The following is a 115343-nucleotide window of genomic DNA, read 5'->3' as shown; positions in this document are numbered from 1 at the left end:
GATGAATGAAGAGGATCTTCAACAGCTACAAAAGGTAACCAGAAGCAAATGTTTTAGTAAGGGAGAATATATTTTTCGAGATGGCGAACATTCGGAGACATTATTCGTGGTGAATGAAGGACTGATCAAGTTAACAAAAATGTCCCCAGAGGGGAAAGAACAAATTATCAGATTGCATGGACGGGCGCCGACAAATACAGATTCTAGAGTTGGATCAACTAAAACAAGTATCAGGTATTAGTTAATCTCATCAAGCTTGATGGCCATTAGTCTAAAATGCATAGGCTCTACTTCATTAACAATTACATTTATGCCTAACGATTGTAAACTGGCGATTAGAGGCTCCCCTCGATGTGGCAAGTGAATTTCAAAAATGGTACCGACTGGTGCTTCTCTAACAAAATTCAATATTTCGCGGCGTGGATGTTCGCCCTTTGCAATACGTTCCCGAATATCCATTACTGCTTTCTTATCAACGATTTCAAACATAATTCTCGCTCCCCTTTGTTAAGAGTATAAGTTTATGCTTCAGTTTATCACCCTTCTCTTCATTTGAAATTGATTTATATCAAGTTTGGATTTGGAAGATTTCCGATGAGAAATAGCCCCCCGTGCACTGAGATTCCTATGTTTGGGAAGAATTTTTGTTAATTTTAAGAGGATTTAAATTTCGAAAGCTTTGTGAACTTTGCGGAAAAAGTGATATTTCCTGCAACTAACGATGATAGAATAAACAATAGAAAGATTACAATATAGCGGAGTTGAATATGATGTTTAATAAGATTGCTCTTATCACATCACTGTTGTTTTTTCTAGTAGGAACGATTGTCTTTGCCGATTCTCGAATAGAAGTTTCTTCTCCTCAAAATAATTCAGTAGTTAGCCAAACAGCTCAAATGGCTGCGTTAACCTCAGATAATAATAAAATTGTTTCAGCCAATAAAAGCACCGCAACAGAAAATGAACAGGCCAAATTGGCTCAAAAACAATTGGCGCCTGCCCAGCCAACATTAAAAAGTTATGTTGTTCCAGGTTTGGTGGGGTTACTTATTATCATTGGCTTTGGAGGTTATTGGTTAATTTATCGCCAAAAATATACAAGTCAGACAAAGGAACAGTGACTTTTCCTTAGTAAGATAAAAAAGCGTGAGTCCAATGGATTCACGCTTTTTGGTGCCTGACACCAAATTCTTCTACTTTCTCAGGACTGCTCGAACCGGACTTCCGTCTCCTTCTGATAGTGGTAATGGAAGGGCAATCAGTTCGTAATCTCCAGGTTCGATTTCATCAAGCATCAGTGACTCTAGGATGTGAATACCATGCTCATTCAAGCTATGATGGGCAGGCAGTTCTTTACTGTCAATTGGATCGACAGATGGGATATCCAAGCCGATCAGTTGAACTCCCTTACTTCCTAAAAAAGGAGCTAAGTTTGGCTCAATATGTGGAATCTTTTCAGGGAAAACATCAGAGTTTTCCCAGGAAAGGGTTCGGAATAGCACCCGTTTGCATCCATCAAGATTAATCTTTTCTAAATCAGCGGCACCAATGCTTTCCTTACCTTGCATATCAATAACTCTCGCCGGACCAATGTATAGGTCGAGGTTCAACTCGATGATTCGTTTTCCTTTGTTATCAAAATGAAAGGGAGCGTCCACATGTGTTCCTGTATGGGTGCTCAATTCAAGTTTACCCACATTAACGGATCCACTTTCCTCCATTGGCCATGCGACCTCGTAATGAAAGGCCGTATCCCCTGGCCAAACAGGCATCCCATTTATTAATTTTCTAGAAATATCATAAATCTTCATAGCCATGCACTCCTTCGATAATAATTTATCACTTACCACCATTATTTCATATTTCTATGTAGTTTTTCATTAGTTTACATAAACAAAAGACAGGATTAATTCCTGCCTTCCTTAGTGAAACGATTTCCAAAATTCGCTGTTCCTATTAATAAGCTCTTTTATGTCATCAAAAGGAATGATAAAGGTAGGAAAACCGGCTGCAAATGCCGCAATTTCATAGGGTTGAAAGTAGATATTCAGACCAGCCTCACTTATAAAAAATGGTTGATCTGCCTTTATCCCATGGTAATCATCAGGAAATAAGTAAGATGAGTATTGGTTATTACCTTTTATTTGTTCAAGAATCAGATTGCTAATTACTTTTACATAAGGGCTGTCAGGCTTAAAAAGGTCTTTCAATTGGTACATCGACCCAGTTTTTAGGTTAATATGAGCATATTTTTGCACCGGCATTCCGTGCGCCGCACAAAACGGGTAGTCGTAGCCCACAATCTTGATGACCAGCAAATTTTTCTTAAAATAAGGAATTTCATAATTACCCGTATAGTTCGATTCCAGTTGAGTGTGTGCTGGTACAGGTTTTACGCCCGCCATCTCCTTTAAAGTGCGATTTACACTTTCTGGATTTTCCATCCCTGCAATTTGTGGATAATAGACTAAATAATCCTTATTAGGTTTATATTTATGCTCCACCACCGAATATTGGTTATTTAGCGGGAGAATAGTGGCTTGCTTCCAGAGTAACTCTCCCGTTTGATTAAAATAGATAAGATGGTCGTCAATATGACCCTTAATTAGTGTTTTCTCAAAACTAAGCCAGCCTGAGCCACTAACCATTGGCAGATGTTCCTTTCGCCTTCCATGTTTATCAATAAAATAAGTATGCTGATCATCTGTGACGGACGCAAGACCATCCTCAAATTTCGTGATCACTGTAAAATGAAATCCTGTGAGGATATGACCATCCGAATCAGCTAAGGCATAGATGGATCTCATACAAGGCTGTTTCGGGTCAATCTCCTTTCCTATAGCAAAGCGACCTTCACCTAAATCTAAGATTTGATTAAAGTTTGGCTTAATTACAAAATGACCTTGCCGATCAATAACGCCAAAGTTTTCTCTATTATTCTCTGACAAACTGACAATTGCCCGGCCTTCATTAAATGACTCTCCATTCGAAAATTGCGGCTCTATGATTGTTTTCCCCAGTTCATTAATATAACCCAGCATCCCATCGTTCCTCTTCCGAAATGCAAGCAATCCTTGACCGTAGTTAGCGACGTATGCATAAGGATACGATTGTAAAACCTTTCCGGTAAGATCAATAAGTTGAAACCTACCTTCCTTAGTCTTAACAATTGCTTTCCCCTGTTCAAAATCACTTGCCATTTTATAAATTAATGGAATTACTTCTTTCCCTCTTTTATTGAGATACCCATATAAATACTCCCCATCCGCATCTATTTCAACAGCACGGACGCGACCCTCTTTATACTCTCCAACAATGATAGAATACGCCTTTTCCGTGATTTCTTTGCCATTCTCATTAATTACCTTGAATCCCTGGGCATCATTGACAACGGCCCGGCCTTCAGAAAAAGGGGTTATTGTATCGTATTTCGGACGCACGATATAATAACCGCTAGAATTTATGACACCTGATTTGTCCATTAAACCAACAATGGCCAAACCATTCTCCTGGAAATCCTCTGCATGATCGTAGTTTGCCGGAAGAACCCATTTACCTTTTGTATCCATATAGCCCCAACTGTTTCCGCCCATTTCCTTCCTCACAACAGGAAAAAGGTAAACGGCCCTTGACTCTCTGGAAATGGACAGCATTCGGATGACGTCTTGCTTCACCTCAGAGGGAAGCGGATAATAATATTTAAATTGACCAAAGTACTGCTTAAGAACAAATAAATAGGGCTGTCGGTTAAGACGGTATACCCCAAAGATTTCCTGGATTCCATCACCATCGATATCCATAGATTGAAGGATTGCTTGTTGATTTCGGTATTCCAACTCTGCTCCCATTGGGAGATATGGCAATACCCAAGTTATTAATTCTCTGTTATTACCAACCATCATAACTCACCCATTTTAGTTTTTTATATTTATATGATGAAAAGTGGGCTATGTGTTTAACACTCGAAACGAAAAAACACCACTATTGTGGATGACCCAAATAGCAATGTTTTTATAGTTTTATATATTACAACTGTTCATTAATCTTATATTTTTTGCTTCTCTTCCTTCTTTATTTTATGTTTTCTACTTCCGGGATTAGCTGTTTCCATTCCTCATAGGAAATGATGGTATCCCAGTGGCCGGTTATTTTAGCAATCGTAATAACCACGAAGAACAGCACAAAGAAGGTAACTGGAACAAACCATTTATTTACCTTTTTCCGCGCTACCGTCATGTTTAGCGTGTCTTTCACGGGACATGCCTCTACACAGGACAGACAGGCTGAACAATTAAGGGAATTTACTGTCTCAACTTTATGTACCTTTAATCTTTGCGGACAAACCTTTGTGCACATTTCGCAGTTTGTACACGTATCTTCATTTCTCTCAATCTTTGTAATTCTAAAGATACTGCCTAGTCCGATCAGTGCACCGTATGGACACAAGAAGCGGCACCAAAAGTTTCTAAAGAATAAGGACAGGGTAAAGATGACAATGATAAACTTCAAGGCAATGCCGCCAAGATTGATAAATAAAAGGAGCATTTTTACATCGGATACTTTATTATACGGTTCCTCAAGAAAACTTTTCGCCGTAAACACGGGCATTTGTACAACCATAAGGACAAAAAATAACATCAATAAGTATTTTATTGGTGTTAAAATCCAGGTCAACCATCGCGGAATTTCAAAATTCCTCTTAAAAATTTTCCTGCCCAGCCACCCAATCCACTCACTAACTGTTCCAACAGGACAAATCCAACTGCAGAATGATTTACGTAAAATAATTCCTGCACCTACAAAAAAGGCAAGCAAAACGAGGCCGGCCGGATGAATGACATCAAATTCGCCACTCGTAAGCCATACTTTTAAGGCGACCAAACCGCTGATTGGCAAAAAACCTTCAACCGCAGAGGGGCGGTCAACAAAAGGGGATTTTCCGAGTGTTTCAAAATGCAAATAGAATTGATAAAACTGCAGACCAACATATAGTAAAAACAACAAAAACAAACCCTGAACAGTATATCTTGTAATTTGGACAGGTTTACGTTTCAACTGTTTCTGGTACCAAGCTTTTGATTTCATAAGGTTTCCTCCCATCTTACTCCCTCAACTATAATGAACTTACAAAACATGGCATGTGATAAAAGTCATTGAGAATATTGAATTCATAAAGAATTCACATACCCCTTCATAAAATGTTAAATAAGCTTTTTTGGGGAAGATTACCTCATGAAATAAAGCCAGGAGAACGTATCCTCCTGGCCTTGTTTTATTTTTCTGCTGCAAATAAGATATTATTTTGTTTCCTAGCCTCTTCGGTAATTTGGAGTACGATTTCACTCCAATTTTTTAACCGCAAATATTCTTGATCATTTTTCGTCTCAATAATCTTAGCAATGTTTTCACATTCATATACCATATTTTCTTCTTCTTGGGTGACGCTAATGGTTTCTCTCTCTTTTCCTCGGTTGTCCACGAAGGTAATAGTTGAAATCGGGGCTGCATCTTCAAGGAAAAATGTTCCACTTTCCCCGTGAATTTCACACGGTAATTCGGAATGAGAAATTTTTGAACAAAGGATCGTACAAATAAAATCATCATACGTTAACACCAAGGTTCCACTTCCATCCACACCGCTCCGAAGAACCACTGGATGATAGTTGACCTGCTTAGGAGCACCAAACAATCCGACTGCTAAATAGAGCGGATAGACACCTAAATCAACAAGCGCGCCCCCAGAATATTGAGCCGAGAAAATATTGGGCTCCTCCCCTTGTAAAAATAAATCATAGCGAGAGGAATATTGGATATAAGGCAATATGGTACTACGAAGCTTCCCAGCCCGTTGGAGGTTGTCTTTTAGTATTTTAAAATTTGGGGTATGGATATTACGAATCGCTTCAAACAGATATACGCCATTTTCCTCAGCTGTCTGATAGGCTGTATGTAACTCCGCACTCGTTGAAAAAATCGGTTTTTCACAGATAACATGTTTCTTATTTTTCAAAAATGTAAGTGTTTGTTCAAAATGGACAGAATTCGGTGATGCAATATATACCGCTTGTATTTCTGAACTCTTTGCCATCTCCTCAATGTCAGTGTAAAAATATGGAGCGTTATATGTATCGGCTAATTGTTTCGCTTTATCCTCTGTTCTAGAATAGACACTTGTTAATTGCAATTGACCGCTGAGCTCTGCAGCTTTGATAAAGGATTCAGTGATCCATCCTGTTCCGACTGTTCCAAAGTTAATCAATTTGTAGTTCCCCTTCCTTTATATTACTTCAAGAAACTATTGTAGTCTTTTTCATACACACTTGCCAATTCCAGAATGCTTAAAAAATAAATAAATTTTCCATTTCCCGAGTGTTTTATACATGAATTGTTGGGAACAATGGAAAAATATCTGTATTTATGTTATTTATAATGTAGAGTTAAGAATGAAAGAGGTTGAAAAGGGTGGACAATAACACATCTAATTTTATTAAGGATATTATGATTAAAGATCTTGAATCTGGAAAGCACCATAAAATCGTCACTCGATTCCCGCCAGAGCCTAACGGTTATTTACATATTGGACATGCAAAATCGATTGTCATCAACTTCGGCTTAGCCGACGAGTTTAACGGGCTGACCAATTTACGCTTTGACGATACCAATCCGTTAAAAGAAGATATCGAATATGTAAACTCAATCAAAGAAGATGTAAAGTGGTTAGGCTTTGAATGGGATAACTTATTATTTGCTTCCAATTACTTTGAGGAAATGTATAAACGTGCGGTGCTATTGATTAATAAAGGATTAGCCTATGTTGATGACTTATCAGCTGACGAAATCCGCCAGTACCGTGGGACACTAACGGAACCTGGAAAGGATAGCCCTTACCGGACCCGTTCGATTGAGGAGAACCTTGAGTTATTTGAAAAGATGCGGGAAGGTGCCTATGAAAACGGCCAAAAGGTTCTTCGAGCAAAAATTGATATGTCATCACCGAATATAAACTTACGTGACCCTGTTATCTACCGGATTGCCCATGCATCCCATCATAATACCGGTGACAAATGGTGCATTTATCCGATGTATGCTTTTGCTCATCCACTTGAGGATGCAATTGAAGGAGTAACCCATTCCATTTGTACGATAGAATTTGAAGACCAACGGCCCCTCTATAATTGGGTTGTCGAACATTGTGAAATGGAGAGCACTCCACAGCAAATAGAATTCGGCCGCCTAAATGTAACGAATACGGTCATGAGTAAACGGAAGCTGAAGCAATTAGTAGATGAAGGATTTGTGGATGGCTGGGATGATCCTCGTATGCCAACCATTTCCGGGATGAGAAGAAAAGGATTCACGCCAGAATCGATTGTTTCGTTTGTCCGAGAAACTGGCATTCACAAAGGTTCTGGAGCAGTTGATTCACAAATGCTTGAACACTTCGTCCGTGAGGATTTAAAATTAAAAGCACCACGAACAATGGGTGTCATCGATCCCTTAAAGGTTGTTATTACGAATTATCCAGAAGGGCAAATTGAATTGCTAGATGCTGAAATCAATCCTGAGAATCCAGAAATGGGCACGAGAAAAATTCCATTCTCGCGGGAAATTTATATTGAACAAGACGACTTTATGGAAGAGCCGCCTAAAAAGTATTTCCGTCTGTTCCCCGGTAATGAGGTCCGTCTCAAAAATGCCTATTTCATTAAATGTGAAGAAGTGATAAAAGATTCAACCGGTAAAGTAGTTGAACTGCGCTGTACTTACGACCCAGAGACGAAAAGCGGCACAGGGTTTACGGGTAGAAAAGTGAAGGGAACAATCCATTGGGTGGAAGCAGCTCATGCCGTTCCTGCTGAATTCCGTCTTTATGAACCACTGATTTTGGACGAGACAGACGATAACAGCGGTACAGAAAAGACATTCTTGGACAATGTTAATCCAAATTCAATTCAGGTGTTACAAGGCTTTGTCGAGCCTAACATGAAGGAAAGCAGACCGCAGGAGAAATTCCAATTCTTTAGACATGGATACTTTAACGTCGACCCTAAACATACCACAGTCGATAAGCTCGTATTTAACCGCATTGTATCATTAAAGAGTTCATTTAAAATTTAGGCTGTGTTAAAGGTGAATGTTGATTGTAGCACTCTGTTGATTGGAGTGGAAGGCACGAAGACTCCTGCGGGAGTACGGGGCAGGGGAGACCCCGCAGGAGCAAAGCGACGAGGAGGCTCCCCGGCACGCCCGCGGAAAGCGAAGTGCCTGGAACGGAAATCAACAGACAAGTTTAATACAGCCAAAATTTAAAAGAAAGAACCAGGCGTCGCCTGGTTCTTTGCTATTCCACAATAGAACTCGGTACTTCTAAGATCAGTTTAGTCCCCTTCCCAGGTGAAGAGCTGATTAATAACTCTCCGCCCACCGAACGTGCTCGCTCATCCATACTAAACAAACCAACACCAAAGGTTTGATTCTTCACATCAAATCCCTTTCCTTTATCCTCAATCATCACTCGAATAACATCCTCTATTTCTCTAACAGAGACCGTCGCTTCATTAACTTCTGCATATTTCCGTATATTCGTGAGTGCTTCCTGAATAATCCGGTAAATCGTTAGTTCAATGCTGATGTCCAAGCGCCGATTTAACACGCATTCAAAATAGACATCAATATTGTAATGGTCAGAGTAACGGGATAGAAACGAACGAATAGCTGGCACTAATCCTAAATCATCAAGTACGGAGGGCCGAAGTTCCCATGAGATCTCGCGGATTTCTTCAATCAATTCGGTTGCTTCGGTTTGCATCTGCTGCAGTAGAGGATGGTCCATTTCGGCTAAGAGACGATTAATCGTAATCAAATGACTATAGAGGTTTTGTCCAATCCCATCGTGTAAATTACGTGACAAGCGTTTTCGTTCCTCTTCTTGAACATTAATGATAGTAGTCATCATTTTTTGAAGCTCTCGTTCGACTCGCTTTCGCTCGGTAATTTCATAACGAATCGCTAAGTATTGATACGGTTTTCCCTTTTCATTTAAAAAAGGAACAATCGTTGTATCCATCCAATAAAGGGTCCCATCTTTTGCCCTATTGCAGATTTCCCCCTTCCAAACCTCACCGGAACCGATTGTTTTCCACATTTTTCGAAAAAATTCTTTTGAATGGTACTGGGAATTGATAATTCGATGATCTTGCCCTAGGAGTTCCTCTCTGGAGTATTTCGAAATATGGCAAAATTGATCATTCACATATGTAATCATGCCCCGAGAATCGGTGATGGCTACAATTGAAGATTCATCAAGCGCAAACTTTATATCTACTAATTCCTGCATTGACTTTTTTAATTCTAACTCAAGATTCGCGAATTTTGCAGGCTGGTCCATTTCCTTGTCCATTAGCTCCTCCCTGAATCTATCAAAGTATCTGTTCCGTCAATATTTTTTCTAAGTCTTTAGCAGCTTTCATTACATACTGCTGATCCTTTTCTGTGTACGCTTTGATTTTCCGATTACCAATAAGTAATACCCCTTTAGGTACACTATGAAAAAATAAAGGGACAGCATATGTCGAAACAAGTTTTTCAGCAAGCATAATTGGATGATCCGTAACTTTTCCGATAATTCCGTTTGGAAAATCAGTGAGCATCATTGGACTTCCACTTGAGATTATTTTTCCTGCGATGCCTTTTCCGAAACGGACAGTTATTCTTTTGTATTTGTCATTTAAATTACCAGCAGCATAATGCCACTTAACATCCGGGCCCACTTCATTTTGCAGAGCCAAGGCAACAAATTCGCAATCAACTACTGTCAATAGACTGTCGCAAACCTCCATTACTACAGGACATTCCTTAATCTCTTTCATCTAAGAATTTCTCCTTAAATACCATAACCCAATAACCCTTTTCTTACGGCATATTCCACCAACTCAGGTCTGGTTTTCATCTGTAGTTTCTCCATCAACTTACTTTTATGGGTTTCGACGGTTTTAACACTAAGGACTAGTTGTTCAGCAATTTCCTTATTGGAATACCCTTTAGCAATAAGTGTCAGCACTTCTTTTTCCCGATCAGATAAAAGATTGTATGTATCATTCCCATCTTGTTTTACGCTGCTCAAATATTCTTCCATCAATCGCTTCTGTGCAGAGGGATGTAAATAGGCATCTCCTACCGCCACTGATTCGATCGCTGACATTAATTCAGCATGTGGGGCACTTTTTAAGATACAGCCAGATGCTCCCCCTTGAATGGCACGAAAAAGGTACTCCTCATCATCATGCATCGTTAGGATTAAGATATTCACTTGAGGCATTAACTTTTTCAATTCCATTGTAGCGGATAGACCGTCTTTTCCATGCGGCATGCTTAGATCCATAACCACAACATCAGGTTTTAACTTTAACGCTTGTTTAATTCCTTCATTTCCTTCCGATGCTTCACCAATTACCTCCATTTCTGGATTTGTGTTTAACAGCATCTTAAGTCCCATTCTAACCACTGCATGGTCATCGACCAAAAGGATTTTTATCACTCTTAACTCTCCTTTAATCCCGATTTAACGGAAGAGATATTTCTATGGAAGTTCCTTCCCCTATTTTAGAGGAAATCTTGCACTGACCGCCAGTCAGAAGCATTCGTTCTTTCATTGCGGCAAGCCCTGATAGTGGATTAAGGTTATTGTATTCCTCTGGTTGAAATCCTTTGCCAAAATCATAAATGGTAATGGTCAATTCTTCCTCCGTCCAATTAAAATGAATAGAGATGTTGGAAGTATCCGCATACTTGGCAATATTGGCAAGTGCCTCCTGGCAGACACGAAATACGGTAATACTATGTTTTTCAGGTATCCATTTTTCGTCACCCGTTGTTTCTAAATCTACCAGGATTCCAAACGTTGATGTATATAAGTTAATATAACTCCTCATGGCTGGAAGTAAACCAAGGGTTGTCAGTGTAGGCGGATGTAATTCAACAGATAGGAGCCTAATTTCTTGAATGGTCTTTTCAATTAACTCCGACATTTCGCGAACATAATGTTTCATTTGTGGTTCTTTAGCGCCTGATTCAATAAACTGTAAGCCTGTTAATATACTATAAAGATTTTGTCCGACACCTTCATGAAGTTCTAGGGCAATCCGTTTGATCTCTTCTTCTTGGGAATGAATTATATAAGAGCTAATCTGCTGTTTTGAATTTAATTCATCCATATTGCCCCTCCAATATTTTATTAATTTATATAAAGGCTCTGTAAACCTGGCCTGTTGATTTCCGCTCCAGGTGCTTCGCTTTCCGCGGGCGGTCCGGGGAGCCTCCTCGTCGCTGCGCGCCTGCGGGGTCTCCCCTGCCCCGTCCTCCCGCAGGATTCTTCGCGCCTTCCACTCCAATCAACAGGGTGCCAAAATCAAAAATAAGCCTTAACATAGACTATATAAAAAAGGCAGGTTCTTTTTAGAAAACCTGGACCTTTTTAATAGTATATGATAAGCCGCTTTCTGAATCAAAAGCCGTCCATTGCCCTTCTGACTCTTTTATTTGAGAAGAAATCGGTACGGCAAGAAAATAAAAATCATCAAAATAAAAGCGGATATGTGTTCCATCTGGACAAAACTGTACTTTTTTTACTACTTTCTTTACTGCGGATGCTTGGTCTCCACCTTCAGCATCTTGAATGGCTACCTCAACTGGTACGCCAACAAACTGGCTCATATCTTCTAACTTAATGAGTTCCACAGCTGTTACATCCTCTCTTCACAGGATAGATGAACATCTTATATCCTTGCAGATACTCCCAAAACTTCTCACCGGCGTGTTCTTCGATAAATTGAATCGTTTCATCTTCAGAACCCCAGTCACTCATTCCTTTGATTTCTGCAATAACCATCTCAGCCCCATCAAGGGTCTTTTCTTCAAGAAACCAATTTAGACGTTTTTTCGCAAACGTATTCTTTAACAATGAGTCAACTTCAGCTGTAAAATTCCCTGCTGACGGACGGACAAAACAAAAATCGATATACGTCTCACTAGTCATTGACATTCACACCTTTTTTATAGATAAGGAATGCGATTGGGAATAAAATCACGTTGATCACCGCGGCTATAATCGTATTGGTATAATTTTCATAAAAATATTGATGGACCATATATTGAGTAAAGATAATATTTAACATCAAAACCGCTAAAAGAAAGACGACAGGCAGGTAACTACGCTTCATAACGTTTCACCCCCACGGCGTAAACTGCACCGTTTTCCACTTTTACATATATTTCAGGAAGCGGTCGTCGCGGCGGCCCTGCGATTGGCGCACCCGTTTCTACATCGAATTTTCCGTGGTGGCAAGGGCAAAGCATTTCTCCTTCATCCTTTTTCCAAAATACAGGACATCTTAAGTGGGTACACGCATTTTGGTAGGCTACATATTTATTTTCAGATAATCGAATTAAGATTGCACTGTCATGTTCACCAGGAAAGGCAAAGTCAACTGCATCTCCTACAGGTAAAGAATTAACATTAGTAATTTTTTGCTTTGGATATTTTTTATCTCCCAAACCAGTTAATTCTTTTGCAGCTAATGCTCCCCATGGAAGAGAGGAAACAGCAAATACTCCTGCTGCTCCAACTAATGTTTTCATAAAGCCGCGCCGGTCTAGTTTTCTTTCATTGCTGCGGTTAATATTATGGGTATAATTATCTTCATTGAACGGGATTTTATTATTTTTTTCTGTCATGTTCATCCCTCCTAAAACAGTTTCGTGACGCCCTGCAGAATACCAGGCAGGTTCACTTTTACATTGGTTTCGCCTTCTAAATAAGGCATACTAGTAACCCATTTTCCGTTATCCAGGTTAAATTGCTTTTGTTTCGCTTCTATCTCTTCATCTGTCAGCCATTGTAATGTATTTGATGGACATACGCTCGCACACATTGGCGGAATGCCGTCCTTTGTCCGGTCAATACAAAGATCACACTTGTACATTAAATTTTGCTCTGTATCAAACTTCGGTATTCCATATGGACACGCAATGGTACAGTTCTGGCAGCCAATACACTTTTCCACAAGAGCCGATAGCACGGCACCTGTTTCATGTATTTGAATGGCTTGGGCTGGACAACTTCTAGCACAAGCCGGATTTACGCAGTGCAGGCACATAAGAGGCATGGTTTGACGGTTAACAAGCGGGTTCACATCGTAAACATAGTTACGGTTACGTTCTTCATGCCCGCCGCACTGTGTACAAGCCGCCAAACATGAACGGCACCCTATACAGTTTTCAAGTTCAAGATATAGCCTCTTTTTCATTTACTGCACCTTCTTCATTTCTAGTTTTTCAATCTGAGCGGCACACGCTTTAAATTCCGGCATCCGTGACATCGGGTCAAGCGCAGGAATGGTTAATAGGTTAATAGATTTCTCGTGGCCAAAATGGTACGGAACAAATACGGTATCCTTTCGAATCGCTTCTGTGATTTTCACTTTATAATCAGCCTCTCCTCTACGTGTAAAGAGGCGTACAAATTCTTCATGTTCAATCTTATATTTTGCAGCTGTTTCTGGATGTACTTCCACATAAGGCTCTGGGCACATATCCCGTAAAAACTGAATGCGGCGAGTTTGATTCCCAGAAAGATAATGGTAGACGACACGTCCGGTTGTTAAGCGTAATGGATACTCCGCGCACGGCTCTTCAGCTGGCGGACGGTATGGTAAGGCACAAATTTTTGCTTTTCCATCTGGATGATAGAATTTTTTATCTAGGAACATATGCGGTGTTCCTGGATCGTTTTCATCTTTACATGGCCAGAACACACCATCTTGCTTGTCGATCTTATCCCATGTTGCCCCGTAATAGTCGGCATAACCGCCCTTAGATGCAAGACGGAATTCATCAGCCACATCTCTCGCTGTTTTCAAGTGAGAGAAATACTTGCCTCTGCCAAGATACTCTGCTAACTCTGCTTGAATCTGCCAATCCGGCTTTGATTCACCAACTGGTTCTTGTGCTTTATTGATTTTAATAATCCGGCCTTCTAAATTAGTTACCGTTCCTTCATCCTCTGACCATGTAACGGTTGGAAGGATAACATCTGCAAATTCTGCGGATTCGGAAAGATAGAAGTCAGCACAAACCATAAAGTCTAAGCCTTTTAAAGCTTTGCGGACAAAGTTTAAGTTTGGTGCGGATACTGCTGGGTTGGAGCAGAGCAAATACAAACCTCTGATTGTTTTTTCCTCCATTAGTTCGAACATTTCATAGGCTGAAACACCAGGCTGCGGCATTTCTTCAGGGGTAATTCCCCAAACCTTGCATACTTCTTCTACATGCTTCGGATTGGTGATTTTACGATAACCTGGAAGCAAATCTGATTTTTGACCATGCTCACGTCCGCCTTGACCATTACCCTGCCCTGTAAATGTAGCTACTCCCGCTTTTGGGCGGCCAATTTTCCCTGTAACTAAGGCCATATTGGTGTAGGCTGATACATTATCAACACCTTTATGCTGCTGTTCAATACCACGTGCAAACATGACAATGGCATTTGGTGCTTTTCCGTAGATTTCAGCGGCGCGAATAATTTTTTCCGGTGCTACTCCCGTCAGTTCACTTGTATATTCTGGTGTAAATTCTTTCACCAATTCTTTGGTTTCTTCAAAACCATTTGTATGATTGTTAACGAATTCTTCATCTGCATACCCGTTTTGAATAAGTAAATTGAGAATACCATTTGCTAAGGCAAGGTCTGTTCCAGGACGTAAATCCAAGTGAACATCCGCTCTTCTTGCAATTGGGGTTTCTCGTGGGTCAGCTACAATTAAGTAACCTCCTCTTTCCTGAACAGCCCATATTCTGAACATGGAGGTTGGATGACACTCAGCCGTATTGCTTCCAGCGATGAACAAGCAATCTGTTTCATGGAGATCTGTCCATGGTAATGTGGAACCCCGGTCAACTCCAAAAGAGCGAAGGAATCCACCGGCTGCACTTGACATACAAAAGCGGCCGTTATAATCAATATAGCGTGTTTGCAATCCAACCCTAGCAAACTTCCCTGTCAAATAACACTTTTCATTTGTCATCGACACACCACTGAATACTGACAATGTATCTTTTCCGTATTTACTTTGAAGCTCCGCGAACTTCTTAGCAATTAAGCTGTAGGCTTCATCCCAGCTGGCTTCACGAAAGCCCTCTTTTGTACCCTTAAGTGATGCATCATCGCGGATTAATGGTTTTAAAATCCGATCATCATGGTTGGTTTGCTGGTAAGCTGTAACCCCTTTAGGGCACATTTTTCCGACGTTAACCGGCCAATCATACCGTGGTTCCACACCGATGATTTTATTTGTTTTTGTATTGACACGCAGGTTCATTCCACATTGCATCCCACAGTAGCTGCAGTGAGTTTTTACGAGCGTTTCATTTGGATGACGAAGATTTTCTATTTCTTTGAAAAATTTATCCCTTTGCATTCTGGTTTGCCTCCTTGACCTTAACTTGATGTGTTGCGAAGCCTGAGAATCTTGAGATTCTATATTTTCTGCGGCAAGGCAGACATAGTTCTGCAAGATTAAAACCATCCTGCATATTAAATTCCATTTCATTGACACCTAAAACTTGAATGACATCATTCGATTGTTCCACTGATACAAAATGGTCGCCGCATACTTTACATTCCTTCATATGCTGTTCTCCATAATGTTCACGGTAATTTCTTGCAAATACACTCATTGGACGGAAAGGAATATGAGCAAGTTTTCCGAATGGCAGGTAAATGAGTGTCACAATCACTGAAAATTGATGAATCAGTGACATTTGCGGCTGCATCCAGCCATGCAAGAATACGTTTTGAACTGTTAATAAAAGGCCAGTAACGGAAATAAACAATAATAGATAAAGCGGTAAGAAATCGTACATAAACTTCTGTTCGGCTCTGGCTTGCATGTTTTTTAAGCGGCGGTTTAGAGCCATGCTTACTCCTGCTGTAACCATGATTGCAGCAATATTAAGTGCATTATAGGATAACCAAGCGATGATTCCATCTGCTTTCACGTTCATTACATTCATTCCAAATAACACGATGGTATAGTAGCCATTGTCTTCCATTGTAAAATACATCCAGCTGAACACGAGCGGGAAAGTCACCAAGCACGCAAGGACACATCCCCAACCGATTAAAATGTGCTGCACCCAGCGGTACATTCCACGATTCCGGATGAAATCATAAATAGCCAAATGATTTACAGCAGTTTTAGGTGTACTTTTTCGAAATAATAGTTTTAAGCCTTTTTTGATAAAAATTTTGGTAGGCGGTCTTTCTCCCCAGGCAATAAAGCGGTAGAAAAATCCCCCGATAAATACAATGGTTCCTACCATATATCCATAAAGATTCAAGTCAACATGTGTAAACATTCTTGTACCGATAAACGTTAAGATCGCAAGTCCAACAACCGTCAGAAACATTGATTTAGCAAAATGAGATGCAAATGCATCATTGACCGATCTCTCTTGTTTTTTAGTCATTGAAATATTAGCTTCCATTGGAGTTCCTCCTAAATAAAAATAACACTGCCGTTTTTTCATACTCTAATTGTAAGAAAAACGGCAGTGTTATTTATATCAGGGATTCCCCCTATTATGGGGAAAAAAAACCCCTAGAAACGTTATTTTAGACAAATGTCTGTCACAATTGTCTTAATATCCTCGAAGATACTTTTTTCTCCAAGAATATAAGAGTACACCAAAACCTAAGGTTATTTGCAATGAGAAAAGTAAAGCATCCCAAAATGGAAAAGTGGCAGGGCCTTCTAAAAAACCAGGTAAAACCTTTTTAAAAGCAAACCATAATTGTGGAATATAGAAGATTGCATAGACAGCAAAAGTCAAAATTACTCCAATAAAATAGAAAATGGAATACAAAAGAATAGTCCTTTGCTCTCCCGGGAATACATCATTTTCTGATACATTTGATTTTACAAACCTTAACCTCTTGAATATCAAGTGCTGAGCATTCTCCATTAAGTTATAGCATCCTGATACATTTTCAAAAACATAATACAAATCAGTCTTCATATACACACATAATTGATAAAACAACCGGATAAATGTGTCCAATACAATAAGATTCATGATCCCCTGAAAAATCCCTAGCCCATCTGATACAAAAAGCTGACTAATCAAGGCAATAGAAAGGACCACTGTATCAAAACAAGTTCCCGCTAAAAATAAAACATTCCGATCTTTTGATGATAATTTCCAAACAGAGGACATATCCGTTTCAAGAACAACTAAAAATAAACGATGGCCTATCTCTAATTTAGTCGGGAGATTATGGGCTCTCATAGCTAAAATGTGTCCAAACTCATGAATTAACACTAAACAAAATGTTATACCAAGCCATGCGGGAATATTAAAAACCATATATTTAAAAATAAATAGGTCCTTATATTGAGGAACAAGGCTAGGATGAGATAATAAAAGGGTTAAATTGAGAATGAATACTCCTACATAGAAAAACAACGCGGCCTTATTAAAAAAGAATTTCCCCATCTTAGGTGAAATCCATAAATATCCTAATCTTTCTTTATTCATTTCTTTTGAAGAAACCACTTCACCATCAATTTCAGCAATCAAATTTAAATCTAGAAGCTGTTCAGCAAAAAGAATTAAATTAACTTCTTCATTAGGATATTTGTCTCTCAGTTGCCTTTCGATTACCTCTAATGACTCTCCATTGTTGAGAAGATGAATTGCAGCAACAGAAACCTCTGGCATCTCAAAAAACTCACCTGTAGTTTTATCTTCAATGATGTAATGTTTTTTATCCTTGCGAATAAAGATTGGAACCAATAATAGTCTTGAGGTGAGGGTAACACTCATTTGAACACCCTTAATCTTGTGAATTTTTATAAAAGAAGGATGCATAGTTTTCCACTAGCATCCCCACTCAATTCTAGATATTTATAAAAACCAGCACCACCAACAAGATCCGGTCGCTTTAACTTTTTTAAGTTTACGAATTTTCATCTTCGTGCCTCCTTTGTATTAGCTTAAAGCCTCATTTATTTTGATATGGCCTATTCCTAGGTCTTGGTTGGATGTATTATGAATTTCACTCCATTTAGGAAATACTTTTTGAAACTCTTTTACAAGGTCCGGATCAAACTGATTTCCTTTACCCTCCAAAATTCGCTTATAAGCTTCATCAATGGTCAATGCCGATCTGTAGGATCTAGTTGAGGTCATTGCATCAAATGCATCAGCTATTGCTGCTATTCTTGCAAGATATGGTATTTCTTCACCCTTTAGTTGATCAGGATACCCTCTACCATCCCACCTTTCATGATGAGAACGAATTACCTCAATACTGTTATCTAACCCAACTACTTTCGAGACTGCTTCTGCACCCACGTTTGTGTGAGACTTGATGATTTCATATTCTTCTTTTGTAAGACTTGTCGGCTTCATCAATATTTGGTCTGGGATATGAATTTTACCAATATCATGCAGTAAACAAGCATAGTTAAATGACTTTAACTCTTCGTCTCTAAATTTCCCTGTTTCTTTTGCCAGCACTAATGCATAACTTGCTACTCTTTCACTATGTCCTCGAGTATACGGATCCTTCAACTCAAGAGTAGCAATAACACCCTTAACTATACCTATTAACTGTTGATCATAAGAAGTCTTCACTGCTTTAACATATGATTTGAATCTGTATAGCAAGATAAAAGAAAAAATTGAAAGTATAGCTACCAAAACAATTCCTAATAATACAATAGGGGCTTTAATGATTAAACCTACAGCAACATATTTTATTATCAACCCTATTGAAACAACCTTTACAAATCTTGTGCTTACAAATATAGGTGATAATAAAAGCCAATAGATTTCAACTGCATTACCACTCTGATAATCATTCGGAATACCATAAAATGTAAAAACATCATTAAGAAATGTTAGTGTAGTATAACTAATAAAATAAATATATTTTATCAAATGTTGTTTTTGTTTTTTATTTAAATAAATCGCTGCTGGTATTAAAGCAAACATGAACAGATATACCCAGAAAAGGAATCTATCTGGCGTATCATTTTTTAATTCGGGAATATAACGCGCAATAGCTTTATAAATAATATCAAAGGAAATTGATATTATATAAAATAATATTAAAAACCATTTTAACGTTCGACTTTCTTCATTTCTTATATTAGGATCAACTAGTTGTTTTTTCATAATTTCTACCTCATACAAAGGATAAATAGCTTCTTTTTCGACAACATATTCGAAATTTTATAAAGGACCGCCAATTATTCCACAAAAAACATCATTTCTTTAATTATAAATCATTTAGTTTAATAGAAATAGATAAAAGAAGAATCATTTATGTATAAAAAAGAAATATTTTTGAAATAAAATGTTGAATGTGATTTACTTTCTTTGTCGATGGATTATTGGTAAAATCACTTCTACCCTAGTCCCTTTTCCTAGTTTACTACTGATATTAAGCTCACCTAAATGCTCGTTGATGATCTGATTGGTGACCATTAAACCTAGACCAGTTCCACTTGATTTCGTAGTAAAAAAAGGTTCGCCTATATTAAGGATGTTTTCATCAGGAATGCCACATCCTTCATCTTTAATTGAAACAGACATTTTTGTTTTTTCTAAAACATTAACTTTTATTTTTATCCTTCCACTTTCATGCATTGATTCAATGGCATTTTTAATTAGATTAATAAATACCTGCTTCAATTGTTTTTCATCGCAATCCAGAGGTGGGAGCGGCCCTGCCATTGTAGTTTCAACAATTACTCCTTGTCTCTCTGCTTGTTGTTGAGTAATAGATAATGTATATGCAATGATTTCCTCAATACTTGCTTTTTCAAAATGGATAACCCGTGGTTTCCCAATGTACATCAAGTCATTAACAATGGAATTAATCCGATCAATTTCCTGAATCATAATTGGGTAATAATCATTTGTGTTTGGGTACCGCTCTTGCTGTAATTGTGTAAATCCACGTAATGAAGATAAAGGATTACGAATTTCATGACCAATTGCTGCAGCCATTTGCCCAATGACAGCAAGCTTCTCTTTCTGACGAAGCTCATCGTAAACCTTTGTTAAAGAATTAATATAAGAATAAAAACGGATTAATAAAATATACGCTAATGCCGAGATAGTAATATAGATAAGGACTGGCATTAAAACATTTAGGTCTCCTAATATCAGCCCTAATAGTAAATCCTTACCAATCAAACCTATGGTAACTGTCCAAAAGTATTTTTTATTCACAAAAATTGGAGTAAAGAGAATTAATAAAACTTCGACTATATTTCCTGTTGCAAAATGTTCGGTAGACCCAATATACCTCACTAGATTGTCCATAATATCAATAATTAGAAAACTAATAATGTATAAATATTTTACAATATAGATGTTCCCTGCTTTTATATAATAAATAGCTAGAATTAAAACTCCTACTAAAAGTAAATAAACCCATATTCCTAGCCCACCCCTCAAATCATTAAGAGATGCTCCATTGAAATAAGGACGAAAATAATAATAGAATATATCCCAAGAAAAAAATATTAAATTAAACAACCATAAAAATAGAATAGTTGCCTTCTTTTCTTCAAAAATGAGCTTAGTAGTCTGGATGCCTTCTTTCATGTCGTTTCTCCTTAAATAAGTTCACATCTATTTTATCATCTTTCTATCACTTAATTGTCATCATTTTTGTAAAATCGATAAATTTCGACATATTTCGATAGGAACCTCATAAAAAAAGGACTTACTCTTGGTAAGCCCTTCTACTTTTTATCTTTAGCTAACTTTTTTCATTTGTTCTACAGTCTTATTCAAAGTTGAATGTTTACGTCCATATCCAAAATAGACGAATAATCCAATCACAAGCCATACTCCAAAACTAATCCACGTTGTTTTTGGTAACTGAAGCGCTAAGTATCCACAGAATACAAAGGCTAGAATCGGAATATATGGTACAAACGGAACACGGAATCCAGTTTTTGGTGCTTGCTTGTTTTTCCGGAGAAATAGAATTCCTACTGCCACCGTCATAAAGGCAAATAACGTTCCGATGTTTGTTAACTCTGCCAGTTTATTCAATGGAATGAATCCAGCAAAAATCGAAACTAGTAAACAAGTAATCCATGAATTCGCCATTGGTGTCTTCTTCTTCTTATCAACCTTAGAAAATACTTTTGGTAAGAGGCCATCACGGCTGATTGCATAAAATAAACGAGATTGTCCATAAAGCATAACCAATAATACAGTGGTGATACCTGCAATCGCACCTAATGAAATAAAACCTGCTACCCAATCCTGATGAATATAATTAAGGGCAAATGCTACAGGATTTTTCACACCTAATTCTTGATACGGAACAATACCAGTTAAAATTCCAGAAACAATGATATATAACACGGTACAAACTAGTAAGGATGCAATAATTCCGATTGGCATATTCTTTTGCGGATTTTTTACTTCTTCAGCTGCAGTCGCAACAGCATCAAAACCGATATAAGCAAAAAATACAGTTGCTGCACCAGCTGTCACACCTGAGAAACCAAATGGCATAAATGGTGTCCAGTTTGCAGGCTTTACATACCATGCACCTACACCAATAAACAATAACACTACTGCTAGTTTAATAATTACCATTATCGTATTAAATCGTGCGGATTTCTTAACACCCTGTGTAAGTAGTAATGTAAGAATTAGTACGATGAGGATGGCCGGGACATCGATAAATGTCCCGTTTGCCGGATCATACGCACTAGTTAATGCTTTAGGAAAATGAATACCAAACCCTTCGAGCAAACCTTGTAAATAGCCGGACCATCCACTGGCAACCGCAGAGCAAGCTAATCCATATTCTAAGATTAAATCCCATCCCAATATCCAGGCAATGATCTCACCAAATGTTGCATAACTATAGGTATATGCACTTCCCGATACTGGAACCGCAGAAGCAAATTCCGCATAACAAAGGGCGGCAAAGACACAAGCTAGTCCTGATAAGATAAAAGATAAAATAAGTGCTGGCCCTGCATGTTCTGCGGCAGCAACCCCTGTTAGTACAAATATTCCTGTTCCTATAATAGCCCCAATTCCAAGCATGGATAAATCAAATGCCCCTAAATCTTTCTTTAAGACTACATCTTTTTGTCCAGCTTCTTGAATGAGGTCCTGAATTGATTTTTTTCTAAATAAATTCATTAGCTAAACCTCCATATTTTATATCAGAATGTTCTGAAAAAATATTCCGCATAAGATGGTGTATCAAAATATAAAAATTATATATCGAAATAATATAATTAATTTTGTAAAAAAGCAATATTTTTTGAAAAATATAATTATTTGAAAATAATCCCATGTGAAACACAGCGATTCCTTCCCTATTTTTATATCAGAGCAAAAGCTTCTACTATACAGATATAATAAATTAAATTTTAAATTTCCTTCTACTTTATTTACACAAAGGCTGTGTTCAACTAGTCTGTTGATTTCCGTTCCAGGCACTTCGCTTTCCGCGGGCGAGCCGGCGAGCCTCCTCGTCGCTGCGCTCCTGCGGGGTCTCCCCTGCCCCGTACTCCCGCAGGAGTCTTCGTGCCTTCCACTACAATCAACAGGGGCCAAAATCAACATTAACCTTTAACATATCCTACAAAAAAAAAAAAAAAAAAACCGATGATTTCGTAATTTTACGAAATCATCGGTTTTGATTTTGTTTAAGCAATCTTACTTTCCAGCTTGGTTCGAGGTGAATTCCACATACTAATCCATTTCTTTATAGCCGTGACCATAATAATCATACCCAGCAATAACATAATGATTGACAATACCCCATTTAAAACACTATAACCAGCGGCTGCCTGATTGAGATAAACATTTTTCACCATCCAGTAACCAGCATAGTTTACAGTAACAAAGAGATACGCTAACGGGATTAAGCAAGTAAGCATATAACGGCGTTTATCTGCAATACTCAATATCACTGTCGCACCGACAATTAGACCAATCGATGCCATTAGTTGATTGGAAACACCAAATAATGCCCAAACAGAACCAATATCCCCTGAGAAAAGCAGGTATCCCCACATAAAACAGGCTAACGCACTAGCAAATATAGATCCGGGCAGCCAATCTGTCTTCTTCAGTGGCTTATAGAACTCCCCGAAAAAGTCTTGGATTAAATAACGAGCAACACGAGTTCCTGAGTCGATGGCAGTTAGAATAAATACCGCTTCAAACATAATAACAAACTGGAAGAAGTATGATGATAGTTTTGCAAACCACGGAATGCCAGTGAAGATATACGTCATACCTACCGCTAAGGTTACGGCACCACCTGTTCGGCCTTCAAGATTAATCCCAATTTCATCAGCAAGTTTTGGCAGTTCCTGTACCTGCATACCAAGTGTCTTAAATACTTCTGGTGTCGAGTTAATGGCAAAGTAATCTGCAGGCTGAAGGGCTGTTGCCGCAATCAAAGCCATAATACCAACCACACACTCTACTAGCATCGCACCAAAACCAACAACCTTAATATCAGACCAACGATCAAGCATTTTTGGTGTAGTTCCCGAACCTACGAAAGCATGGAAACCAGAGATCGCCCCACAAGCAATTGTGATGGAGATAAACGGCCAAACAGGTCCGCCTAGTACTGGTCCGCCGCCTGATGTAAATTTTGTGAAAGCAGGCATCTCAATTGCGGGATTAATAATAAATACCCCGATGATTAAGGCAATAAATACACCAATTTTCATAAAGCTGCTTAAGTAATCACGTGGTGCCAGTAATAACCATACTGGTAAGGCTGCTGCAAAAAACGCATAAATCGGTAGAATAATAGCTAATGTTTTTGTATCTAGTGTCAGCCAATCACCTAATACCGTACCTTGAATGGACGGACCAACAAATACCCCAACCATTACGAGAATAAATCCGACGGTGGATGTTAATTTTAAGTTGCCAGTTTTTTTATAAGCAATTCCTACCAACATCGCAATTGGAATGGTTATTCCCACTGAGAATGTTCCCCATGGATTGTGTTCAAGTGCATGAAGAACAACCATAGAAAGACCTGCCATTGTGATCGTAATGATAAAAAGCATCGCAAGACCCGTACAAAAACCCGCCACAGGCCCCAACTCGTCTTTGGCAACTTCTGATAAGGATTTTCCTTTTTTCCTCATCGATGCAAATAGGACAACGGCATCATGGACTGCTCCGCCAATCACTGCCCCAATTAAAAGCCATAATAAACCAGGCAAGTATCCAAATTGTGCTGCAAGGATGGGACCAACAAGTGGTCCTGCTGCCGCGATGGCGGCAAAGTGATGACCAAATGTTACCCACTTATTTGTTGGAACATAGTCCTTTCCGTCGTTTAATTCATGTGCCGGTGTCGGCTTTGAATCATCTAATTTTAATACCTTTGCTGCCATGAATGTTCCGTATAAGCGATAGGCAATCATTAAAATACAAATGGAGCCGATTACAATTGAAACCGCATTCATTTAATTTCATCCTCCTACATCCTTTTTCTCTTATCACCATCATACCGAAAGAAAACGTTAACATATGGTTTTCATCCTAAAATGCAAGTTTTTAAGGATGAAAAACAAGAATAATAGAATGAAATGCAAAAAACAGCTTCTTAAAAACCAAGAAGCTGCTTTAACTCTTTTGTATAGGTTCTGCTTACTGGAACCTTTTCTCCATCCTTCATAATTAAATTGTAGGTAGAATTAAACCATGGCTCAATCTCAACTATGGCATCGACATTAACTAAATAAGCGCGGTGGACACGAATGATGGATGAATGCTGCAACTTTCTTTCGAAAGTGACCAGCGAATCACTGACAGAGTATTTTGTATTCTCTATTGCAATGACTGTTTTCCCCTCATTTGTACCAATATAGTGTATGTCACTAATGTTTACGATTACAATTTTTTCATCAATTGTAATCGCAAGCTTTTCTGGCCTTTCGTTTCCAAAATTTTGTCTCTGAGTAAAAATAGGAATCGCTTGTTTGTGATTTTCTATTAGTTTATACAACTTCTCAATCGTTTGTAAGACTCTCTTTTCTTCAAAAGGTTTTAAGATATAGTCAACAGCATTTAATTCAAAAGCTCGAAGGGCATATTCGTCAAATGCCGTCGCAAAGACAATGAATGGAGGATGATCAAGTCTATTTATATGTTCAGCAATTTCGATACCACTTTCATCAGCGAGCTGGATATCTAAAAATATCACATCCAGGTCGAGGTTACTTATTTTTTCTAACGCGCTTTCAACACCATCTGATTCCCCAACGATCTCAATTTGTTTGCTTCGTTTGAGAAGATAGACCAATTCATCTCTTGCTAACGGTTCATCATCCACAACAAAGGCCTTTAACAACATCCTCACCCCTCTTTTTGTTTTGTTAACGGTAGTGTAATTGATACTCTCGTTCCTTTATTCAAGTTGCTTTCTATTTGAAAGGAAGCAGTTTGACCATAAATTTCTTCGATTCGTTTTTTGATATTCCAAAGTGCTGTTCCTGTTCCAGCCGAAGAATCTACTGTTTGGTTTCCAAGGGTACCAAGCAGTTCTGCTGAGATTCCTTTTCCATTATCTTCAGTAAGAAGGACCATGTTCTCCCCTTCCTGAAAGGCTCGGACCAGTACTGTCCCGTTCTTTGCTTTTGGAAATGCATAACGAATTGCATTTTCCACTAATGGCTGAAGGGTAAATGGTGGAACGAGCACCGTTTTTAATGCTGGTGCAATATCTAATTCAACATGATAACGGTCTGGAAAGCGTGCTTGTTCAATCGTTAGGTAGGCCTCAACATGTTCAAGTTCCTTTTCAAGCGGTATGAGCATTTGCCTAGCCCCCTGAAGATTACTTCGGAAGAAGGTACTAAGTTTGATTAATAAACTCCTGGCTTTATCCGCATCTGTTCGAATTAGGCTTGAAATGGTATTAATGGCGTTAAATAAGAAATGGGGATGGACTTGTGCTTGCAAAGCCTTAATTTCCGCATCTTTTAATAATCTTCTCTGTATTTCCAACTCAGCCATTTCTAATTGGACTGAAAATAGGTTGCTCAAACCCTCTGCCAGCTCTTGTTCAACCCGGTCAAGTTTACTAGAATCAGTGAAATACAACTTCAATGTCCCTACTGTTTTACCATGAACCTTTAGTGGTAAGACAATAGCAGCCTGCAAAGGGCAGTGTGGATCAAAACATTGAATTTCGTGCGCAGACTTTGCAATCGTGATTCTACCTTGTTCCAGCACCGTTTTAGTTAATTCCGTTGCCATGTTTCCTGAAGGAATATGATGATCTGAGCCTGTACCCACATGGGCAAGGACATGGGTCTGGTCTGTAATTGAAATGGCATCCGCATTGGTCCAATTAAGAATAATCTCGGCTGCCTTTGTACACGAATCCACGTTTAAGCCCTGTCTGAAGAAGGGCAGTGTTTGATTGGCAATATACAATGCTTTATGTGTTTGAAGTGCTCTCATTCGCTCTTGCTCTTGGAGAATCTCCTGTATAATTAATACAAAAAGAAGGGTCCCGAAGCCATTAATCGCAATCATTGGGAGGGCAATAACCTCAACTAGATTCACAGCCTCGTTAATGGGGCGTGCTATTAAAAGAATAATTCCCATTTGGGCACATTCCATGAATATTCCCATGATTACGGCCTTCCAGGGTGAATTTCCTTCTTGAATCTTAAAACGTTTGCTTAAAAAACCTGTGACAACTCCCGCCATAAGCGTAGATAAGGCACATGCCTCAGCTGTAAACCCTCCTAAGGTCAAACGATGGATGCCAGCAATTAAGCCGACCCCAATACCAACAATCGGTCCGCCAAGTAATCCACCAATTGTTACTCCCATAATTCTGGTATTAGCAATAGCACTTTCATTATCCATATTTGTCAGCCAGTCCTGGGAGGTAATCGTCCCATGTCCTATCTCTACACCCGTGTAGTTGCTTATGACTCCGAAGGCACCGAAAATTGCAATCATCGCTGCTTTAGCGGCAATTCCATCTTCATTATTTATAATTTGACGGAATGATTTCATCCGTGAGAGAAGAAACGCTACTATGATAAGAATACCAACACGTTCAAGCATGAGAGGCAATAATTCGATCATGGTACCTCACCTTTCATCAATACTTCTTTACTACTATAACAAAAAATAAACCAACCTTCTCTATCGTGTTTTCCCCGTAAAACTCCCATAATAAATATAACATTTTCGATCTTCATCGATCTCTCTTGAATCTAAGTTGAATTCCAACCATCTTCCATCTCTTTGGATGTAAATAAAATCGGAATGAAGAAGAGTCAGCACTTCTTCATGATTCCACACTTCCTTTTGCTCGATAAGAACGGACCCGGTTCTTTGAAGCTCCCTCACCTCAAAACCTATATGTGAATAATTTTTCTCCGTGACATCCGTATAGGCATTTTCTTTTTTTACATAAAGGACAGTCGTTCCATCAGGATCGATGGCAGTGGCTGTTACCAGATACGTTTCTCCTTCTTTCACAAAGTATTCACACGACATTCTTGCTACAGCTTCACTCACCGTCAAGTGTTGATAATTCCAAAGGGCAGGAAACTTTTGATATTCGTCATCCTTTCGGTATTCCAACCTCAAATTTCATCACGCTTTCTTTTTCTTTTCATTTTACCATTGTTTTCCCAAGGTTTGCTTTTATAATTAGATTATCAATTAAAAAGAGGAGCGTGAAAAAGTGAAGAAAACCCAATGGTTAGTGACCGGTGTCATCACTTCCCTCATAGCCGGCACCCTTTCTGGCTGCTCAAGCGATCGCCCGCCCAAGCCAGACGATAGCACTTGCCGAGACTGGGACTGGGACGATGATCAAGGAGTTTGGGAATGTGATGATACCCATTCGTCCCATTATGGTCATTATTTTTATGGAGGAAGTTATTTTCGCAATAAATCATCACTCTTGAAATCCTCTGCTTATAAGTCCTACAAATCCTCATCAAGCTTTAAAGGTGGTTTCGGAAGTGGTTCTAAGGGTGGATTTGGAGGATAAATATGTCGCAGTATTCACTGAAAAGAAGAAGTTTTTATTCGCATTTTCCTACCTTTTGGTCTGATTTATACGAAGGCGAGTACAGCTTATATCACATTTATTCTATTTCTGATGAGACCACGAAGCTTTTACATGAGGCGACGGAGCGAATGGGCCACGTTTTTTTCACAACAGCCCAACTATTACGGCGTCTAACAGATGAACAGCTCCTTGAATTTGGGTTTCCTCCGGCCAGTCTCCCATATTTGAGGTTAAAAAATCTCTATCCTGAAACGGTTATTGGCAGATTCGACTTTGTGTTGACCGAGGATGGCTTAAAATTATTGGAATTCAACAGTGATACACCGACGTTTATTGTCGAATGTTTTCATATGAACAGACATGTGTGCAAAGAATTTGGTTACTTAGAGCCAAATGGCGGCGGAGAGCGACTGCTTTCATCTGGAATTACACGTGCAGTGCTTGAAGCATCGAAAGGAAAACGAAACCCAAACATTGTGTTCACAGCCCATTCCGACCACATCGAGGACTGGAATACCATTCAATATTTAAGCAAATTATGTCAGGTTCCTAATCAGACTATACCATTGTCAGCGCTGCGGATAATGGATGGAATTCTTGTTGATGAGGAGGGGATTCCAATTGATGTGTTGTATCGCCAAACCTATCCACTTGAACATCTGGTTAACGATCGGGACCCAAGAACAGGAGATTCAGTTGGAATTGAATTGTTACAATTGGTAAAAGACGGGAAATTATCTTTATTAAATCCTGTTTCTGCCTTTTTGTTGCAGCCCAAGTCAATCCAATGCTTAATTTGGGGGCTAGCAGAACAGGGTGCCTATTTTACACCGGAAGAGCAGGCTTGGATTAAGGAATATATGCTTCCGACGTACTTTGAAGCAGAGGCATTTTTCGAGCAGAGCGCTTATGTTCAAAAACCGACGTTCGGCAGAGAAGGCGACACGGTAACGATATGGGACCAACATGCCAATGTTACTGCTCAAAACTCATTCCAAACCTATAAAGAGGAAGTTTCAGTTTTTCAACAATATGTCCCTCTCCCTACTGTTATATTGGAAACAGAAAAGGGAATCGAGGAACTTTCATTAGTATTCGGATCTTTTCTAATTGCTGGTAAAGCCAGTTGTATCGGTATTCGGGCTGGCGGAAAAATTACAGGAAATGAATCTTACTTTTTACCAGTAGGAATTCAAAAACAGGGGGGAATGTAAATGACAAATTTCTTATTATATTTAGCCGTCTCAATTGGTCTTTTATTCGTAGGACTGATTCTTATGGAAGTAACCACCAAGGTTAAGGAGTTTTCCTTAATGGCAAAAGGAAATAAGGCAGCGAGTTATGTCCTTGGTGGAAGGCTTCTTGGGCTTGCTATTGTCTTGTATTCTACTGCTGCTAATTCCATTTCACTTATGGATATGGCGGTATGGGGAGGAATCGGAATTCTGGCCCAGATTGTGGTCTTTTACTTGGCTGAATGGCTGACACCTCGATTTAATGTCAGTCAAAGCATCGAGGACGATAATCAGGCAGTTGGACTTTTCCTCATGCTCCTCTCTGTATCGATTGGTATCGTTATTGCTGGATGTCTAACCTATTAATAAAACGCATCTCGAAGATGCGTTTTTTGTTTTAAAGTGAATGATATGTATTCTTATCGCAGATCACAAACAACCGTGCTTCTTTGGGTATGGGTTCACTCCATTTTTTTAAAATATTTAAATCACTTCGATCGGCAATAAGCTGGGCACCCTTTTTCTTGAGGGACTCATAAGCATCTCCGTAAGTCTTCCAGTCGGATTTAACTTCCACTTCCCATAAATCACTTCCCCCCTCCCCATCCTTACGACTTAATAATTGTGTAAACAAATGGCTGGCTCCTTTTGTCTGCGCAGATTTTGCCATTAGATTGGACACCGATTCATGAGAAAGAATAAATTCATCAATTTTGACATGTTTGAAGTTGCCGACATGCTTTTCATTTAATATCTCTGCAATTGTATAAATATTTTTTTCTGTTCCTTCATCATAACGCTCGATCGAGGAGGCAGTTAATAGCGTTTTTCCATCGGCTAAATCCGCATTATTGATGCCATCTGGAGCAAAAAGCAGTACCGCTTTCGAACTTTCAATTTTCGCTCTTTTTAAGGTATCTTCATCCGTTGGACTCCCCTGAATATAGAGAAACCTTTCATGTTCATATGGTGTCTTCTCCAATTCATCAATTAACACGACTTCCGTTTTGTTATCACCAATAAAAAGTTCATTGATCGTGTTCTTGCTTTTGGCGGTCCAGCCGACTACAACATAATGATTTTCCCCCTTAAAAGTCATTCTTCCTTCCTCCTTCATCCGTTTGTACTGTGACACAGCATCCACGACCATCCCAATAACAACACCGAAAAGCCCAATTCCTGCTGTATAAACGATGACCATCGCCCAAATTCTGCCTAATTGTGTCGTAGGGTATACGTCTCCGTAGCCTACTGTGGTCATTGTCGTTAGAATCCACCAAACGGCATGGAAGGTGCTTTGAAATGTTGTAGGTTCAAGTACTTTCATAACCACGGCATTTGTAAAAATATAAAATATTGTTACTAATAACACTGTCCGGTACCGATATTTAGATGCCGTGAGAAACAATCTTCGAAAAAATATCATCGCTAACCCCCCCTTTCCACTTGTTATAGAATACTACTTCTACTATTTCGCTTGATATTCCTTTTAACAAAAATAGTTGACAACAACTACATATTACTGTAATATAAATATTTGTGCTTCACATTTATGTAACTTGTAATTTATTTGATAACGCAAAGTAAGAATTTTTTTCTGGCATTCTGCTTATGTTTTTAAATAAAAACTTATTCACACTGGATCGGCTTCGGAGCCGTTAGGATGTAAGAGAGGTAGGGCTTACGTCGTTTAGGTATAAAACCTTCAGGTGGAAAAATAACCGCGGCAAACTTGTTTTTATAAACAATGATTATTATATAAGTTTTTACTTGCGATGTTGACAACATGAAGTGCAACCAATCACAAGTTACGATAAGAATTCTTTAATGAATTCAACAAAGAAGGCAGAGGGATATTCATTCCTCTGCCTTCGACCATTTTAATAAAAAGTCCATGAAAAAAGACCTAATTCCAGATCAGGCCCTTATTTTTTGATAACAATCGCTTGTTTCCCCATTTGCTCCCAAGCTTTTATAAAACTCGTTCGATTTAATTTCTGATTTTTTTCCCCATACGGATTGTTAATATAGATATAGTTTTCATCGTAACCGGTAATGACAACACTATGCTCACTAAAAGTAATATTGATTTTTCCCTGCGGAGTATTCCATGCTTGAAAAACTGACACAGGCGCAAAGCTTGATGTCGTGATAATCCAGACAGGAAGTCCTTGACCTACTTCTTCTAAAACTTCATCAAATGAATGATTTGTTAAATTAACTGCCCGATTACCGACGTATTTTTGTGCCAGTTCGAATACAGGACCATTATAAACCCCAAGTCCTGGCCCATTCGCCATATCGCCTACAAACCCTGCATTCGGATTTCCCTTTTTCCCGTTACTATAAGTTAATGGGACAGTTGTAACCTTGTTAGCTAATTCATTTTTTGTCACTTTTATTCCATGATAGTTAAAAATCATCGCCAGGCTGGTTATTTCACAGCCATTGTAGAGTTTGGGTGCGTCCATTTGATTGATTAACGGCACATCCAGTTTGATACTATCAGGCACTTTCGGAGCCTCTTTGGCAAAGAGTGCTAGTGTCCTCGTTTTTAATGATGCAGCCTGGGTAACTTGTGCTATTGCTGGACGGTCAAACTTTACCTTAAATATCGTTATGCCACTAATCACTATGATGCAGACAACGATCAAAGAAATTACAATTTTTTTCATAAATGAATGTACCATTCCTTGTATTAGTCTTTGCTGGTGATTCTTGTAATATACTATTATATTACCTACTAAAATAGTTCAACGCAAGAAAGGAAAACATTTTCCAATTTATGATATCCATTGAATCTTAATTTTTTCTTAAATAAAATCCCCTTTAGTTTATTACTAAAAGGGAATTTTATTAGGCTTTCACCCTATGCTGTCTAAATTTTTTCGTTATTTGATTAATTACCTCAGAGAAAACTAATCCGAAGGCGATTGCCCCTGCAAGCATGAAAACTTTTGCAGCCAATGTAATCGCTGAGTAATAATCATTCTCCACAAAATTCCGCATCGCATCATAGGCCAGACCTCCAGGTACGAGCGGAATAATTCCAGCTACACTAAAAATGATTACTGGCGTTTTATAAAACTTTGCTAATTCCTGACTGAGTACAGCTATAAAAATAGTCGCAGCTAATGTAGCTAAAATGGCGTTATCTGAGTAGTCTTCTAGAAGAAAATAAATTAACCATCCACCCATTCCGATCAGCCCGCACTTGATTAGTGATTCCTTCGGGGCATTAAAAAGAATCCCAAAGGCGCCTGTTGCAATAAAACTGGTGATTGCTTGTGCAAGAACAGCCATGGTAAATTCACCTCACTTCACAAAAAAGATAATACGACGGCAATCCCTGCTCCAATAGCAAACGCGGTCAGAAATGCTTCCGCACCCTTTGATAACCCCGAAACTAGATGACCCGCCATTAAATCTCGGATGGCATTGGTAACTAGGAGACCTGGAACTAATGACATCACAGAGCCGATAATGATTTTATCTAATTGTTGACCAACTCCCAATTGGACAAACAAAAAAGAAAGTAAGCCAATCACAAACGATGCTAAAAACTCCGAGAAGAACTTGATCGGGACAAATCGATGAAAATTGACGAAACTAAGGTAACCCATTCCTCCTGAAATCATCGAAGGAATAAAATCATTCCACCCGCCTTCAAACATGATCATAAAACAACCGCTTGCTAATGAGGCGGCAGCCACTTGAATCATAAATGGAAAGGTTACATTGAGAGAATCAACTTCCCTTAACTGCTCCCAAGCTTCTTTCAAATTGATTTCACCACTGCTAATTCTTCTTGATATGCTATTTACTATCGAGACTTTTTTTAAGTCTGTTGACCGCTCAGAGATTCGAATCAACTTGGTTTTCGTCGGTTCAGCCCCCTCTGCTGAAAAAATGATTCCCGTTGGGGTTACATAACTATGCGTATGTTCAATACCAAAGGCAGCCGCCATTCGCATCATAGTATCCTCGACACGATAAGTTTCGGCGCCGCTTTGGAGCATGATTTTCCCCGCCAGTAAACAGACCTCCATAATTTCATATGTTTGTTCTATCTGATTTCCCATTTCCACCACACACACTTTTACATTTTTACTTAGTTTAAATGAAAATAATCGTTTAATCAAAATCTATTGGATATTAGTCCATTGCCGCTTTTGGATTTTATTTGCCACTAACCCGGGTTTTTCAAAAAACAAACCTATCCACCAAGTGAACAGGTCTCAAACTTTTCTCTCTTATTTTTGCTTATAATAAGTAATCGCTAGTGCAAAGGCCAAGACGGTTCCTTTTACAATGTCCATCGCATAATACGGGACCGACATCATGACGAGTCCATTTTGCAGGATTCCAATCAGGACTGCTCCTACAAATGTTCCAAACGCATTGGCCTTCCCAGCTCCTAAGACAGAAAAGCCGATATATGCGGCAGCCACTGAGTCCATTAAGTAAGGAGCACCAGAGTTGATTTCTGATGTCAACACCCTTGAGGCCAGTACAATCCCGCCAATAGCCGCAAACAAAGCCGAAAGTAAATACGCAGCCACTTTATATTTATTGACTGGAATCCCTGATAATCTGGCCGCTTCTTTATTTCCACCAATCACATACATATAGCGGCCATGCTTTGTATAATTCAAAAAGATATGCACAAGAATCACAGTAACAGCCATAATAATGATAATCCATGGAACTTCGCCGATTTTTGTAAAAAATGGACTGATTAGACCTGCCGCCATCGAACCATCAGGCATAACCATATTTTGTGAAACAGTTGCTCCTTTTGTATAGGTCAGTGCCGTCCCTTGGATGATGAACATAGTTGCCAGCGTCATCAGCATGTCTGGAACTCTTAACTTCACAATCATAAATGAGTTTAATGCACCTACAACTAAGGATGCCGCAATTGCAGATATGATTGCTACCAGTGTGTTTTGCGAAAACCAAACAAACATCGAAATAACAATCGCATTTGATAAGGAGGCGACCGATCCTACTGATAAATCAAAACCATCGACTGACAAAGAAATTGTAATCCCGATGGCGATGATCGTTACAATCGAGATGGAACGCAGGATATTGATTATATTGCTGCCTTGAATAAAGGTAGGATTGGCAGCCGAAAAGATAATAATAAGTGCAAGAATCGTAATAATCGTTCCATACTTATATAAAAATTGAAATATCTCAAATACTTTTTTGGCAGGGGCTTCCTGCTTCTTTGCTGCGATATTTGCTTCCATTCTATCTGCCCCCTGTTGAATAAAATAATAATTCTTCTTCGTTAGTTAGACTTGTTTCAACTTCCTTAACAGACCTGCCATTATATAAAACATAGACTCGATCGGTAATCCCAATAATCTCTGAAAGTTCGGATGAAGCATAAATAATCGCTTTGCCTCGATGGGCCAACTCATTAATTAACTCAAAGATATCCTTCTTTGCTCCCACATCGACACCTTTAGTGGGTTCATCAAAAATATATACATCAGCTTCCGCTACAAGCCATTTTCCAATCGCTACTTTCTGCTGGTTTCCTCCAGAAAGGTTCTGCACTTTTGTTTCTTCTGATGGTGTTTTAATCCCGAGACGGCGGACCAAGTGCTTAGCGGTCTCTTTTTCCTTTTTTCGATTTAAAAAGCTAAACACCCTTGTGAAATCCCCTAAATTGGCTGCCGTTAAATTGGTTTCAACAGATTCCAATACAAGTATTCCTTCTTTTCTCCGTTCTTCCGGAACTAGAGCAATTCCCTTCTTGACTGCATCATAAGGGCTTTTTAATTTTACTGTGTGCCCATTAAGTATAATCGCTCCTGCCGTTAGCTTCTCGGAACCAAATAACGCTTTGCATAATTCTGTTTTTCCAGCACCTACCAGGCCCGCAATGCCAATGATTTCTCCCGCTTTTACATGAATATGCAAATCCTTTATTTTTCCATGGTCAGATAAGCCTTTTACTTCTAGGATCGTGTTTCCAATCTGATTGTTCTTAACTGGGAACTGTTCATCCAATTTTTGTCCCAACATATACTCCACCACTTTATCAGAGGTGGTATCTACAATCTTCTTTTTTGCAACCAATTCACCGTTCCTCATGACGGTCACTTCATCACAGATTTCAAAAATCTCTGGCAAGCGATGGGAAATAAAGATCACACCAACATCTTTTTCCTTTAAATCTCGAACAATCCTAAATAATTCGGTCGTTTCGGTATGACTCAAGGGTGCAGTGGGTTCATCTAGGATGAGAAACTTACATTGATTTGAAACAGCCCTTGCGATTAATATCATTTGTTTTTCCGCTAGTGATAACTCACTGACAAGAGTCTGCGTTGAAAGGGAAATATTCATACTCGCTAATATTTCCGCTGCTTTTTGATGAAGGTTCTTCCATTTCATCCATTGCTTTTTCCCCATGTTGTGGACGGTATCGAGCAGTAAAATATTTTCAGCAACTGTTAAATAAGGAATGAGTGCAGTATCTACCTCTTGATAAACGATTTGTATTCCCGCGTCCTGTGCATTTTTCGGAGAACGAATCTTTAGATCTCGCCCATCTAATTGGACCTCACCAGTATAGTGGTCATATGCACCGGAGAGAACCTTCATTAATGTTGATTTCCCTGCGCCATTTGCTCCAATCAAGGCTTGGATTTCTCCAGTTTTCATTGAAAAATCAACTTGATTCAGTGCCTTCACTCCCGGAAATTCTATCGAGATGTTCTTCATCTCCAATGTTGCGCTCATTAAATTCCACCTCCGTAAGCAAACACTCTCTTCATCTATTGAAAAAGAGAGTGTGTCTAGTTGTTAACCGAGAATTATTTATAATGGTTCTTTAAAGTCTTAATCCAATCCTCTTCAAATGCAGTCGATTGCCCCCAGCCTGGGATAATTTTTGCAAGGTTTACCATGTTTACAGGATCTTTAGACTTTTGAAGGGTATCTTGTGAAACTAGTGATGCTTCTAAGTCAAAGGTCTGAGGTGTTTCTTCACCTGCAAGTTTCTTCGCAAGGATTCTCATATCCACAGCACCAATTAGTTTAGGATCGACCGCTGCTGTACTGGTCCATGCACTGCCTTTTCTTTGTATTTCTTGAAGATCCGCATTCGAAACATCAATTCCATAGATTTTTACCTCTTCACGGCCAGCTTCTTTCAGCGCACGCGCTGCACCAATTGCGAAAGCATCCCACGTAGCAAAAATGGCATCCAGTTTTCCTTTAGGATATTTATTTAACATCGCTGCAACCGCATTCTGCGTTTGAACACTAGTATCTGCAGCTGCTACACCAAAGCGTTCCACTTCTTTAATTCCAGGGTTTTTTGAAAGCACATCTTGATAAACCTTGTTACGTCTAACCATTGCAGGAAAACCGTCAACCCATAGGTAAGCAATATTCGCTTTGCCATTTGTATTCTTTACGAGTTGGTCGAGGGCTAATGTTGCTAACGCTTCATCATCCTGGGAAGTAAGTGTCACTCCGTCGACATTCGCTATATTTGGATTGGAGTCAAATGTAACAACACTTTTTCCTTTTTCAGCTATCTTTTTTACATCATTAACAGTCGCCTCATCATCACCATGAGAAATAATAAATCCATCATAATCTTGGTTTAACGCTTGATTAATGGCATCATGGAACTTAGCTGTGTCACCATTTGCTGTAAACACGTCTACTTTAAACCCTAGGGCTTCTCCCTCTTCTTTTGCACCGGCTAAGAATTGAGCAGTATGATCGTCTCCGCCAATTTTACGAATAACCTTAATTTTCAGTTGGTCCCCATTCGTGAATTTTTCTGGTACACCTTCAAGTGTAACTTTTTTGCCGCTAGCTTGTTTGGTTTCTTCCCCTGATGCACAGCCAGTAAGTAAAAGTGTGGCTGCCAATGCTGATACAAGCGTACTTTTAAAGATATTTCTTTTCATGTTAAAAACTCCCCCTGTTTGATTCTTATTAATATTCCATTACTCCTATTGGAGAAGTTGGTTTTTATTAAAATAAAGGCTGTGTTAACTTGTCTGTTGATTTCCGTTCCAGGCACGAAGGTCAAAATAGTGCTAAAAATCAACATTAACCTTTAACACAGCCAAAATAAAAAACCTCTCCAGAAAAGAGAGGTTTCATCACAAGTTAAGGGACTACTCCTCTCTTATCTTTCAAAACAAAAAATTGTTTTGCAGGATTTAGCACCAATTCCAATTGGAACGGTTGCTGGGCGTCATCGGGCCAGTCCCTCTGCCACTCTTGATAAGAGAACGTAATATTCTGTTAAGTAATAAATTAGATTTTAGTCCCCTATTAACAAGTTGTCAATAGTGTTTTGAATATTTCTAATAAAGTTATTTTTCTCTATCTGGCAAGGTCACTGAATATTAGCTATGACTTTTCCCAACTTTATTGATAGGATAACCCTTTAAAATTATCAGAAATTTCGGTATGATAATATTTAGAAAACCGAAATATATTTCAGAAAGAAGTGTTATTTTTAATGACTCACCAGAAACGTGCAAAACGTAATTTAATCATCATGTGGTTTGCGAACTTCTTTGTCGCTGGAAGTATGACGATGGTTATGCCGTTTATCTCGTTGTACATTGAGACATTTGGAGACTTCTCGGAAAAATATGTCCAACATTGGTCTGGAATCACATTTGGAATTACGTTTGTTTCCGCCTTCGCCTTCTCGCCGATTTGGGGTCGAATTGGCGATCGTTATGGACGAAAAAAAATCCTTATAATATCCGGTTTAGGGATGGGATTATCCATTTTTCTCATGGGGTATGTCCATTCTGTTTGGCAGCTATTGCTCCTCCGTTTTTGCATGGGGTTCTTTTCGGGATTTATTCCGATGTCGCAGGCATTTATTTCAACGCAAACACCACAGGATATCGCTGGGCGCGTGCTTGGAACCTTACAAACAGGCAGTATTACAGGATCCCTATTAGGACCTATGCTGGGTGGAATCCTTGCAGATTCACTTGGCTATTCTACCACCTTTAAATGGACGTCCATTTCTATTTTCATTTCTGCCCTGCTTGTCATCACCACAAAGGAATTTATGATTGAAGCCAAAAAAGGAACAAAAGCCCATTATTCAAGCAGAGAAGTGGTTAGACATATTGTCCGCAATCCAGTTTTATTAACCGTGCTGCTCATCTCTTCCCTTGTCCAGGTCGCGCATTTCAGCATCCAGCCAATTTTATCATTATTCGTTAGCGACCTACATGGACCGGCAAATGTTGCCTTTTATTCAGGAATTGCCTTTTCTGCTGCCGGACTTGGCAATTTATTAATGTCACGAAATTGGGGAAAGATTGCCGATAAGTATGGTTATATTAAAATCTTAATCATTCTTCTTTTCCTAGCAGGGATCGTCTACCTGCCAGGTGCAGCGGTCACTAATTTTTGGCAGCTGGTTATCATCCGCATTGCTCTTGGAGTCACAATTGGTGGAATCATTCCTGTCAGAGTTGCCTACATTCGCCAAGAGGCACCGCTTACCATGCAAGGGGAAGTTCTCGGCTACAATACGAGTTTAAGGTTTCTAGGAAATATTATCGGACCTATGCTGGGTGGATTTATCTCCGGATACTTTGGATTCTCGGCCGTTTTTATCTGCACTAGTGCATTATTAATCCTAAGTGGAATCATCTTGTTTGTCTCCATGCATCGTCATCCGAACCTAGTTAAACACACCATTTAAAACTATAGCTACAAAAGGCCCGTATAAAGGGCCTTTTTTGTTACAACATGCGCTCATAAACTTTTAAATTAGCATAGATTGCTTCTAATACAGGAACAACAATTCCTTTGTTACGAGCAATTTCTAGTAAATGTCCTTGCAAATGATCGGCCTCAACCAAGAGGTTTTTTTCCATGTCTCTCTGCATGGAAGATTTCATTTGATAGCCCAAATTGTCAATCTGTTTCAATTGAATGGTTTCAATTTCATCAGCAATTGGCGCATTTATTCTTTTCATGATAGACACTAACTCTTTTAGCAGCTGGGAAATGACAGTACGTCCATTTTCATTATCCCGAATAGGACCAATTGGCGCTCTCATTAATGTCGTAATTCCCGACATCGTCGAGATAAATAAATATTTATGCCATAGCTCTTGATTAATATTAACGCTTAACCTAATGTCTGCTTTCGTTCCAGAAAAGCAATCTTCTATTTTTAATATTCGCTCGGATCTTTCTCCAGATCGTTCACCATACAATAACCTATGTGCTTGACTTGACTGAATAACACGTCCATCACGGTCCAATGTGGATTCAATAAAACACAAACCACCAATGATTTTCTCTTCACCAAACTCTTCTGCTAATTTATTAAAATGAACAATTCCATTTAACAATGGCAGTATGAGTGTTTCACTGCCAACGTATTGACGGAAACTATCTATCGCTCCCTCCAAATGATAGGCTTTTGTTGAAAGCAGGATGACATCAAAGGGTCCGGCTACTTCACCTGTTGTAATTGTTTTCGGCTGAAGGGTTACGTTACCATGAATGCTTTCAATTACAAGTCCCATTTCTTCTAGTTGCTTCTTTCTTCCTTCTCGAACTAGAAACGTAACATCCTCACCCTTTTCTAATAGCCTTCCACCAAAATACCCTCCTACTGCACCAGCACCAACTACTAAAATTTTCATGAAAATCCCCCCAAATGCAAATATCAATAAATTTAGTATAAGGGAAATTTTAATGGAATAAAATTACTTTTAATAGATTTATCAATGAAAAAAAAAGAACCGTAAAGGCAAATGACTTTACAATTCTTTTTTTAGTTTCTTATATTTTATTTTTTTGAATGGTGAAGTCTACCTCTTGATAATAACTATTCTTCACCAAAATATTGGGACCAAGACATTTGACCGCTGGGCAATGACAACTTAATTCCTTGGCTAAAGAGGATTCTTGCCATACTTGATAAGCATTTAATAGATTCGTAGTTTGGATATTGCCTAATGGCGGGGTATCACCGAAATCTGTCACAATAATATCACCGTTAAAAATATTCACATTCAATCGCGAACGACCATCCGGGTCATTTCTGACGGTAACATTTTTACTTTTATACAAACGTTGTAAAAGAGCTTGATCCTCTTGAATATCGCTGCAAGCATAAAATGGAAGCGTCCCAAACAACATCCAGACCTTCTCATCTCTTACATCCAGTAAGTGATGTATTGCTTCTCGAATTTCACTTAGTGATAAGGTTTCAAGATTGCTAGCAAAGTCACTTGGGTACATAGGATGAATTTCATGTCGCTGACAAAGCATTTCATCGACAATCTGACGATGGATTTTCTCTAAGTAAGGTAGTGTCCGCTTGTTTAGCATTGTTTCTGCAGAAACCATTACCCCTGCTTTTACCAGCTCTCGGCTATTTTCTATCATTCTTTTAAAATATTTTTCCCGTTGTTCGTATTCTGGCTTCCGTTCCATTCGGGCAAAACCACCCTCAACAAAATCATCCACCGTCCCCCAGTTATGTGAGATATGTAAAACATCTAAATACGGAACAATTAATTCATAACGGTCTAGTTCCAGTGTCAAATTGGAATTAATCTGGGTCCGAACGCCGCGCTCATGAGCATATTTTAAAATCGGTACCACATAATTTTTAACAGAGGATAAGGACAGCATCGGTTCCCCTCCGGTAATACTAAGCGAGCGTAATGTTGGGATTTCATCTAACCTTTGAATTAATAGTTCAAGAGGAAGTGCCTGTGGATCCTTAGTTTGAAGTGTATAGCCCACAGCACAATGCTCACAGCGCATATTACAAAGCGTTGTGGTGGTAAATTCGATATTGGTAAGCTGAGGCTTACCGTATTGCTCCATATCTAAATAGGCTTCCCATGGATCATATGAAGGGGTAATTTTTTTCAATGTCGACATAATATCTCCTTAAAATCAGTCTTCAAAAAACCTCTCTATTATAGCTGATTTCCGGATGTTTTTGCTATTTTCAACCATTACAAAAGTTTATGAATAAAAAAATATAATTATTCTAAGCTTGTTTGATGAAAAATTTCCCTATAAATACATAACTCCCCCCTTTTCGATAAAAAATAAACGGATATTATTTAATCGGATTGGTGGGAATATCAATATGGAAATGCAGCCTTTAGGAGAAGCAGAGAAACTTGCCCTTAAAAAGATGAAAATCTTTCGGCAAAGCATACTTCGCTATATTTTACGTGCGATGCTTGCAAGTATGTTTATTGGTTTTGGTGTCATTGTAGCCTTTAAAACAGGAAACTTCTTCTATATTGTTGATAACCCTCTCGCTTATCCGATGGCAGCACTAACCTTTGGGGCAGCGATCATTTTAATTGCCTATGGCGGTGGAGATTTGTTTACAGGAAATACCTTTTATTACACCTATGCCGCGCTTCGTAAGAAGATGAACTGGACAGATGTCTTTAAGCTTTGGTTTTGCAGTTACGGAGGAAATATTCTTGGAGCTGCCGTGTTTGCTTTCATTATTTTTACAACAGGACTTTATGAAAGTTCAGAAGTTAACGGCTTTTTACTTCATGTTGTCGAGATAAAAATGCAGGTCCCAACGACGGAGTTATTTTTTCGGGCAATTCTCTGTAATTGGCTTGTCTGTATGGCCTTCTTTCTGCCTATGGGCTTGAAGGGGGATGGACCGAAGATGTTTACGATGATGCTGTTTGTCTTTTGTTTCTTTATTTCTGGATATGAACACAGCATCGCTAATATGTGTACGTTTGCAATTGCCTTAGTTTTAAATCATCCTGGAACTATTTCTTGGGGCGGTGTCATCCACAATTTAGTACCTGTCACGATTGGAAATATGATTGGAGGCGCTGTTTTTATGGCCATGATGTACTATTATGCAAACAAGCCATTTTTAGATGATTACGACAAAGAACAGGGCAGCTAAGCTTCAATAAGCCCTGTTCGCTTTATTTTAAGATGGATATCGACAAATTCCCGGGGAAATATCAACAAGATCAGAGAGTAATCGACAACTATTATGAATATTCTAAAAATAAAAATAATTGTAATCCAGCACATTTAAAAAGCACACATCAGGTGAAATTCATTGATGTGTGCCTTTTCTTATTTCTTTTTGCTAATAAAATATACATAGGCTTTAATCATAAAATAACTTACTTCCTCTGGAAGCAGGTCCTTGATCGGTTTTAAGCGTTCTCGGCCGGCTTCTGCCAATGCCTTTTCCAAAAGCGGCATATATTCGGGAGGTATATACTTCGTAAAATCAACCTCTAAACCATGTTGTGCACTTTGAAGCAGGTGATTTTCTACCGTGCTTACCGCTAAATCACGCTTCTCGGCAATCTCCTCAATTGATAAATTTTCCTGATGCAGTTTTAATGTTTCCAAATGCGAATCAGTTACCCCAGTTTTCTTGGCAGGTTTCTTTGGGGCTTTTTCAACATGTGCCAATTCACTCTGATAGTCTGAATTGGTTTCGGAGAAGGACCGGATCGCTTGAATAAATTCTAGACCATATTTTTTTAACTTCAGTTCCCCTACGCCGCTCACCTGTAAAAATTCTTCCGTCGTTTTTGGCAGCCTCGCACACATATCCTTTAAGGAAGCATCAGAAAAAATCACGAACGGCGGTACTTTCTCAGTTTCCGCAATTTGCTTCCGTACCTCTCTTAATACCTCAAATAATGGGTCATCTTTGGCTACCTGTTTCACTTGAACAGTTTCGCGGCGATGGACCTGCTGCTTACCTAAGAGGATATCTTTTCCTTTTGGTGAGACGAACAAGGTTGGAAATTGCCCTTGTTCGATTGCTATTAACTCCTGTGATATCAAAAATTCAATGAAGTCACTGACATCCTTTGAGCTTCTATCCTTCATGATTCCATAGGTTGGCAGCCTGTCGAAATTCATCTCAGTTACCTTTTTATTTTTCGACCCCGTTAATACTTGGGCCGTGATTGTCTTTCCAAAACGCTGCCCCATACGAATCACGCAGGACATCACCATTTGTGCTTCCTTCGTTACATCGATGCTTGTCCTAGTATCTAGGCAGTTTCCGCATCTGCCGCAAGGCTCTGTCTCTGTTTCACCAAAGTACTTTAAAATAAATTCCTGCAGGCAGTTTTCTGTATGGCAATAATCAACCATTAGCTGAAGTTTTTCTAATTCTTGAGTCATTCGTCTTCGATCACTGGACTGATCAATCAAAAAACGTTGTATTTGCACATCTTGTGAGGAATGGAGAAGAATACATTCGCTCTTCAATCCATCCCTGCCGGCACGGCCTGCTTCTTGATAATAACTCTCCATGTTTTTGGGCTGCTGGAAGTGGATCACATAGCGGATATTGGATTTGTCGATCCCCATACCAAATGCAGAGGTCGCAACCATCACCGTTGCATCATCTGCTAAGAAACGTTCCTGCTCCCGGTTCCGCTCCACATCACCCATCCCAGCATGATAACGTGCAGCTTTTATATTCGCTTTTATAAGTCGTTCATAGAGTTGATCGACATTCTTGCGGGTGGCTGCATAGATAATGCCTGCTTCTTTATCATTCCTTTTTAGATAGTCTTTAATAAACTTATCCCGATCTTGACCCTTAATAACCGTAAAAGATAAATTTTCCCGCTCAAATCCTGTAATAATCGTATTCTCTTCATTAATGCCTAATAAATCGCAAATATCTTCTCGAACCTTTGGTGTGGCTGTAGCAGTAAGAGCTAATACTATGGGTCTTTGTGGAAGGCTATTAATTAACTCTTGAATATGGCGGTAGCTTGGACGGAAATCATGGCCCCATTGCGAGATACAGTGGGCCTCGTCCACTGCAACCAATGGTATATCCATGCTGTATAGGTCTTCAAGGAAATCATGTGATTCCAATCGTTCAGGTGCGAGATATAATAGCTTGTATCTTCCTTGAACGGCTTCTTGCATGCGCTTATTTGCTTCTCCGTAACTTAAAGAGCTATTGATAAATGTCGCGGGAATACCAACTTGAATGAGGGCATCTACCTGGTCCTTCATTAAAGAAATTAGTGGGGAAATAACAATCGTGGTACCCGGTAAAACAAGTGCAGGAATCTGATAACAAATGGATTTCCCACCACCGGTTGGCATGACAGTAATTGTATTATTGCCAGATAAAACGGACCGAATGGCCTGCTCTTGGCCTGTCCTAAAGGAGCTATAACCGAAGTGGGACTCTAGTAAGGGCAGTGCTTTTTCAAACAAACTTGTTCCTCCTTTCATTTATTAATCTAACTCTATTATACTGCTAGCGATTCGATTTTCAAAAAGCAATTATCCATAAAAATAACGCTTAGGTTTCTAAGCGCATTTTTTATGGTTGGTTTATTTTTCAGTCTTACCCTCTTTTATGGCATCTATCAATAAATCCAACTTCTCATTTCTTTGTTGGTCTAATTTAGTTTTTTCATTCATGAACCTTATTGTTCGGATAATGAAATAAATACTAAAGCCCAGAATAGCTAAATACAATAAAATTGGAATTATAGCAAACAGTCCAAAAAAATTCGTACCTTCCATCACGTAAATCTCCCCCTACTAATTATATTTATACCATTATTATACATTTCTATTTTTATATTGTATTGACTATTACCACTATTAACAAGAAAGACTGCCAAAATTCCCCTTGGCAGTCAATTTTTATTTTTAAATTAAGATATTCCTCAAGATTTCGTCCTTATGTTCGTTCTTTTGCGGAGGCGGGGCAATGGATTCCTGCTCTAGGTCACTGTGCATCTTTACCTGATAGTCTCCCCAGGATGAAGCAAAGACGAGTTCTTTTTCTTGGAAGTAGGGGTTAGTGCTTAATTCCCCTATTTCAAGAACAGGGGTCATGCAGCAGTCGACCTTTTGGGAGAATTCAATCCACTCATAGAAGGTTTTCCTTTTAAATAGCTGAGTGAGTTCCTGAAAAACAGGGTTACCATCTTCTGCGGCAGAAAAATGTTCTCCAATCCATTCTTCACGACCATGGGCCCGGCAAAAATTAGACCAAAACTTTGGTTCGAGCGCGCCAATGCTCATAAACCTCTCATCACTTGTTTCATATAATGCATAAGAAACAATGCTTCCGTTAAGAACATTAATGCCTGTTTCTGCCCCAGTTTCTTTTTCAACCATCACATGGTTCCCTAATAACGACACAAGTTGGTCTGTAATAGAGATAGAATGATAGCTTCCTTTTCCGGTTAAAGTTCTCGAAACAAGTCCGGCTAAAATCCGTTCATTGGCAGCATAACCGCCTAAATAATCTCCTAAAGTGATCGATGGATGGACAGGTTTGCCGGCTTTGTCCTTGAACTGGGACAATACTCCACTTAACGCCATATAATTGATGTCATGATTACCCAGTTTACTTAATAACCCTCTCTGTCCATAGCCAGATATCGAGCAGTAGATAATATCCGGCTTTACTTTTTGAACCGCCTCATATCCTAAACCAAGCTTCTCCATTACCCCTGGTCTGAAGCTTTCGATGACGACATCGGCTTGAGAGATTAATTTACAAGCGGTGTCGTATCCCTCTTTTTCCTTTAAGTTTAGGATGATACTTTTCTTCTGACGGTTGTTAGCTAGAAAAACGAAGCCGTCCCGCTGTTTTGGAATCCCTGTATGCCGTGCAGGATCCCCTTCGGGCGGCTCCACTTTAATGATATCTGCACCCAGTTCAGCAAGACGTAATGTGGCGAAAGGACCTGGCAAGTAGTTCGTAAAATCAATAACTTTAATACCTTTTAACATAGTAAGGACCCTCTTTTACGAATTTGTAGTGCCTGGAGTATAAAGCTCCTCCAATTGTTTTCTTAAAACGAATTTCATTATCTTACCACTGGCATTTCTTTGCAAAGCCTCACAAAATACATATTTTCGCGGACGTTTATAATTCGCGAGCTGGTCTGAGTTTTTGCAGTATTCATCCAGTTCCTGCTCCGTAACCTTTGGATCTTTTTTGACAACAAACGCCGTAACCGTCTCGCCCCAGCGGTCATTCGGCTGGCCAACAATTGCCACATCCAGGACACCAGTGTGGGCATGTAAAACGTCCTCCACTTCCCTTGGATAAATATTTTCACCGCCGCTTATAATCATGTCATCGACACGGTCATTGACATAAAGATACCCCTCGTCATCAAGATAACCGATATCTCCGGAATGGTACCATCCTTTATACAATGCTTTCTCCGTCGCTTCTTCCTTGTTAAAATACCCCGCCATCATACATGGTCCTTGCACAATAATCTCACCGGTTTCACCGACTGGTACAACATCATCAGGATCGGATGGACCGTCTTCTCTTGTTCGAACTACCCGAATATCATGGCTTAAAGCTGCTTGCCCTGCTGAACCTGCTTTCCTCAGTTGATCAGTCTCCGATAGGAAGGTGATAGCGGGGCCCATTTCAGTCATTCCATAGGCCTGAATCAATGAGATTCCTAGATTGTCATGGAGCGCATGAACAAGTGCTGGTGCCATGGGTGCTGCACCATATAATCCAAGCTGGAGACTGGACAGGTCATACTGACTTAGGTCCTCTTGAAGGAGCATATTCCACATGGTTGGTGCTGCAAAGAATTTTGTGATTTTTTCTCTTTCAATTAATGGAAGGATTGCTTTTGGATTGAATTGATGCAGAATGACATTGCTTGCTCCTGCATGAATCCTTGGCAGAAAGGCACAATGTAGTTCAGCACAGTGGAACATCGGTGCAGTAACAAGACCTACATCTTCTGCTCTAAGTTTGCATGATGCAATACAGAATACACTTTGATCGACCATATTACGGTGGGTATGCATGACTCCTTTTGGCCTTCCCGTTGTCCCGCTCGTATAAATAAAGGCATAAAGATCGGTTTCTTTCACGTCCGCATGAATGTCTTCGGATGAAGAGGCGGCCAGTTTTTCCTGGTAGCTTTGTGCGTACTTTGGTGCTTGTTCATCAATAAACCAAAAGGAGGTTTTCTCAAAGCGATTGGCAATCGCTGATATGACAGGCTCTAAGGCCTTTTCAAAAATAACGGCCTTTGGAGTAGCATCTGAAAGAATATAGGCAACTTCTTCTGACGGTAAGCGGAAATTAATCGGATTGAAGATAGCACCGATTTTTGCACAAGCGAAAAAAGCTGTCCCTAATTCTTCGGTATTAAACATGAAGGTAGAGACACGGTCGCCTTTTTGCACCCCTTCTTTTAAGAGGGCATTCGCGAGTCGATTCACCTGCTCGCTCCATTCCCTATACGTATAGCGGACATTTTTCCTAACATCGTAAATAGCTTGTTTGTTCGGATACTTTTTCACCGTCAAATCAAAGATTTTACCAATCGTTGTCGTCATTGAATTGCCTCCGTTACCGAATTTATTTTGGTTTTTCAGCTATTTTACTGGTCAATCGGCGAATTTTCCTCTCCAATCGGCGAATTCCCCTGTTCTATCAGCGAATCTGCATAATGCTTAAACTAAACGCTCAATAATCGTGGCATTGGCCATCCCATGACCTTCACACATAGTTTGCAATCCGTAGCGCCCGCCAGTTCGCTCCAATTCATGCATCATCGTCACCATTAGACGTGCACCGCTACCTCCTAATGGATGTCCGAGGGCTATCGCACCGCCATTGGGATTTAGTTTCGCAGGGTCTGCACCTGTCTCTTTCAGCCAAGCAAGTGGAACAGGGGCGAAAGCTTCATTAACTTCAAACACATCAATATCATCAATGGATAAGCCGGACTTTTCTAGTGCCTTTTGTGTAGCTGGAATCGGTCCTGTCAGCATCAAAGTGGGATCTGAACCGACCACCACGCGTGTGTGAACACGAAAGCGCGGTTTCAATCCAAGTTCGTCTGCTTTCTCACGGGACATGAGCAGGACCGCCGCTGCCCCGTCACTTATTTGGCTTGAATTACCGGCATGAATCACGCCATCTTCTTTAAAAGAGGTACGAAGTCCAGCCAATGCCTCTAAAGATGTTCCTTTTCTCGGACCAGAATCATCCTTGATAACGGTGGAGGTTCCATCTGGAAGCTTTACCTCAATCGGGAAAATCTCCCTTGAAAAATGCCCTTCTTCCTGTGCCTTTAGTGCTTTTTGATGGCTTTCGAGGGAAAATCGATCAAGTACCTCACGGGTAAACCCATATTTTTCTGATATCCGCTCGGCTGATAGTCCTTGATGGATCATTTCATACTTCGACCTTAAATTAGGACTAAAAGGCTCCTCAGCCCCTTTGTAGTTGGAACCCATTGGAACACGCGACATGCTTTCCACACCCCCGGCTATTACCACGTCCATATCACCGGCCAAGATTGCTTGTGCAGCAAAATGTACGGCCTGTTGACTTGAGCCACATTGGCGGTCAATGGTTGTTCCCGGGACTTCAATCGGGAAGCCGGCGATTAACGCAGCCACTCTGGCAATGTCACCTGCTTGCTCACCCGCTTGGGTCACACATCCCCAAATGACATCATCTACAAGAGCCGGGTCGATCCCCGCTCGATTAACTAGTTCCTTTAACGTTAACCCGGATAAATCATCCGGACGGATATCTTTTAGGACGCCATTTCTTCTTCCAACTGGTGTACGGACACCTTCCACAATTACTACTTCACGCATCTTAATCTTCCTCTCTATAATCCTAGATTTTTGGCAATAATGGTTTTCATTATTTCGTTAGTTCCAGCGTAAATGCTAGAAACGGGTATATCACGGAATCTTCTCGCAATCTCGTATTCTTCCATATATCCATAACCGCCATGAAGCTGCATGCATTCTGCGGCAACTCTTTTTGCGGTTTCGGTTAGTTTCCATTTAGCCATTGAGACTTTGGTAACAACGTTTTTCCCTCCAATATGCTCTGCTATTAACTGATCCAAAAAGGCTCTGCCCATTTCAATTTCTGTAGCCATTTCCACAATTTTAAATTGGGTGTTTTGGAATTGGCTGACCGGTTTTCCAAACGCTTCCCTGCTTTTTACATAGTCAATCGTCATTTTCAGCATTACTTCCGACGCCGTTTGCGCTCCAATCGCGACAAGGAGTCTTTCCTGTTGGAGTTTTTCCATTAAATAAAGAAATCCTTTGCCTTCCTCTCCGAGAAGGTTTTCCTTCGGGACACGGCAATCTTCAAAGATTAATTCCGCTGTATCCTGGGAATGGAGGCCGACTTTGTTTAACTTTCTCCCTCGTGAAAATCCGGGTGCACCTCTTTCAATGACGAGGAGACTAACCCCTTTATGCATTGGCACTGCATTTAGGTCCGTTTTAACGGCGACAACAATTAGATCAGATTGGATTCCATTGGTAATGAACGTCTTTTGGCCATTCACAATATAATGGTCACCGTCAAGTTTGGCCGTTGTTTTGATGTTTGCTAGATCAGAGCCTGTGCCTGGTTCCGTCATGGCAATCGCGGTAATGACTTCACCTGTCACACATTTCGGGAGCCAGCGCTGCTTTTGTTCTTCTGTCCCATAAGAAGTAATGTAGGGGACGACAATATCATTATGGAGTCCTATTCCAACTAACCCTGATCCCACCCGTTCCAGCTCTTCATTAATGACCACCGCGAATCCCCAGTCGACCTCACTGCCGCCGTACTTTTCATCGATATCAGGGCAAAGAAACCCCTGTTCGCCCATCTTCTTCCAGAAAGAGCGCGGAATCATCCGGTCCTCCTCCCACTTCTGATACATGGGATATGCTTCTTTGTCCAAAAACTTTCGCAATGACTTACGAAATATTTCATGATCTTCATTTAAGTAGGGATGTTTCATATAAAAATACCTCTCTTTCCGATTGATAGCGTTTACATTTTTATAAAAAGTACTCCGGGTTTTTTGAGGAAATTACAATATTTTTACGTAAACTTAGACTTTTTTACATAATTATGCTTTATTAGACGTAAACTCGGGGTTATTTTACAAATCACGGATGAATTTATACAATAATTGGAATAATTTTCCTCTTATACCTCTAAATCGTTACATTTCTCATCCTCTCACGCAGTTGATATTTTAGGACTTTCCCAGACGCGTTCCGCGGCAGCTCCTTTTCGATAAAGATCCGCCTAGGAACCTTATAGCCTGCTAATTTTTGACGGCAGAAACTCTTTAATTCCAGTTCATCAATTTCTGTACCTTCCTTCGGAACAATAATGGCACAGACTGCCTCCCCCCATACCTCATCAGGCAAGCCTATAATGGCAGCGTCGAGGACATTTGGATGTTCAAAAAGAACCGATTCCACTTCAACAGAGTATACATTTTCACCACCTGAGATAATCATGTCTTTTTTACGATCGACTAACGTGATATACCCTTCTTCATCAATCGTCGCTAAGTCTCCGGTATAGAGCCAGCCATTTTTCAACGTACTCTTCGTTTCCTCCGTTTTTTTATAATACTCCTTCATCACCATGTCACTGCGAACGATAAATTCGCCAATCACTCCAGGCAATACATCCTTGCCTTCTTCATTGATAACCCTTGTTTCTGTTAAGAAAATGGGTTTCCCACCTTTACCAAGATGGAGTTTGTGACCTTCCGGATCGAGGAGAATTCCGCCTGGACCCGCCTCTGTCAAGCCGCACAAGTTATAAAACTGCTCGGTTTTAAAGAGTTGAATACTCTTTTTGACCAGTTCCGGTGCCATTGGCGCGGCCCCGTAGCCGACTCTCTTTATAGAAGATAAATCATAATCCGCTGCATTGGGTACTTGAAGAAGAAAATTATACATAGCTGGAACGGCAAAAAGGTGGGTGATTTTATGTTCTTGAATCGCTTGGAGTGTTTTGACTGGATGAAAATCTCGATGGATAATATGTGTGGCACCAAGTGCTACACCTGAAATAAGAAATAGGTTTAATTGGGCTGAGTGAAAAAGTGGAGCGAGATGGAGAATTCGTTCATGTTGCCTAATCCCCATGTTGATAACGACAGCAATTCCTACTTTAAAAATTTGACTATGATCAAACAGGGCACCTTTCGGACGTCCTGTTGTCCCCGAAGTGTACAAGATTTCTAAATCGTCTTGCTCAGAAACTTCCACATCCGGTTCCATGTCGTTTTCCGATAAAATTCCTTGATAAGAATAGTTGCCTGTTATTTCTGGTTCCCCGACCGTAATGACTAACCGCACATCCGTGTCTTGTTTTGCCGCCGCAATGATAGGTTCGAACTCCTTATCACACACAACTAAAGACGTATCGGATTGGTCTAAAATGTATTGAACCTCAGAAGCAGTGAGGCGGAAGTTAATCGGGACGGCAATGGCACCAATTTTTGCAGCAGCAAAAAAGGTAAATACAAAGTGATCCGAATTCTTCATCATCAATGCTAGTTTATCTCCTTTATTGACCCCCTGCTTCAATAGGCCGTTAGCAAGTTGATTTACTTCCTCATTAAATTGGCGATATGTATAACTTCGCCCCTCACATTCAATCGCTAGTAATTCAGGGAACTTGCGGGCATTTTGGGCTAGTAAGCTTCCGATATTCATAAATGAATCCCCCTTTTAAATGACTACTCTAGTATTTATGCAATATTTATGCCAATATACTAGAAATCATGTTGTAGTTCTGTAGTCCTGAACAAGCGTCAAATTCCCATAACGAGATGGGTATCTTCCAAACACAGTGGACAATTTACCGTCCATTTTCTGGACACTCTTCTTCCTATGTTGGCAGTTTATATTTTTTTATTTTTTCATATAAACCAGATCGGCTAATTCCTAGTAATCTGGCGGCTTGAACCTTATTTCCTTGGACCTGGACGAGTGCCATTTTAATTGCTTCAAGTTCAGCGTTTTCAACTAATGATATATTTTGAGAAGGATCTATCATAGAGACCTGCTTCACTAAATAATCAGGAAGATCCTCTAGCATGATTTTCCCATTTTCAGCAAAGGTCATAGCCCGTTCCATCACGTTCCGTAGTTCGCGAACATTTCCTGGCCACGGATAACTTAGCATTGCTTCTCTTGCCCTGTAATCCATTCCCGTAATGCTGGTGCCTAAAATTTGATTTAATTCAATCATAAACCGCTCAATTAAATGATCTGTATCATACAGTCGATCGCGAAGTGGCGGGACAAATAATGAAATGACATTGAGACGATAATATAAATCCTCTCGAAACAGGCCCTCTTTGACCATTTCTTCCAGGTTCCGATTGGTGGCAGCAATGATACGGACATCCACTTGAATTCTTACCGTTCCACCAACCCGATAGAATTCACGTTCTTGAAGCACGCGGAGCAGTTTGGCTTGTAATGAGAGAGACATATCGCCAACCTCATCAAGAAATAAGGTTCCCCCATTAGCCAAATCAAACTTTCCAAGTTTGCCTTTTTGCCTTGCACCTGTAAAGGCACCTTGGTCATAACCAAAAAACTCCGATTCTAACAATTCTTCTGGAATTGCTGCACAATTTACGACAATAAACTTTCCTGTACTTCTTGCACTACTATTATGAATCGCTTGTGCAAACAACTCTTTACCCGTGCCACTTTCTCCACGAATAAGAATAGTAGACCTGCCCTTTGCTGCTTTGGCCGCACTTTTCTTCAGCTTTTCCATATAGGGATCAACTGTTAAAAGGTGCTCCCAGGTATATCTAGCAGACTCCGACTTTTGAAATTGCTGATGGTAAAAGCTCGCCTTATTTTCCGCTTTCTGTAGCTTTTTAAATAATTCACTGACCTCTTTTAATTGTCTGAATACTATTTTCCCAATCGCTCCTATGACTTTTCCATCCTCTAAGATAGGTATTCGATGGACCATATATTTAATGCCATTAACCTCTAGAAATCCACTGACTTCAGCTGTTTCAGTTTGATAGACATTGTCGAGATGAAGTGCCGGCAATACTTTGGCAACTGATTTGTAGAGAACGGATTCAAGTTTAAGATTAAATAATTCGAGTAGAGGAGGACTGACCATCTGGATGTTTTTCTTTTCATCCGTCATGACAATTCCGTCGTAAGCATGGTCTAAAGCAGTTTCTAATGTCCTTTTTAAGGTTTTTACTGTGTTTAATTCTTGTGAGGTTTGCAGCAGGGACATGACCATATCTGTTTTTGTGAGGATTCCTACAACATGGTTCTGATGATCCACAACTACTCCGGTGCCCACCTGGCTGTTTTTTACGATTTTTTCGATACTTTCATAGGGAGTGTCAATTGGCAGTGTTTCAACTTGTTCTTTAATATAAGTTTTGATAGGGGTGGATAGGGGCACCTCTTCTAGAACCATTTGAAATAATCCGCTTCGCGTAAAGACGCCAGCTAGTTTTCCATTCGTGTCTATAACTGGAAGCAAGTTCCACTTCTTGTTATTCATTAAACGGATAGCTTCACATAGTGTTGTATCCTCGGTAACCATGCAGTCGACAGACGTAATCAACTCGTTAAATTGGACCATGTCATCCCCCCTTTTCTTCATATCTTTATTGTAACAAAAGCAAGAGATATTTTTGAATATTTAAATAATATCTATTTTTAATGGAAACTTTTAGGCTCGTGAGTCGTAAATAAATAAGAGGAATTTATTTGAGGAGTGAGATTATGAGCCAAAAAGGCTGTATTAAATGTGGCAGCAAAGATACTGGAACAAAAGATGTAGCCATGACAGGGACGGGTCTATCAAAGATGTTTGATCTCCAACACAATACATTTACGGTTGTCTTTTGCAAGAACTGTGGATACTCAGAGTTTTACAACAAAAAAACATCCACTGCTTCAAATATCATTGACCTATTCTTTGGAGGTTGATGAATGAAAGGGGATTCCGATTGGAATTCCCCTCGTTACCAACATTTATTTGGGCTGCATTCTTATTGCCCCATCCAGCCGGATTGTTTCTCCATTTAACATCGGATTTTCGACGATGCTTTGAACGAGCTGCGCGTATTCACTTGGATATCCTAACCTTGATGGGAATGGCACCATTTTTCCGAGCGAATCTTTCGCTTCTTCCGGCAGGGTATCAAACATCGGTGTGTGGAATAAACCAGGAGCAATCGTCATGACTCGAATCCCATAGCGAGCCAGCTCTCTTGCGATTGGCAGGGTCATTCCGACAATTCCACCTTTAGAAGCACTGTAAGCTGCCTGGCCAATTTGCCCGTCAAAGGCGGCAATGGATGCAGTATTAATAATCACACCTCTTTCACCTTGTTCATTCACCTCATTACCGGCCATTACTTCCGCCGCAATCCGAATTACATTAAATGAACCGATTAAATTTACATGAATGACTTTTGAAAAAAGTGAAAGATTATGTACACCATTTCTGCCAATCACCTTCTCCGCCATACCAATTCCAGCACAGTTCACCACAGTATTTACACTGCCCATATAATCCGCTGCTTGATGAACAGCCTCTTGAATGTCCTCTTCTTTCGTGACATCAGCCTTTATAAACAATACGGCTTCCCCTAATTCATTTTGGAGCCGTACACCATTTTCCTCAGATTGATCAAAAATAACTGCCTTTCCTCCATTTTGAACAATTTTTCGAATCGTCGCCTCTCCCAGCCCTGAAGCCCCTCCTGTAACGATGGCCCGACATGTATTGATTTGCATATAGTACCCCCCTAAAAAGAATAATATTTTATTATTTTGCAAGTATTGTGCCAAAGCGGGTTTCTAGCCACATGTGCAAAAGTTAACCGCATTAATGTTTGTTGTTTGGACAGATACGCCTGCAAAGTGTGCAAATCCTGTACATGTACTACTTTATTTAGAAGAAAAGAGAATCTATAAAAATAATAAAAGGTCAGTCCTCATTAAAATGAGGCCCTGACCTTTTTCTTTGCCACAACGTCTGCTCGTAAGCCAGATTGCTTCTTTCTTTCCATGAATATAACTAAGACGATGGCCGCTAGGAGAAAAAGACTCGCAATCCGAAAAATGGATGCTGTACTAACAAATTGGGCTGCCACACCAAAAATAATCCCGCTTAAACCCAAGCCCAAATCAATGGATGAGAAAATCATCCCGTTCGCCACACCTCGTCGATGAGATGGGGTCATGAGTAATGCCCAAGATTGCAGTGTAGGTATCAAGCAGCCAAATCCTAAACCAAATAAGGCACCCGAGATGGCGATAAGCAAGTTGGAATGGGCAAATGAAAGGACCCACATCCCAACAAACGTAGAGAATGTACAGAACAAAACAAGACCGATGGGACCTTTTTCATCAAACCATCTTCCGGCAAATGGTCTTCCCAATGTTGCCAATATCGCGTTGAAAATATAAAACAAAAAGATTTGTTCAATGCCGCGCTCTACACCAAAAATAACAATAAAAGTTACAACTGAACCATATCCTAAATTGATAATAATGGTGATAAAGGCTGGAAACAAGCTTGATTTTTCAACTGAAGAACCGATATATGAAAACTTCAAATCTTCTTTACGTGTATTTATCACTGCTTGAGGAGTTTGATAGCGTACAGCTGTAAGCAGGATAATTGAAACAGCCCCTAATATCGCCGATATAAAAATAAGATTTCCAAAAGTAGTCAGATTGTAAATGAAGATTCCTAGACTAGGAGCAATAATGTATGCAATGGTCATGGAGAGCCCGAAGTAACCCATCCCTTCCCCCAGCCGCGAATTGGGGATTGCATCTACCGCTGCGGTTCCATTAACTGTTGTTGACCACCCCCATGCAAGACCATGGACGAAGCGGAATAACAGAAAAACCACAACAATCTGTGAAATAGGATAAAGAATTGTGACCAGGAAGAGCATCAATGCTCCTATTATAACAAGCGACTTTCTTGGCTTATATTCAAGCAAAAAGCCGATAAATGGCCGGCTTATCACCGCGCCAATTGAAAATAATCCTGTCACTAAGCCAATCTCTAGCCCTGAAGCCCCTATTGATTTTATATATGGCGGCAGAGTAGGAATGAGCATTTGAAATGACAAAAATACAAAAAGATTTCCCACCATGAGCATGATAAACGACTTCGTCCACAAACGCTCTTTCAAACCGTCCCCTCCCTTCATCCCAACAAGTTAATTCACATAATTATATTTACTTCGCATTACTAAATAATAGCACAGATACTGGAAAAAGAATACGAGCTTTCTGGAAAAACATTGAAACAAAAATCTTATCATTTATTTTGATTTCCGTTATCATTAACTAGAGTAAACATTGTCGAAATGGAGGTATTCTCATTGATGAAAAAAATGGTTATCACTCGTAATATTGATTCAGCTCATATTTCGCAAATCAAAGATATCATTCCAGATTGGGAATTGATTGTTGGCAAGGATAAGCAAATTTGGCAGGAACATGTTAAAGATGCGGAAATTATCGCTGGCTGGAGTAAGGGGTTGGATGAATACTGTCTGGACACACAATCAAAACTTAAGTGGCTGCAATCATGGAGTGCTGGTATTGATTATTTACCTCTTGAAGAATTAAATTCTAGAAATTTCTTCTTAACTAGTGCCAATGGCGTTCATGCCTATCCCATCTCCGAAACAATTTTTGCATTGATGCTGGGATTAACACGCAAAATCCATACATACGTCAAAAATCAACAGATAAAAACTTGGCATCATGCAAATATGGGCCAAGAAATCCACGGAAAAACAATCGGGATCATTGGAGTAGGAACCATTGGGGGAGAAACAGCAAAAATAGCGAAAGCCTTCGGCATGAAGGTACTTGGTGTCAGGCACTCGGGAATGCCTGCTCGCAATGTCGATGAAATGTATACTCCAAATCAATTAGGTGAATTGCTTCCTGCTTGTGATTATGTAGTGGTTACGTCGCCGCTCACAAAGGATACTTATCAAATGTTTGGTAGGGAACAATTTAAGCAAATGAAGGCTTCAGCATTTTTTATTAATATCGGCCGGGGTGAGATTGTGGTAGAAAATGACCTGATTCAAGCTCTAACTGAAGGAACAATTGCAGGAGCTGGACTTGATGTGTTTGAAGCGGAACCATTAAGCAATGAAAGTCCATTATGGGAGATGGAAAATGTGATTATTACCCCACACACATCTGGTTCAACCGAACATTATAATCAGCGGGTGATTGAAAATATCCTAATTCCTAACTTAAAGGCCTATCTTTCTGGTAAGGTTCCACCAATTAATCTTGTAGATTTTTCGAAAGGTTATTAACATGTAAAGACTCCTTTTTCCCGCATTATCCATTTAAAAAATTAGGGTGCCTCAACCTTGAGGCACCCTTTCTTGTTCCATTATTTTTTATATTTTCCAGGTGTATACTTTTCACTGGCTTTAAAGTTATAGATGGGTTTAATAAAGCCGGCTATCTCCACGGTTTCTTCAACCTTTTCTAAAATTTCATTCATGGGCTTATAGGCCATTGGCGCCTCATCTAAGGTTTCCTCTGAAACAGACGTTGTCCAGACGCCCTCCATGGTTTTATGAAAATCATCCATATTGAGAGTTTTCATCGCTTTTGTCCGGCTCAAAACGCGGCCTGCTCCATGCGGTGCCGAGCAATTCCAGTCATCATTCCCTTTACCAACTGCCAAAATCGACCCGTCTCTCATATTAATTGGAATGATAAGACGCTCCCCTTTTTGTGCAGAAACTGCCCCTTTTCGTAAAATTAGGTTCTCGGTGTCAATATAATTGTGTACGGTATCGAAACGGTCCTGTTCCTCAAATCCCATGTTCTCCGTAATCGCTCTCGCAATCTCTTCGCGGTTTGCTTTTGCAAAAGCCTGCGCTAGCTTCATGTCATGCATATAGTTATGAAAATCCTCACCTTCCAAATACGCTAAATCATTTGGAATAACTGGATTCTTTTCTTTATAACCCTGGATCATGGCTTGGATTTCTTTTTGACGTCCTTCCGCCTTTAATTGGTCAATAAGTCCCGAAAGATCCTGTTGACGAAGTTTTGAGATAGCTACCTTTTGATAGTAGGTGGCTATCTTCGATCCTACATAACGGCTTCCAGTATGAATCGTTAAATAGTGGTATCCATCGGCATCAACAGAAACTTCTATAAAATGATTGCCGCCCCCTAGTGTCCCTAAGCTATAACGGCTTCGATTTTCACTTAAGATGTGCTCTGCACGGAATTCTTGAATGGCGGGAAAACTCGTGTTAATAAACCCGACAGTTTCATCTGAATGAATCTCCTGTCCACTTGGGACAAAGGTGCGGATTACTTGATCTAGTCTATTAAAATCCATCTTTTTATCCTGAAGCTTGACGGTTAATACGCCGCAGCCGACATCCACACCAACTAGATTAGGAACAACCTTATCCTTTAGTTGAATGGTCGTTCCAATGACACAGCCTTTTCCCGCATGATAATCTGGCATAATACTAATCTTTGTATCCTTTAAAAACACTTGATTACAAAGTTCTTGGATTTGCTCTAGGGCTGTTTCTTGGGGATAGTTTGAAAATACCTTTGCTTCTGTTTGTGTACCGGTTACCTTAATCACTTGTTTTCCCTCCTTTAAAGCAGATTACCAATAGGCTACCATCTAATGGGCGTTCGGGCAACCGATTTTCGTCCGACATTTTTTTCTATATAAATAAAGGAAGATGCCCTTTGACATCTTCCTTCTTTAAATTATTAATAAACAGTTTGCATGCCTTTTCCGGCAACGGTCATCCACTCAAACTGACGCAATCTAACCTCAAACAGGGTTAATGGATCACGGAACATCTCTGGGTTAGCATTCATATTCGAAAGCATTTCTTGGTTCGCCTGTATTCCAGCTTGCGCCTCTTCTGCTGATTGACTTAACAACTGCATTGGACTTTTGAAAAACAGGGTTACATCGCGCTCAAGTGACTTTTCAAACAGTTCAAATTGCTGGAAAAATTGTTGATTCACTGCAGAGATAGCTTCAACATAATCTTCATTTTCCACAAATGCTTTGTACTTATTAAAAAGCAGCGCTTTATTTTGTGATATCGCCCCAAATAATTTCCCAGCGCTTTTCAGTATAAATTGCGATGGGGTTCTGCGCAGCAGGATGTTAACAGTTTCCAACTGAAAGCGGCTTGTCATCCGGTCGGTGTCGCGGTGCCAATCGTCAATTACCTTAAAATCACAATCAAGCACGAGACGGTCTTCTCCATACATACGATTAAAACTTTCGCCAATTTCATTTAGAAAATCCTGACTCTGCACAAACTCCTCTTTGCACTCATCAATCCATTCTTGCAATAAGCGGTAATATTTAGGCAGCACTGTCTGGTCTAAATACTCTTCTAGTTTCTTGTTCATCACTTCATTAAGCTCGATATGAATCTTGCTAAAATTACTATCTTCTTTGATGAAGGCAGAACACTCTTGAAGCATTTTAGGAACCGCCTCTGAAATGTCTTTTGCAACCGTATTTTTGATGGAACGGTAAGACTGTACCACAGCTTTTGATTTTTGAACTTCTGTATCCTTCAGTTGATTGATTGCACCCGTTAATTTCTGGAGCATTTCTTCATTCCAGCGGACTGATTCGATCAATTGATTTTCGACATCCACCCGTTTTTGCATCAGGCTGGCAATTGTTGTGCGAATATAGAACAATAGCTTTGCCAAACGTTTATCTTCCATATTTCTTGTATTTTTAATAGAATGGATAAACTCTTGTAAGTCCTTTAACTGCTTGTGATTCTCATATTGCGATGAAAAGGCAAACACGGATGCATCCGGAATATACGATTGAATCCTCGCCCTTGTTTCATCAAAGACACTGATTGCATCTTGCTCATTTGCAATCGCGTCCATCTTACTGAGCAGAAAATGCACGGGAATGTCAGGTGCTAACTCTTGAATTTTTGCAAGAACAGACCGTTCTTTATCTGTAAACGGTGCATTTGCATCAAGTACGAAGAGAACCGTATCAGCCAATTGCAGATTCTTCAACACCTCATAAGAATCATTATAGTTTCCTTTTAATCCTGGAGTATCGATAAGTGTGACCTTATTTTCCTTCAGGAAAGCATTTGGACGCTTAAATTCAATGATAGATTCCATCGCGTTACGGCGGCGATCCATTCGTTCTTTGAAATCAGAAAGGCCGGATAAACTAGTAATCTCTCGATCCGTAATTTCTGTGATTTCTTCATCTTCGGAGTCTTTAAACAAAACCAGTGAAGAAGTCGGGCTATCCTGCAGGTCTTCACCAAGAATTGCATTAACAAACGTCGATTTTCCGCTCCCGCTTAACCCGGTAATAAGAAGATGCTGTGTGTCAAAATTCACTAATTGCTGAACAATCCATTTTACCCGATTATTCTCACCCATCTCATTGGCTTGGGCCCAATTCGTAATAGCATCAAAGAGTGTCAGGCACTCTTCAAGTTCATCCATATCTGTTTCGGTAATACTAATTAGTTTCTCAGCCTCATTAACAATTGACATACTTAAACTCGCCGGAAACAGTTCATTCCAAGAGAGAACGGCTGCCGCTGAAAGGACGACATTCTTAGTGTCAGCGAGACGAAGCCAATTCGTTAGAAAATCTGGAATAAAATCCTGGAGACTTTTTATAAAATACCTGCCATCGATAAAGCTGAAAAACGCTTCTTTATGAAGGCCTGAAAGCTCGGCCAAGTTGTCATCTCGATGAATATCAAGGCTTAATAACAAATGATTCATTTCCCTAATCCAAGTAAAATAGGTTTCTTCATTGTCATAGCTGTCCCAAAGAGTGGAAATAAGCTGCTCGAATTTTCGTTGATCTAGACTAAACAGAAAATGGACAGCTTGGGAAAAATAACTCGGCGCATGATTTCGAGTTACACCCTTCTCCACATACGAAATGATCGTATCAAACCACTCTAATGACCCGGTCCGAATGGCCTCGTTTACGGCCAGCTCAATGGCATGATTCCAATCTCGCTGTTCTTCAAAAAAGTTACGAGCTATTTCCGTCACGTTTGGATAATCTGGATTTGTATCAATGGTTTTTTTTATCACTGCTAGTGCGAGGTCTAACTTATCTCGCTCGATATACAACGAAAATAACTGTAAGGCAACTTCAGTCGTTAACGTAAGATTATCACTTGTGATCGCACAATAAAGATCTTCTGCAGTTGATAACAGGCCTAACTGATAGTAAGCATCAGCTGTATTTTTCTTTGCCCATGGTTCTAGCTCATTGATAATATTTTCCCATTTAAAAATGGCTGCTTCATAATCTTTGTGATGAAAATACACTTCTCCCTGAGCAAAGCGAATCGATGATAGATTCGGTAAATCCTTAGATGCTTCCTCTTGAAACAGTTCACCAAGGACCTCAATCGGATGAATATTTTCATGTTCATTGATGAACATTTTATAATACGTTTTCAGTTTTAATTGCGTCTCTAATGTCATATCTTTCCCTCCAATTACAACACTCTCTGTCATTCATATGGAAAAGAGCCATAATTATTCTCTATACTATTCGACGGATTATCTGATTTTAAGTCTCAATTATTACGATTCTACCAAAGCAATTTATTAAAAGGATTTCAGTTGTGTTTCATTTTGGAGACAAAGTAGAACTTATTACATATTTTTCAGGACATACCGACCTTAACTGGATAATAATTGAAAATCGCGAAAATTTCATGATACTTATTACATATTTTTAGGAAGTTATTACATATTTCTGGACTTTTATTACATATTTTACCAAATTTACGACATTTACTGGATAATAATAGGAGACAACCAGATAAATGAAGCAAAAAATAAGCCTGCCAAAGATGAATGGCAAGCTTACTAGAAGTCATTCTCATCCAACAGACACAGTCTTCTCACTCTTTGCATTCAAGACAATCTCAGAAAAATAATTCACTGTTTTCATTTCTGCATTGAACAAGTAAGAGGATTTCCATGTTTCCTCTAGAAAAATCTCCATTACCTTGACTGAGCGCGGATGACCGCTTGCTGCCTGCTCAAGCGCCACGATACTTTCAAAAATTTTCACCATAAGTTCGGCCGCCTTTTTCGAATGAAAAGTCTTTTGATCAGCCGATGCCGTCCGTAAAGATTTTGATAAGTTCTGTAACTGAATCAACTTATTTTCTACTAAATACGTCCATTCAGAAGGCAAATGGGCGACACCCCGTAAACGCTGATTCATCTCATCTAAAAACAGTTCATCCGCTTTGAACTTCTCCATTAAACGCAGGACCTCTAACCCGAGAATATTGGCCGTCCCTTCCCAGACAGTTAGGACTTGGGCATCTCGTAACAATCTTGGAGTCACAAAATCTTCGATATAGCCATTGCCTCCGTGCATTTCGATTGCTTCATGCGAAAAGTGAATCGCTTGTTCTGCCGTTTCTTTTTTCAATAAAGCAATATAGAGGCGATGAAGAATGGCTTCTTTCTGACTAGCTTGACTGTTCAGGACCCGTTCAAATAATGGAAGATACGTGAAAACGGTGCGTGTTTCAATTTCCAACTTTACAGCGAGCCTTGTCAGTGTATCCTTGACCATTGGATAGTTAGAGAGTTTACTGCCGAACGCATCCCTTCTAAGGGCATATTCCTTAGCTTCATGATAGGCCCTCCTCATAATTCCTAATGAGGCAACGGCATTGCACACTCTTGAGAGATTAAGAGCTTCCATCATATAGTAGAAACCCTTCGAAGGATCTCCCACCACAAAAGCATTGGCACCATCGAATTCCACTTCAGCCGAAGGGACAGCTCTGACTCCGAGTTTATCCTTTAAGCGGCGAATCCGGATTCCATTTAGCCTGCCATCTTGATCCCGCCATGGTACGGCAAATAAAGTCAGCCCTTTCGTCCCAGATGGCGCGCCTTCTTTCCGTGCTAAGACCATCGCCACTCCGCACATACCGGCATTGGAGGCAAAGTACTTTTCACCATAAAGCTTGAAATGCTCTCCATGTTCCACAGCTCTCGTCTCATTCGCTCCGACATCTGAGCCCCCCTGACGCTCTGTAAGGAATGTCGCTCCCTCATAGAGTGGAACTTCTCCTGTTGAGAGGACATGCGGCAAAAACCGTTCCTTCATTTCTTCAGATGCATACTGGTTTAGTAAATAAGCGGTGGCCATTGACAATGTGACTGGACAGTAAAACCCTGGTTCTGTTTGTGAGAGCAGATAGCCTTGGGCATAGGAGTAAATATAATTCCCCTTCTCACCGAGCGATGGGATTTCTTTATGAACATAGCCGACAATTCCGGTATTATAGGTATCTTCCACCGTTCTACGATAACCTTCATTCACCCATACTTCAGAAATATCTTCACCATAAGCATCGTATTTATTTAAGCGCGGCTGTCCTTCCCGGTCCGTAAACCTAGCCCGTGAATCAATATCCGTGGCACATTTCTCACCGAAGGCAGTCAACTCCTTGTCTGCATACTCGAAAAAGGATGGATCGAGTAACTCTTTAAGCAAGACTTGAAACGCCAAATCCTCTTTATAAAAATTCAACTTTGATAACACCCTCCTTTTTTCAGAATAATCAATAAATTTAGTATATCACTTTCTTATCCGGATAAAAATAAATTTTGGTTATTTTTAGACGTCTTTCCTTTTTATCTAAATACAACGTATAATTAGTTCAAATACATTAAGGGGAAATCTTCATTGGAAAAAGAACAAGCAAGACTGTTAGCTGACTTTATGGAGAACTCAGCTTCCGCAGTCTATGAAATACAAAAACTTGAAACTTCGGGCGGCCGTTTGCTGAAGTTTCATCAATGGACAAACGGGAAGCCTACACTCGCCGCTTTTGAGATTACAAAGCCGGATAGTGATACTGGCTATTACTTTGTATTCATTGATTGGCATCAAAATGACAACTATTATTTAGTCGTTTATGCACATGATCGTTCAACGACCTGTGCAGAGATACGGCAAATTCAAGAAATAGACGGAGCACCACATCTCATCTGGACATATAAGCCTTTTAAACGGGACGGAAAAAATGATCAAAGAAAAGCTTATTTCAAGCAAATGTTTGGCTCAACAACCATACAAATTAAACTGCCATCCTCGGCCCTTGAGGTGGAAAAATTTCTAGGACAAGTATTTAAACTGTGTCAAAACCGGCTAATGGCGGACCGGATTGTTGAAAAATTTAAGCTTGAATAAACGAAGAAAAAGGAGGCCTCAGCCTCCTTTTATGTTATAAAACTTTACTTAAAAAAGCCTTTGTCCGTTCTTCTTTCGGATGATCAAATAATTCACTTGGAATATTCTCTTCGATAACTAACCCGCCATCCATAAAAATAACGCGGTCGCCCACTTCTTTCGCGAAGCCCATTTCATGAGTCACGACTACCATCGTCATCCCTTCTTTTGCAAGGTCCTTCATAACCTCTAGTACCTCACCGACCATTTCAGGGTCCAGCGCTGACGTCGGTTCATCAAAAAGCATGATTTTCGGCTCCATTGCCAGCGCCCTTGCAATCGCAACCCGCTGTTTTTGTCCGCCTGATAAGGAATCAGGAAAGGCTTCTGCCTTATCCTCTAAACCGACTTTACGTAAAAGCTCTAACCCCTTAGCTTTGGCCTTATCCTTAGGAATATTTCTTACTTTCATCGGTGCAAGCATAATATTTTCAATCACGGTTTTATGTGGGAATAGATTGAATTGCTGAAAAACCATTCCCACTTCTGTCCGTACTTTATTTATATCGGTATTCTTGTCAGTCAAGTCGACACCTTCAATATAAACATGCCCCCCAGTAATGGTTTCTAGCATGTTAATGCAGCGAAGGAACGTCGATTTCCCGGAACCTGAAGGACCAATGACAACCACTACCTCTTTATTTTTAACTGTAACGTTAATGTCCTTGAGAACCTCATTTTTACCAAAGGATTTTTTTAAATTCTTTACCTGGATCATTCAGTCGCCAACCTCCGTTCAAGACGAGTAAGCAGGAAGCTTAAAGAAAGTGTTAACACGAGATAAATAACTGCTGCCGCAAGATACGGTTCCCATACACGGAAATATTGTCCTTGCATAGCTCGTCCCCAATACATTAATTCAGGGGCTGCAATGAGAGCCGCTAATGATGACTCTTTAATTAGAACGATAAATTCATTGCCAAGCGGCGGAATCATTCGCTTAAACGCTTGCGGCAGAATGACAAAACGCATGGATTGTACATGGTTCATCCCTAATGAACGGGCAGCCTCCATTTGCCCGCGATCAATCGATTGAATCCCCGCACGAAAGATTTCAGCTATATAGGCGGCAGCATTTAATGATAGAGTAAGAATAGCAGCTAAAACGGGACTGGTTTCATCAAGAAAAAGAGGAACAACAGCAAAATGGATTAATAATATCTGAACAAGTAAAGGTGTCCCGCGAAAAAAAGTAATGTATATCGTAAACGGCCAAGCGAGGAGCCTATTTTTCATCATTTTTCCTAATCCGATAAATAAGCCAAGAACAGTACCAATCAAAATACTTGCGATGGAAAGCCCAATAGTTAGAAGTGTTCCTTTTAGGAAAAATGGAGCGTATTCAACTAATATATCCCAACGAAAATCCATAAAATAAATCCCCCTATTAAACGACAAGCTAATTATTCTAATCTAACTAGCAAAAATTGCGTAACTGCTTGGTTAAGAGTTACGCAATTCATTCAGCGATGTTTACTTCTGTTGATCTTTTAAGATTTGTGTATCCGGTTCTACTTTAAACCACTTTTTGTATACTTCTGAATAGGTCCCGTTATCAATTACTGCTTTTACTGCCTTATCAAAGTCTGCTTTAATCTTGCTGCCTTTAGGGAACATAAGTCCATAAAATTCTTTTGCAAATGCGGCTGAATCTTCAATAACAACAAAATTATCTTTAGGATTGTTTTTTGCATATTCTTCGATAACTGTGTTATCTGCGACTACAGCATCTGCCCCACCGCTTTTCAATTCCAAAATTGCTAGATTATTATTTTCAAATTTTTTGATTTTATCACTATTTTTTCCTAATAGACCTTCAACTGCTTCTTGTCCAGTTGTAGCATTCTGAACGGCAATCGTTTTATTATTCTTTAGATCAGCTGCGCTCTTAATGTCACTATCTTTTGGAACGAGGATTTTGTTGGTTGATAAAAAGTATGGCACTGAAAAATCATAGGATTGTTTTCTTTCATCATTAATCGTGATGGCAGAAATACCAATGTCAGCAATTTTTTTATCTAATTCAACAAAGATTGGATCCCAGCCGACATGTTCAACCTTCACTTTATAGCCTGCTTCTTTTGCCACTGCATTGATAAAATCGATATCAAAACCGACAACTTCTCCCTTATCCTGATATTCAAACGGTGCATAGGCAGCATCTGTTACCACGCGCAGTGTTTTCTTTTCAGTGTCTCCTCCTTCTTTTGTTCCCGTGCTTGTACTTTTACTAGTACCACAAGCTGACAAAACTAAAAGAAGTGCAACCATTAAAAATGTTGAAAATAATTTAAAATTCTTCATTTTTTCAGACCCCCAATGTTTTTTTTGAAAAGTATTTTTTAAAAATTTTAATAATATTTTGAATATAAATGATTATAACCCGATTTTATTATATATTCAATATTTAAATAATTTACTATTTTAATACTGTAATTAACTAAAGTATTAACATTGTAGAATAATTTCTTTGGTTGATTTCCGACTTAATCGTTGTATGATTTTGAGATGACTAAGGTTATCTCATTTTTATTTCATAGGGCTAAATATCTAAAATGACATTCCCTGTCTATGGGCATTCGCCGTTACTCCTTACCCATACCTACATAATCTATAGGGTATTTACAACATAAGGAGAGATGCCTAAATGAATCCGTATGGTCTTTATCAAACCCCTCAAATGCCGATGGAATATAATACCTATGTTCAACCTGAACCAATGAATTACTATGTACAACCAGAACAAGTGAATTACTATGAACAACCAGAACCATTTAATCCCTATCTACCAGAACAATATGACCCGGCAAGACAGCCACAACAAGTTGAGCGCAGACTGAATCAATTGGAGCGGCAAAATGAACGGCAAGAAAGAGAGATCAATCAACTACAACGTCAAGTAGCACAACTCGACCGCAGACTTCAACGAGTAAATCAACGTCTTCGTGCTGTTGAAAGAAGATTCAACTTCCCATTCACTCCATTTGATGGAGAATATTAAAAAGACTTTCACAGAACCGGGCACATGTCCGGTTCTTTTACATACTGAAGGAAAAATTGGAAGGTTTTTTACCAATTTGAAGGACGATGTTAAAATCCTGTTAGGATATCTTACAAATCCACTGACAGGGAGCGGAAATTCAGTTAACTTTTCTATATAAACCTCAAGAGAAAGGAAGATTTCAAATGTATCGAAGAAATGATATTAAGCTCGCTGAAAGAATCCTTCAATTAGATAAATTAAGGGATGAGTTGTACGAAGAACTCATGAAAACAATGGGCTCCCAAGCGAACGAACTTTTAAGGAGATTACAAAATTACTAATTTCTATTTGAAAAGGGGGAAGAAGGTTGACAACACGCTTAAGGAAAGGACTCGAGCGCCTTAGACAGTTTTATCTAAGAAAGTTGCTAGAATCAGGAACCACTGATTTTACACATCAAGAACTACACTCCCTTACCTTCTCAGAATTAGAAAGATTGTACAACAAAACATTCTCCTCAGCTGATTTAAAATAATTTTCATTATTACTTATTTTGACAAACAAGCAAAATAGTATGATAACCTAGTCCTATGTCAGAAAATATAACATAATATAATACTATGAAAAGGGATTTATAACTAATTGTATACAATAGGGTGTGGTGAGCGACAAAAATGGGAAAAGAAATCTCTTATAAAGATAAAAAAGTAATAACTATAGGCATCGTCAGAGATCTCACTGGTCTATCCGAACGGCAAATCCGATACTATGAAGAACGAAAGTTAATTTTCCCCGAAAGATCTGCGGGTGGAAGCCGTAAGTTTTCTTTTTCAGACGTGGAATTGTTGATGGAGATTGCTAATAAAATCGAAGATGGCATTCAAACACACGATATTAGGAAGGAAATGCTTCGTGAACAAAAGAAACACAACGAAGAACAGATTCGCAGGCAAATGATCCAAGGGCAACTAAATGCCCAATTCGGTTTACGAAAAAAGTCATGAAGAAACGATTATGATCCCATTCCTTCAATAAAGGAGTGGGATTTTTCATCCTTTCTCGGTACATCAATCTGTCTATAACTTAAGGTAAATGACCATTTTTTAAAATCCATGTTAGATAATCTCCCAAACTTATAGAAACCATTCTAAAATCATGTAAGAATACTAACATACCAAATGTTAAGAATATTAACATCATTTTAAAGGGGGAGAAAAAATGGATACTACATTCTTAATGAATAGCCTTTGGGTAATGGTGGGAGCAGTACTTGTTATCTTAATGATCGGAGGTTTTATCCTCTTAGAAACAGGGTCAACTCGAATGAAAAATGCAGGACATATTGCAGGGAAAACAATTCTAACCTTCGGAATTGGCTCGATCGTATTTTGGGCAGTAGGATATGGACTAATTTTCGGTAAAGGTAATCCGCTGATTGGTTTCTCCGATTTCTTTTATTCAGGCTATGACGTTGATGGATTGCCACTTTCTGGTGCCGTATTCTTTTTATTCCAATTAGCTTTTTCAGGGATTTCGTTAACGATTGCGTTCGGCGGTTTTGCAGAACGAGCTAAATTAGGTGCATACCTTGTATTTGCTTTACTTTTCTCAGTCATTGTCTATCCGCCAATTGCTCACTGGATTTGGGGCGGCGGCTGGTTAGCAGAGCACGGGAAACAAGATTTCGCCGGTTCTACTGTGGTTCACTTAACAGGAGCCATGGCAGCTTTTGCAGCTACGATTCTATTAAAACCACGTATTGGGAAATTCAACAAAGATGGCTCAGCTAATAATCTAGCTGGTCATAACCAAGTATTCACAGCACTAAGCGTATTGCTATTATGGGTTGGCTGGTTTGGTTTTAACGCAGGCAGTACATTATCTGTTGATAAAGCGTTCTTTGGATTTGTTGCTGTTAATACGAACTTAGCCGCAGCGGCCGGAACGGTAGCAGCGATGATTGTCTCTTGGATAGTACTTGGAAAAGCTGATGTTCCAATGATGTTAAACGGAGCCTTGGCAGGGCTAGTTGCTATTACTGCTTCTTGTGCTTTTGTAGATACATGGGCCGCCGTCTTAATTGGTTTTATCGCAGGAATTCTTGTTTTTTACAGCATTCGCTTTTTTGAAAACAGAGGCATTGATGATCCTATCGCTGCTCTTTCAGTACATGGTACTGCCGGCGTCTGGGGAACGTTATCGACTGGTTTCTTCGCTACAAAAGAATTAGCAACAGTCGGAAAGCCAGGATTATTTTACGGGGGCGGTTTACACCAGCTAGGTATTCAAGCACTCGGAGTATTCACATGTGCCGCATTTGCCTTTATTGTCTCCTACATCCTCCTTGCCCTTATGAAAAAGTTTATGAATGGCTTGCGTGTTACAGAAGAAGAAGAGATTATTGGATTAGATATGAGTGAACACGGAAGCTATGGTTATCCAGAATTAGTGAAGGCAGAACAAACAAAAGCTTTTTAAATATTTATGAAAAGTGCAAGTCCTTTCTGGCTTGCACCTTTCTACACTTTTTAAGTGGAGGTGAACAAACATGAAGTGCGATACCTATTCTGCGATTGCTGAATACAAGAATACCCAGATGAAAGAAGCTGCCAAGGATCACTTCCAATTGAACCAGCTTCACGACAACATAATCAAAAAGGTCTTAGAAATCTCAATGAAGGAAATTCAAATACGGAATGGACCTCTTCCATGCCCCTTCTCGTTCTTTGTCATGGGGAGCGCCGGCCGCTTTGAACAATCGGTTTGGAGTGACCAAGACCACGGCATTATTTACCTTGATTCATCCTCAGATGCAAAAGCATATTTTTTGTCATTAGGAAAGGAAATATCAAAAGGTCTGTATCAGGCTGGTTATCCTTATTGCGATGGCGGTGTGATGTCAGGCAATCCATTCTGGTGCAAATCACAAGCTGAATGGGAAAAACAAATTCTGAACTGGGCCGCCGACGCGTCATGGGAATCGTTACGGTATCTATTAATTTTTATCGACGGACGCTCTATTTATGGTCACCATCGCCTAATAGAACAACTAAAATCATATACTTATTTAACCGTTCAAAAAGAACAGATTCTTCCAAGGTTTTATCATAATACTCTTCATTTTAAAAAAGGAATTGGTGTCTTAGGACAGCTTTTAGTGGAGACTCACGGAATTCATGCCGGATCCTTAAATATAAAGGAAACTGCCTTCTTCCCTTACATCAATGCAGCCCGTCTATTGGCAATGAAAGATCATGTCTTAGAAACCTCTACCCTCTCAAGACTCGACAAACTCCGAATTCATGACAAGAAGATCTATCAAGACATGTTTTTAAAATTGTTAACCTATCGCCTTCAATTTTCTACCCATTCTGACTATGAATCTGGACACTATGTACCGGTTGATAAACTAAGAAAAGATCAAAAAAATGAACTAAAAGAAATCATCAAGAATGGTGTCGCACTGAACCAACACGCCGGAAAACTTATCGAAAAGGAGGGATAAAATGAAAATCAATGATTTAGCACAATACCTTAGACAAATTTCCGGCAGGGTTAGTTCCAATATCTATGCAGGCATTCAAGGACAAGCCAATCCACAACAGCTTTCCTTTGTCCGACAACTTCAAAAAGAAATGAAAGAAAAAAATAACTTGTCCACTCCCCTTAATGAATTAGAAGTGGTCGTATTCGATTTAGAAACGACGGGGTTCTATCCAGAAAAGGGTGATTATGTCCTTTCAATCGGAGCAGTGAAAATGGTCGGTCCTCATATAAGGAATCATGATACTTTTTATTCGCTCATCAAATCAGACCTTCCTTTATCCGATGAAATTTCAACTTTAACAAAGATTCAGGAGGGGCAATTACGCGATGCTCCCATTGCCAGAGATGTCTTACTCCAATTTTTCAACTATTCACAAAGTCATATTCTTGTCGCACACCACTCCAACCATGAAAAGTCCTTTATGCAGAAAATGACTTGGGATCTCTTAAAGACACGATTTGAACATCGAATCATCGATACATCCTTCTTAATACGACTTTCGGACCCATCTATTAAATCTCTACCGCTTGAAGATGTATGTGATCGATGTGGGATTGCCATAAAAGATCGTCACCACGCACTTGGCGATGCCCTAATGACTGCGCAAATTTGGGGGAGCTATTTACACCAAGCTCAAATAAAGGGATATAGTAATTTACAGGAAGTGTATGAACATCTCGCAAAGCTTTAAGCCCAAAAACACTATTTCAAACTAGTGTTTTTTTGTAAATTTCTAAAAGTTTACAACGTGAAATCCTCTCAACTTTGCAACACCTCTATCTTACTTACCTCTGATTATCTCCCCATTTACAATCCTTAGCTCCGACAAAATAACTTAAAAATAAAAAAATTTTAAAAAACTTTTCTTTGCTGTTTTCCTTATTAGAACAATAATGTAAACGCTAACAATATTTTTGATTTATTTGAATTGTCAGATTTTTATGTTGACCATGTTTTCGATTGGTTGTATGATTATCGAAAATAATCATTCAATTCATTAAGTGCCATCGCTCCCCATCATTTGGAGAAGGGTATGGTAATTCTTTTTTAAAAATTTTTTAGTCATTTAAAGCGGTCTATCACAAAAGAGGAGTGGTTAAGTTGGGGAGTCAATGGATTTTCCTTGACGGTGAGTTCGTCAAGAAAGAGGATGCTGTAGTATCAGTTTTTGATCATGGTTTTTTATATGGTGATGGAGTATTTGAAGGCATTCGAGTTTATAGCGGTAACGTCTTCCGACTCGATGCACACCTAAAGAGACTATTTGAATCAGCACAATCCATTATGCTGAATATTCCTTACACACAAGAGGAAATGACGCAATTAATCGTCGATACAATCAGAAAAAATCAGCTAGAGAGCGCCTATATTCGTGTCGTTGTTTCTCGTGGAAAAGGGAATCTCGGCCTAGACCCTAAATCCTGCTCAAAGCCAAGTGTCATCATTATTGCTGAAGAATTGAGAATGTACCCTAAAGAGTATTACGAACGCGGGATTAAAATTGCATCGGTTGCGAGTCGAAGAAATCGCCCAGATGTTCTAAGTCCACAAGTTAAATCATTAAACTACTTAAATAATATTCTTGTTAAATTAGAGGCGAATCAAGCTGGGGTTGAGGAAGCATTAATGCTGAATGATCAAGGTTATGTGACCGAAGGCTCCGCTGACAATATCTTTATTGTGAAAAACGGTGTCATCTTTACCCCTCCTGTTTATTTAGGAGCACTAGAGGGAATTACCCGGAACGCCATCCTTGATGTCGCAATGGCTAAAGGTTATGAGGTTAAAGAATCTCCGTTCACTAGACACGATGTCTATGTAGCAGATGAGGTATTCTTAACTGGAACAGCCGTAGAGGTTATTGCTGTTATCGATGTGGATGGCCGTCAGATTAGTGATGGAAAACCCGGTGAGGTTACAAAAGACCTCTTAGAAGAATTTAGAAAAATTGTAACAACAGACGGTGTGGCTTGTTATCCAGAAGGTGCAAACCACGCAATCGTTAGTTAGGAGATAAAAACATGCGTAGCGATATGATTAAAAAGGGAATTGATCGGGCACCCCACCGCAGCCTATTATATGCAACCGGGGTCAAAACGAGTGACCTTGAAAAACCGTTTATCGGAGTTTGTAACTCGTTCATTGAAATTATCCCAGGACACAAACACCTTAATCATTTCGGTGAGATTGTAAAAGAGGCTATTCGCGAAGCAGGCGGTATTCCTTTCGAGTTTAATACAATCGGTGTAGATGATGGGATTGCAATGGGACATATTGGGATGCGCTATTCCCTCCCGAGTCGCGAATTGATCGCCGATAGTGCCGAAACCGTAATTAATGCACATTGGTTCGATGGTGTCTTCTACATTCCCAACTGTGACAAGATTACACCAGGTATGCTAATGGCAGCAGCAAGAACCAATGTCCCTTCTGTCTTTGTCTCAGGCGGGCCGATGGAAGCAGGTGTTTCACCATCGACTGGAAAGAACCTTTCCCTCACTTCTGTTTTTGAAGGTGTTGGGGCTTACCATAACGGTACGATTAGTCAGCAGCAGCTGCTAGACATTGAAACAAATGCTTGCCCTACTTGCGGCTCATGTTCCGGGATGTTTACAGCCAATTCAATGAACTGCCTAATGGAAGTATTAGGAATGACTGTTCCTGGAAATGGAACCATTGTGGCAACTTCTGAAGAAAGACATGAACTTATTCGTCAAGCCGCCAGGTATTTAGTAGAACTAGTGAAAAAAGATATCCGCCCTCGTGACATTATTACTAGAGAGGCAATTGATAATGCCTTTGCCCTAGATATGGCCATGGGTGGTTCAACAAATACCGTGCTTCATACATTGGCAATTGCCCATGAAGCTGGGATTGATTATGACTTACGTGAGATTAACAAAATTGCTGAAAGAGTTCCTTATCTAGCAAAAATTATGCCAGCATCTGATTATTCAATGGATGACATTCATCGTGCAGGCGGTGTTAGTGCCATTATTAATGAACTTTATAAAGTGGAAGGCGCCTTGCATGATAACTGTATTACCATTACTGGAAAGACTCTTGCAGAAAATGTGAAGGAAGCAACAATCACGAATGAAACGGTCATCCGGACCAAAGACAATCCATATAGCCCAGTTGGAGGACTATCCATCCTTTATGGAAACATTGCTCCTAACGGCAGTGTCATCAAGGTTGGTGCTGTAGATCCTTCCATTAAAACATTCTTAGGTGAAGCAATCGTTTTTGATTCCCAGGATGAGGCACAAGAAAATATTAATAACGGTACGGTTCAAGCAGGACACGTGGTCGTTATCCGTTATGAAGGTCCAAAAGGCGGACCAGGAATGCCTGAAATGCTTGCACCTACTTCCGCGATCATGGGCCGTGGATTAGGGAAAGAAGTTGCCCTAATTACGGATGGTCGCTTCTCAGGTGCAAGCCGCGGAATTTCCATCGGTCATATTTCACCAGAAGCAGCAGAAGGTGGACCAATTGCTCTTGTTGAAAATGGTGATAAAATCCTAATCGATTTAGAAGCACGCTCTATTGAACTTCTTGTTGATGATGAAGTTTTAGCTGAACGACAGAAGGCATTTGTGAAACCAGAGCCAAAAATTAAAACTGGTTATCTTGCAAGATATGCAGCACTTGTTACATCTGCCAATACTGGCGGGATTATGAAAATATAAAACTTTAGAACATTGGGAACTCATTAGTACCCCTCCCCTTCCTAAAGGAAGTTAAGGTGCTAAAGCGGTAAAGAAAATCATTTGACAAAAAAATATCCATAAATCGATGACGGGAATAAAGGAATAAGAATTCGTATTTTCAGAGAGCTGGGGTTGCTGGAAGCCCAGTAATACAACTTATTCTGACATCATCCCTGAGTGTTAAGCCGAACAATCATAACTTAAGTAGGCTTAATCGGGTGTCCATCTTGAACACCTGTTACCAAAAGAAGCGTTCCTCAATATTTTAGATGTCGCTTCATAAGGCAGTATTCGTAAGAATACTGTAAAAACGGGTGGTACCGAGAAAATGAAAGGTCTTTTCTCCCCGATTATTCTGCTTTTGATGTTCTTGACTGCAGTCTATTCAGGGAGAATAGGGCCTTTTTTACTATGTTTCTAATAATACCGAAGTTTCAAACAATTTTTTAAAATTCAATCATCCGCAAGGAGGGATTACGACGTGAAAGTAGAAGCAAAAAAGCTTGAGGTCCAAACAACTACAGAGCCGAGAACCGGTGCAGACCTTCTCATCGACTTACTAAAAAAAGAAGGTGTAGAAACACTGTTTGGATATCCGGGAGGTGCCGTGCTTCCAATATACGATGCCATTTATCGCGCCCAGGGTACCATCAAGCATGTTCTTTTCCGACATGAACAAGGAATGATCCATGCAGCTGAAGGATATGCGCGAGTTACCGGAAAACCTGGAGTCGTTATTGCTACCTCAGGACCTGGGGCAACCAACCTTGTGACCGGGATAACAGATGCGATGATGGACTCCCTGCCACTTGTTGTCTTCACAGGGCAGGTAGCAAGAAGTGTCATCGGAACAGACGCCTTCCAAGAAGCGGATGTTATGGCGATCACAACACCAATCACCAAACATAACTATCAGGTACAATCTATCGAGGACTTACCACGTATCGTGAAGGAAGCATTTCATATCGCTTCTACCGGACGGCCAGGGCCAGTCTTAGTCGATGTCCCTAAAGATATTTCCGCCGGATTTCTAACGGAAGAACCTGAAGAAGCAAGCATTAATTTACCTGGATACCAGCCAACAACAAAGCCGAATCCATTTCAAATAAAGAAACTTGCTGATTCGATTTCAAAGGCTTCCAAGCCGGTAATTCTTTCAGGCGCAGGTGTTCTCCATGGAAAAGCATCAGCCGAGCTCACTGCTTTTGCAGAAAAACATCAGATCCCGGTCGTTACTACTTTACTTGGACTTGGTACTTTTCCGGCAGATCATTCCCTCTCACTAGGAATGGGAGGAATGCACGGAACGTATGCAGCGAACATGGCCATTTACGAAAGTGATCTACTTATTAACTTTGGTGCCCGCTTCGATGACAGACTAACAGGCAATCTTAAGCACTTTGCTCCATTTGCGAAAGTCGCCCATATTGACATCGATCCAGCCGAAATTGGAAAAAATGTGCCAACACATCTGCCAATCGTTTCTGATACCAAAGAGGCTTTAAGTGAGCTGCTTGTTCAAGAAATAGAATCACCAGCAACCGCTGAATGGCTGCAAAAATTGAGTCAAAACAAACAGGAATATCCGCTTTGGTATAAACATGATCCAAACGGCATGTGTCCGCAATGGGTTATCGAAGCAGTCCATAAAGTAACAAACGGTGACGCTATTGTCGCAACCGATGTAGGGCAGCACCAAATGTGGGCAGCGCAGTATTACACCTTTAAACAGCCGCACCGCTGGATTACTTCAGGTGGACTTGGAACAATGGGCTTTGGGTTCCCTGCAGCGATTGGTGCACAAATTGCCGAGCCAGATAGTACAGTCGTTGCGATTGTTGGGGATGGCGGTTTTCAAATGACACTTCAGGAATTATCGATTATTTATGAACGAAACCTTCCAGTAAAGATCATTATTGTCAACAACGGAGCATTAGGAATGGTTCGCCAATGGCAGGAACTTTTACACGGAAACCGTATTTCGGAATCGATTCTTCATACACAACCTGATTTTGTCAAACTTGCTGACAGTTATTCGATTAAGGGTTACCGGGTTAACAACCAGGAAGAACTGATTACCGTGTTGCCAGAGGTATTTGCTCATAATGGCCCAGTATTAGTTGATTGCCGTGTACTTCAGCAAGAAAAAGTATTCCCAATGATTGCCCCTGGTAAAGGAATTCATGAAATGATTGGGGTGAAACCATGAAACGGATCATCACAGCAACCGTCCAAGACCGCAGCGGAGTCCTAAACCGTGTCACCGGACTTTTGCAGCGACGCCAGTTCAATATTGAAAGTATTTCAGTTGGTCCATCTGAAACCGAAGGGATTTCAAAAATGACACTAGTCGTCGAGGTTGAAGATGAACAGCGCCTGGAACAGGTGACGAAACAATTAAATAAGCAAATTGATGTTTTAAAAGTTTCAGATATTACGGATAAAGCAATTGTCGCCCGTGAACTGGCCCTAATTAAAGTAGCCTCAAGCAGTCAATTGCGCAGTGAAATTCACGGGATTATCGATCCGTTCCGCGCCCTAATTATTGATGTAAGCAAAGACAGTCTCGCCGTCCAAATTACAGGACGTCCTGATAAAATCGATGCCTTGATCGAAATGCTCAGACCTTATGGCATTAAGGAAATTGCAAGAACTGGTTTGACTGCCCTCCAGCGTGGGCACCAACCGCAAGGAAGCGACCTAGCAACATACTCACTATTAAAATAACAATATATTTGAGAGGATGATTCATAATGGTAAAGGTACTTTATAACGGAGATATTCAAGAAGAGGTTTTACAAGGAAAGAAAATCGCAGTAATCGGATATGGCTCTCAAGGTCATGCACATGCCCTTAACTTAAAAGAAAGCGGCTTTGATGTAGTAGTTGGTTTACGTGGAGGAAAATCATGGGATAAAGCAGTCGAAGATGGGTTAGACGTTCGTACTGTTGCAGAAGCAACTGCAGCTGCAGAGGTAGTAATGGTTCTTCTTCCAGATGAAATGCAGCCAAAAGTATATGAAGAAAGCATCAAAGCAAACCTTGAAGCAGGAAATGCTCTAGTTTTCGCTCATGGCTTCAACATTCATTTTAGCCAAATCGTCCCTCCTGCCGATGTTGACGTATTCTTAGTAGCGCCAAAAGGCCCAGGACATTTAGTACGCCGTACTTATACAGAAGGTGCCGGAGTTCCTGCTCTATATGCAGTTTACCAAGACTACACTGGTCAAGCACGCGATGTTGCTCTTGCTTATGCAAAAGGAATCGGTTCTGCTCGTGCGGGAGTATTAGAAACTTCTTTCCAAGAAGAAACAGAAACAGATTTATTCGGAGAACAAGCGGTTCTTTGCGGCGGTACTACTGCCCTAATCAAAGCTGGCTTCGAAACACTAGTAGAAGCAGGTTATCAGCCTGAAGTTGCATACTTCGAGTGTTTACATGAATTGAAATTAATCGTTGACCTTTTATATGAAGGTGGCTTAGAAAACATGCGTTATTCAATCTCTGACACTGCACAATGGGGAGATTTCGTTTCTGGACCACGTGTAGTGAACGAAGATACAAAAGCTCGCATGAAAGAAGTATTAAAAGATATCCAAACTGGTAAATTTGCTCAGGGCTGGATCTTAGAGAATCAAACAAACCGCCCTCAATTCAATGCGATTAATCGTGCTGAAAACAATCACCAAATTGAACAAGTTGGCCGTGAGCTTCGTGCATTAATGCCGTTTATTAAAAACAAACCAGTAAATGCAAAGAAGGAAGTGGTGGTAAATGGTTCACGTTAACATCTTCGATACGACATTACGCGATGGTGAACAGTCCCCTGGTGTGAATTTAAACCAGCTGGAAAAATTGGAAATCGCAAGACAACTTGAACGGTTTGGGGTTGATATTATGGAGGCCGGCTTTCCGGCTTCCTCCCAAGGCGATTTTGAAGCAGTAAGAGCAATCGCCCGGAATATAAAAAATGTATCAGTCACAGGCTTGGCAAGAGCGACGAAATCGGACATTGACATTGCGTGGGATGCGTTAAAAGATGCAGCAGAACCAAGGTTGCATGTATTCCTTGCCACCTCCCCAATCCATATGCAGTATAAATTGATGAAAACACCTGAGGAAGTTACACAAATTGCTGTAGACATGGTGTCTTATGCGAAAAAGAACTTCCCGCATATTGAATGGTCAGCGGAAGATGCATCCCGTTCTGATTTAGATTTCCTTGTTCAAATTATTACCAAGGTCATTGATGCCGGTGCTACAGTTATTAATCTTCCTGATACAGTCGGTTATACCACACCGGAAGAATATGGACGCATGTTCCGTTACATCCGAGAAAACGTTCCAAATATTCATAAAGCAGCATTATCTTGCCATTGTCATGATGATTTAGGAATGGCGGTTGCGAATTCATTAGCTGCAATCGAAAACGGTGTAACCCAAGTTGAAGGTACGATCAATGGAATTGGAGAACGTGCTGGGAATGCTTCTTTAGAGGAAGTTGCTGTTGCTTTAAACATTCGCAAAGATAAGTATCCTTATACAACCAATTTAGTATTAAAAGAAATTAAACGCACGAGTGATCTTGTCAGCCGCTTTACAGGTATGATCGTTCCGCCTAATAAAGCCGTGGTTGGAAAGAATGCTTTCGCCCATGAATCGGGAATCCATCAGGATGGCGTCTTAAAAAATACATTAACTTATGAGATTATTACTCCTGAGTTAGTCGGGGTCAAATCTAATGATTTAGTTCTAGGCAAACACTCCGGCCGCCATGCCTTCAAAGATAAAATTGAACAGATGGGCTTTGAACTACCGGATGGAAAATTGATTGAGGCCTTTACTGCTTTTAAACAGTTAACCGACCGTAAAAAAGAAGTAACGGATGAAGATCTTTTTGCTATTTTAACCGATATTCAAACAACCGCTGTTGATATCAAAAAATATGAACTTGTTGCTTTCCAAGTCCATTACGGCTCAGCCAACTTGCCGACAGCGACGGTAGCATTAACCACTCCAGAAGGTATTCGAGTCGAAACAGCCCGTACAGGTTCTGGTAGTGTTGAAGCTTTAATGAACACATTGGAAGCACTAATTAAAGAAGAAATCCATCTTACAGATTTTAGATTAAGTTCGATTGGTCAAGGACGGGACGCACTTGCTGAGGTCCATGTCAAAATGACCGTGAACGGAACCCCTGTAACTGGACGCGGTTCAGCACAAGACGTACTGGAAGCTTCTGCAAAATCATTCTTAAACGCTGTTAATCGTGTATTTTTCAACCAAAATGCAGCTGTAAAAGAAACGGTAGTCTAATAAATCAAAAACAATAAATGAGGAGGTTGCTTCTAATGAAAAAACGTATTGTCTTACTTCCCGGTGATGGCATTGGCAAGGAAGTTATTAACTCAGCAAAAGATGTATTAAATGCAATCGCTGAAGAATACAATCATACTTTTAGCTTTGAAACCCATGAAATCGGAGGAGCAGCCATAGACCTTTACGGCACTCCCCTTCCGGAATCAACCGTTGATGCTTGCAAACAAGCGGATGCGGTATTGCTCGGTGCTGTTGGCGGGCCAAAATGGGATAACAATCCCTCCCATTTACGTCCTGAACGAGGCCTGCTAGGAATCCGCAAGGCACTTGATTTATATGCAAACTTAAGGCCGATTAAAGGATTTAAAAACCTTCTTCATGCCTCTCCTTTAAAGGAAGAAGTAGTATCTGGAAGCGACCTCCTTATCGTACGTGAGTTAACCGGAGGCCTTTATTTCGGAACACCAAGTGAACGTCGTGATAACGGAAACTCCGTTGTAGACACGCTTGTCTATTCCCGTCAAGAGATTGAGAGAATTGTCGATAAAGGTTTTCAGGCAGCCCAGCAAAGGCGTGGTCATCTTACTTCGGTTGATAAAGCAAATGTACTCGAGTCTAGCAAACTATGGCGCGAAATCGTTGAAGAGAAGAAAGCTCAATATCCAGATGTAGCTGTGGAACATGTATTAGTTGATGCTGCCGCTATGAAACTAATCACGAACCCTAGCCAGTTTGATGTCATCGTTACAGAGAATCTATTCGGCGACATCTTAAGTGATGAGGCCTCAGTTATTACCGGATCACTTGGGATGCTCCCTTCTGCCAGCTTAAATGAAAATGGAGTCGGCCTATATGAACCTGTTCACGGCTCCGCTCCTGACATCGCTGGTAAAGGCGTAGCCAATCCAGTTGCTATGATTTTGTCGGCCGCAATGATGCTTAGATACTCATTCCAATTGAATGACGAAGCTAACATCATTGAAGATGCAGTCCAATCGGTATTAGATGCCGGCTTCCACACTGGCGACCTTCAGGTTCATGATGGACGTCTTGTTGGAACAGCAGAAATGACAAAACGGATTGCAGATTACATCAAATCACAAAATGCTTCGAAGTGCATCGCTAGTTGTTATTTTTAAAAATTTCATTGGGTAAACCGTCTTGGCGGCGGTTTACCCCTAAATTTATCTAAAGAATTAAAATTCATTTACGTGAGGAAGGACGCTATGCAAACACCAAAAAATATTATCCAAAAGATTTGGGAAAAGCATGTAGTACACCAAGAAGACGGAAAACCCGATTTATTATATATCGACCTACACCTTGTTCACGAAGTAACCTCTCCTCAGGCATTCGAGGGTTTACGAATGAATGGTCGTAAAGTTCGCCGCCCTGATCTTACCTTTGCGACGATGGATCATAATGTGCCAACCCGCCAACGCCTTGTCATCAATGATCCTGTTTCAAAGAAACAAATTGATACCTTACAACAAAATTGTCAGGATTTCGGGGTTTCACTTGCTGATATTCATCACCCAGATAACGGAATTGTCCATGTCATCGGCCCTGAACTTGGACTTACGCAGCCTGGAAAAACCATTGTGTGCGGTGATAGTCATACCTCTACACACGGAGCATTTGGTGCGCTCGCTTTTGGAATTGGTACAAGCGAAGTTGAACATGTACTTGCAACCCAAACCCTTTGGCAAGCACCGCCTAAAACCTTAAATGTCAAGGTCAATGGAAAGCTAGGTACGGGTGTTACAGCTAAAGACTTAATTCTTGCCATCATCGGTAAATTCGGTGTCCAATTTGGAACAGGTTATGTGATGGAATACACAGGCGAAGCCATCCGTTCGCTCTCCATGGAAGAACGAATGACAGTTTGTAACATGTCGATTGAAGCGGGTGCAAGAGCTGGTCTTATCACTCCAGATGAAACGACTTTTGAATATTTACGCGGCCGTCGTCATGTACCGCAAGGAGAAGCGTTTGAACAAGCTGTTGCTGAGTGGAAGGCTCTAGCTTCAGATGAAGGGGCAGCCTATGACTTGGTTGTTGAGATTGAAGCAGCCGAAGTTGAGCCACAAGTAACCTGGGGAACAAATCCAGGAATGTGTATTCCGATTACTGCAAATGTTCCAAATCCAGACGAAACCGAGAAACCTAGTGAAAAGGACGAAATCCAGCGTGCGCTTGAGTACATGGGCCTTGAAGCAGGTCAGCCAATCTCAAATGTGAAAATTGACCATGTTTTCATCGGTTCTTGCACGAATTCCCGTTTAAGCGACTTACGAAGTGCAGCAGAAGTAATCCGGGGCAAGAAGGTTAGCCCTTCTGTAACTGCCATCGTTGTTCCTGGTTCATTTAGTGTTAAACTTGCTGCCGAAAAAGAAGGTTTGGATAAGGTCTTTACAGATGCAGGATTTGAGTGGCGTGAAGCCGGCTGCAGTATGTGCCTGGCCATGAACGATGACATTGTTCCACCAGGTGAACGCTGTGCCTCCACTTCAAACCGAAATTTTGAAGGCCGCCAAGGAAACGGAGCCAGAACACATCTTGTCAGCCCTGAAATGGCAGCCGCCGCCGCTATTGCAGGTCACTTCGTAGATGTTCGACATTTTGCTGCTGCACAGGAGGTTAGATAGAATATGGAACCATTAAAAATTCATCAAGGCCTTGTTTATCCATTAAACCGATCGAATATTGATACAGACCAAATTATCCCGAAGCAGTTTTTAAAGCGGATTGAACGCAGTGGTTTTGGTCAATTCCTTTTTTATCATTGGCGTTTTGATGATGAAGGAAATCTTCGACCAGATTTCTCATTAAATGATCCGAAATATAAGGACGCTTCAATTTTAGTTGCCGGTGAAAACTTTGGCTGCGGATCTTCACGTGAGCATGCTCCGTGGGCGGTTCAAGATTTTGGCTTTAAAATTGTCATCGCCCCAAGTTTTGCAGATATTTTTAAAAATAATTGTGTCAAAAATGGGATTCTCCCGATTCAAATTAGTAATGAACAAGTTCAGTCCATCATTAAAAAGGCTGAATCCGAAGAATACCAATTAACGGTTGACCTTGAAAATCAAGTAGTTTATGACAATGAAGGTTTCAAGGCTTCATTCGATATTGCCCCATACCCTAAAGTCATGCTACTTAATGGCTGGGATGAGATTGGTGTCACTTTATCGTATGAGGATAAAATTGAGCAATATGAACTTGCTCGTAAATAAACATCAAAAATGAGCCTGGAATCCCAGGCTCATTTATTATTGGTTGTCATAGCTCGTTTAAAATATTTCTATTCTCAGATTCTTCGTTAAAGGTCAATACCTCTTCAACCGGCTCGTATGATTCACCGTAAAAATGATGATCTTTATAAGTGTGAATCATATCATATGTTTTTCTCATGGATTCAAAAATCATTTCTTCTGATTCTTCATTAGGCGCCCAGTAGAGGATTTCCATCCTATTAACCTCGTTTGTCGCTAATGATTTTCTCTCATAGCCGATAGAAGCGGCATGCTCAAATTTTTCACGTTTATAAAAGTGAAGCCGTTTTTCGGTATCGCTATCTTCATAGTTGACTGGTTCTACTTCAAGGATAATAGGCTTTCCTTTTCGTTTTAACTTTTCTAAAAGTTTATGGCCAAGTCCCTCGCCACGTGCATTTTTTGAAACAAATAGATAATCAATAAACACAAAATTGTCTAATTCCGCATACATCAAAACATGATTTGGCCCCTCGTCTTTATGATAGATGTTTGAACGTTCTTTCAGTAAGGTTTCCATGTGATCCCTTGATTTCATTTCTTCAACAGGAAAATACTGATTCAACTTTTCATACCAATGCATGGTAATACTCCTTTATATTCTGCTTAGTTTTTTCATTAAAACTCAGGTAATTGATCAAGATTATTTTCTTTGATGCCGTCTGGTTCACTGCGGATAATGTCTCGTCCATATTTATGGAATACGTCCACATGAGCAATCATTCCAGCTTTTGCTTCATTTAATGCAGTAATATAATCTAACTCTCGGCCCGTGCTTGTTTTAAACGCGATAATGTCTCCATCATCGTTTTTCCTAACCGATACGAACTCCTCTTTGCCATCAGGATTACTCTGCCCTGCTTCCAGTTGAGCTTGCTGCTGACTGGCCTGCTTGTACTCATCATAAATTCTTTCAAAATCTTTCTGTTCCAAATCTTCCACCTCCGAACATTTGTTAGTATTTTTCTTTTTTTAAATATTATCCACACTTACCTAAGTGTCAAAGAATCCTTGGCCCTTTAGAAGATCTTTATACCTGTTAATATGCTCATTACACAACTCTTCAGAAACTAAACTTCTAGGAAATGTTTGATGATTCCAACATTTATAAAGTTATGCCTGCTGCACTAACGGGGATAATAGAATAAGAAATTTATGGGAATAAACTAATTCCAAATTTCAGGAAAATCTCAAATAACGGATATTACTACAGTATGCTTTCCTTATTTTGAAGCATACTATACAAATCACTGTGATTTAATAAAGTTTAAGATAAAAAAGGGATGGTGTAAGATGAAAAAGCAGCTTCCACCTGGCCAATTTGAAACAGAAAAATGGCCAATACTGTTCAAAGGGGATGTTCCCGAGTTTAATGAAATCACATGGAATTTCAGACTTTTTGGTGAAGTGAAGGATGAAAAGTCCTTATCCTATAAAGAAATCATGGAGCTTCCAAAGACCATATCAAGCATTAACATGCATTGTGTTACCACCTGGTCTAAATTTGATACAACTTTTGAAGGAATTGCACTTAGAGAGTTATTGAAATTTGTTGAAATTAATGAAGGTGTAAAATACATTAAAATTTACGGTTACTACAATGGGGACAGATTTGGTTATTCTGCAAACCTGCCGCTAGAGCCTTTATTAGGGGACGATTCTTTGTTTGTATACCGTTGGAAGGATAAAAATCATGATTGGCAGGATATTGATCAAAAACATGGTTATCCACTAAGGTTTATTCCACCAGAAATATTTTATCTATGGAAAGGCTCAAAGTGGGTTTCAGGGATTAAGTTTATGAAAGCAGACAAGGCTGGTTTTTGGGAAGAGCTTGGCTATTCGATGACAGCAAATCCATTTAAAGAAGAGCGATACCGTTAACACAGGCTAAGAAACAAAAAGGAAGGTAAGAAATACATAAACTTAGTTATTCGAAAAAAGGTTAAGTAAGGAAGATTTGGCAAATCCTAAGTAGAGGGAGGATTTGAAATGAAATTTACTATCCGTATTTTCTTCAGGGAAAACTTTAATAATTCAATATTTGAAAGAGAGCTAAAAAAATCCTTAGAGGAAATTAGTATATCTGTTACAAGTATTAATTTTAATCAATTTGAAGAAAAATACATACATAATAAAAGGAATATTATTGAGATAAATGTTGAAGTTAAAGGGGACTATATCGATTACAGAACCGTTTTTGGTTGTGTATTTTTAGTATTAGATGAACTTTCTTTAAATTTATCTGGATTAGATATAAATGAATAATAACAGAAGTAAAAAAAGCAAAAATACTCATGTATGAATAAAAACTTAGAAGTTTTGTAATTTAGAAATTGATTGGTGGCCCAATTTCAAAAGAACAAAAACCACCGGAGCTGAAAGTAGCTCCTTCAGCTCAATCAAAGATACTGCAATTAACACCTTTATTAATTGAAAAATACATTTGTTAGGCAAAAAGAACAGGCTTCTAGGCTTGTTTTTTTTGTTTATTTATAATTATTTAATTGACCTACTAGTTAATGGTGGTTCATTAAACCAACCTTTTTTAACCAATAGTTTAAACCCTTTTTCTGAAAAACTTTTGACCTGTTCAATTAATTCATTTAGAATTTTGACATGATTCTTCTTATAACTAGATACAGCTGCATTTTGTAAATTTATTATTCCAATAGGATTTAAAAACATTATTAGGTTCGACATTAACTTATCTGAAAATGGAGATTCATGGACCCTATGAACGAAGCTCTCTAGTCCAGTTGTTGTACTAACTCCGTTTTCCCTGAAAATATCCGATAAAGTAGCAGCTTGATGAAATGCTAATTTCTTGCCTTCATTAAATAATTGCTTTGACTCTTCATCTTTTACAACATCAGCAAAAGCTGCGCATAGAGCAACACCAACATTATTGCATTGGAGTGGACTGTACATATGTCCCAATTCTACCGCATTAAGTGGTCTCAATTGTGTAGATACAACCTTAAACAGTTTACTCTCTCTTTCATGTGCTTTCATATATAAAAATGGACTGTTTTGTAACAAGTTCTTTTCTTTTAATAAACCTAAAAGAGATTCATCAATTTGAATAAGCTTAGTGAGGACTTCACTAAAGAATTTCTTTACATTCATATCCGCTAGTTCTGAATATTGAGAAGCGAGGACCCGCATCCCATTTCCTGTAATATGCTTAAGGATTTCAATGACTAATTGATCGGTAAAAAGCTTTACTGAGGAGTTATATAAATCAACATCACTGAAAAATGGCGTTTCATTATAACCGCTGTCATTTAATATCTTTGTAGCCTCTTTTTCTTGAAATGTAGATAATGAATTGATTTCATCTAGAACAGTTCTCAAATCATTATCCTCAGCAGTGTCAATAAGATTTTTTAAAATAATATTAACCATATTCGAACTTGATTGTAGATACCAAAGAAAGCCGAACTCATTTACGTTCATACAAAAGGCTCCTTCATTATTTATTTTCTCTTAATTAGAATGACAAAAATATTGGTAATTATTCAGGGTATATTTCTAATTAATAATTTCGTCTCAATCTCAAACTTTATTAATTAGTATAATTTATATAATTTAATTAGAGTTTCTCTTAATAGAATACTAATTAAATTCACTGGCTCTCAGGTTTCTCAATAGCTTATTTAATGATTTTCATTAGTAATTCCTGGTATCACGCACAAAATTGGTAACCATATTGGACCAAATAAAAGTCCGAATATCTTGAAAGTTGATGAATATATACAACCCACTGTTACAAAGAAAGCACAAAAAACGAATGGTAAATAAGAAAATTTTCTATTTCCTCCACCAGCATCTTTATAAGCATCCCACATAGCAAAAAAGTATAAACAAGGGTAAAACATTAGCCATAGGTAATCAGTTTGAGCAATGGCTTTTTCGATTTCTCCATGAAAACTAGAAATTATAACAACATTAAAATTTGCATTTACATTTATAAGGAATTCTAAAAATACAAAAACAATACCTTTTATTAGTTTGCCATTTAAAAATTGACCAAATCCAGGAAGAGCAACACTCCATAGTAATACTTCTTTTGGGTTAGCCACCTAATTCAAGCTCCTTATTAAGTTTCTTATAGTGTGATTATGTCATATGTAAAAAAGGCAATCGCACTAATCATTATTCATTAAAAACTTAATTAGTTTTTTATTGTACTTTCACAATGTTTACAATTAGAGTTTGTCGGACTTTTAAAGAGATTAGATAAATTAAAGGGTAACCTAAATAATTAGGGCTTCCAACTCTGACAGCTTTTCTTAGTAAAGTAACGTGGAGTGGAACAAGAGAGTTAACAATCCAGTCCTATCTTTTATAGCACTTGACTGAAATCGTGGATTTAACATAATACATTGGGTAGTCTAACTACCCCTTTTTATTCATGAATTTTAGTTTTAAAAAACCAGTTGTGAAAAGCTTGTGTTATGTAATCAGTTATCCAAATTGTTATAAAACTCCAATACCAAGTCCATTTTTTATATTTAATTAATTTTGTATATTTCACTGCAATTATTTCAAAGATGACTATTACAGAAGTACTAATAAAGCAATGCAGGGTTTTTAAAAGGGTAGATTTATTTTTTGGATAGTACAAACTAAATAAAGCGCATAGTCCAGGATATATAAAGTATTCAAATGAGAAAGTAGCTTTATTTGCTTTTTTGAAAAATAAGCGATATGGATAGGAAATTAAGTTTCTTTCTACCACTAGTAATCCAAAAATCCATGTTAGTGCTTGTTTAAATAAAAATACAACTAATGATTCACGAATTTTATTTTTTGGTGTAAATTTTATTAATAATAATGACACAATTATCCAGGATGAAATTTCGATAGTTTTCTCTGCTTTGTATTTCATTTACTCTCCTCCTTTTATAAATAGTTTTTACTTTTAGAACTGATTAATTCTATTTTTGTTAAAGGTAAAATTATAATAAGAAGATAATATGTAATAAAACAGTAAGGGATATTAAGCTAAGCGTTGATTCAAGAAGGATTAACGATCTTATTGAACAGTCCCCCTCTGTTTGCAAAACCAATTTTTTACATCCATTTGGAAATTTGAATGGCAAATGTAATAATAACTGTGTCCTTTTGGGGTGTGAAATGATTGCTTTATTTAGAGAAAAACCATGATCCAAGAAGGAACGCCGCAATCCTTGCCGAAATTAACAACCAATTTGATTTAACAAAGGCCATTCAAGAAACTGAGCAGCTTTTTAATAAAACCCGAATGAGTAAAACCTCTCAACATAGAAAGAATGTAAAGCATTCTACAGGATCTCTTTCGCAAAAACTGGCTGGAATATTTTTTCGCCTTTTATCCACCAAGTCAACTACTGTTTCTCGAGGAAAGGTTATAGTAGATAAGGCTGAAGGCGTTATACCCGATTGGAAAGATCTGTTGGACAATGAGTTGGTTCATCTAGAAAATAATATAAAGAAAGTAGTTAATGTAGTGGATTATGGGGCTGTTGGCGATGGAAAAACGGATAACACCCTTGCATTTAAAAAAGCGATTGGCAACGGAAACGTGAAGGTCATTGTACCGGCTGGCGTCTTTATCACAAAGGGAATCCAACTCCCTTCCTTTACTCTGCTTGTCGGGGCAGGCAAAGGTGTGACGACCATTAAACTTCATGATTCAGCCAAAAAAGGCACAAGGCTGATTACAAACGCTGATCATTGGAAGGGTAATCACCATCTTTTCGTTGGAGCACTTAGTTTGGACTGGAATGTGGAAAGGCTTGGCAATGTGGCTAAAACAAGCACTTGGGGGAACCACTCAAGCTGTTTAACGTATGCAAATGTTACCTATGGCTGGGTTAAGGACATTGAAGCCATGAATCCAGGCCTGCATTGCTTTGATATTTCATCGACTTTGTACAATTATGCTGGCGACAGTTTTCGCGCACGCGGCGGAAGCAAGTATGTCTGGCTCGATAACTTAAACGGCTATGGCTTCGGTGATGATGGTATAACCACTCATCATAGTGAGTATATCTTCATCTCACGCTGCCACATGTGTGATCCGAGCGGCCGGGCCCACAAGAAGGGCTTTTCTAATTCTAATGGATTTGAGATCGATGATGGTTCAAGAAATGTCGTATTAGTTAATAATTCTTCATCCAGATGCTTTGGCGGGGTAGAAATTAAAGCTCACGAAAATTCGTCAGCAGCTTCAAATGTCCATATTGTCGGACATATTTCCGTCAATGATAACCGCTCGTTTAATTTCCGGCATATTGGACATCACAAAAGTACCGATGCTGAATCAAAAACGGCCTATAATATTTGTGCTGCGAATCTCGTAGCGACCGCGCCAGTTTTTACTGAGTTATATACAGGCTCAACACCGCGTGGGATGGTGATCTCCGCTTATAAAAATGTCGTGATTAACCATTTTACTTTGATTGGTGATCCAACTTATGACTACAAAGGCCACCCAGTTATTGCTGTCCAGTATCGGGCCAGAAATGTCCTATTAAAGCATATTAAGGTCAAGAATTTTAAACATGCCGGAAGCGATATTAAAGTATTCGGTGGTGAAAATCGTGCGGATTCTATCCAAATTTGTAATGTTGCGAGCCAAGATTCTGCACCTAAAGTAATTGAGATTGGACCAGATATCGAAGATGTTACAATTGAAAATCCAGAAAGCGTCCACAACTATTTGTGACGCTTTTCTCCTTTTTCAATAGTCATGTCATCGACCAGTTTTTCGGCTGCCTTGCGATATAAATTACTCATATGAACAAGGGAAGAAATCATTAATACTTGCTCAAGATCCTGCGATTTTCCTTGATTAGCTTCTATTATTTCTTTTTCAACTTCCTTTCCCCTTTCCTCAATGTCTACTTTGAAATCATCAACATTTTGGCGGGTTAAATTCAGATAACTGGTATAAAAAGAATCAAGTTCGATTTCCTCATTGATAATTTTTTGATTGATTCCAGCAAGGGTTGCTTTAATATCATTGATTGATAGGGCCCCTTTTAGTTGGTATATCAAACTCATCAGGATGAGATGTTCTTTTGAATATTTCTTATTATGGATTGGAAAAATGAGTTTTCCTTTCGCGTAGTTGTTGATCATCGTTTTGGTAAGGACTTTGTCGTCTGCATTCCGCTTTGTCCCCGAGAATTTATTCTCAAATAACTGGATTACCTGATCCATATATAAATCGATCTGTGGTATTTCCTCTAAGGTTAAACTTGCTTCTAGGCCGAGCTGTTCAATAATTTGATTGAAATTCTTCAATTTAAAAACCCCGTTCATTTGCTTTATATTTTTTATTATACCTAAACAGATATACATTGACTAGATGATAGTATATAAGTATTATTATAAGTAGTTATTAAAACTACATGTTGTAATAGGAGGCATTACAAATGAACAATTACATTCGCGAACCTATTAATGGACTGACTCATTTAGCGGGTGCCATACTAGCCTTTGCCGGGCTCCTTGCGATGGTTATTAAAGCGGCTGCAACTACCAGTTCACCGACTGCCATTACTGCGGTCATTATTTTCGGCGTTAGTATGATTCTGCTTTACTCGGCATCAGCCACTTATCACATGGTAATTGCCCGCGATAAAGTCATAGCCTTTTTACGCCGGCTCGATCATTCGATGATTTTCATTTTAATTGCTGGTACGTATACTCCTTTTTGTTTTATTAGCCTGGACGGAAAAATAGGGGCGATTCTATTTTCTATTATTGCAGGTATTGCCATAAGCGGGGTTGTTTTTAAAATGGTCTGGTTTAATTGCCCGCGCTGGATTTCTACCGCTTTGTATTTAGCGATGGGCTGGATGATTGTGTTTGTATTTTCGCCGCTTATGGGAAGCTTAAACCCCAATGGTTTATTTTTGCTCATCCTCGGGGGAATTTTTTATACGATTGGCGGAGTGATCTACGGTGCGAAACCTAAATTCTTGCAATCAAAATACATGGGCTTCCATGAAATTTTTCATATTTTCATTTTGCTTGGAAGTCTATCGCACTTTTTAACCGTGTTCCTATACGTTATTTAAATATGTGAGACTTCAAAACGCCCTCGACGGATGGCGTTTTTTGTTTTTGAAATAAACTTTTTAAATGTGGCACAAAATAACTTTAATAATGCACCACACACAGATAGAGGTGTTCTTAGTTGGTAAGATTAATTTTTCAAATAGTTGTGATTGGACTTTGTTCAATACTTTTTGGATTTGCCTTTAACACATTTCTTATTCCCCATCAACTGACCTCAGGCGGCGTGACAGGCATCGCTTTTTTTATTCACCATTTTTTAAACATCAATACTGGCTGGATTATTTTGCTGATCAATATCCCGCTATTTTTCTTAGGATTAAAATATTTAGGAAAAAAATTTATTTTGCTGACAGGATATTCCGTCTTTGTTTTATCAATGAGTATGAAATTTATTCCGATTCATTCTATTAGCAACGATATTCTTCTTTCTTGCATTATAGGGGGAGCACTTTATGGAATAGCCGTTGGTCTGATTATTCGGATTGGGGGTTCAACTGGAGGTACGGACATTGTTAGTCTTACGCTTGCGAAGAAAAAGAACTTGCAGGTGGGCTTTTTAAATATTTGTATGAACCTTTTAGTCGTGGGGATTTCTGGATTGATTTTTGGATGGGGTATCACACTGTATACGATTATTGCTATTTATGTGTCTGGCCGGGCAGTTGATATGGTTTACACCAATCAAAATAAATTAACGGTAACGATTGTGACGGATAAATATGAAGAATTGACGGATGCACTCATCCAATTGCATGCCCGTGGCGTGACGGTAACGGACGCAGAAGGAGCGTACACCCACAAGCCCAAGAAGGTGCTGACCACAGTGATTACCAAGTACGAATTAAATGAGACTAAACATGCGATTAGAAAGGTGGATGCGAAGGCGTTCGTAAATATCATGCAAACGATGGAAGTAATGGGGCGTTTTCGGAGGGATTGATGGGGTGGGATGATGCCCTTTAAGGTAATTTTTTGGTTGCAGGGATAATCTCCGTGTTATGGTTACCATTGGATGTTTTTTAACCTTTTTCGGGCATCATTGGGGGCCTTTGGGTACCGGTGCCTCGTTTTTTTTACCTTCTCGGGCATCATACCTGGCCCTTGGTTACTGCTGAGCCAATTTTCTAGCCTCGACAGGCATCAGAAAATCGAGTCCCTTTCTCTTTCTTCAATCCCCCTCAGCTAATCTTCCAAGTTCCTCCATTAATACTCTAGCGTGATTATAGACCGGGTCCTTCGCTCCATATAGGAGCGTGACTGGGCCTCGGGCTGCCATTTCAAAGATTTGCCGGATATATTCCTGCTTTTGTCCATCTGTGCGAAGTTCCTCAAGGTATCTGTTTCGGAATTCTTCAAAAAGCTCAGGCTTATGACAAAACCATTTCCGTAACTCGTTGCTTGGAGCCAAATCTTTAAACCAATTCGACAGCTTTGCCGTATCTTTAGAAATCCCCCTAGGCCAAAGTCGGTCAATCAAAATCCTAAATCCATCCATTTCCTCAACAGGCTCATAGACCCTTTTCATCAAGATCTTATCCATACTTCACCTCCAATTAGTGTCAGGCACCCATAAACCAAAATGTACGCTTCGTATGGACAAACTTCGTAGTTTGTCCACGAATGGTGTCAGGCACCATTATTAATACACCAATATCAAACCACCAATATTAATCTTCGTCTTTTACGTCGATGCTTTCTGGGATGGGTTCGTTTAGGATTTCTTCGATTAGTTGTTTGTATTTTTCCATTTGTTTTAGGTGGGTGTTGAATTGTTCTTTGTAGATCAGGTATCCTTCCCCATCAAAGAGGGCGCGGATTTTCTTTTGCTGAATGAGGCTTTTGACGGTTGCCTCTGGAACTGATAAATATTCTGCCGTCTCTTTTATTGTAAGGTACAATTTGATTACTCCTCTTTAAGAAATTTGATTTGGTTAACTACCCTTCCGGCTCTTCCCTTTGTTGTTTCCGCTTGTGATAAAGAATTAAGAATGGCTTCCTCTGTTGCTTCCGCCGCGGCAGTAAAAAGCTGATTCATGATAGGATGGTCTTCACGAAGTTGGCTGCGAGTTTCAATCCTCTCCTCCGAATAGTGAGCCATTTTGTGCGCCGTCGAAAAAGCAATGACAATATCACCGCTGCCATGACTAAAATGACTGCCAGTTCGACCCAGTCCAATGCCGCAGCGTTTCGCTAACCGCTGTAATTGCCGGTCACTTAACGGGGCATCGGTGGCCAGAACGATGATAATCGAACCATCGGATGTCTCTGACAAGCCTTCCACCTCTGAATAACGAAACGCTCGTAATTCTTCCTTTTTCCCAAAATTGCTAAGAACTAAACATCCGACCGTATAGTCTTCAACGATTCGGGAGGACGAGCCTATCCCGCCTTTATAACCAAAGCAAACCATGCCTTTTCCTGCTCCAACCGCCCCTTCTACAGCCTGATGGTCTGATGCATTCTTAATTGCTTCAACTGCATGCTCTGGTTTTACAGGAAATAGACGAATTGAATTCAAATAACTATCATTACATTCCCCAACGACTACATTAATCGTGCCAGTCGTTTCGCCAATTTCCTGGTTCTCATCGAGCATGTATTGCAGCACTCCCTGTGTGACAGCTGGAACCGCGAAGGTATTTGTTAACATAATCGGCGATTCAAGCACACCTAATTCATTTAACTGCACAAGACCCGTTGTTTTTCCAAATCCGTTAATCACATAGCTCGCCGCAATTACTTTTTCTTTAAACAAATTGCCTTTATGAGGAAGAATCGCTGTTACTCCTGTACAGGAATACTCCTCTCCTGACTCATCAAGCGGATAGTCCAGTGTGACATGGCCAACCAACACATCTGCCACATCGGTTAGACAGTTTTTCCTTCCCGTTGGCAGGTTTCCGACAATGATACCTTTTTCTCTAATCTTCATCGAAGAATCCCTGGCCGATGGTCGAGAAAGTTTTGATAAGCAAAGCCGCGAACAACATCTTCACTGTAGTATTTTAATAATTCATTAATAAGATTCTGGCTTTTCGAGGCATCCTCTAGGCTTGTAATAAAAGTTGAAATCCCATCAAAATCCGAGCCGAATCCGATTTGATTGACACCGCCCAATGAGCAAAAATGATCAATATGTCTCACAAGGTCTGAAATTGTTACTTCACCTGATTCCTTAACAAAAGGGGGATAAAAAACAACATGAATCAAGCCGCCCTTGGCAAACATCGCCTTCGCCTGTTCATCTGTTAAATTGCGCAAATGGTTGCAAAGTGCTCGTGCATTCGAGTGGCTTGCTATCGGATACTTGGCTAATTCAATGACTTCCCAAATGCCCATGTCACTCAAATGAGAAACATCAGTCAGGATTTGATGCTCATTATTAAACTCGACAATCTCTTTTCCGAGCACTGTAAGCCCCGCGCCGCGCGGTTCTCCGGCTCCATCTGCAGCGAGATTTGCTTGGTTCCATGTTAAACCAACCGACCGAACCCCGAGTTGATAAAGAATATGGAGTTTCGCTAAATCGTTGCCAATCGGATCTACGCCTTCAAGCGTTAACATCGCGCCAATTTGACCAATTTTCAAGCGATCAAAATCAGACCATTCTTTGATATGGACCATGTCCGGATTTTTCCCGAGTACTTCCTTGTAAAAATAATCAATTTGCTCGAGAGCCACTTGAAATTTCTGATCACCCTTGATTTCAGGTTCAATAAATATCGCGAAGCATTGAACTTTGATTTGTCCTTGCTGTAATCGTGTTTTATTTGTATGTAATTCCGGAGCATCCGCGAACCGTAGTTTCCCTTGCGTTTCTTGAAGTTTCATCAGGGCATCACAATGCAGGTCAATGATATTCATTCAGCATACACTCCTTTTTATTAGGCTGTGTTAAACTGGTCTGTTGATTTCCGTTCCAGGCACTTTGCTTTCCGCGGGCGTGCCGGGGAGCCTCCTCGTCGCTTTGCTCCTGCGGGGTCTCCCCTGCCCCGTACTCCCGCAGGAGTCTTCGTGCCTTCCTCTCCAATCAACAGAGTGTCAATATCAACATAACCTTTAACACAGCCATTTATTAAAAATTTTATCACAACAAAAGGGGCTAGGTTGGTAAATACCTAGCCCGGCAAAAATTTAATATAATAGTTAGTTTGATTCTGCCATCTTTTTAATGCTAGGCAGTTTTTTTCCTCTCCTACAATTATGGACCAAAATGAAAAAAAACTCACCGACTGGCGAGCCTGAAACTAATTTTAATATTTTCTTAGAAATACGGCCTCCTTCTCCATCAATTGATTGCGAATGCATTCATGACAAAAAGAGAGGATTTTTTCTATCTCCTGCGTTGTATTTGCCAGGACCCTGAGGGCAAACCCTGGCACAGCCAGCATCGTGAGGCCAATTCGCGCTTCTAAAACCGATTCAAAATAGTTATGGAGTTCTTCTAAAAAAAGCTGGTTTACCCGATCATCAATAACAATCATCGACCCAAAATGGGTATATCCCTCCATCAAACCAATCCCCTTGATATCCCTATCTGGTTGAAGTTTTACATGATCAAATACTATTAATCTCTCATCTCGGTATACTTCCATTTTGGCTTGCAATAAACCATATTGAAATAATGTGCCATCTGGGGCCCAGCCTGGAGTAAATATTTCTGAACAAATAAGAGAGGACCCGCTCTCCATTCGAACTACAGTCCGTTGTTTATAGCATCCATACTGGTAAGCGATAACGGGATCGGGCAGATATTCAAAAACACTGCCTCTTTTTAAATGGATCGTCATCTCTTGAACAGCCGGCTGGACTTGAGTTTTATAGATTTTGGTGGATGACTGCGTCGTGATAATCGCATGGGCTTCTTCTTCCAAACAAATATTAATTTTATAGGAGTCCCCCTCCACATAACCGCCGCCAGGATTCATAATATAAAAACAGGCTTCACCGCTATTTGTTAGATAAACGGGTCTAGTAATTTTAAAAGCACCCTCAGTATAGGAATCTTTTAAAATTGTTTTCTTCCCCTTTCGCGAAGCGGTTAGTCGCAAGTATCCTGTCCAGTTTTCCACCTACCCTAACCCTACCAGTAATGCATTTGATTTGAGCCAATCAATAACCGCGTTCACTCCGACATCCTCTTTTAAGTTCGTAAAAATATAGGGTTTCTTGCCTCTGGCCGCCTTTGTATCTGCTTCCATGACTTCCAGGCTTGCTCCAACATATGGGGCTAAATCAATCTTGTTGATAATAAACAGGTCCGATTTAATCATCCCTTGACCGCCTTTACGTGGAATTTTTTCCCCTTGGGCGACATCGATAATATAAATAGAAAAGTCCACAAGTTCAGGACTAAAGGTAGCAGCTAAGTTATCGCCGCCGCTCTCGACAAAAATCAGCGCGAGGTCCGGATGTTTCTCTTTTAATTCATCAATCGCAGCAAAATTCATGGATGCATCTTCCCGAATCGCTGTATGGGGGCATCCTCCGGTCTCCACACCAATAATTCGTTCCTCTGGGAGCACACTGTTTTTAATTAAAAACTGTGCATCTTCCTTTGTGTAGATGTCATTGGTTACAACTGCCATTTTATATTCTTGATGGAGGTGCCTCGTTAATCGCTCTACTAGCAGCGTCTTCCCTGCTCCAACTGGTCCACCCACACCTATACGAATTGGTTCCATCGTCTCTCCTTCTTTCATGGTTATTTAGGACATAAACAATCGGGTATGTAGTCTTTCGTGGCGCATTTGTGCAATTTCAAGGCCAGGAGCGACAACTCCAAAATCATCAACATCGATACGGTCAATTTCTTCTGTTGTTTTCAGTAAAAAAGGCTGCAGTTCTAATAGAATACGCTGACCAGCCGTCTGCCCAAGCGGTATTCCGCGCACGCCATTCTGAATAAGAGTCACCATACTTGAATAAAGGAAAGTCAAGATCCCCTGGCTTTTCTCAATACCTAAGTAGTGACAGATGATCGAAAAAGCAATTCCAGGGTGGCCAAACGCCTCCTTGGCTCGGATTTTCTTAAGATACACTTCTAATAATGGAATGGAATATAAATCAATCCCCATTCGAATCAATCGTTCCCCTATCCGCCGGTTTGCCTCCCGTGTTTCTTTGGGGATATTCTGTATGAACAGTTTCTGATCAAGCAACCAGAGCTCTTCCATATCATTTTGAAGTAAGGTTTCATACGTTATGCGGCAGGCAAGTCCATCCGTATAGGCCAATTGTTTTTCTAAGTAAATGCGAATCCATGAAAAAAAGGTCTCCTTACTATAGACGGTTTCTTCCTGGATATACGTCTCCAATCCAAATGAATGGGAAAATGCTCCTGATGGAAAATTCGAATCGCCAATTTGCAGTAAAGCCAAAAGTTGTTTATCCATGCGAGTGTCCGATATGGCGGAAAGCCCTTTTAACCTTTCTCTCTTCTCTTGAGTACGGAACACCCAATTGGTCGAGCAGTTCCTGAACGAGATAATCATATTGGACGAGCATAACCTCACCTTCAAATTGCGCTGGTAAATGGCGGTTGCCCAACTGATGAGCAATTTCCCCCATTTGCTTGATACTTGTCGGCTGAATCACAATCAAGTCGTCGCTGGTGACACTGATGACAATCATATTTCGGTCATCCATGAATAAGATATCGCCATCAATCAAGTCTTTTGGTTCCTTTAAGCGGATCCCAACTTCTTTTCCATGGTCTGTTGTCACCCGTTGAATTCGCTTCACTAAGTCATCACTAGCCAGATATACTCTTTCGATATGGCGTCCAGTCGTTGAGATTTCCTCCATATTGCCAATTACTTTTTCAATAATCATTCTCTCACTCCTAAAATAAGAAATAGCGCTGGGCCATCGGCAATACGTCTGCTGGTTCACAGGTAATTAGTTTTCCATCGACGATAACCTCATAGGTCTGTGGATCGACTTCAATGGTTGGCATTTCAGCATTGTGCTTCATATCCTTTTTTGATAGCTGGCGGATTCCCTGTACCGGTTTGATTTGTTTTTTTAGTCCTAACTTTTCAGGCACCCCAAGTTCAATCGCTGCTTTTGACATGAAAGTAATCGACGTGGTGTACTTAGCTTTTCCAAAGGAAGCAAACATCGGCCGATACAGAACAGCCTGGGGAGTAGGAATGGAGGCATTGGGATCTCCCATCAGACTATGCGCGATCATGCCGCCTTTGATGACGATCTCAGGTTTAACACCAAAAAATGCCGGATCCCAAATCACAAGATCTGCCAATTTCCCCACCTCCACCGACCCAACTTCCTCTGCAATCCCGTGTGTAATCGCAGGATTAATTGTATATTTGGCAATGTATCGCTTAGCACGGAAGTTGTCGCTTGCCCCTTTATCTTCCGGCAGCTTGCCGCGCTGCTTCCGCATTTTATCAGCTGTTTGCCAGGTACGAGTGATCACTTCGCCTACTCGGCCCATCGCCTGGGAATCGGAACTAATCATGCTGAATACGCCTAAATCGTGGAGAATGTCTTCTGCTGCAATCGTTTCTTTTCTGATGCGCGAATCAGCAAAAGCAATATCTTCAGGCACCTCGGGGTCTAAGTGATGACAAACCATTAGCATATCTAAATGCTCATCTAAGGTATTTTTGGTGTAGGGTCGTGTTGGATTGGTGGATGACGGAAGGATATACGGGAAACTCGCGACCTTAATAATATCAGGAGCATGACCGCCGCCTGCCCCTTCCGTATGGTATGTATGGATGACCCGGCCATTAATTGCTGCCAGAGTATCCTCGACAAACCCGCCTTCATTTAAGGTATCGGTATGAATGGCAACTTGTATATCATACTGGTCCGCGACTCTGAGGCAGTGGTCAATAGCTGAGGCGGTCGTCCCCCAATCTTCATGCAATTTAAGACCAATCACACCCGCATTGATCTGTTCAATTAACGGATCCTCAGCAGACGAATTACCCTTCCCTAAGAATCCCAGGTTCATAGGGAACTCTTCCGCCGCCTCCAGCATCCGGTGAATATTCCATTCACCCGGCGTACAAGTGGTTGCATTTGTTCCTGTTGCAGGACCCGTGCCGCCGCCAATCATGGTGGTTATCCCTGATGACAGAGCTGTTTCGATTTGCTGGGGACTAATAAAATGAATATGGGCATCAATCCCTCCGGCGGTTACAATCATTCCTTCACCTGCAATGACTTCTGTGGAAGCGCCGATGATGAGATCTACGCCTTCCATTAAGAGAGGATTGCCACTTTTTCCAATTCCAGTGATTCTTCCATCACGAATTCCAATATCAGCTTTATAGATCCCGCTATAATCCAAAATAACGGCATTGGTAATGACGGTATCCAGTGCTCCTTGTGCTCGTGTCACAAGCGGGTGCTGCCCCATCCCATCACGGATTACTTTTCCACCTCCAAATTTCACTTCATCCCCATAAACGGTAAAATCCTTTTCTATTTCAATAAATAAATCGGTGTCCGCAAGCCGGATGGCGTCGCCTGCTGTAGGACCAAACATGTCTGCATATTGTTTTCTCGACATTCGAAAGCTCATAACGGGTTCTTCCTTCCTTGGTCCAATGGGCCATCCGTTTTATTATTCAGGCCATAAACTTCACGCTGACCAGCGAAGGGGACGAGATCTATTTCTTTCGCATCGCCAGGTTCAAAGCGGACAGCCGTGCCAGCAGGGATATTTAGATGCTTGCCAAATGCTTGGTCTCGGTCAAACTTGAGCGCACTATTTACTTCATAAAAATGAAAATGGGAGCCGATTTGAATCGGCCGGTCGCCCTGATTGAGGACCATGACCGTAACAGCTGTTCTCCCTTTGTTACAGATAATCGGCTCTTGTCTTAATCGATATTCTCCTGGAATCATTTCTTCTCCTCCCCAACCAAACCACTCTAAATCTAGCGAATCGGTTCATGTACAGTGACAAGCTTGGTTCCATCTGGAAACGTTGCCTCTACCTGAATATCGTGAATCATCTCCGCGATTCCATCCATCACATCCTCACTTGATAATATTTTTGCCCCCTCACTCATCAGTTCTGCCACCGATTTTCCATCTCTAGCCCCTTCGATAATTTCGTAGGTGATCAGGGCAACCGCCTCAGGATAGTTTAATTTTAAGCCTCGGTCTTTGCGGCGCCTTGCCAGGTCTGCAGCAACAACAATCATTAATTTTTCCTGTTCACGCTGAGTTAATTTCATCGCTTTCCTCCCCCAGTAAATCATAAAGTGTGCAGGCAATAATCTTCGCAGCATCAATCAAATCTTCGATGCGAATATGTTCATCGGCCCGGTGCCCGTTGGCCTCTTCTAACACTTTAGGTCCAACACCAAACATGATCGTTGGGATCCCTTTTTCATAAAAATGACGGGCATCTGCATAAATCGGTACTCCTTTAATGGCTAATTCACCCTTGCCCTTCATAATGGACTGCCAATTCGAAGACAGAGCAGAAATCAATGGGGAATCTTCCGGAACAGGTCCGAAACTTTCCGCATGGAGAATTTTCCGAATCTCAATTTTTATTCCCGGGACCGTCTTTACAGCTTCTTCCACCACACCTCTAAATTCCGCTTCCGCTTGTGCGCCGTCCTCGCCAGGAATCAATCTCCGGTCGACTCTAATCGTACATTCATCAGGGACAACATTCGTGTTAATGCCTCCCGAAATGAGACCAACAACTAAGGTAGGATGGTCAATACCGGGTACAGTAGATTTTTTCGCAGCGAGAGTCTTTCGGTATTCATATAAACGCTTCAAAATCTCAGTCGTCGCCTCAAGCGCATCAATTCCTGTATGAGGCAAAGCAGCATGGGCAGACTTTCCCACGATTTTTACTTCAAAATGCAAACAGCCATTGTGGGCATTCACCGCTGAATAGGTAAAGCCCGCGGCGATCGCTTGGTCTGGTTTAATATCCCCTTGGTCAAGCAGCCTTTTCGGTCCTAATTCGCCGCCCGTCTCTTCATCAAAAGTAAAGGCAAGGTTGACTTCCCCGTGCAGCTGCTGGCTGATTTTTGCCTGTTTCAAGGCCAAAACAGCATAGGAATAGGCCGCAATATCCGATTTGGAGACAGCCACACCCCGGCCATACATCATACCGTTAATGATCTCCCCTCCATAGGGGTCAACACTCCAGCCCAACCCTGGCGGCACAACATCACCATGTGCATTTAAGGCTATATTTGTTCCCTCTCCATTTCCAAACTTCGTGCGGCTGAGAACATTGGCCAGACTGATCATTCCAGCCGCTTTCACTGCCTCTTCCTCCACATCTATAAGGGAAACATCCTCAAATCCGAGTTCCTGAAGCTGATGATATAAAAAGGACGCAATTGGATAGCAGTCGCCTGCAGGATTATCCGAAGGAACTTGCACGATCTTTTGTAGAAAATCAATCAGTTCTACTTGGTGTTCCTCGACCCATTGGACTAACCGTTCCTTATCCTGATTCATCAAATTCCTCCCCTCTATTAAAGACAAACACCAAACTTCCCTTTACTCACCCCTAATTGGTCATCATAAATGACTTTCCCTCGTAAAATTGTTTTTTTCACTTTGAGTAAAAACTCCTTATCCTCATAGGGTGAATAAGCATTTCTAAAGGCCAATGACTGTTTATCAACAACCGTTGATTCATCCAAACGGATCAACACTAAGTCCGCATCGGAGCCGGGCCGAATCCTCCCTTTTCGTTCAGCAATTCCAAACCTCTCTGCCACATTCGACGTCCCTAATGGCAAAATTTGTTTGAGGCTGATTTTCCGTTTAAGGGCTTCATCAAGCAGTGAAAGCCATGTAAATTGAACGCCCTGAATTCCTCCCCACGCATCCCAAATGGAATCCGTTGCTTTCATCGAATAAAGACATGGCGAATGATCGGACCCTATTGTGTCAATCCACCCTCTTTCAAGGCATTCCCAAAGCCCCTCTACTTCTTCACGCGGTCTTAATGGCGGCGCACATTTAAGGATGGCACCACTTTTTAGAAAATCCTCCTCATCAAAAATTAAATAATGCGGGCAGGTTTCAACGGTGACGTCTATTCCGCTTCTTTTGGCCTGCTCGATCATTCCGATTACTTTCGCCGAACTAATATGCACAAAATGAAGGGCAGTTCCATATTTGGCAGCAAGTTCTAGCGCATAATTAACGGCTTTTTCTTCTGCTGATACAGGTCTGCTCGCGAGAAAGGCCCTTCGTTCATTCATTCCCACTCTTTGTTTATAAAAATCTGTCAACTTATGAATCTCCTCATTCCACTCTGCATGGAGGGCAAGAATTTTGTTATGTTCTTTTGCTGTCTGCATGGCTTGTTTCAACCCATCTGGAGATATGAATGGGAAATCTTCAATCCCGCTCTCACTCATAAATGCCTTCCAAGCAATAATCCCCGCACTCATTTGAGAGAGCTCTTTTCGGTCAGTGATGTTCGTTTCTGTTAATCCCCCCCACAGTGCATAATCAACATATGACTTAGAAGTTAAGTAGTCCTTTTTATCTTGTAAATTCTTACTATTAATGATGGAGGGGGCACAATTTAACGGCATATCAAAAATCGTCGTAGTACCACCGATTGCTGCAGCATGGCTGCCTGTCTCGATCCCTTCCCAATCCGTTCTTCCCGGATCATTGAAATGGACATGGGCATCAATAAAGCCAGGAACAACTAGACAGCCGCCTGCATCGATCACCGTATCCGCTTCCTCTTTCAATGGTTCTGCTTCACTTTTTACAAAAGAATCAATCTGCCCATTAACCACTCGAATGTTTACCTCTCGAAAGCCCTCCTCGATAAAAACAAGCCCATTCTTCACCCAAATTTCTCTCATCTTAGGCCCCCTTAACTCCCTCGATACGTACTGTAGCCGCCAGGTGATATCAGCAATGGAACATGATAGTGGGATTCGGGATCAGAAATGCCAAAGCGAACGGGAACGCAATCTAGGAATGAAGGGTCTCCGAGTAAGGTACCGCGACTACGGAAATAATCTTCCACATGAAAACGAAGTTCATAGATTCCTCTTTTCATATTTTTCCCTTCGAGGAGAGGTTGGTTAACCCGCCCATCCTCATTTGTGTTGCATGTCAAAATGAATTGAAATCGGTTATCTGAATCAACTTGCCATAACTCCACTACCACTCCATTTGCTGGCTTACCAATACTTAAATCCAGAACGTGAGTAGTTAACTTTCCTGTCATTTCGGTAGATCCCCTGGATTTTCTAAATCATCACGTGTCATTGAGAAACATTGAAACCCGTATGGAGGACGAGGTTCGGTAAATACCTTTCCATCTTGTGAGGCTGGAATTTCATCTAAAACGGTTTCCCACGTCCGATTGTTGGATTCAAAGCGAACCTCAACTAACTGTGGAAAACGCTCTAATACACGAAAGCCAATGCGATAGATAAGATTTTGTATGGAGGGAGAATTTTCTTCATGAAAAACCGTATAAGCAATATCCCTTACCTGCTCAGCGGCGACATATCCATTTGCTTTAGTGCCCTTCGCTTCTTCAAAATCGTTATACCGCCACCCAATATTCAAAAAGATAAACAGCGGTCGATCAAAGGATTCTGGAAGTGTTGTATATTCATCTTGCACAAATCCATAAAAGGAACTGCCGCGTACCTTTAAAAGCTTAAGACCCTTTAAACTGCTGAGATGGTCAGTTGTGATAATTCCTTCTCCAGAGCGTTTCACTTCCACTTGCGCCAAAGACTGCTCATTTAATGAATAGCGGAATACTAATGGACTCGGCTCAAAACTATCCTTCGTCGGCACTGGAAGTTCGTCAAATGGGATTTGTTCACTTGAAATATCGACTGCACTCATATGTGAATACGTTTCAAGGAAACGACGGGCGACAAATTCTAGGAACCCTTCTTGGGTGGAACCTTTATAATCGCCAGCATGTTTTAGAATAAAATTTTTCATCGAATCAGTTGCGACCACTAATGAATTATCGCCATCTTTAAATGATGATAAGAAAGCATCACCCTCAACTGCCACCTTCACGTTCATTCCAAACAAAATATTGCTTCGGCCCGTAAAGGCTGATTCAGGAATCGGACGGACGGCTGTAAGCGGGGCTGCGTAAGTACGATAAACCCAAACATCTGCTTTTCCATAACGCATCGTTCTTTGCATAGCATCATCCCCTTTATTCAATAAGATCAGTTAAGCGGAAACCAACAATTTTATAGACCTCGTTTAAGGCTGTCAGGAATTCTTGCTCATAGGCATTAGCAACACGTACTTTCATTGCTGCAAGGATGGTATCCTTGTTTTGGCTCTTCACCGCCATGATAAACGGAAAGCCAAATTGTTCGACATACCTTTGATTTAGTGACATAAACTCCTTATATTCGTCCTTAGTTAACCGGTCTAGCCCGACGCCTGCTTGCTCCTTTTGTGAAACCTCTGAAATGATCAATTTAGTCCCGAGATCCGGATGGGCCCGTAGCAGTGCCAATTGCACAGCTTCTTCTGCATTTTTTACAACCGTCACCATTCTTTGTAAAAGTTCCTCACGAGAATTGCAGGGCAGACTTTCCCATGCCACCCTTGCCACCCATGGAGAGTGCTCAAACACCCATCCTACTACACTAACAAACTCTTCTTTGTTCATTTGATTTACGTCGTCGATTGAAAGCCGCGGCTTGTTATTCACTACTCATGCCCACCCCCTTCAGAATTTCATAGTCCTGACAGACTGCGATGACCCCGTTATCTTTCAAAGGTAATCGCCTTTTGCTTCCTCTTACTCCGTTGCTTTTGTATTAGTTCAGCAACGATACTGACAGCAATCTCCTCCGCCCCCTCTGCTCCAATAGAAAGACCGGCAGGACTGTTAATTTCCTGAGGGATTGTCAGTCCCTCAAGAAGACGTTGTGTTCTTATCCTTGGTCCAAGAACGCCTAAATACATTAAGTCCTTCCCTTTTAAATGATCCAATATCTCCTGATCCTTTTGAAATTGATGCGTAAGGACCAAGACTGAATCAGAACGAGTCAAATGAAGCAGTGGAATCGTCTCATGAGGATTTCCTACTAGCCATCCATCCGCATCTGGAAAGTAATCTACATTACACAAAGCAGAACGCCAATCGGAAACAATTACTGAAAATCCTGTCTGCGAGGCCACTTTTACCAATGGCACGGCATCAGCGCCAGCACCAAAAACAACTAGTCGAGGTTTCGGTTCAAACGAATGAATATAAACATTTGATGATAGTTCCGCAAAATATCTGATCCCGCTTTTCGGAAAGTTTTGATGAATTTCGTTTAATAGACTTTTAGCCTCATTTAGTACCCTTCCATGCCATTTTCCAAAATAATGTTGATCATCTGACAAAAATAAATAGTCGGAAACCGAATTTTCCTCGATCATTTTTTTAATCATCGTGACTCGATGGCCATTGTCCAAATGGAACTTTAGCTTATAAAGGTGGTCACGTAGAAAGGCATCGACAGGTTCAAGAAGCACATGGATGATCCCGTTACAGCCTGCACCCTGGCCCCACGATAAATCGTCCTCCTCCCGCATATCATAAATGACAGATTTTACTTTCCCTTCATCCCTTGCTTCTTGAGCGCGATAGGATAAGTCTGTTTCTAAACAACCAGCACTTAACATACCAACCTTTGTCCCGTCACTTCGTAACAACATGGATGTACCTTCTTTACGATAGGCGGATCCTTTTACATGAATGATGGTTGCTAAACAATCGCCTTCATGATAAGAATCAGAAAATAAGGCGTTTAAGATTTCATGAATCCCTTCCATCTTGGCCCCCTATTCTTTCCTAGTTTCTAACACTATATATATTGATAGACCTCCCAAAATACACCCATGTTCTTTTTCAATTTTCTACTGACCAGGTAGTTTTATGTAGATTGCCGAACATAAAGAACAAAGTCCATGTCATCTTTTTTCACCATAATATCCAAAAGGGGATCTAGTATCTACACTGATGTTATAAAATCTCACATGGAAATTTTATGGTTTGTGCATCACATTATTTAAAAATCATGTCAGAAATCCTTTCAACAATGGAGCATTTGTGAGCACCATAGTGAATAATGTATGTTAAGTAAATTCACTCATTTCACAGTTAACATTTTAGTACTCGCAACTTCCTCCTAATCTCCCGGTAATGCATCACATGTGGAAGTAATTTAATAGACCAATTGAAAAATAGAATGGAGTGTTAGTATGACGGATACTCTCTTTATGGAAAAGGCGATTGAGCTCGCCTTAAATAATGTATTGACGAAACAAGGGGGTCCATTCGGGGCGGTCGTCGTCAAGGATGGAAAGATTGTTGGTGTGGGCCGAAATCAAGTGACTGGGACAAATGACCCTACTGCCCATGCAGAAGTACAAGCGATTCGAGATGCCTGCCGTAATTTAAATGACTTTCAGTTGAACGACTGTGAGATTTATACCAGCTGTGAGCCTTGTCCGATGTGTATCGGTGCCATATACTGGGCTAGGCCTAAGGCTGTTTATTATGCCTGCACGAAACAAGAGGCAGCAAAGATTGGATTTGATGATCAATTTATTTATGAACAGCTATCCATGCCCGTCGAAAATCGAAAAATACCGATGATAAAAATCTTTCCAACAGATGGAGACTTACCTTTTAGAACATGGGAGAATGCACAAGATAAAGTGGAATATTAATTTGACAAAAAGGATGTTGTCCTATGGAGAGAAAACAATTAATTAAACGAATCTCTGTATCCTCCAAAAGAGAGCCAGCTGATACTGTTATTAAAAACGGAAAAATTATTGACGTTTTTACAGGGGAGATTATTGAAGGGGACCTTGCGATCGTGGATGGATATTTTGCTGGAATCGGTGAATATGAGGGAAAAGAAATGATTGATGCGAAGGGGCTATATATTTCCCCTGCTTTTATCGATGGTCATGTACACATTGAATCCTCAATGATCACGCCAAAGGAGTTTGCAAAGGTTCTCCTTCCGCACGGGGTGACTACAGTTGTTGCCGACCCCCATGAAATTGCCAACGTATTAGGAACGGACGGAATAGAGTACATGCTTGATTCCTCGGAACATCTACCGTTTGACTTTTTCTTTATGCTTCCTTCCTGTGTTCCAGCAACAGAATTTGAAAATTCCGGTGCTACTCTCAATGCCGCGGACCTTAAACCGTTTTATCTCGAGCCGCGCGTACTAGGACTAGCTGAAGTCATGAATTTCCCGGCAGTCTTAAAGGCAGAACAGGAAATGCTTGAAAAAATCTTACAAGCTAAACAATTCGGTAAAAAAATTGACGGTCATGCGGCAGGCTTATCAGCCAATGATATTAATGTTTATATGGCTGCTGGGATTCGAACCGATCATGAAAGTACAACAGCCACGGAAGCAAAAGAACGTCTCCAAAGAGGAATGTATTTAATGATTCGCGAAGGGACAGTGGCTAAGGACTTGCAACAATTGATAACAATCGTCAATGAGCGTAATGCCAGAAGATGCTTATTTGTCACCGATGATAAACATTTAGACGATCTTGTTCATGATGGAAGCATCGATTACAACGTGAGACTTGCTATCGCCACAGGCCTCTCACCTATTACCGCCTTTCAAATGGCCACCATCAATGCAGCCGAATGCTTTGGACTCGAAAATAAAGGAGCGATTGCCCCCGGATACAAAGCTGATTTCTTCCTGTTTGATGACATGAATAAAATTAATATTAGAACTGTTTTTAAAGATGGGAAGGCTGTTGTCAATAATGGTCAACTGACTATGGATTTAAACACCCAAACTTTCGTTGAAACAGAGCGATTGAGAAATTCAGTTCGTTACCATGAGCTAACAGAAAAGCATTTCCATATTCCTTTAAGAACGAACAAAGCAAATATCATTGAAATTATTCCAAATAGTCTAGTAACTCGTCATCTGATTGAAAAGGTTGAAAAGAATGATGGCGGGTTCTTTCAAACTTCTATAACCAATGACCAATTAAAGCTAGCCGTAATTGAACGCCATCACCTAAAAAATCAAATCGGTTTAGGTATTGTTAAAGGATTGGGGCTAAAATCCGGTGCCATTGCCACAACCATCGCCCATGATTCTCATAATCTTATTATTGCAGGAACGACAGATGATGATATGGTAATGGCCACAAAGGCGATCAAAGAAATGCAAGGCGGTCTGGTCGTTGTCAACCAAGGAGAGGTCATTGCTTCCTTGGAACTATCCATTGCGGGTTTAATGTCCGATCGGCCATATCAAGAGGTGTATTCTGGTCTTAAAGAAATCAATCTTGCTCTTCAAAAACTGGGAGCAAATCATCACTTTAACCCGTTTCTAACCTTATCTTTTTTAGCACTCCCGGTCATACCAGAATTAAAACTTACAGATAAGGGGTTGTTTCTAGTCAGTAAATTTAAACATATCGATCTTGATGCAAATGAAGAGTAAAAAAAAACATCCTCTTGCCATTTCGGCTGAGAGGATGTTTTGGTGTATTTGCCCTTATAAAGCAACAGAATCATGATTTTCAATTTTTCTATTATAATACCTATTGAGAAAGTGACCATTTAAGGAAGCAAGGATCTGCTGAAATAGCATGCCGACAACCACTGGCACCGCTACTGCGGCTGGAAAGTAGGAAACAGCGATCACTGCACCTGCACTAATATTTCTCATTCCGCCAGTGAAAGTTAGCGAAATAATGTTGGCGCGTCCACCTTTAAAAAATTTCCCTATTAAAAACGAAAACAAGTATCCAGTCAATGCAATCAAAAAGACGGTCAACGTAATGCTAACTAATTTAAGATTAATATTTTTTAAGTATGGTGCTACAACTGCTCCATTAAGCATGACCACAAAACCCAGGCATATTTTTGAAAAGGGAGCAAGGCGTGTTCCCAATTGATCTTTAATTTTCCCCTTGGTCACTTGGTTTAAATACATACCTATCAGCGAGGGGATAACGACCATTCCCAATAGTCCCTTCATAATACTGATATAGTCCATCTCAATGGTTTCACCCATAAATAACGATAGCGAATAAGGAACAATAATGGGTGAAAGCAAGGTATCGATTAAAATAATCGATAAGACCAGCGGAATATTCCCTTTGTAAATGGCCACCCAAATGAAGCTTGTGACCCCTGTCGGGATTACCATTCCTAAAATTAGTCCTGTAATCGTATATATATCACCAGAAAAAACGACATGACCTACACTCCAAGCCCATATCGGCATAAGAATATGGAGGATTAACATCGCAATAAAAATGGGGAATGGATGAATAATTACCTCTTTTAACGAATGGAAATTGGAACTTAAACTTCCTGCGAAGGTCATAAATGCAAAAATCCATGGAATTAAGTAAGATAAGTCCTTTAGATAGATACTGAATATTACTCCAGTCAATACACTAACCGGAGTGATTAATGGCATAATTCTTTCTAGTTGTTTATTTATCTTTTGCAACATGTTGAGAGTCTCCCTATTTATTTGTGAAGCAACTTACATTTGCCTTCCAAGCAGTAAGTCCCTCTAGAACAGTTACTATATAATTATAAAGAATACCACAATTTCTCTTCATCCTAAATCAAGTTGTCTTAAATTCTTTCGAAATACGAAAAAATATACATGTCAAATATCTACTAAAGATGTATAATAATTGCAATCTATTTACATTGTAATTGAAATGAGAAAGAAGTGAAACAGTTGGCAAAAGCGCAAAAATATCAGATATACATGCTATTAGTATTTGTAATGGCCACATGGGGGCTGAATGTCATTGCGACGAAAATCATTGTTACGGCCTTCATGCCGGAGACCATTACTGCACTAAGGGTATTCACAGCGGGCATCTGTGTATTTATCATCCTTGGTTTTCTAAAGAAAGTCAGGCTGCCCTCCAGAAAAGAGTTTCGGTATATTTTTTTCGCATGCCTTTTTAACGTGGTATGCCACCATTTCTTTTTGTCACTTGGGTTATTAAAGACTTCTGCAACAAACGGGGGTCTTATTTTAGGACTTGGTCCCTTGCTCACGACAATTGTTGCCTTTTTCTTATTAGGAACTAGGATCACGCTGATTCGATTGTTGGGAATCATAATGGGTTTTATGGGTGTTACGTTTATTGTGTTATTTGGAAATGATGAAGTAAGTACAGTTTCCAGTGGAGATATTTATGTGTTCTTGGCAATATTCGCTCAAGCATTTAGTTTTAGTTTAATTAAAAAATGTTCCGAAACTCTGGATCCACGTTTGATGACAGGTTATATGCTAGTGATTGGTTCCGTTATCTTATTTATCATTAGCCGTTTTACAGAACCAAATGGGCTGAAAGAAATTTCTCATGGTTCTGTCAGCGTTTGGATGATATTTTTTGCTTCCGCTATTATTGCCACGGCTCTTGGTCATATGATTTACAATAATGCCATCGGTAAAGTGGGTGTAGCTGAATCGGCTATTTTTATCAATTTCAACCCGTTCTTCGCCTTGATTGGTGCCGTTATTTTTCTCGACGAGCAGATTACAGCATCGCAAATATTTGGTTTTATCTTCATACTTGCAGGTGTTTTATTTGGATCTGGTGCGTTTGAGGAGTTCCTATCTCAATCCAAGCACAAAAAGAATCAATTATATTTGAATAAAGTAAAGGACTTGCATTAATGTGGCTCAAGCTTGAGTCACTTTTTTTGCCCTCAAAAAGCTCAATCCCAATACATCTCAAGTCTTAGACATAAATAAATCTCTGGTTCATTGAGGATAGCGAGAGAATTTCTTATTCTTAACTAGAAGAAGTAAGAAAAGGGGATGGAAAAAATGAAAAGAATTGTCATTCTGTTATTAGTCATCACTGGATTATATATTATCTACAATCAATCAGCTACATTCGATTGGTTTAGTAATTCAGGGAAGAATACTACCCAAGCAACAGTGACAGAGGATATTGATGTCATTGAAGTGAATATTTCCAGTGTAAGTACCACAATTATTCCAGAGGATCGGAAAGATGTGAAAGCCATCTACAACGGCAAAGATAAACTAACCGTTCGAGAGCACGGCGACGCCATTGAGGTTTCAGTTAAACATAAGGGATTTGGTTGGTTTGATTGGTCTCCTTTCTCAAAAAGGAAGAAATTAACAATCTATATCCCAGAAGATTATCACCGTGACATGCACATCAGTTTAGGTTCGGGTAATGTAAGTTTTTCAGGGAAATCCAAAAATAACCCGATTAATCTTGATGAATTAACGGTTGATATTGGTTCAGGCAATATGGACCTAAAGAACATGAACATCAACCATTTTGAACAAAATGTAGGGTCAGGAAATGTTGATATTAAATCACTACAAACAGAAACTGGCTCGTTTGATGTAAGTTCTGGCAGCCTTGATGTGAAGGAATACACTGGTGCTATTCATGCAAATGTTTCCTCAGGGGAACTTGATTTTCAAGTAGATCAACTGACAGATTCGATTGAAATTGATGTAAGTTCTGGAGATGTAAAACTAGACCTTCCTAACAATGCGGATTTCACATTAGACGGAGATGTATCCAGTGGAGATATCATTTGTGAACTCCCATTGACATCAAAAAATATTAAGAAAAGAAGCATCGAAGGCATTCATGGATCTGGTAAATACAAAATAGACCTAGATGTGTCCAGCGGAGATATTACAATCCGTTAAGTTTTAAAAGCGCGTGGATGTGCTAATCCAGCGTTTTTTTATTTTATTCCTTAATGGAACCATAATCCAAAAAGAATCATATTTTATCCTGGCTTGCGTTTTAAATATGGAAGGAGAATTACCATGTATTACTATCCATGCCAATATCCAGTCTACCCTCCATTGTCTGCCTATCCACCTCACATCGTATTCCAACCGTATCCAAGGAGTTATCCGCCCGTAGATGTAAAAATTTTCGAGGGCTCTATAAAGTCTTTTCGGCTATTAATGGACCAGGGGAGTATTTTGTTAGATCGTTTAGCCGATGTTGGCTTTGCTCGGAAAATGATGAGTGCAGCTCAACAAGGGAAAAAAGCAGAAGTTGACCGTTTAATTCGTTCCCTTGGATTAAAAGTACCTGTCGAAACTAACTTTACACCATCTGGCGTCCAATTCGAACTCTACACTTCACCGCACCCAAACAATCCTGAGAGCTGCTGCACATTAAAAGTGTCAATGAAATGGGGGAAGTAAAGAAATATTTATTAAAAAAGTGGTATCCCCAGCACACGCGGATACCACTAATTTTTTCATATCTAGAAAAAAGATATCTTTACTTATTTCCTTGGATCCACAAATTCAGGATAATCCGTAATAATTCCATCTACATCCATAGTTAAGAGAAATTCTGCTGCTTCAAGACTGCGCACAGTCCAGGATTGAATTTTCATGCCGTTTGCGTGTACTTGCTTGACTAATTCTTTCGTTACAATTCCGTAGCTTGGGTTAAAGTAATCAGCATATGCAGCAAATTTCTTTAATGATTGGTCCGATGTGTCCGCTCTATTCGATGTAAGGACACCAATCGGTACTTTAGGCAACAGACTATTTGTTTTTTTCATAGATTCAAAATTAAATGATTGAATAATGATTTTTTCATTTTGCGGTTTATCCAGGTTACGTTCCTTTAATTCTTGGGCCACCATTTCTTCAATTCCAGGATAAAGCTCAGGTGACTTTAATTCTATTAAAATACCAATCTTCCCATGATATCGGTCAAGAATTTCATCGAAAGTAGGAATCTTTTCTCCTTTAAATTGTTCCCCTTTCCAGCTGCCAGCATCAAGACTTCGGATCTGGTCAAATGTTAAATCTTTAACATACCCTGTACCATCTGTTGTTCTATCAACCTTTGTGTCATGAATGATGACCAATTTCCCATCCTTGCTTCTTTGAACATCAATTTCAATATAATCTGCTTTCATGTCTACCCCTTTATCAAAAGCAGCAATGGTGTTTTCAGGCGCATATCCTGATGCTCCGCGATGGGCAACGGTATCCATTTGCCGCAGCTCCCCAGTTGTTTCTGCAGCAAATGCCTGTTGAAACGGACTAAATAATAAAGTAAAAGCAAGGCCCGTCCCCAATAAAATAGATTTTTTCATTTTTCCTCATCTCCCTTTTATATGTGTACTACATAGAAAATTGTATGAGAAAAATGTTAAGTCACTATGGTATTCACATATAGACATTATTAATATTATGTAAAAATGTATAGGTCCTTGCTCATTCCATATTTTACAAAAAAGCCATTCTATTTCCTTTTGCCAAAATTAAAAAAGCAGAAACCGGATATCGGCCCTGCTCCATTCTAGTATAAATACGCTGTTCAATATACATTCAAGGGTGGCAAGCAGCCTTTTCCCCTCTAATCCGTTACTTCAATAAATATATTCTTGTTTCATAGGGTTTAAGAGTGAAATTTTTCCGTAATTTCTTATCCACACCATCATAATTATGAAGAACAAGTTCAGACGATGAATACGATAAACTTCCCGGGATACGATATCTGGTCGTTTTTTCACTGAAATTGTTAATAACAATCGCTTGTTGATTTCCTAATTTGCGTGTGTACACAAATAACTTCGGATGATTCGCTGCCAATAGTTCGTAGGTACCATAAACAAATACTGGATTCTCTTTTCTTACGCGAATCAATTTTTTATAAAAAGAAAGAATTGAGTTAGGGTCATTCACTTGTGCCTCGACGTTAATCTTTGTGTAATTCGGATTGACCCCAAGCCACGATTGCTCCGCCGTTGTAAATCCACCTTTGTTGGTTGCATCCCATTGCATCGGTGTCCGCGCATTATCCCGTCCCTTTTCCCAAATAACTTTCATAATTTCTTCATGGGAACGTCCTTTTGCCGTTTCAACATGATAGTAGTTAATCATGCCAACATCGTTGTATTCTTCAATGGAAGGGAATTGGACATTCGTCATCCCAATTTCCTGGCCTTGGTAAATAAACGGGGTACCCTTCATTAGAAAATAAAGGGCTCCAAGCATTTTGGCACTCTCTTTCCAATACTCCTTGTCATTTCCCCAGCTAGAAACCCGTCGCGGCTGATCATGGTTTTCAATAAATAGGGCATTCCAGCCTCTGCCTTCCAAACCAGTCTGCCATTTGGTTAAAACCTTTTTCAACTTACGAACGTCAATCGACCCTTCCGCATCCTTATCCCACAGATCTAAAAATTCGAATTGAAATATCATATTAAAATAGCCGTTTTCTTCGCCTACCCATTGATCTGCCTCATTTAGTCCAACACCATTTGCTTCCCCAACGGTCATGATGTCATAGTTTTTTATGGTTTTTTGTGAGAATTCTGTGAGGAACTCATCAATTCCATCCACATTCATCATTTTAGGAAAACAAGGTACAAAATCTAAGTTGTTGGGATTTGGCATATCAGGGAATCCTGGTTCTTTTTTTATATGTGAGATGGCATCGACACGGAAGCCGTCAATCCCTTTTTCCAGCCACCAGTTTACCATTTCGTATAAAGCATCCCTTACCTCAGGGTTTTCCCAATTCAAATCAGGCTGACGTGCGGAGAAGATGTGCATGAAGTATTGTTCTGTTTCTTTATCATATCTCCAAGCGGGCCCACTGAAAATCGACTCCCAATTGTTCGGCGCCTTTCCATCTTTACCATCACTCCAAATGTACCAATCACGTTTAGGGTTGTCTTTTGAGGAGCGTGACTCGATAAACCATGGATGTTCGTCGCTCGTATGATTGATGACCAAATCTAGGATTAATTTCATCCCACGCTGATGAACGCCTTCAAGCAGTTCGTCAAAATCAGCCATCGTCCCGAATTCATCCATAATATCCTGGTAATCGGAAA

At 39.9% G+C, this 115343-nt stretch carries 112 protein-coding genes and 1 riboswitch (2 of these 113 only partly in view); of the genes, 37 read left to right on the top strand and 75 right to left on the bottom strand.

All coding sequences use genetic code 11. From position 1 onward, the window contains the following. On the top strand, window positions 1-241 hold the 3' portion of the coding sequence (locus tag AC4QJR_RS05195) for a cyclic nucleotide-binding domain-containing protein (RefSeq protein ID WP_496525531.1). The gene continues 65 nt to the left of window position 1, outside the view; the window shows 241 of its 306 coding nt (coding positions 66-306); the start codon falls outside the window, past its left edge; it ends in the stop codon at window positions 239-241. Here the strand turns inward: AC4QJR_RS05195 and AC4QJR_RS05190 are convergent. Further along, window positions 238-489, bottom strand: a complete 252-nt coding sequence (locus tag AC4QJR_RS05190) for an amino acid decarboxylase (RefSeq protein ID WP_496525530.1) — start codon at window positions 487-489, stop codon at window positions 238-240. The two genes, AC4QJR_RS05195 and AC4QJR_RS05190, sit on opposite strands and share 4 nt — an antisense overlap. Before the next feature lie 278 nt (window positions 490-767). Between AC4QJR_RS05190 and AC4QJR_RS05185 the strand changes: the two genes are divergently transcribed. Next, the gene (locus tag AC4QJR_RS05185; RefSeq protein ID WP_251459259.1) at window positions 768-1121 is read left to right on the top strand and encodes a hypothetical protein; all 354 of its coding nucleotides are present in this window, start codon (window positions 768-770) and stop codon (window positions 1119-1121) included. Between the two features lie 72 nt (window positions 1122-1193). On the opposite strand, the gene kynB is transcribed toward AC4QJR_RS05185, so the two are convergent. The 4 genes from kynB to AC4QJR_RS05165 form a co-directional block, all read right to left on the bottom strand. Continuing rightward, entirely contained in the window at window positions 1194-1811 is a 618-nt protein-coding gene (gene kynB, locus AC4QJR_RS05180) for an arylformamidase (protein WP_098575727.1), read from the bottom strand. Window positions 1812-1922: 111 nt separating this feature from the next. After that, window positions 1923-3902 carry a WG repeat-containing protein gene (locus tag AC4QJR_RS05175; protein ID WP_496525529.1) on the bottom strand — a complete coding sequence of 660 codons (1980 nt, stop codon included), beginning with the start codon at window positions 3900-3902 and terminating at the stop codon, window positions 1923-1925. A 169-nt stretch (window positions 3903-4071) separates the two neighbouring features. Then, window positions 4072-5085, bottom strand: a complete 1014-nt coding sequence (locus AC4QJR_RS05170) for a 4Fe-4S binding protein (protein WP_496525528.1) — start codon at window positions 5083-5085, stop codon at window positions 4072-4074. Window positions 5086-5272: 187 nt separating this feature from the next. Further along, complete coding sequence (locus AC4QJR_RS05165; RefSeq protein WP_306460607.1) at window positions 5273-6259, bottom strand: Gfo/Idh/MocA family protein; 987 nt, start codon at window positions 6257-6259, stop codon at window positions 5273-5275. A 203-nt stretch (window positions 6260-6462) separates the two neighbouring features. Between AC4QJR_RS05165 and AC4QJR_RS05160 the strand changes: the two genes are divergently transcribed. Continuing rightward, entirely contained in the window at window positions 6463-8118 is a 1656-nt protein-coding gene (locus AC4QJR_RS05160; protein WP_496525527.1) for a glutamine--tRNA ligase/YqeY domain fusion protein, read from the top strand. Window positions 8119-8341: 223 nt separating this feature from the next. Here the strand turns inward: AC4QJR_RS05160 and AC4QJR_RS05155 are convergent, their stop codons facing one another. From AC4QJR_RS05155 to AC4QJR_RS05065, 19 genes are all read right to left on the bottom strand, one after another. Next, on the bottom strand, window positions 8342-9400 hold the full coding sequence (locus tag AC4QJR_RS05155) for a PAS domain-containing sensor histidine kinase (RefSeq protein WP_496525526.1): 1059 nt from the start codon (window positions 9398-9400) through the stop codon (window positions 8342-8344). 19 nt (window positions 9401-9419) lie between these two features. Beyond that, window positions 9420-9869 carry a GAF domain-containing protein gene (locus AC4QJR_RS05150; protein WP_496525525.1) on the bottom strand — a complete coding sequence of 150 codons (450 nt, stop codon included), beginning with the start codon at window positions 9867-9869 and terminating at the stop codon, window positions 9420-9422. Between the two features lie 14 nt (window positions 9870-9883). Beyond that, window positions 9884-10537 carry a response regulator gene (locus AC4QJR_RS05145; RefSeq protein WP_496525524.1) on the bottom strand — a complete coding sequence of 218 codons (654 nt, stop codon included), beginning with the start codon at window positions 10535-10537 and terminating at the stop codon, window positions 9884-9886. A 13-nt stretch (window positions 10538-10550) separates the two neighbouring features. Next, window positions 10551-11213 carry a sensor histidine kinase gene (locus AC4QJR_RS05140; protein WP_496525523.1) on the bottom strand — a complete coding sequence of 221 codons (663 nt, stop codon included), beginning with the start codon at window positions 11211-11213 and terminating at the stop codon, window positions 10551-10553. Window positions 11214-11454: 241 nt separating this feature from the next. Then, on the bottom strand, window positions 11455-11736 hold the full coding sequence (locus AC4QJR_RS05135) for a hypothetical protein (protein ID WP_496525522.1): 282 nt from the start codon (window positions 11734-11736) through the stop codon (window positions 11455-11457). Then, window positions 11723-12034 (bottom strand): hypothetical protein, encoded by a 312-nt coding sequence (locus AC4QJR_RS05130; RefSeq protein WP_098575734.1) that lies wholly within the window; start codon window positions 12032-12034, stop codon window positions 11723-11725. The genes AC4QJR_RS05135 and AC4QJR_RS05130 overlap by 14 nt, the downstream gene beginning before the upstream one ends. Continuing rightward, window positions 12027-12218, bottom strand: coding sequence for a hypothetical protein (locus AC4QJR_RS05125; protein WP_375377626.1), 192 nt, complete (start codon window positions 12216-12218; stop codon window positions 12027-12029). Before AC4QJR_RS05125 ends, AC4QJR_RS05130 begins: the two co-directional genes overlap by 8 nt. Further along, window positions 12208-12732, bottom strand: a complete 525-nt coding sequence (locus AC4QJR_RS05120; protein ID WP_098575736.1) for a Rieske 2Fe-2S domain-containing protein — start codon at window positions 12730-12732, stop codon at window positions 12208-12210. Before AC4QJR_RS05120 ends, AC4QJR_RS05125 begins: the two co-directional genes overlap by 11 nt. An 11-nt stretch (window positions 12733-12743) precedes the next feature. Beyond that, window positions 12744-13304, bottom strand: a complete 561-nt coding sequence (locus tag AC4QJR_RS05115) for a 4Fe-4S dicluster domain-containing protein (protein ID WP_007086371.1) — start codon at window positions 13302-13304, stop codon at window positions 12744-12746. Beyond that, window positions 13305-15473 (bottom strand): molybdopterin oxidoreductase family protein, encoded by a 2169-nt coding sequence (locus AC4QJR_RS05110; RefSeq protein ID WP_098575737.1) that lies wholly within the window; start codon window positions 15471-15473, stop codon window positions 13305-13307. Continuing rightward, window positions 15460-16542: a hypothetical protein gene (locus AC4QJR_RS05105; protein WP_098575738.1), complete on the bottom strand. Its 1083-nt coding sequence runs from the start codon at window positions 16540-16542 to the stop codon at window positions 15460-15462. Before AC4QJR_RS05105 ends, AC4QJR_RS05110 begins: the two co-directional genes overlap by 14 nt. Window positions 16543-16695: 153 nt before the next feature. Beyond that, entirely contained in the window at window positions 16696-17880 is a 1185-nt protein-coding gene (locus AC4QJR_RS05100) for a hypothetical protein (RefSeq protein WP_496525521.1), read from the bottom strand. A 165-nt stretch (window positions 17881-18045) separates the two neighbouring features. Then, a complete protein-coding gene (locus AC4QJR_RS05095) occupies window positions 18046-19236 on the bottom strand; it encodes an HD-GYP domain-containing protein (RefSeq protein WP_496525520.1) in 1191 nt (396 codons plus the stop codon). 195 nt (window positions 19237-19431) lie between these two features. Further along, window positions 19432-20676 carry an ATP-binding protein gene (locus tag AC4QJR_RS05090; RefSeq protein ID WP_496525519.1) on the bottom strand — a complete coding sequence of 415 codons (1245 nt, stop codon included), beginning with the start codon at window positions 20674-20676 and terminating at the stop codon, window positions 19432-19434. A gap of 153 nt (window positions 20677-20829) precedes the next feature. Next, a complete protein-coding gene (gene bcaP, locus AC4QJR_RS05085; protein ID WP_098575741.1) occupies window positions 20830-22245 on the bottom strand; it encodes a branched-chain amino acid transporter BcaP in 1416 nt (471 codons plus the stop codon). Between the two features lie 512 nt (window positions 22246-22757). Continuing rightward, complete coding sequence (cstA, locus tag AC4QJR_RS05080) at window positions 22758-24551, bottom strand: carbon starvation protein CstA (protein ID WP_496525518.1); 1794 nt, start codon at window positions 24549-24551, stop codon at window positions 22758-22760. Window positions 24552-24691: 140 nt separating this feature from the next. Then, window positions 24692-25438 (bottom strand): LytR/AlgR family response regulator transcription factor, encoded by a 747-nt coding sequence (locus AC4QJR_RS05075; protein ID WP_496526622.1) that lies wholly within the window; start codon window positions 25436-25438, stop codon window positions 24692-24694. 5 nt (window positions 25439-25443) lie between these two features. Then, window positions 25444-27192 carry a LytS/YhcK type 5TM receptor domain-containing protein gene (locus AC4QJR_RS05070; protein ID WP_496525517.1) on the bottom strand — a complete coding sequence of 583 codons (1749 nt, stop codon included), beginning with the start codon at window positions 27190-27192 and terminating at the stop codon, window positions 25444-25446. A gap of 60 nt (window positions 27193-27252) precedes the next feature. Next, window positions 27253-27702 carry a hypothetical protein gene (locus AC4QJR_RS05065; RefSeq protein WP_496525516.1) on the bottom strand — a complete coding sequence of 150 codons (450 nt, stop codon included), beginning with the start codon at window positions 27700-27702 and terminating at the stop codon, window positions 27253-27255. A gap of 97 nt (window positions 27703-27799) precedes the next feature. On the opposite strand from AC4QJR_RS05065, the gene AC4QJR_RS05060 reads away from it, so the two are divergent. The 3 genes from AC4QJR_RS05060 to AC4QJR_RS05050 are packed head-to-tail and all read left to right on the top strand — an operon-like array spanning window position 27800 to window position 29733. Then, window positions 27800-28111: a hypothetical protein gene (locus AC4QJR_RS05060; RefSeq protein ID WP_375377619.1), complete on the top strand. Its 312-nt coding sequence runs from the start codon at window positions 27800-27802 to the stop codon at window positions 28109-28111. Window positions 28112-28113: 2 nt separating this feature from the next. Beyond that, complete coding sequence (locus AC4QJR_RS05055) at window positions 28114-29346, top strand: glutathionylspermidine synthase family protein (RefSeq protein ID WP_496525515.1); 1233 nt, start codon at window positions 28114-28116, stop codon at window positions 29344-29346. Further along, window positions 29347-29733, top strand: a complete 387-nt coding sequence (locus AC4QJR_RS05050) for a DUF350 domain-containing protein (protein WP_098575747.1) — start codon at window positions 29347-29349, stop codon at window positions 29731-29733. It begins immediately after the preceding gene. A gap of 31 nt (window positions 29734-29764) precedes the next feature. On the opposite strand, the gene AC4QJR_RS05045 is transcribed toward AC4QJR_RS05050, so the two are convergent. From AC4QJR_RS05045 to AC4QJR_RS05015, 7 genes are all read right to left on the bottom strand, one after another. Then, window positions 29765-30793, bottom strand: coding sequence for an ion channel (locus AC4QJR_RS05045; RefSeq protein ID WP_496525514.1), 1029 nt, complete (start codon window positions 30791-30793; stop codon window positions 29765-29767). A gap of 499 nt (window positions 30794-31292) precedes the next feature. Further along, on the bottom strand, window positions 31293-32042 hold the full coding sequence (locus AC4QJR_RS05040) for a C39 family peptidase (protein ID WP_496525513.1): 750 nt from the start codon (window positions 32040-32042) through the stop codon (window positions 31293-31295). A 181-nt stretch (window positions 32043-32223) separates the two neighbouring features. Next, window positions 32224-32670 (bottom strand): threonine/serine exporter family protein, encoded by a 447-nt coding sequence (locus AC4QJR_RS05035; RefSeq protein ID WP_098575749.1) that lies wholly within the window; start codon window positions 32668-32670, stop codon window positions 32224-32226. A 17-nt stretch (window positions 32671-32687) separates the two neighbouring features. Next, window positions 32688-33449 carry a threonine/serine exporter family protein gene (locus AC4QJR_RS05030; RefSeq protein ID WP_098575750.1) on the bottom strand — a complete coding sequence of 254 codons (762 nt, stop codon included), beginning with the start codon at window positions 33447-33449 and terminating at the stop codon, window positions 32688-32690. Between the two features lie 171 nt (window positions 33450-33620). Further along, complete coding sequence (locus AC4QJR_RS05025) at window positions 33621-34625, bottom strand: ABC transporter permease (RefSeq protein ID WP_098575756.1); 1005 nt, start codon at window positions 34623-34625, stop codon at window positions 33621-33623. 1 nt (window position 34626) lies between these two features. After that, entirely contained in the window at window positions 34627-36129 is a 1503-nt protein-coding gene (locus AC4QJR_RS05020) for a sugar ABC transporter ATP-binding protein (protein ID WP_496525512.1), read from the bottom strand. Between the two features lie 74 nt (window positions 36130-36203). Further along, the gene (locus tag AC4QJR_RS05015; protein ID WP_496525511.1) at window positions 36204-37313 is read right to left on the bottom strand and encodes a sugar ABC transporter substrate-binding protein; all 1110 of its coding nucleotides are present in this window, start codon (window positions 37311-37313) and stop codon (window positions 36204-36206) included. A gap of 221 nt (window positions 37314-37534) precedes the next feature. Further along, window positions 37535-37642, bottom strand: a riboswitch (SAM riboswitch). A gap of 234 nt (window positions 37643-37876) precedes the next feature. On the opposite strand from AC4QJR_RS05015, the gene AC4QJR_RS05010 reads away from it, so the two are divergent. Beyond that, a complete protein-coding gene (locus AC4QJR_RS05010; RefSeq protein ID WP_496525510.1) occupies window positions 37877-39091 on the top strand; it encodes an MFS transporter in 1215 nt (404 codons plus the stop codon). Window positions 39092-39131: 40 nt separating this feature from the next. On the opposite strand, the gene AC4QJR_RS05005 is transcribed toward AC4QJR_RS05010, so the two are convergent. Beyond that, window positions 39132-40046 (bottom strand): ketopantoate reductase family protein, encoded by a 915-nt coding sequence (locus AC4QJR_RS05005; protein ID WP_251459300.1) that lies wholly within the window; start codon window positions 40044-40046, stop codon window positions 39132-39134. A gap of 139 nt (window positions 40047-40185) precedes the next feature. Then, window positions 40186-41298, bottom strand: coding sequence for a radical SAM/CxCxxxxC motif protein YfkAB (gene yfkAB, locus AC4QJR_RS05000; protein ID WP_496525509.1), 1113 nt, complete (start codon window positions 41296-41298; stop codon window positions 40186-40188). A 214-nt stretch (window positions 41299-41512) separates the two neighbouring features. Between yfkAB and AC4QJR_RS04995 the strand changes: the two genes are divergently transcribed. Next, complete coding sequence (locus AC4QJR_RS04995) at window positions 41513-42313, top strand: formate/nitrite transporter family protein (protein WP_098575763.1); 801 nt, start codon at window positions 41513-41515, stop codon at window positions 42311-42313. 179 nt (window positions 42314-42492) lie between these two features. Here the strand turns inward: AC4QJR_RS04995 and recQ are convergent, their stop codons facing one another. The 8 genes from recQ to AC4QJR_RS04955 all read right to left on the bottom strand — a co-directional run bounded on the left by recQ (window position 42493) and on the right by AC4QJR_RS04955 (window position 53833). Further along, a complete protein-coding gene (gene recQ / locus AC4QJR_RS04990) occupies window positions 42493-44625 on the bottom strand; it encodes a DNA helicase RecQ (protein ID WP_496525508.1) in 2133 nt (710 codons plus the stop codon). Window positions 44626-44745: 120 nt separating this feature from the next. Continuing rightward, window positions 44746-44943, bottom strand: coding sequence for a hypothetical protein (locus tag AC4QJR_RS04985; protein WP_496525507.1), 198 nt, complete (start codon window positions 44941-44943; stop codon window positions 44746-44748). A 126-nt stretch (window positions 44944-45069) separates the two neighbouring features. Next, window positions 45070-46164 (bottom strand): CaiB/BaiF CoA transferase family protein, encoded by a 1095-nt coding sequence (locus AC4QJR_RS04980; protein ID WP_496525506.1) that lies wholly within the window; start codon window positions 46162-46164, stop codon window positions 45070-45072. A gap of 15 nt (window positions 46165-46179) precedes the next feature. Continuing rightward, a complete protein-coding gene (locus AC4QJR_RS04975) occupies window positions 46180-47754 on the bottom strand; it encodes a fatty acid--CoA ligase (RefSeq protein ID WP_496525505.1) in 1575 nt (524 codons plus the stop codon). A 117-nt stretch (window positions 47755-47871) separates the two neighbouring features. Continuing rightward, window positions 47872-49029, bottom strand: a complete 1158-nt coding sequence (locus AC4QJR_RS04970) for a thiolase family protein (RefSeq protein WP_496525504.1) — start codon at window positions 49027-49029, stop codon at window positions 47872-47874. Between the two features lie 14 nt (window positions 49030-49043). Continuing rightward, window positions 49044-50189 (bottom strand): acyl-CoA dehydrogenase family protein, encoded by a 1146-nt coding sequence (locus tag AC4QJR_RS04965; protein ID WP_496525503.1) that lies wholly within the window; start codon window positions 50187-50189, stop codon window positions 49044-49046. Between the two features lie 199 nt (window positions 50190-50388). Next, on the bottom strand, window positions 50389-51912 hold the full coding sequence (locus tag AC4QJR_RS04960; RefSeq protein WP_496525502.1) for a long-chain-fatty-acid--CoA ligase: 1524 nt from the start codon (window positions 51910-51912) through the stop codon (window positions 50389-50391). 175 nt (window positions 51913-52087) lie between these two features. After that, entirely contained in the window at window positions 52088-53833 is a 1746-nt protein-coding gene (locus tag AC4QJR_RS04955) for a sigma 54-interacting transcriptional regulator (RefSeq protein WP_496525501.1), read from the bottom strand. 143 nt (window positions 53834-53976) lie between these two features. Here AC4QJR_RS04955 and AC4QJR_RS04950 point away from each other — a divergent pair, with 143 nt between their 5' ends. After that, window positions 53977-54183: a zinc ribbon domain-containing protein gene (locus AC4QJR_RS04950; RefSeq protein WP_375376211.1), complete on the top strand. Its 207-nt coding sequence runs from the start codon at window positions 53977-53979 to the stop codon at window positions 54181-54183. Between the two features lie 45 nt (window positions 54184-54228). Here the strand turns inward: AC4QJR_RS04950 and AC4QJR_RS04945 are convergent, their stop codons facing one another. Both AC4QJR_RS04945 and AC4QJR_RS04940 read right to left on the bottom strand, forming a co-directional pair. Continuing rightward, window positions 54229-54996 (bottom strand): 3-hydroxyacyl-CoA dehydrogenase, encoded by a 768-nt coding sequence (locus tag AC4QJR_RS04945; RefSeq protein WP_496525500.1) that lies wholly within the window; start codon window positions 54994-54996, stop codon window positions 54229-54231. Between the two features lie 203 nt (window positions 54997-55199). Next, window positions 55200-56411, bottom strand: a complete 1212-nt coding sequence (locus AC4QJR_RS04940) for an MFS transporter (RefSeq protein WP_496525499.1) — start codon at window positions 56409-56411, stop codon at window positions 55200-55202. A 195-nt stretch (window positions 56412-56606) separates the two neighbouring features. Between AC4QJR_RS04940 and AC4QJR_RS04935 the strand changes: the two genes are divergently transcribed. Then, complete coding sequence (locus AC4QJR_RS04935) at window positions 56607-57563, top strand: D-2-hydroxyacid dehydrogenase (protein WP_496526621.1); 957 nt, start codon at window positions 56607-56609, stop codon at window positions 57561-57563. An 80-nt stretch (window positions 57564-57643) separates the two neighbouring features. Here the strand turns inward: AC4QJR_RS04935 and AC4QJR_RS04930 are convergent, their stop codons facing one another. The 3 genes from AC4QJR_RS04930 to AC4QJR_RS04920 form a co-directional block, all read right to left on the bottom strand. Next, window positions 57644-58870 (bottom strand): RtcB family protein, encoded by a 1227-nt coding sequence (locus AC4QJR_RS04930; RefSeq protein ID WP_496525498.1) that lies wholly within the window; start codon window positions 58868-58870, stop codon window positions 57644-57646. Between the two features lie 134 nt (window positions 58871-59004). Next, window positions 59005-61758 carry a dynamin family protein gene (locus tag AC4QJR_RS04925; protein WP_496525497.1) on the bottom strand — a complete coding sequence of 918 codons (2754 nt, stop codon included), beginning with the start codon at window positions 61756-61758 and terminating at the stop codon, window positions 59005-59007. Window positions 61759-62161: 403 nt separating this feature from the next. Continuing rightward, window positions 62162-63841, bottom strand: coding sequence for an acyl-CoA dehydrogenase family protein (locus tag AC4QJR_RS04920; RefSeq protein WP_496525496.1), 1680 nt, complete (start codon window positions 63839-63841; stop codon window positions 62162-62164). Between the two features lie 156 nt (window positions 63842-63997). On the opposite strand from AC4QJR_RS04920, the gene AC4QJR_RS04915 reads away from it, so the two are divergent. Next, a complete protein-coding gene (locus AC4QJR_RS04915) occupies window positions 63998-64504 on the top strand; it encodes a hypothetical protein (RefSeq protein WP_098575773.1) in 507 nt (168 codons plus the stop codon). A 34-nt stretch (window positions 64505-64538) separates the two neighbouring features. Here the strand turns inward: AC4QJR_RS04915 and AC4QJR_RS04910 are convergent, their stop codons facing one another. The 3 genes from AC4QJR_RS04910 to AC4QJR_RS04900 form a co-directional block, all read right to left on the bottom strand. Beyond that, window positions 64539-65261: an amino acid ABC transporter ATP-binding protein gene (locus AC4QJR_RS04910; RefSeq protein ID WP_496525495.1), complete on the bottom strand. Its 723-nt coding sequence runs from the start codon at window positions 65259-65261 to the stop codon at window positions 64539-64541. Beyond that, window positions 65258-65914 carry an amino acid ABC transporter permease gene (locus AC4QJR_RS04905; protein ID WP_098575775.1) on the bottom strand — a complete coding sequence of 219 codons (657 nt, stop codon included), beginning with the start codon at window positions 65912-65914 and terminating at the stop codon, window positions 65258-65260. The genes AC4QJR_RS04910 and AC4QJR_RS04905 overlap by 4 nt, the downstream gene beginning before the upstream one ends. 102 nt (window positions 65915-66016) lie before the next feature. After that, window positions 66017-66847 carry a basic amino acid ABC transporter substrate-binding protein gene (locus AC4QJR_RS04900; protein ID WP_098575776.1) on the bottom strand — a complete coding sequence of 277 codons (831 nt, stop codon included), beginning with the start codon at window positions 66845-66847 and terminating at the stop codon, window positions 66017-66019. 343 nt (window positions 66848-67190) lie between these two features. Here AC4QJR_RS04900 and AC4QJR_RS04895 point away from each other — a divergent pair, with 343 nt between their 5' ends. From AC4QJR_RS04895 to leuD, 16 genes are all read left to right on the top strand, one after another. Continuing rightward, the gene (locus tag AC4QJR_RS04895; RefSeq protein ID WP_180230207.1) at window positions 67191-67544 is read left to right on the top strand and encodes a hypothetical protein; all 354 of its coding nucleotides are present in this window, start codon (window positions 67191-67193) and stop codon (window positions 67542-67544) included. A 185-nt stretch (window positions 67545-67729) separates the two neighbouring features. Next, window positions 67730-67867, top strand: a complete 138-nt coding sequence (gene ykzB / locus AC4QJR_RS04890) for a protein YkzB (protein ID WP_166256179.1) — start codon at window positions 67730-67732, stop codon at window positions 67865-67867. A 26-nt stretch (window positions 67868-67893) separates the two neighbouring features. Next, window positions 67894-68061, top strand: coding sequence for a hypothetical protein (locus tag AC4QJR_RS04885; protein ID WP_180230208.1), 168 nt, complete (start codon window positions 67894-67896; stop codon window positions 68059-68061). Between the two features lie 139 nt (window positions 68062-68200). Continuing rightward, window positions 68201-68530 (top strand): MerR family transcriptional regulator, encoded by a 330-nt coding sequence (locus AC4QJR_RS04880; RefSeq protein WP_098575777.1) that lies wholly within the window; start codon window positions 68201-68203, stop codon window positions 68528-68530. 214 nt (window positions 68531-68744) lie between these two features. Further along, a complete protein-coding gene (locus tag AC4QJR_RS04875) occupies window positions 68745-70004 on the top strand; it encodes an ammonium transporter (protein ID WP_098575778.1) in 1260 nt (419 codons plus the stop codon). A gap of 70 nt (window positions 70005-70074) precedes the next feature. Continuing rightward, window positions 70075-71031, top strand: a complete 957-nt coding sequence (locus tag AC4QJR_RS04870) for a DUF294 nucleotidyltransferase-like domain-containing protein (protein ID WP_496525494.1) — start codon at window positions 70075-70077, stop codon at window positions 71029-71031. A gap of 1 nt (window position 71032) precedes the next feature. Further along, entirely contained in the window at window positions 71033-71764 is a 732-nt protein-coding gene (locus AC4QJR_RS04865; RefSeq protein ID WP_496525493.1) for an exonuclease domain-containing protein, read from the top strand. A 410-nt stretch (window positions 71765-72174) separates the two neighbouring features. After that, window positions 72175-73083 (top strand): branched-chain-amino-acid transaminase, encoded by a 909-nt coding sequence (gene ilvE, locus AC4QJR_RS04860; protein ID WP_496525492.1) that lies wholly within the window; start codon window positions 72175-72177, stop codon window positions 73081-73083. Window positions 73084-73094: 11 nt separating this feature from the next. Further along, window positions 73095-74765, top strand: a complete 1671-nt coding sequence (ilvD, locus tag AC4QJR_RS04855) for a dihydroxy-acid dehydratase (protein WP_375376223.1) — start codon at window positions 73095-73097, stop codon at window positions 74763-74765. A gap of 502 nt (window positions 74766-75267) precedes the next feature. After that, window positions 75268-76995, top strand: coding sequence for an acetolactate synthase large subunit (gene ilvB, locus AC4QJR_RS04850; protein ID WP_098575783.1), 1728 nt, complete (start codon window positions 75268-75270; stop codon window positions 76993-76995). Then, window positions 76992-77513 (top strand): acetolactate synthase small subunit, encoded by a 522-nt coding sequence (gene ilvN, locus AC4QJR_RS04845; protein WP_098575784.1) that lies wholly within the window; start codon window positions 76992-76994, stop codon window positions 77511-77513. The genes ilvB and ilvN overlap by 4 nt, the downstream gene beginning before the upstream one ends. A gap of 26 nt (window positions 77514-77539) precedes the next feature. After that, on the top strand, window positions 77540-78574 hold the full coding sequence (ilvC, locus tag AC4QJR_RS04840; RefSeq protein WP_098575785.1) for a ketol-acid reductoisomerase: 1035 nt from the start codon (window positions 77540-77542) through the stop codon (window positions 78572-78574). Continuing rightward, entirely contained in the window at window positions 78561-80102 is a 1542-nt protein-coding gene (locus tag AC4QJR_RS04835) for a 2-isopropylmalate synthase (protein ID WP_496525491.1), read from the top strand. The genes ilvC and AC4QJR_RS04835 overlap by 14 nt, the downstream gene beginning before the upstream one ends. A 35-nt stretch (window positions 80103-80137) precedes the next feature. Next, on the top strand, window positions 80138-81244 hold the full coding sequence (leuB, locus tag AC4QJR_RS04830; protein WP_098575787.1) for a 3-isopropylmalate dehydrogenase: 1107 nt from the start codon (window positions 80138-80140) through the stop codon (window positions 81242-81244). Between the two features lie 87 nt (window positions 81245-81331). Beyond that, window positions 81332-82753: a 3-isopropylmalate dehydratase large subunit gene (leuC, locus tag AC4QJR_RS04825; RefSeq protein WP_251459340.1), complete on the top strand. Its 1422-nt coding sequence runs from the start codon at window positions 81332-81334 to the stop codon at window positions 82751-82753. A 3-nt stretch (window positions 82754-82756) separates the two neighbouring features. Beyond that, complete coding sequence (gene leuD, locus AC4QJR_RS04820) at window positions 82757-83341, top strand: 3-isopropylmalate dehydratase small subunit (RefSeq protein ID WP_496525490.1); 585 nt, start codon at window positions 82757-82759, stop codon at window positions 83339-83341. A gap of 46 nt (window positions 83342-83387) precedes the next feature. Here the strand turns inward: leuD and AC4QJR_RS04815 are convergent, their stop codons facing one another. Next, a complete protein-coding gene (locus tag AC4QJR_RS04815; RefSeq protein WP_496525489.1) occupies window positions 83388-83963 on the bottom strand; it encodes a GNAT family N-acetyltransferase in 576 nt (191 codons plus the stop codon). Window positions 83964-83998: 35 nt separating this feature from the next. After that, window positions 83999-84313, bottom strand: coding sequence for a DUF3892 domain-containing protein (locus AC4QJR_RS04810; RefSeq protein ID WP_098575791.1), 315 nt, complete (start codon window positions 84311-84313; stop codon window positions 83999-84001). A 360-nt stretch (window positions 84314-84673) separates the two neighbouring features. Between AC4QJR_RS04810 and AC4QJR_RS04805 the strand changes: the two genes are divergently transcribed. Continuing rightward, window positions 84674-85264 (top strand): molybdopterin-dependent oxidoreductase, encoded by a 591-nt coding sequence (locus AC4QJR_RS04805; protein WP_496525488.1) that lies wholly within the window; start codon window positions 84674-84676, stop codon window positions 85262-85264. 108 nt (window positions 85265-85372) lie between these two features. Further along, on the top strand, window positions 85373-85648 hold the full coding sequence (locus AC4QJR_RS04800; RefSeq protein ID WP_496525487.1) for a hypothetical protein: 276 nt from the start codon (window positions 85373-85375) through the stop codon (window positions 85646-85648). 231 nt (window positions 85649-85879) lie between these two features. Here the strand turns inward: AC4QJR_RS04800 and AC4QJR_RS04795 are convergent, their stop codons facing one another. From AC4QJR_RS04795 to AC4QJR_RS04785, 3 genes are all read right to left on the bottom strand, one after another. Next, entirely contained in the window at window positions 85880-86839 is a 960-nt protein-coding gene (locus AC4QJR_RS04795) for a DUF3231 family protein (RefSeq protein WP_496525486.1), read from the bottom strand. A 200-nt stretch (window positions 86840-87039) separates the two neighbouring features. Beyond that, on the bottom strand, window positions 87040-87465 hold the full coding sequence (locus tag AC4QJR_RS04790) for a hypothetical protein (RefSeq protein ID WP_496525485.1): 426 nt from the start codon (window positions 87463-87465) through the stop codon (window positions 87040-87042). A 326-nt stretch (window positions 87466-87791) separates the two neighbouring features. Next, window positions 87792-88274, bottom strand: coding sequence for a CBO0543 family protein (locus AC4QJR_RS04785; protein ID WP_496525484.1), 483 nt, complete (start codon window positions 88272-88274; stop codon window positions 87792-87794). A gap of 252 nt (window positions 88275-88526) precedes the next feature. Between AC4QJR_RS04785 and AC4QJR_RS04780 the strand changes: the two genes are divergently transcribed. Next, the gene (locus tag AC4QJR_RS04780) at window positions 88527-90095 is read left to right on the top strand and encodes a glycosyl hydrolase family 28-related protein (RefSeq protein ID WP_496525483.1); all 1569 of its coding nucleotides are present in this window, start codon (window positions 88527-88529) and stop codon (window positions 90093-90095) included. On the opposite strand, the gene AC4QJR_RS04775 is transcribed toward AC4QJR_RS04780, so the two are convergent. Next, window positions 90086-90676 (bottom strand): DUF1836 domain-containing protein, encoded by a 591-nt coding sequence (locus AC4QJR_RS04775; protein ID WP_496525482.1) that lies wholly within the window; start codon window positions 90674-90676, stop codon window positions 90086-90088. The genes AC4QJR_RS04780 and AC4QJR_RS04775 overlap by 10 nt on opposite strands. 131 nt (window positions 90677-90807) lie before the next feature. Here AC4QJR_RS04775 and trhA point away from each other — a divergent pair, with 131 nt between their 5' ends. After that, complete coding sequence (gene trhA / locus AC4QJR_RS04770; RefSeq protein WP_496525481.1) at window positions 90808-91455, top strand: PAQR family membrane homeostasis protein TrhA; 648 nt, start codon at window positions 90808-90810, stop codon at window positions 91453-91455. 119 nt (window positions 91456-91574) lie between these two features. Continuing rightward, complete coding sequence (locus AC4QJR_RS04765; RefSeq protein ID WP_496525480.1) at window positions 91575-92396, top strand: YitT family protein; 822 nt, start codon at window positions 91575-91577, stop codon at window positions 92394-92396. 228 nt (window positions 92397-92624) lie between these two features. Here AC4QJR_RS04765 and AC4QJR_RS04760 read toward each other — a convergent pair whose 3' ends face one another. From AC4QJR_RS04760 to AC4QJR_RS04680, 17 genes are all read right to left on the bottom strand, one after another. Beyond that, window positions 92625-92996 carry a DUF488 domain-containing protein gene (locus tag AC4QJR_RS04760; RefSeq protein ID WP_098575797.1) on the bottom strand — a complete coding sequence of 124 codons (372 nt, stop codon included), beginning with the start codon at window positions 92994-92996 and terminating at the stop codon, window positions 92625-92627. Between the two features lie 127 nt (window positions 92997-93123). Then, entirely contained in the window at window positions 93124-93354 is a 231-nt protein-coding gene (locus AC4QJR_RS04755) for an excisionase family DNA-binding protein (RefSeq protein WP_098575798.1), read from the bottom strand. Between the two features lie 5 nt (window positions 93355-93359). Then, entirely contained in the window at window positions 93360-94388 is a 1029-nt protein-coding gene (locus AC4QJR_RS04750; RefSeq protein ID WP_496525479.1) for a DmpA family aminopeptidase, read from the bottom strand. Then, window positions 94385-95320, bottom strand: a complete 936-nt coding sequence (locus tag AC4QJR_RS04745; RefSeq protein WP_098575800.1) for a dipeptidase — start codon at window positions 95318-95320, stop codon at window positions 94385-94387. The genes AC4QJR_RS04750 and AC4QJR_RS04745 overlap by 4 nt, the downstream gene beginning before the upstream one ends. A gap of 389 nt (window positions 95321-95709) precedes the next feature. Beyond that, window positions 95710-96528, bottom strand: a complete 819-nt coding sequence (locus tag AC4QJR_RS04740) for an urease accessory protein UreD (RefSeq protein ID WP_098575801.1) — start codon at window positions 96526-96528, stop codon at window positions 95710-95712. Then, window positions 96529-97140 (bottom strand): urease accessory protein UreG, encoded by a 612-nt coding sequence (gene ureG, locus AC4QJR_RS04735; RefSeq protein WP_251459350.1) that lies wholly within the window; start codon window positions 97138-97140, stop codon window positions 96529-96531. It lies immediately after the preceding gene. Window positions 97141-97164: 24 nt separating this feature from the next. Next, window positions 97165-97851: an urease accessory protein UreF gene (locus tag AC4QJR_RS04730; RefSeq protein ID WP_496525478.1), complete on the bottom strand. Its 687-nt coding sequence runs from the start codon at window positions 97849-97851 to the stop codon at window positions 97165-97167. Further along, complete coding sequence (gene ureE / locus AC4QJR_RS04725; protein ID WP_496525477.1) at window positions 97844-98290, bottom strand: urease accessory protein UreE; 447 nt, start codon at window positions 98288-98290, stop codon at window positions 97844-97846. Before ureE ends, AC4QJR_RS04730 begins: the two co-directional genes overlap by 8 nt. A gap of 10 nt (window positions 98291-98300) precedes the next feature. Continuing rightward, window positions 98301-100013 carry an urease subunit alpha gene (gene ureC / locus AC4QJR_RS04720; RefSeq protein ID WP_496525476.1) on the bottom strand — a complete coding sequence of 571 codons (1713 nt, stop codon included), beginning with the start codon at window positions 100011-100013 and terminating at the stop codon, window positions 98301-98303. Further along, complete coding sequence (locus AC4QJR_RS04715; RefSeq protein WP_251459356.1) at window positions 100010-100339, bottom strand: urease subunit beta; 330 nt, start codon at window positions 100337-100339, stop codon at window positions 100010-100012. Before AC4QJR_RS04715 ends, ureC begins: the two co-directional genes overlap by 4 nt. Before the next feature lie 32 nt (window positions 100340-100371). Beyond that, window positions 100372-100674: an urease subunit gamma gene (locus AC4QJR_RS04710; protein ID WP_496525475.1), complete on the bottom strand. Its 303-nt coding sequence runs from the start codon at window positions 100672-100674 to the stop codon at window positions 100372-100374. Continuing rightward, complete coding sequence (locus tag AC4QJR_RS04705; RefSeq protein ID WP_496525474.1) at window positions 100655-101929, bottom strand: ArgE/DapE family deacylase; 1275 nt, start codon at window positions 101927-101929, stop codon at window positions 100655-100657. Before AC4QJR_RS04705 ends, AC4QJR_RS04710 begins: the two co-directional genes overlap by 20 nt. Window positions 101930-101946: 17 nt before the next feature. Continuing rightward, window positions 101947-103305, bottom strand: a complete 1359-nt coding sequence (gene allB / locus AC4QJR_RS04700; protein WP_496525473.1) for an allantoinase AllB — start codon at window positions 103303-103305, stop codon at window positions 101947-101949. An 11-nt stretch (window positions 103306-103316) separates the two neighbouring features. Further along, on the bottom strand, window positions 103317-103676 hold the full coding sequence (gene uraH, locus AC4QJR_RS04695; RefSeq protein ID WP_098575810.1) for a hydroxyisourate hydrolase: 360 nt from the start codon (window positions 103674-103676) through the stop codon (window positions 103317-103319). After that, window positions 103673-104626, bottom strand: coding sequence for a factor-independent urate hydroxylase (pucL, locus tag AC4QJR_RS04690; protein ID WP_375376238.1), 954 nt, complete (start codon window positions 104624-104626; stop codon window positions 103673-103675). The genes uraH and pucL overlap by 4 nt, the downstream gene beginning before the upstream one ends. A gap of 13 nt (window positions 104627-104639) precedes the next feature. After that, complete coding sequence (gene uraD, locus AC4QJR_RS04685) at window positions 104640-105149, bottom strand: 2-oxo-4-hydroxy-4-carboxy-5-ureidoimidazoline decarboxylase (RefSeq protein ID WP_496525472.1); 510 nt, start codon at window positions 105147-105149, stop codon at window positions 104640-104642. Window positions 105150-105205: 56 nt separating this feature from the next. Beyond that, a complete protein-coding gene (locus AC4QJR_RS04680; protein WP_496525471.1) occupies window positions 105206-106264 on the bottom strand; it encodes an XdhC family protein in 1059 nt (352 codons plus the stop codon). Between the two features lie 429 nt (window positions 106265-106693). On the opposite strand from AC4QJR_RS04680, the gene AC4QJR_RS04675 reads away from it, so the two are divergent. Together AC4QJR_RS04675 and ade are read left to right on the top strand one after the other, a co-directional pair. After that, window positions 106694-107164 (top strand): nucleoside deaminase, encoded by a 471-nt coding sequence (locus tag AC4QJR_RS04675; protein WP_496525470.1) that lies wholly within the window; start codon window positions 106694-106696, stop codon window positions 107162-107164. A 23-nt stretch (window positions 107165-107187) separates the two neighbouring features. Further along, window positions 107188-108933 carry an adenine deaminase gene (ade, locus tag AC4QJR_RS04670; protein ID WP_496525469.1) on the top strand — a complete coding sequence of 582 codons (1746 nt, stop codon included), beginning with the start codon at window positions 107188-107190 and terminating at the stop codon, window positions 108931-108933. A gap of 54 nt (window positions 108934-108987) precedes the next feature. On the opposite strand, the gene AC4QJR_RS04665 is transcribed toward ade, so the two are convergent. Continuing rightward, entirely contained in the window at window positions 108988-109956 is a 969-nt protein-coding gene (locus AC4QJR_RS04665) for a bile acid:sodium symporter family protein (RefSeq protein ID WP_496525468.1), read from the bottom strand. 228 nt (window positions 109957-110184) lie between these two features. Here AC4QJR_RS04665 and AC4QJR_RS04660 point away from each other — a divergent pair, with 228 nt between their 5' ends. From AC4QJR_RS04660 to AC4QJR_RS04650, 3 genes are all read left to right on the top strand, one after another. Beyond that, a complete protein-coding gene (locus AC4QJR_RS04660) occupies window positions 110185-111147 on the top strand; it encodes a DMT family transporter (RefSeq protein ID WP_375376244.1) in 963 nt (320 codons plus the stop codon). Window positions 111148-111300: 153 nt separating this feature from the next. After that, complete coding sequence (gene liaG / locus AC4QJR_RS04655) at window positions 111301-112170, top strand: LiaG family protein (RefSeq protein ID WP_375376245.1); 870 nt, start codon at window positions 111301-111303, stop codon at window positions 112168-112170. Window positions 112171-112293: 123 nt separating this feature from the next. Then, entirely contained in the window at window positions 112294-112683 is a 390-nt protein-coding gene (locus tag AC4QJR_RS04650; protein WP_496525467.1) for a YuzC family spore coat inner layer protein, read from the top strand. A gap of 83 nt (window positions 112684-112766) precedes the next feature. Here AC4QJR_RS04650 and AC4QJR_RS04645 read toward each other — a convergent pair whose 3' ends face one another. Both AC4QJR_RS04645 and AC4QJR_RS04640 read right to left on the bottom strand, forming a co-directional pair. After that, window positions 112767-113594, bottom strand: coding sequence for a glycerophosphodiester phosphodiesterase (locus AC4QJR_RS04645; RefSeq protein WP_496525466.1), 828 nt, complete (start codon window positions 113592-113594; stop codon window positions 112767-112769). Window positions 113595-113865: 271 nt separating this feature from the next. Then, window positions 113866-115343, bottom strand: the 3' portion of a protein-coding gene (locus tag AC4QJR_RS04640; RefSeq protein WP_496525465.1) for a glycoside hydrolase family 13 protein. The gene runs 193 nt beyond the window's last position; only the last 1478 of its 1671 coding nucleotides appear in the window; its start codon lies off the right edge, out of view — the gene reads right to left on this strand; the stop codon is at window positions 113866-113868.

The sequence above is a fragment of the Neobacillus sp. BP17 genome (assembly GCF_059579525.1).
The sequence above is the reverse complement of the archived record's forward strand: the minus strand, read 5'-3'. Positions and strand labels throughout refer to the sequence as shown.

Bases quoted from the DNA above. Each gene is read 5' to 3' on its own strand.
- ykzB (WP_166256179.1), top strand. From the start codon at position 67,730: ATGTATCGAAGAAATGATATTAAGCTCGCTGAAAGAATCCTTCAATTA.
- AC4QJR_RS04865 (WP_496525493.1), top strand. From the start codon at position 71,033: ATGAAAATCAATGATTTAGCACAATACCTTAGACAAATTTCCGGCAGG.
- AC4QJR_RS05045 (WP_496525514.1), bottom strand. From the start codon at position 30,793: ATGATATTTTTTCGAAGATTGTTTCTCACGGCATCTAAATATCGGTAC.
- AC4QJR_RS04955 (WP_496525501.1), bottom strand. From the start codon at position 53,833: ATGGTCCAATTTAACGAGTTGATTACGTCTGTCGACTGCATGGTTACC.
- AC4QJR_RS04925 (WP_496525497.1), bottom strand. From the start codon at position 61,758: ATGACATTAGAGACGCAATTAAAACTGAAAACGTATTATAAAATGTTC.
- AC4QJR_RS04750 (WP_496525479.1), bottom strand. From the start codon at position 94,388: ATGAAGATTAGAGAAAAAGGTATCATTGTCGGAAACCTGCCAACGGGA.
- ilvC (WP_098575785.1), top strand. From the start codon at position 77,540: ATGGTAAAGGTACTTTATAACGGAGATATTCAAGAAGAGGTTTTACAA.
- AC4QJR_RS05055 (WP_496525515.1), top strand. From the start codon at position 28,114: ATGTCGCAGTATTCACTGAAAAGAAGAAGTTTTTATTCGCATTTTCCT.
- kynB (WP_098575727.1), bottom strand. From the start codon at position 1,811: ATGAAGATTTATGATATTTCTAGAAAATTAATAAATGGGATGCCTGTT.
- AC4QJR_RS04760 (WP_098575797.1), bottom strand. From the start codon at position 92,996: ATGGATAAGATCTTGATGAAAAGGGTCTATGAGCCTGTTGAGGAAATG.
- allB (WP_496525473.1), bottom strand. From the start codon at position 103,305: ATGAGAGAAATTTGGGTGAAGAATGGGCTTGTTTTTATCGAGGAGGGC.
- AC4QJR_RS04835 (WP_496525491.1), top strand. From the start codon at position 78,561: ATGGTTCACGTTAACATCTTCGATACGACATTACGCGATGGTGAACAG.
- bcaP (WP_098575741.1), bottom strand. From the start codon at position 22,245: ATGAATTTATTTAGAAAAAAATCAATTCAGGACCTCATTCAAGAAGCT.
- leuD (WP_496525490.1), top strand. From the start codon at position 82,757: ATGGAACCATTAAAAATTCATCAAGGCCTTGTTTATCCATTAAACCGA.
- AC4QJR_RS05155 (WP_496525526.1), bottom strand. From the start codon at position 9,400: ATGGACAAGGAAATGGACCAGCCTGCAAAATTCGCGAATCTTGAGTTA.
- pucL (WP_375376238.1), bottom strand. From the start codon at position 104,626: ATGCAAAGAACGATGCGTTATGGAAAAGCAGATGTTTGGGTTTATCGT.
- AC4QJR_RS04960 (WP_496525502.1), bottom strand. From the start codon at position 51,912: ATGAATATCGGAAGCTTACTAGCCCAAAATGCCCGCAAGTTCCCTGAA.
- AC4QJR_RS04975 (WP_496525505.1), bottom strand. From the start codon at position 47,754: ATGACGACAACGATTGGTAAAATCTTTGATTTGACGGTGAAAAAGTAT.
- AC4QJR_RS05095 (WP_496525520.1), bottom strand. From the start codon at position 19,236: ATGAAAAAACAACTAGTTGATCCTAATATAAGAAATGAAGAAAGTCGA.
- AC4QJR_RS04880 (WP_098575777.1), top strand. From the start codon at position 68,201: ATGGGAAAAGAAATCTCTTATAAAGATAAAAAAGTAATAACTATAGGC.
- cstA (WP_496525518.1), bottom strand. From the start codon at position 24,551: ATGAATGCGGTTTCAATTGTAATCGGCTCCATTTGTATTTTAATGATT.
- AC4QJR_RS04785 (WP_496525484.1), bottom strand. From the start codon at position 88,274: ATGAAATACAAAGCAGAGAAAACTATCGAAATTTCATCCTGGATAATT.
- AC4QJR_RS04795 (WP_496525486.1), bottom strand. From the start codon at position 86,839: ATGAACGTAAATGAGTTCGGCTTTCTTTGGTATCTACAATCAAGTTCG.
- AC4QJR_RS04805 (WP_496525488.1), top strand. From the start codon at position 84,674: ATGAAAAAGCAGCTTCCACCTGGCCAATTTGAAACAGAAAAATGGCCA.
- AC4QJR_RS05005 (WP_251459300.1), bottom strand. From the start codon at position 40,046: ATGAAAATTTTAGTAGTTGGTGCTGGTGCAGTAGGAGGGTATTTTGGT.
- AC4QJR_RS04730 (WP_496525478.1), bottom strand. From the start codon at position 97,851: ATGGATAAACAACTTTTGGCTTTACTGCAAATTGGCGATTCGAATTTT.
- AC4QJR_RS05100 (WP_496525521.1), bottom strand. From the start codon at position 17,880: ATGAGTGTTACCCTCACCTCAAGACTATTATTGGTTCCAATCTTTATT.
- liaG (WP_375376245.1), top strand. From the start codon at position 111,301: ATGAAAAGAATTGTCATTCTGTTATTAGTCATCACTGGATTATATATT.
- ureC (WP_496525476.1), bottom strand. From the start codon at position 100,013: ATGAGCTTTCGAATGTCGAGAAAACAATATGCAGACATGTTTGGTCCT.
- AC4QJR_RS05030 (WP_098575750.1), bottom strand. From the start codon at position 33,449: ATGGGAAATCAGATAGAACAAACATATGAAATTATGGAGGTCTGTTTA.
- AC4QJR_RS04675 (WP_496525470.1), top strand. From the start codon at position 106,694: ATGACGGATACTCTCTTTATGGAAAAGGCGATTGAGCTCGCCTTAAAT.
- AC4QJR_RS04965 (WP_496525503.1), bottom strand. From the start codon at position 50,189: ATGAAACATCCCTACTTAAATGAAGATCATGAAATATTTCGTAAGTCA.
- AC4QJR_RS04680 (WP_496525471.1), bottom strand. From the start codon at position 106,264: ATGGAAGGGATTCATGAAATCTTAAACGCCTTATTTTCTGATTCTTAT.
- AC4QJR_RS05175 (WP_496525529.1), bottom strand. From the start codon at position 3,902: ATGATGGTTGGTAATAACAGAGAATTAATAACTTGGGTATTGCCATAT.
- AC4QJR_RS05050 (WP_098575747.1), top strand. From the start codon at position 29,347: ATGACAAATTTCTTATTATATTTAGCCGTCTCAATTGGTCTTTTATTC.
- AC4QJR_RS04875 (WP_098575778.1), top strand. From the start codon at position 68,745: ATGGATACTACATTCTTAATGAATAGCCTTTGGGTAATGGTGGGAGCA.
- AC4QJR_RS04715 (WP_251459356.1), bottom strand. From the start codon at position 100,339: ATGATTCCAGGAGAATATCGATTAAGACAAGAGCCGATTATCTGTAAC.
- ureE (WP_496525477.1), bottom strand. From the start codon at position 98,290: ATGATTATTGAAAAAGTAATTGGCAATATGGAGGAAATCTCAACGACT.
- AC4QJR_RS05070 (WP_496525517.1), bottom strand. From the start codon at position 27,192: ATGATCGAATTATTGCCTCTCATGCTTGAACGTGTTGGTATTCTTATC.
- ade (WP_496525469.1), top strand. From the start codon at position 107,188: ATGGAGAGAAAACAATTAATTAAACGAATCTCTGTATCCTCCAAAAGA.
- ureG (WP_251459350.1), bottom strand. From the start codon at position 97,140: ATGGAACCAATTCGTATAGGTGTGGGTGGACCAGTTGGAGCAGGGAAG.
- AC4QJR_RS05025 (WP_098575756.1), bottom strand. From the start codon at position 34,625: ATGGAAGCAAATATCGCAGCAAAGAAGCAGGAAGCCCCTGCCAAAAAA.
- AC4QJR_RS05150 (WP_496525525.1), bottom strand. From the start codon at position 9,869: ATGAAAGAGATTAAGGAATGTCCTGTAGTAATGGAGGTTTGCGACAGT.
- AC4QJR_RS04710 (WP_496525475.1), bottom strand. From the start codon at position 100,674: ATGAAATTAACTCAGCGTGAACAGGAAAAATTAATGATTGTTGTTGCT.
- ilvN (WP_098575784.1), top strand. From the start codon at position 76,992: ATGAAACGGATCATCACAGCAACCGTCCAAGACCGCAGCGGAGTCCTA.
- AC4QJR_RS04895 (WP_180230207.1), top strand. From the start codon at position 67,191: ATGAATCCGTATGGTCTTTATCAAACCCCTCAAATGCCGATGGAATAT.
- AC4QJR_RS04970 (WP_496525504.1), bottom strand. From the start codon at position 49,029: ATGCGTGAAGTAGTAATTGTGGAAGGTGTCCGTACACCAGTTGGAAGA.
- AC4QJR_RS05035 (WP_098575749.1), bottom strand. From the start codon at position 32,670: ATGGCTGTTCTTGCACAAGCAATCACCAGTTTTATTGCAACAGGCGCC.
- AC4QJR_RS05140 (WP_496525523.1), bottom strand. From the start codon at position 11,213: ATGGATGAATTAAATTCAAAACAGCAGATTAGCTCTTATATAATTCAT.
- AC4QJR_RS04950 (WP_375376211.1), top strand. From the start codon at position 53,977: ATGAGCCAAAAAGGCTGTATTAAATGTGGCAGCAAAGATACTGGAACA.
- AC4QJR_RS05020 (WP_496525512.1), bottom strand. From the start codon at position 36,129: ATGAGCGCAACATTGGAGATGAAGAACATCTCGATAGAATTTCCGGGA.
- AC4QJR_RS04745 (WP_098575800.1), bottom strand. From the start codon at position 95,320: ATGAATATCATTGACCTGCATTGTGATGCCCTGATGAAACTTCAAGAA.
- AC4QJR_RS04665 (WP_496525468.1), bottom strand. From the start codon at position 109,956: ATGTTGCAAAAGATAAATAAACAACTAGAAAGAATTATGCCATTAATC.
- leuB (WP_098575787.1), top strand. From the start codon at position 80,138: ATGAAAAAACGTATTGTCTTACTTCCCGGTGATGGCATTGGCAAGGAA.
- AC4QJR_RS04705 (WP_496525474.1), bottom strand. From the start codon at position 101,929: ATGAATCAGGATAAGGAACGGTTAGTCCAATGGGTCGAGGAACACCAA.
- AC4QJR_RS04800 (WP_496525487.1), top strand. From the start codon at position 85,373: ATGAAATTTACTATCCGTATTTTCTTCAGGGAAAACTTTAATAATTCA.
- ilvD (WP_375376223.1), top strand. From the start codon at position 73,095: ATGCGTAGCGATATGATTAAAAAGGGAATTGATCGGGCACCCCACCGC.
- AC4QJR_RS05040 (WP_496525513.1), bottom strand. From the start codon at position 32,042: ATGAAAAAAATTGTAATTTCTTTGATCGTTGTCTGCATCATAGTGATT.
- AC4QJR_RS04645 (WP_496525466.1), bottom strand. From the start codon at position 113,594: ATGAAAAAATCTATTTTATTGGGGACGGGCCTTGCTTTTACTTTATTA.
- AC4QJR_RS05090 (WP_496525519.1), bottom strand. From the start codon at position 20,676: ATGAAAGAAGGCATCCAGACTACTAAGCTCATTTTTGAAGAAAAGAAG.
- AC4QJR_RS05120 (WP_098575736.1), bottom strand. From the start codon at position 12,732: ATGACAGAAAAAAATAATAAAATCCCGTTCAATGAAGATAATTATACC.
- AC4QJR_RS05185 (WP_251459259.1), top strand. From the start codon at position 768: ATGATGTTTAATAAGATTGCTCTTATCACATCACTGTTGTTTTTTCTA.
- AC4QJR_RS04650 (WP_496525467.1), top strand. From the start codon at position 112,294: ATGTATTACTATCCATGCCAATATCCAGTCTACCCTCCATTGTCTGCC.
- AC4QJR_RS05110 (WP_098575737.1), bottom strand. From the start codon at position 15,473: ATGCAAAGGGATAAATTTTTCAAAGAAATAGAAAATCTTCGTCATCCA.
- AC4QJR_RS04910 (WP_496525495.1), bottom strand. From the start codon at position 65,261: ATGATCCAGGTAAAGAATTTAAAAAAATCCTTTGGTAAAAATGAGGTT.
- AC4QJR_RS05015 (WP_496525511.1), bottom strand. From the start codon at position 37,313: ATGAAAAGAAATATCTTTAAAAGTACGCTTGTATCAGCATTGGCAGCC.
- AC4QJR_RS04995 (WP_098575763.1), top strand. From the start codon at position 41,513: ATGGAAATGCAGCCTTTAGGAGAAGCAGAGAAACTTGCCCTTAAAAAG.
- AC4QJR_RS05115 (WP_007086371.1), bottom strand. From the start codon at position 13,304: ATGAAAAAGAGGCTATATCTTGAACTTGAAAACTGTATAGGGTGCCGT.
- AC4QJR_RS04980 (WP_496525506.1), bottom strand. From the start codon at position 46,164: ATGTTAAAAGGTATTAAAGTTATTGATTTTACGAACTACTTGCCAGGT.
- AC4QJR_RS04870 (WP_496525494.1), top strand. From the start codon at position 70,075: ATGAAGTGCGATACCTATTCTGCGATTGCTGAATACAAGAATACCCAG.
- trhA (WP_496525481.1), top strand. From the start codon at position 90,808: ATGAACAATTACATTCGCGAACCTATTAATGGACTGACTCATTTAGCG.
- AC4QJR_RS05130 (WP_098575734.1), bottom strand. From the start codon at position 12,034: ATGACTAGTGAGACGTATATCGATTTTTGTTTTGTCCGTCCGTCAGCA.
- AC4QJR_RS05105 (WP_098575738.1), bottom strand. From the start codon at position 16,542: ATGGAAGCTAATATTTCAATGACTAAAAAACAAGAGAGATCGGTCAAT.
- AC4QJR_RS04905 (WP_098575775.1), bottom strand. From the start codon at position 65,914: ATGGATTTTCGTTGGGATATATTAGTTGAATACGCTCCATTTTTCCTA.
- AC4QJR_RS05170 (WP_496525528.1), bottom strand. From the start codon at position 5,085: ATGAAATCAAAAGCTTGGTACCAGAAACAGTTGAAACGTAAACCTGTC.
- uraH (WP_098575810.1), bottom strand. From the start codon at position 103,676: ATGACAGGAAAGTTAACTACTCACGTTCTGGATTTAAGTATTGGTAAG.
- yfkAB (WP_496525509.1), bottom strand. From the start codon at position 41,298: ATGTCGACATTGAAAAAAATTACCCCTTCATATGATCCATGGGAAGCC.
- AC4QJR_RS04945 (WP_496525500.1), bottom strand. From the start codon at position 54,996: ATGCAAATCAATACATGTCGGGCCATCGTTACAGGAGGGGCTTCAGGG.
- AC4QJR_RS05010 (WP_496525510.1), top strand. From the start codon at position 37,877: ATGACTCACCAGAAACGTGCAAAACGTAATTTAATCATCATGTGGTTT.
- AC4QJR_RS04935 (WP_496526621.1), top strand. From the start codon at position 56,607: ATGAAAAAAATGGTTATCACTCGTAATATTGATTCAGCTCATATTTCG.
- AC4QJR_RS04815 (WP_496525489.1), bottom strand. From the start codon at position 83,963: ATGCATTGGTATGAAAAGTTGAATCAGTATTTTCCTGTTGAAGAAATG.
- leuC (WP_251459340.1), top strand. From the start codon at position 81,332: ATGCAAACACCAAAAAATATTATCCAAAAGATTTGGGAAAAGCATGTA.
- AC4QJR_RS04900 (WP_098575776.1), bottom strand. From the start codon at position 66,847: ATGAAGAATTTTAAATTATTTTCAACATTTTTAATGGTTGCACTTCTT.
- AC4QJR_RS05125 (WP_375377626.1), bottom strand. From the start codon at position 12,218: ATGAAGCGTAGTTACCTGCCTGTCGTCTTTCTTTTAGCGGTTTTGATG.
- AC4QJR_RS05190 (WP_496525530.1), bottom strand. From the start codon at position 489: ATGTTTGAAATCGTTGATAAGAAAGCAGTAATGGATATTCGGGAACGT.